Source organism: Streptomyces sp. NPDC001532, assembly GCF_040298625.1.
Taxonomy (GTDB): domain Bacteria; phylum Actinomycetota; class Actinomycetes; order Streptomycetales; family Streptomycetaceae; genus Streptomyces.
This window is the reverse complement of record NZ_JBEPAL010000034.1, coordinates 1-96793: the sequence shown is the minus strand read 5'-3', so window position 1 is coordinate 96793 and position 96793 is coordinate 1. Positions and strand designations below refer to the sequence as shown.

The 96793-nt window shown below is 73.9% G+C and carries 88 protein-coding genes; 40 read left to right on the top strand and 48 right to left on the bottom strand.

What is annotated here, in order from left to right; all coding sequences use genetic code 11:
- A partial coding sequence (locus tag ABT232_RS27365; RefSeq protein WP_351844553.1) for a maltotransferase domain-containing protein occupies window positions 1–944 on the bottom strand: 944 nt, incomplete at its 3' end.
- Window positions 945–1019: 75 nt separating this feature from the next.
- Window positions 1020–1316, bottom strand: coding sequence for a DUF5133 domain-containing protein (locus ABT232_RS27360; protein ID WP_351844551.1), 297 nt, complete (start codon window positions 1314–1316; stop codon window positions 1020–1022).
- Window positions 1317–1629: 313 nt separating this feature from the next.
- On the opposite strand from ABT232_RS27360, the gene ABT232_RS27355 reads away from it, so the two are divergent.
- The gene (locus ABT232_RS27355) at window positions 1630–2142 is read left to right on the top strand and encodes a pep a2 (RefSeq protein ID WP_351844549.1); all 513 of its coding nucleotides are present in this window, start codon (window positions 1630–1632) and stop codon (window positions 2140–2142) included.
- A complete protein-coding gene (glgX, locus tag ABT232_RS27350; protein ID WP_351844547.1) occupies window positions 2139–4295 on the top strand; it encodes a glycogen debranching protein GlgX in 2157 nt (718 codons plus the stop codon). The genes ABT232_RS27355 and glgX overlap by 4 nt, the downstream gene beginning before the upstream one ends.
- 98 nt (window positions 4296–4393) lie before the next feature.
- Here the strand turns inward: glgX and ABT232_RS27345 are convergent, their stop codons facing one another.
- Window positions 4394–5197 carry a VOC family protein gene (locus ABT232_RS27345; protein WP_351844546.1) on the bottom strand — a complete coding sequence of 268 codons (804 nt, stop codon included), beginning with the start codon at window positions 5195–5197 and terminating at the stop codon, window positions 4394–4396.
- A gap of 179 nt (window positions 5198–5376) precedes the next feature.
- Between ABT232_RS27345 and ABT232_RS27340 the strand changes: the two genes are divergently transcribed.
- Window positions 5377–5682 carry an ANTAR domain-containing protein gene (locus tag ABT232_RS27340; RefSeq protein ID WP_351844561.1) on the top strand — a complete coding sequence of 102 codons (306 nt, stop codon included), beginning with the start codon at window positions 5377–5379 and terminating at the stop codon, window positions 5680–5682.
- On the opposite strand, the gene ABT232_RS27335 is transcribed toward ABT232_RS27340, so the two are convergent.
- Window positions 5679–6473, bottom strand: a complete 795-nt coding sequence (locus ABT232_RS27335; protein ID WP_351844544.1) for a SigB/SigF/SigG family RNA polymerase sigma factor — start codon at window positions 6471–6473, stop codon at window positions 5679–5681. The genes ABT232_RS27340 and ABT232_RS27335 overlap by 4 nt on opposite strands.
- Before the next feature lie 402 nt (window positions 6474–6875).
- Between ABT232_RS27335 and ABT232_RS27330 the strand changes: the two genes are divergently transcribed.
- Entirely contained in the window at window positions 6876–7397 is a 522-nt protein-coding gene (locus ABT232_RS27330; RefSeq protein WP_351844542.1) for a hypothetical protein, read from the top strand.
- Between the two features lie 40 nt (window positions 7398–7437).
- Here the strand turns inward: ABT232_RS27330 and hemC are convergent, their stop codons facing one another.
- The 5 genes from hemC to ligD form a co-directional block, all read right to left on the bottom strand.
- Window positions 7438–8373 carry a hydroxymethylbilane synthase gene (gene hemC, locus ABT232_RS27325; RefSeq protein ID WP_351844539.1) on the bottom strand — a complete coding sequence of 312 codons (936 nt, stop codon included), beginning with the start codon at window positions 8371–8373 and terminating at the stop codon, window positions 7438–7440.
- Window positions 8374–8448: 75 nt separating this feature from the next.
- Window positions 8449–8952: a GNAT family N-acetyltransferase gene (locus ABT232_RS27320; RefSeq protein WP_351844537.1), complete on the bottom strand. Its 504-nt coding sequence runs from the start codon at window positions 8950–8952 to the stop codon at window positions 8449–8451.
- A complete protein-coding gene (locus ABT232_RS27315; protein WP_351844535.1) occupies window positions 8949–9518 on the bottom strand; it encodes a hypothetical protein in 570 nt (189 codons plus the stop codon). Before ABT232_RS27315 ends, ABT232_RS27320 begins: the two co-directional genes overlap by 4 nt.
- Before the next feature lie 45 nt (window positions 9519–9563).
- Complete coding sequence (locus tag ABT232_RS27310; protein ID WP_351844533.1) at window positions 9564–10343, bottom strand: NPP1 family protein; 780 nt, start codon at window positions 10341–10343, stop codon at window positions 9564–9566.
- A 144-nt stretch (window positions 10344–10487) separates the two neighbouring features.
- Window positions 10488–11468 carry a non-homologous end-joining DNA ligase gene (gene ligD / locus ABT232_RS27305; RefSeq protein ID WP_351844531.1) on the bottom strand — a complete coding sequence of 327 codons (981 nt, stop codon included), beginning with the start codon at window positions 11466–11468 and terminating at the stop codon, window positions 10488–10490.
- A 185-nt stretch (window positions 11469–11653) separates the two neighbouring features.
- Here ligD and ABT232_RS27300 point away from each other — a divergent pair, with 185 nt between their 5' ends.
- Entirely contained in the window at window positions 11654–12307 is a 654-nt protein-coding gene (locus tag ABT232_RS27300; RefSeq protein WP_351844529.1) for a TetR/AcrR family transcriptional regulator, read from the top strand.
- A 70-nt stretch (window positions 12308–12377) separates the two neighbouring features.
- Here ABT232_RS27300 and ABT232_RS27295 read toward each other — a convergent pair whose 3' ends face one another.
- Together ABT232_RS27295 and ABT232_RS27290 are read right to left on the bottom strand one after the other, a co-directional pair.
- Window positions 12378–13436 carry a YncE family protein gene (locus ABT232_RS27295; protein WP_351844527.1) on the bottom strand — a complete coding sequence of 353 codons (1059 nt, stop codon included), beginning with the start codon at window positions 13434–13436 and terminating at the stop codon, window positions 12378–12380.
- 92 nt (window positions 13437–13528) lie between these two features.
- A complete protein-coding gene (locus ABT232_RS27290) occupies window positions 13529–15310 on the bottom strand; it encodes a carbohydrate-binding protein (RefSeq protein WP_351844525.1) in 1782 nt (593 codons plus the stop codon).
- A 116-nt stretch (window positions 15311–15426) separates the two neighbouring features.
- Between ABT232_RS27290 and fes (ABT232_RS27285) the strand changes: the two genes are divergently transcribed.
- Entirely contained in the window at window positions 15427–16680 is a 1254-nt protein-coding gene (gene fes, locus ABT232_RS27285; protein WP_351844523.1) for an enterochelin esterase, read from the top strand.
- Here fes (ABT232_RS27285) and ABT232_RS27280 read toward each other — a convergent pair.
- The 10 genes from ABT232_RS27280 to fes (ABT232_RS27235) form a co-directional block, all read right to left on the bottom strand.
- The gene (locus ABT232_RS27280) at window positions 16607–17389 is read right to left on the bottom strand and encodes a 4'-phosphopantetheinyl transferase family protein (RefSeq protein WP_351844521.1); all 783 of its coding nucleotides are present in this window, start codon (window positions 17387–17389) and stop codon (window positions 16607–16609) included. The two genes, fes (ABT232_RS27285) and ABT232_RS27280, sit on opposite strands and share 74 nt — an antisense overlap.
- Window positions 17386–17589, bottom strand: coding sequence for an MbtH family NRPS accessory protein (locus ABT232_RS27275; RefSeq protein ID WP_351844519.1), 204 nt, complete (start codon window positions 17587–17589; stop codon window positions 17386–17388). The genes ABT232_RS27280 and ABT232_RS27275 overlap by 4 nt, the downstream gene beginning before the upstream one ends.
- Window positions 17586–21452, bottom strand: coding sequence for a non-ribosomal peptide synthetase (locus ABT232_RS27270; RefSeq protein ID WP_351844559.1), 3867 nt, complete (start codon window positions 21450–21452; stop codon window positions 17586–17588). The genes ABT232_RS27275 and ABT232_RS27270 overlap by 4 nt, the downstream gene beginning before the upstream one ends.
- Before the next feature lie 8 nt (window positions 21453–21460).
- A complete protein-coding gene (locus ABT232_RS27265) occupies window positions 21461–21691 on the bottom strand; it encodes a phosphopantetheine-binding protein (RefSeq protein WP_351844517.1) in 231 nt (76 codons plus the stop codon).
- Between the two features lie 3 nt (window positions 21692–21694).
- The gene (locus tag ABT232_RS27260; protein WP_351844515.1) at window positions 21695–22327 is read right to left on the bottom strand and encodes an isochorismatase family protein; all 633 of its coding nucleotides are present in this window, start codon (window positions 22325–22327) and stop codon (window positions 21695–21697) included.
- A gap of 25 nt (window positions 22328–22352) precedes the next feature.
- Complete coding sequence (locus ABT232_RS27255; RefSeq protein WP_351844513.1) at window positions 22353–23981, bottom strand: (2,3-dihydroxybenzoyl)adenylate synthase; 1629 nt, start codon at window positions 23979–23981, stop codon at window positions 22353–22355.
- Window positions 23978–25156, bottom strand: coding sequence for an isochorismate synthase (locus ABT232_RS27250; protein WP_351844511.1), 1179 nt, complete (start codon window positions 25154–25156; stop codon window positions 23978–23980). Before ABT232_RS27250 ends, ABT232_RS27255 begins: the two co-directional genes overlap by 4 nt.
- An 80-nt stretch (window positions 25157–25236) precedes the next feature.
- Window positions 25237–26031 (bottom strand): 2,3-dihydro-2,3-dihydroxybenzoate dehydrogenase, encoded by a 795-nt coding sequence (locus ABT232_RS27245; RefSeq protein ID WP_351844509.1) that lies wholly within the window; start codon window positions 26029–26031, stop codon window positions 25237–25239.
- Window positions 26028–27005, bottom strand: coding sequence for an ABC transporter substrate-binding protein (locus ABT232_RS27240; RefSeq protein ID WP_351844507.1), 978 nt, complete (start codon window positions 27003–27005; stop codon window positions 26028–26030). The genes ABT232_RS27245 and ABT232_RS27240 overlap by 4 nt, the downstream gene beginning before the upstream one ends.
- 73 nt (window positions 27006–27078) lie before the next feature.
- Complete coding sequence (gene fes, locus ABT232_RS27235; RefSeq protein WP_351844505.1) at window positions 27079–28380, bottom strand: enterochelin esterase; 1302 nt, start codon at window positions 28378–28380, stop codon at window positions 27079–27081.
- Between the two features lie 145 nt (window positions 28381–28525).
- Between fes (ABT232_RS27235) and ABT232_RS27230 the strand changes: the two genes are divergently transcribed.
- From ABT232_RS27230 to ABT232_RS27220, 3 genes are read left to right on the top strand one after another with little or no spacing between them, the layout of a single operon-like run.
- Window positions 28526–29593 (top strand): FecCD family ABC transporter permease, encoded by a 1068-nt coding sequence (locus tag ABT232_RS27230; protein ID WP_351844503.1) that lies wholly within the window; start codon window positions 28526–28528, stop codon window positions 29591–29593.
- The gene (locus ABT232_RS27225) at window positions 29590–30648 is read left to right on the top strand and encodes a FecCD family ABC transporter permease (RefSeq protein ID WP_351844501.1); all 1059 of its coding nucleotides are present in this window, start codon (window positions 29590–29592) and stop codon (window positions 30646–30648) included. Before ABT232_RS27230 ends, ABT232_RS27225 begins: the two co-directional genes overlap by 4 nt.
- Window positions 30649–30698: 50 nt before the next feature.
- A complete protein-coding gene (locus tag ABT232_RS27220; protein ID WP_351844499.1) occupies window positions 30699–31205 on the top strand; it encodes a MarR family winged helix-turn-helix transcriptional regulator in 507 nt (168 codons plus the stop codon).
- A 55-nt stretch (window positions 31206–31260) separates the two neighbouring features.
- Here ABT232_RS27220 and ABT232_RS27215 read toward each other — a convergent pair whose 3' ends face one another.
- The gene (locus ABT232_RS27215; protein ID WP_351844497.1) at window positions 31261–32370 is read right to left on the bottom strand and encodes an MFS transporter; all 1110 of its coding nucleotides are present in this window, start codon (window positions 32368–32370) and stop codon (window positions 31261–31263) included.
- Between the two features lie 123 nt (window positions 32371–32493).
- Between ABT232_RS27215 and ABT232_RS27210 the strand changes: the two genes are divergently transcribed.
- The 5 genes from ABT232_RS27210 (at window position 32494) to ABT232_RS27190 (ending at window position 36572) form a co-directional block, all read left to right on the top strand.
- Window positions 32494–33240 carry an AraC family transcriptional regulator gene (locus ABT232_RS27210; protein ID WP_351844495.1) on the top strand — a complete coding sequence of 249 codons (747 nt, stop codon included), beginning with the start codon at window positions 32494–32496 and terminating at the stop codon, window positions 33238–33240.
- 78 nt (window positions 33241–33318) lie between these two features.
- Window positions 33319–33699, top strand: coding sequence for a DoxX family protein (locus ABT232_RS27205; RefSeq protein WP_351844493.1), 381 nt, complete (start codon window positions 33319–33321; stop codon window positions 33697–33699).
- Window positions 33696–34163, top strand: a complete 468-nt coding sequence (locus tag ABT232_RS27200) for a peroxiredoxin (protein ID WP_351844491.1) — start codon at window positions 33696–33698, stop codon at window positions 34161–34163. The genes ABT232_RS27205 and ABT232_RS27200 overlap by 4 nt, the downstream gene beginning before the upstream one ends.
- A gap of 309 nt (window positions 34164–34472) precedes the next feature.
- Complete coding sequence (locus tag ABT232_RS27195) at window positions 34473–35486, top strand: alpha/beta hydrolase family protein (protein ID WP_351844489.1); 1014 nt, start codon at window positions 34473–34475, stop codon at window positions 35484–35486.
- 123 nt (window positions 35487–35609) lie between these two features.
- The gene (locus ABT232_RS27190) at window positions 35610–36572 is read left to right on the top strand and encodes a TauD/TfdA dioxygenase family protein (RefSeq protein ID WP_351844487.1); all 963 of its coding nucleotides are present in this window, start codon (window positions 35610–35612) and stop codon (window positions 36570–36572) included.
- A 34-nt stretch (window positions 36573–36606) separates the two neighbouring features.
- On the opposite strand, the gene ABT232_RS27185 is transcribed toward ABT232_RS27190, so the two are convergent.
- From ABT232_RS27185 to ABT232_RS27170, 4 genes are all read right to left on the bottom strand, one after another.
- Window positions 36607–38121, bottom strand: a complete 1515-nt coding sequence (locus ABT232_RS27185; RefSeq protein ID WP_351844485.1) for a metallophosphoesterase family protein — start codon at window positions 38119–38121, stop codon at window positions 36607–36609.
- A gap of 81 nt (window positions 38122–38202) precedes the next feature.
- Window positions 38203–39405 carry a glycoside hydrolase family 64 protein gene (locus ABT232_RS27180; protein WP_351844483.1) on the bottom strand — a complete coding sequence of 401 codons (1203 nt, stop codon included), beginning with the start codon at window positions 39403–39405 and terminating at the stop codon, window positions 38203–38205.
- A 179-nt stretch (window positions 39406–39584) separates the two neighbouring features.
- Entirely contained in the window at window positions 39585–40340 is a 756-nt protein-coding gene (locus tag ABT232_RS27175) for a dienelactone hydrolase family protein (protein ID WP_351844481.1), read from the bottom strand.
- A gap of 109 nt (window positions 40341–40449) precedes the next feature.
- On the bottom strand, window positions 40450–41070 hold the full coding sequence (locus tag ABT232_RS27170) for an L-threonylcarbamoyladenylate synthase (RefSeq protein ID WP_351844479.1): 621 nt from the start codon (window positions 41068–41070) through the stop codon (window positions 40450–40452).
- Between the two features lie 488 nt (window positions 41071–41558).
- On the opposite strand from ABT232_RS27170, the gene ABT232_RS27165 reads away from it, so the two are divergent.
- The 5 genes from ABT232_RS27165 to ABT232_RS27145 all read left to right on the top strand — a co-directional run bounded on the left by ABT232_RS27165 (window position 41559) and on the right by ABT232_RS27145 (window position 46765).
- Window positions 41559–42143: an NADPH-dependent FMN reductase gene (locus tag ABT232_RS27165; RefSeq protein WP_351844477.1), complete on the top strand. Its 585-nt coding sequence runs from the start codon at window positions 41559–41561 to the stop codon at window positions 42141–42143.
- A 106-nt stretch (window positions 42144–42249) separates the two neighbouring features.
- Window positions 42250–42732: a MarR family winged helix-turn-helix transcriptional regulator gene (locus ABT232_RS27160; RefSeq protein ID WP_351844475.1), complete on the top strand. Its 483-nt coding sequence runs from the start codon at window positions 42250–42252 to the stop codon at window positions 42730–42732.
- A gap of 282 nt (window positions 42733–43014) precedes the next feature.
- Complete coding sequence (locus ABT232_RS27155) at window positions 43015–44607, top strand: MFS transporter (protein ID WP_351844473.1); 1593 nt, start codon at window positions 43015–43017, stop codon at window positions 44605–44607.
- A gap of 151 nt (window positions 44608–44758) precedes the next feature.
- Window positions 44759–46303 (top strand): helix-turn-helix domain-containing protein, encoded by a 1545-nt coding sequence (locus tag ABT232_RS27150; RefSeq protein WP_351844471.1) that lies wholly within the window; start codon window positions 44759–44761, stop codon window positions 46301–46303.
- Between the two features lie 225 nt (window positions 46304–46528).
- A complete protein-coding gene (locus ABT232_RS27145) occupies window positions 46529–46765 on the top strand; it encodes a hypothetical protein (protein WP_351844469.1) in 237 nt (78 codons plus the stop codon).
- Window positions 46766–47220: 455 nt separating this feature from the next.
- Here the strand turns inward: ABT232_RS27145 and ABT232_RS27140 are convergent, their stop codons facing one another.
- From ABT232_RS27140 to ABT232_RS27125, 4 genes are all read right to left on the bottom strand, one after another.
- On the bottom strand, window positions 47221–50022 hold the full coding sequence (locus tag ABT232_RS27140; protein ID WP_351844467.1) for a SpoIIE family protein phosphatase: 2802 nt from the start codon (window positions 50020–50022) through the stop codon (window positions 47221–47223).
- A gap of 74 nt (window positions 50023–50096) precedes the next feature.
- Window positions 50097–52703 (bottom strand): SpoIIE family protein phosphatase, encoded by a 2607-nt coding sequence (locus tag ABT232_RS27135; RefSeq protein ID WP_351844465.1) that lies wholly within the window; start codon window positions 52701–52703, stop codon window positions 50097–50099.
- Between the two features lie 168 nt (window positions 52704–52871).
- Window positions 52872–53582 carry a lipoprotein gene (locus ABT232_RS27130; protein ID WP_351844463.1) on the bottom strand — a complete coding sequence of 237 codons (711 nt, stop codon included), beginning with the start codon at window positions 53580–53582 and terminating at the stop codon, window positions 52872–52874.
- A gap of 158 nt (window positions 53583–53740) precedes the next feature.
- Window positions 53741–54604 (bottom strand): fructosamine kinase family protein, encoded by an 864-nt coding sequence (locus tag ABT232_RS27125; protein ID WP_351844557.1) that lies wholly within the window; start codon window positions 54602–54604, stop codon window positions 53741–53743.
- A gap of 149 nt (window positions 54605–54753) precedes the next feature.
- On the opposite strand from ABT232_RS27125, the gene ABT232_RS27120 reads away from it, so the two are divergent.
- From ABT232_RS27120 to ABT232_RS27110, 3 genes are all read left to right on the top strand, one after another.
- The gene (locus ABT232_RS27120) at window positions 54754–55407 is read left to right on the top strand and encodes a class I SAM-dependent methyltransferase (protein WP_351844461.1); all 654 of its coding nucleotides are present in this window, start codon (window positions 54754–54756) and stop codon (window positions 55405–55407) included.
- Window positions 55408–55583: 176 nt separating this feature from the next.
- On the top strand, window positions 55584–57122 hold the full coding sequence (locus ABT232_RS27115) for an FAD-dependent oxidoreductase (protein ID WP_351844459.1): 1539 nt from the start codon (window positions 55584–55586) through the stop codon (window positions 57120–57122).
- A 112-nt stretch (window positions 57123–57234) separates the two neighbouring features.
- Complete coding sequence (locus ABT232_RS27110; RefSeq protein WP_351844457.1) at window positions 57235–57408, top strand: CsbD family protein; 174 nt, start codon at window positions 57235–57237, stop codon at window positions 57406–57408.
- Between the two features lie 134 nt (window positions 57409–57542).
- Here the strand turns inward: ABT232_RS27110 and ABT232_RS27105 are convergent, their stop codons facing one another.
- The 3 genes from ABT232_RS27105 to ABT232_RS27095 all read right to left on the bottom strand — a co-directional run bounded on the left by ABT232_RS27105 (window position 57543) and on the right by ABT232_RS27095 (window position 59687).
- Entirely contained in the window at window positions 57543–58280 is a 738-nt protein-coding gene (locus ABT232_RS27105; RefSeq protein WP_351844455.1) for a D-Ala-D-Ala carboxypeptidase family metallohydrolase, read from the bottom strand.
- A gap of 578 nt (window positions 58281–58858) precedes the next feature.
- Entirely contained in the window at window positions 58859–59353 is a 495-nt protein-coding gene (locus ABT232_RS27100; RefSeq protein WP_351844453.1) for an NUDIX hydrolase, read from the bottom strand.
- Between the two features lies 1 nt (window position 59354).
- The gene (locus tag ABT232_RS27095; RefSeq protein ID WP_351844451.1) at window positions 59355–59687 is read right to left on the bottom strand and encodes a MazG-like family protein; all 333 of its coding nucleotides are present in this window, start codon (window positions 59685–59687) and stop codon (window positions 59355–59357) included.
- A 227-nt stretch (window positions 59688–59914) separates the two neighbouring features.
- Here ABT232_RS27095 and ABT232_RS27090 point away from each other — a divergent pair, with 227 nt between their 5' ends.
- The 5 genes from ABT232_RS27090 (at window position 59915) to ABT232_RS27070 (ending at window position 67216) form a co-directional block, all read left to right on the top strand.
- The gene (locus tag ABT232_RS27090) at window positions 59915–60418 is read left to right on the top strand and encodes a hypothetical protein (RefSeq protein WP_351844449.1); all 504 of its coding nucleotides are present in this window, start codon (window positions 59915–59917) and stop codon (window positions 60416–60418) included.
- A complete protein-coding gene (locus ABT232_RS27085) occupies window positions 60388–61806 on the top strand; it encodes a hypothetical protein (RefSeq protein ID WP_351844447.1) in 1419 nt (472 codons plus the stop codon). Before ABT232_RS27090 ends, ABT232_RS27085 begins: the two co-directional genes overlap by 31 nt.
- Window positions 61803–63218, top strand: coding sequence for a vWA domain-containing protein (locus ABT232_RS27080; RefSeq protein ID WP_351844445.1), 1416 nt, complete (start codon window positions 61803–61805; stop codon window positions 63216–63218). Before ABT232_RS27085 ends, ABT232_RS27080 begins: the two co-directional genes overlap by 4 nt.
- Before the next feature lie 66 nt (window positions 63219–63284).
- Window positions 63285–64397, top strand: coding sequence for an ATP-binding protein (locus ABT232_RS27075; RefSeq protein ID WP_351844443.1), 1113 nt, complete (start codon window positions 63285–63287; stop codon window positions 64395–64397).
- 5 nt (window positions 64398–64402) lie between these two features.
- Entirely contained in the window at window positions 64403–67216 is a 2814-nt protein-coding gene (locus tag ABT232_RS27070) for a hypothetical protein (RefSeq protein ID WP_351844441.1), read from the top strand.
- Window positions 67217–67326: 110 nt separating this feature from the next.
- Here the strand turns inward: ABT232_RS27070 and ABT232_RS27065 are convergent, their stop codons facing one another.
- Window positions 67327–68301, bottom strand: coding sequence for an ankyrin repeat domain-containing protein (locus tag ABT232_RS27065; protein WP_351844439.1), 975 nt, complete (start codon window positions 68299–68301; stop codon window positions 67327–67329).
- A gap of 140 nt (window positions 68302–68441) precedes the next feature.
- Here ABT232_RS27065 and ABT232_RS27060 point away from each other — a divergent pair, with 140 nt between their 5' ends.
- On the top strand, window positions 68442–69446 hold the full coding sequence (locus tag ABT232_RS27060) for a hypothetical protein (protein ID WP_351844437.1): 1005 nt from the start codon (window positions 68442–68444) through the stop codon (window positions 69444–69446).
- 131 nt (window positions 69447–69577) lie between these two features.
- Here ABT232_RS27060 and ABT232_RS27055 read toward each other — a convergent pair whose 3' ends face one another.
- Window positions 69578–70246 carry an O-methyltransferase gene (locus tag ABT232_RS27055; protein ID WP_351844435.1) on the bottom strand — a complete coding sequence of 223 codons (669 nt, stop codon included), beginning with the start codon at window positions 70244–70246 and terminating at the stop codon, window positions 69578–69580.
- Between the two features lie 97 nt (window positions 70247–70343).
- Here ABT232_RS27055 and ABT232_RS27050 point away from each other — a divergent pair, with 97 nt between their 5' ends.
- The gene (locus tag ABT232_RS27050; RefSeq protein ID WP_351844433.1) at window positions 70344–71549 is read left to right on the top strand and encodes a winged helix-turn-helix transcriptional regulator; all 1206 of its coding nucleotides are present in this window, start codon (window positions 70344–70346) and stop codon (window positions 71547–71549) included.
- Between the two features lie 39 nt (window positions 71550–71588).
- Here the strand turns inward: ABT232_RS27050 and ABT232_RS27045 are convergent, their stop codons facing one another.
- Window positions 71589–72461: an alpha/beta fold hydrolase gene (locus tag ABT232_RS27045; protein WP_351844431.1), complete on the bottom strand. Its 873-nt coding sequence runs from the start codon at window positions 72459–72461 to the stop codon at window positions 71589–71591.
- A gap of 395 nt (window positions 72462–72856) precedes the next feature.
- On the opposite strand from ABT232_RS27045, the gene ABT232_RS27040 reads away from it, so the two are divergent.
- From ABT232_RS27040 to ABT232_RS27030, 3 genes are all read left to right on the top strand, one after another.
- Window positions 72857–73798: a 5-dehydro-4-deoxyglucarate dehydratase gene (locus ABT232_RS27040; RefSeq protein ID WP_351844555.1), complete on the top strand. Its 942-nt coding sequence runs from the start codon at window positions 72857–72859 to the stop codon at window positions 73796–73798.
- Between the two features lie 39 nt (window positions 73799–73837).
- Window positions 73838–75175 carry a gluconate:H+ symporter gene (locus ABT232_RS27035; RefSeq protein ID WP_351844429.1) on the top strand — a complete coding sequence of 446 codons (1338 nt, stop codon included), beginning with the start codon at window positions 73838–73840 and terminating at the stop codon, window positions 75173–75175.
- 104 nt (window positions 75176–75279) lie between these two features.
- Window positions 75280–76608, top strand: a complete 1329-nt coding sequence (locus ABT232_RS27030; protein WP_351844428.1) for an enolase C-terminal domain-like protein — start codon at window positions 75280–75282, stop codon at window positions 76606–76608.
- 28 nt (window positions 76609–76636) lie between these two features.
- Here ABT232_RS27030 and ABT232_RS27025 read toward each other — a convergent pair whose 3' ends face one another.
- The 3 genes from ABT232_RS27025 to ABT232_RS27015 form a co-directional block, all read right to left on the bottom strand.
- Window positions 76637–77587 carry an SMI1/KNR4 family protein gene (locus tag ABT232_RS27025; protein ID WP_351844427.1) on the bottom strand — a complete coding sequence of 317 codons (951 nt, stop codon included), beginning with the start codon at window positions 77585–77587 and terminating at the stop codon, window positions 76637–76639.
- Window positions 77584–78324, bottom strand: coding sequence for a hypothetical protein (locus ABT232_RS27020; protein ID WP_450871607.1), 741 nt, complete (start codon window positions 78322–78324; stop codon window positions 77584–77586). Before ABT232_RS27020 ends, ABT232_RS27025 begins: the two co-directional genes overlap by 4 nt.
- A gap of 98 nt (window positions 78325–78422) precedes the next feature.
- Window positions 78423–78713, bottom strand: coding sequence for a zinc-ribbon domain-containing protein (locus ABT232_RS27015; RefSeq protein WP_351844423.1), 291 nt, complete (start codon window positions 78711–78713; stop codon window positions 78423–78425).
- Between the two features lie 234 nt (window positions 78714–78947).
- Here ABT232_RS27015 and ABT232_RS27010 point away from each other — a divergent pair, with 234 nt between their 5' ends.
- Together ABT232_RS27010 and ABT232_RS27005 are read left to right on the top strand one after the other, a co-directional pair.
- On the top strand, window positions 78948–79697 hold the full coding sequence (locus tag ABT232_RS27010; protein ID WP_351844421.1) for a PP2C family protein-serine/threonine phosphatase: 750 nt from the start codon (window positions 78948–78950) through the stop codon (window positions 79695–79697).
- Between the two features lie 76 nt (window positions 79698–79773).
- Complete coding sequence (locus ABT232_RS27005; protein ID WP_351844419.1) at window positions 79774–80763, top strand: helix-turn-helix transcriptional regulator; 990 nt, start codon at window positions 79774–79776, stop codon at window positions 80761–80763.
- Between the two features lie 113 nt (window positions 80764–80876).
- On the opposite strand, the gene ABT232_RS27000 is transcribed toward ABT232_RS27005, so the two are convergent.
- Complete coding sequence (locus ABT232_RS27000; protein WP_351844417.1) at window positions 80877–81851, bottom strand: SMI1/KNR4 family protein; 975 nt, start codon at window positions 81849–81851, stop codon at window positions 80877–80879.
- Window positions 81852–82271: 420 nt separating this feature from the next.
- Here ABT232_RS27000 and ABT232_RS26995 point away from each other — a divergent pair, with 420 nt between their 5' ends.
- Window positions 82272–83642, top strand: a complete 1371-nt coding sequence (locus ABT232_RS26995) for a M28 family metallopeptidase (RefSeq protein WP_351844415.1) — start codon at window positions 82272–82274, stop codon at window positions 83640–83642.
- A 108-nt stretch (window positions 83643–83750) separates the two neighbouring features.
- Here ABT232_RS26995 and ABT232_RS26990 read toward each other — a convergent pair whose 3' ends face one another.
- On the bottom strand, window positions 83751–84743 hold the full coding sequence (locus tag ABT232_RS26990) for a GlxA family transcriptional regulator (RefSeq protein WP_351844413.1): 993 nt from the start codon (window positions 84741–84743) through the stop codon (window positions 83751–83753).
- 182 nt (window positions 84744–84925) lie between these two features.
- Here ABT232_RS26990 and ABT232_RS26985 point away from each other — a divergent pair, with 182 nt between their 5' ends.
- Window positions 84926–85525: a cysteine hydrolase family protein gene (locus ABT232_RS26985; RefSeq protein ID WP_351844411.1), complete on the top strand. Its 600-nt coding sequence runs from the start codon at window positions 84926–84928 to the stop codon at window positions 85523–85525.
- 31 nt (window positions 85526–85556) lie between these two features.
- On the opposite strand, the gene ABT232_RS26980 is transcribed toward ABT232_RS26985, so the two are convergent.
- The 5 genes from ABT232_RS26980 to ABT232_RS26960 form a co-directional block, all read right to left on the bottom strand.
- On the bottom strand, window positions 85557–87623 hold the full coding sequence (locus tag ABT232_RS26980) for an iron ABC transporter permease (protein ID WP_351844409.1): 2067 nt from the start codon (window positions 87621–87623) through the stop codon (window positions 85557–85559).
- A gap of 7 nt (window positions 87624–87630) precedes the next feature.
- Complete coding sequence (locus tag ABT232_RS26975) at window positions 87631–88614, bottom strand: ABC transporter substrate-binding protein (RefSeq protein WP_351844407.1); 984 nt, start codon at window positions 88612–88614, stop codon at window positions 87631–87633.
- The gene (locus ABT232_RS26970) at window positions 88611–89471 is read right to left on the bottom strand and encodes an ABC transporter ATP-binding protein (protein WP_351844405.1); all 861 of its coding nucleotides are present in this window, start codon (window positions 89469–89471) and stop codon (window positions 88611–88613) included. Before ABT232_RS26970 ends, ABT232_RS26975 begins: the two co-directional genes overlap by 4 nt.
- A gap of 48 nt (window positions 89472–89519) precedes the next feature.
- Window positions 89520–90524: a phosphotransferase family protein gene (locus ABT232_RS26965; RefSeq protein ID WP_351844403.1), complete on the bottom strand. Its 1005-nt coding sequence runs from the start codon at window positions 90522–90524 to the stop codon at window positions 89520–89522.
- Window positions 90525–90602: 78 nt separating this feature from the next.
- On the bottom strand, window positions 90603–91076 hold the full coding sequence (locus tag ABT232_RS26960) for a carboxymuconolactone decarboxylase family protein (protein ID WP_351844401.1): 474 nt from the start codon (window positions 91074–91076) through the stop codon (window positions 90603–90605).
- 188 nt (window positions 91077–91264) lie between these two features.
- Here ABT232_RS26960 and ABT232_RS26955 point away from each other — a divergent pair, with 188 nt between their 5' ends.
- Window positions 91265–91711 carry a hypothetical protein gene (locus ABT232_RS26955; protein WP_351844399.1) on the top strand — a complete coding sequence of 149 codons (447 nt, stop codon included), beginning with the start codon at window positions 91265–91267 and terminating at the stop codon, window positions 91709–91711.
- A 46-nt stretch (window positions 91712–91757) separates the two neighbouring features.
- Here ABT232_RS26955 and ABT232_RS26950 read toward each other — a convergent pair whose 3' ends face one another.
- Entirely contained in the window at window positions 91758–92039 is a 282-nt protein-coding gene (locus ABT232_RS26950) for a hypothetical protein (RefSeq protein WP_351844397.1), read from the bottom strand.
- Between the two features lie 322 nt (window positions 92040–92361).
- On the opposite strand from ABT232_RS26950, the gene ABT232_RS26945 reads away from it, so the two are divergent.
- The 3 genes from ABT232_RS26945 to ABT232_RS26935 all read left to right on the top strand — a co-directional run bounded on the left by ABT232_RS26945 (window position 92362) and on the right by ABT232_RS26935 (window position 95609).
- Window positions 92362–92874, top strand: coding sequence for a GNAT family N-acetyltransferase (locus tag ABT232_RS26945; protein WP_351844395.1), 513 nt, complete (start codon window positions 92362–92364; stop codon window positions 92872–92874).
- Between the two features lie 150 nt (window positions 92875–93024).
- Window positions 93025–93891, top strand: a complete 867-nt coding sequence (locus ABT232_RS26940) for an AraC family transcriptional regulator (RefSeq protein ID WP_351844393.1) — start codon at window positions 93025–93027, stop codon at window positions 93889–93891.
- A 191-nt stretch (window positions 93892–94082) separates the two neighbouring features.
- Entirely contained in the window at window positions 94083–95609 is a 1527-nt protein-coding gene (locus tag ABT232_RS26935) for a carboxylesterase/lipase family protein (protein WP_351844391.1), read from the top strand.
- 80 nt (window positions 95610–95689) lie between these two features.
- On the opposite strand, the gene ABT232_RS26930 is transcribed toward ABT232_RS26935, so the two are convergent.
- Window positions 95690–96706 (bottom strand): Rieske (2Fe-2S) protein, encoded by a 1017-nt coding sequence (locus ABT232_RS26930; protein WP_351844389.1) that lies wholly within the window; start codon window positions 96704–96706, stop codon window positions 95690–95692.
- Between the last annotated feature and the right edge of the window lie 87 nt (window positions 96707–96793).

Here is a 96793-nt window from a genome sequence, read left to right as displayed (position 1 = left end):
GAGCACTGCAACGCGAAGTCCAGCGCGATCTCCAGCCCCAGCTCGCGGGCCCGGTCCACGAACCGGTCGAAGTCCTCGATCGTCCCCAGCTCCGGATGCACCGCGTCGTGCCCGCCCTCCGGCGAACCGATCGCCCACGGCACCCCGACATCCTGCGGACCCGCCGACAGCGTGTTGTTCGGGCCCTTGCGGAACGTGCTGCCGATCGGGTGAATCGGCGGCAGGTACACGACGTCGAAACCCATCTCCGCGATCGCCGGCAGCCGGCGCTCCGCCGTCCGGAACGTGCCGTGCGGCCGCTCCGCCGTCCCCTCGGAACGCGGGAAGAACTCGTACCAGGACCCGAACAGCGCCCGCTCCCGTTCGACCAGGAGGGGGTACGGCGGTGTCGTGGTGACCAGGTCGCGCAGCGGGTACCGGGCGAGGACCGCCTCCACCTCGGGCGTCAGCGCCGCGGCCAGCCGGGTGGCGACCGGCAGGGTGTCGTCGCGCAGGGTCCCGATGGCGGCGAGCACGACCGCGCGGGCGCCGTCCTCGGGCACGGCGGCCGCCGCGCGCTCGTACAGGTCCGCGCCCTCGTCCAGGACCAGTCCGGTGTCGATGCCGGCCGGGACCTTGATCCGGGCGGTGTGCCGCCAGGTGCCGAGCGGGTCGCTCCACGCCTCCACGGTGTACGTCCAGCGGCCCGGCGCGAGCGGTGTGACCTCGGCGCCCCAGCGGTCGCTGCCGGGGGAGAGCTCGTGCATCGGCGTCCACGGACCCGGCCGGCCCTCGGGGTCGCGCAGCACGACGTTCGCGCCGACCGCGTCATGACCCTCCCGGAACACGGTGGCGGTGACCGGGAACGTCTCGCCCGTGACCGCCTTCGCCGGGCGCCTGCCGCACTCCACTGCCGGACGGACGTCCCGAACCGGGATGCGCCCGATGGCCACCGTCGTACTCATGGGTCTCACCTCCGCCGTACTCGGAAGCCGGGCCGCCGTGGCCCGGCTCGGGGTCCTGCGCCGAAAGGGTGGGGTTCAGGCCCCCACCCTCGAACGCGCGCCCGACGGCGGGCCGCTCCGGGCGACACCACTCTTTCGGGGCCGGTCGTTCTGTTCCTCCACATAGGTGGTCAGCGTGGTGCGCAGATACCGTTCGGCCGCGTCGGCGGCCTCCCGCGCACACCGCTTCCCCATGAGCACGCACAAGGTGTAACCCGAGTCCTCGAAAGTCGCCCGCACCGCGCGGTCGGCCGGGGAAGCGAGCATCACCCGTTCCCAGGCCCGGTACCGCCGCAGCTGCCGGGCGACTTCGGCTCTGGCGGGTAGCAGCATGGCGCCGTTCACCTTCCGGTTCCGGGGCACTCGATGGGCACGTTCCCGACGATCGGGCCGGTGGCCGTGCACGACTGAGGGCACGGAATTCCGTTACGGCGATCGAGGCCTTCACTCATGGTGCATGCACGACGACCCAGCGTCTTGTTAGAGCTTCAATCACCGCGGTCGTGTCTCGTGTTGCACGAATGGACTAGCACCCTCACTGTGGAGGTTACTCAGAAGCGATCAGTGCTCACGCTTCGTGTCGGGGGATTCGGCCCGCTAGGGCGAGGAAGGGAGCGAGAGCCTCGCCGGTGAGGAGCCAACGACGATGAAGACCGCAGTGCCCTGCTACTACCACCTCGACGTGGAAGTCAGTCCGGAACGCGTGGGACAGGTCAGCCGCATCCTGGCCGCCCACCTCCGGTACTGGGACCTGGAGACGCTGGTCGAGCCCGTCTGCAGCGGCGCCGAGCTGCTGCTGAAGGCCATCGACGAGCACGCCTCGGACAAGAACGCGTCGATCGAGATGTGGTGGAACCGCCAGCACCTGATCACCGCCGTCGGGGACCACGACCGGGACCTGCGCCCGGACCAGGACCTCCGCGGCTGCCTGGAGCACATCGCAGCGATGAGCGACGGCTGGGGCTGCTGCGCCACCGACACCGGCAGCAAGGTGATCTGGTTCTCCCAGGGGGCCCGCGCCGGCCGGCGCGCCCCGCTGGTGCCGATCGCCCCGGCGCCCAGCCTCCGCGAGGGCCTCCAGGTGCCCCGCGAGGTACCGGTCGTCGCCCTGGCCGCGCCCGTGGCCGCCGCCGACGGCGCTCTGGAGGACGCACGGTGACGAAACAACCGCACCGGAACGACGGGGTGCCCGCGTGGAGCGGGCACCCCTACCCCCTGGGTGCCGCCTACGACGGCCAGGGCACCAACTTCGCGCTCTTCAGCGAGGTCGCCGAACGCGTCGAACTCGTCCTCGTCGACGACGACGGCCGGCACCGCACGGTGCCGGTGCACGAGGTCGACGGGTTCGTGTGGCACTGCTACCTGCCCGGGATCGGGCCGGGGCAGCGCTACGGCTACCGGGTGCACGGTCCGTGGCACCCGGCCGTCGGCCAGCGCTGCAACCCCGCGAAGCTGCTGCTCGACCCGTACGCCACCGCCGTCGACGGCCAGATCGACAACCACCCCTCGCTGTACGAGCGTTCGGCCGCCGGGCCCGACCCGGCGGACAGCGCCGGGCACACCATGCTCGGCGTGGTCACCGACCCGTACTTCGACTGGGGCGACGACCGCCCGCCGCGCCGGCCGTACGCGGACACCGTGATCTACGAGGCCCACGTCCGCGGGCTGAGCCGCACCCATCCCGAGGTGCCGCCGGAGCTGCGCGGCACCTACGCCGGACTCGCCCACCCCGCGATCACCGGGCATCTGACCTCGCTCGGCGTGACCGCCGTCGAACTGATGCCCGTGCACCAGTTCGTGCAGGACGGGGTGCTCCAGGACCGGGGCCTGTCCAACTACTGGGGCTACAACACCATCGGCTTCTTCGCCCCGCACAACGCCTACGCCTCCGACAGCACCGGTGGCCGGCAGGTCACCGAGTTCAAGGCGATGGTGAAGGCGCTGCACGAGGCCGGCCTGGAAGTCATCCTCGACGTGGTCTACAACCACACCGCCGAGGGCAACGAGAAGGGCCCCACCCTCTCCTTCCGGGGCATCGACAACTCCTCGTACTACCGCCTGGTCGACGGCGACTGGCGGCACTACTACGACACCACCGGCACCGGCAACAGCCTGCTGATGCGGCACCCGTACGTGCTCCAGCTGATCATGGACTCGCTGCGGTACTGGGTCACCGAGATGCACGTCGACGGCTTCCGCTTCGACCTCGCGGCGACCCTGGCGCGGCAGTTCCACGAGGTGGACCGGCTGTCCGCCTTCTTCGACCTGATCCAGCAGGACCCGGTGATCAGCCGCGTCAAGCTGATCGCCGAGCCGTGGGACGTCGGCGAGGGCGGCTACCAGGTGGGCAACTTCCCGCCGCTGTGGTCCGAGTGGAACGGCATGTACCGCGACGCCGTACGGGACTTCTGGCGCGGCGAGGAACACACCCTCGGCGAGTTCGCCTCCCGGCTGACCGGCTCGTCCGACATCTACCAGCACAGCCGGCGCCGGCCGCGGGCCAGCGTCAACTTCGTCACCGCGCACGACGGCTTCACCCTGCGCGACCTCGTCTCGTACAACGACAAGCACAACGAGGCCAACGGCGAGGGCAACCGGGACGGCGAGAGCACCAACCGGTCCTGGAACTGCGGCGCCGAGGGCGAGAGCGACGACCCGGCGGTGCGCGAGCTGCGCGCCCGCCAGCAGCGCAACTTCCTGGCCACGCTGATGCTGTCGCAGGGCATCCCGATGCTCGGCCACGGCGACGAACTCGGCCGCACCCAGGGCGGCAACAACAACGCCTACTGCCAGGACAACGAGGTCTCCTGGGTCGACTGGCGGCTGTCCGGGGAGCAGCGCGAGCTGATGGAGTTCACCCGGTACGTCATCGGCCTGCGCGCCCGGCATCCGGTGCTGCGGCGCCGGCGCTTCTTCCGCGGCGAGACCGCCGTGCGCCCCGACCAGCCGCTGCCCGACCTGGTCTGGCTGCTGCCCAACGCCTGCGAGATGACCGACCAGGACTGGCAGCGCTCCGACGCGCACTGCGTCGGCGTCTTCCTCAACGGCGACGCCATCGCCGAACCCGACCCGCAGGGCCGCCCGGTCGTCGACGACTCCTTCCTGCTGCTGCTGAACAGCTACTGGGAGCCCGTCGACTTCCGGCTGCCCGACGCCTCCTACGGCGAACGCTGGACGACGGTCCTCGACACGGCCGTCCCCGACACCCCGGACGAGACCGAGCACAAGGCCGCCACCGTGGTCCCGGTGGAGAGCCGAAGCCTGGTCCTGCTGTCCCGCCCGCCGCGGCGGGGGCGGGGGAGCGGTCAGTAGCGGGACGGAGCGGCGGAACGAGACGAGCGGGCGGCCCGGGAAGGGCCGCCCGCTCCTGCTCCGCCGTACCTCCCGCGCGTACCGGGAGCCGGCGGCGCCTACCGCTCCCGGCGTGACGTCACCGTGAACTGGGCGCCGTCCGGATCGCGCAGGATCGCCTCGTCGGGGGCCTCGCGCAGGACGCTGCCGCCGTGGAGCTCGGCGGCGCGGGCGCAGGCGGTGACGTCGGAGACGGCGAAGTGCACCTGCCAGTGGGGGCGGATGGCGGGGTCGGGGGCGGAGCCCAGGGCGCCGGACTCGATCCGGGCCACGACGTCGCCGCCGCTGCGCAGCACGACCTCCTCGCCCTCGTAGTGCACCTCGCAGCAGCCCGGACCGGACCTGGCCCAGTCGAGGACCTCGCCGTAGAAGATCGCGGCGTCGAAGGCGTCCCGGGTGTGGAGCCGGATGAAGGCGGGCGCCGACCGCCGCCAGGCGTCCCAGTCGCTGAACAGCTCGCCCTCCCAGATCCCGAACGTCGCCCCGTCCCGGTCGGCCAGCAGCGCGCCGCGTCCGGGCGGGAAGGAGATCGGCCCGACCGCGATGGTGCCGCCGCGCTCCTGGACCCGGCCGACGGCCTCGTCCGCGCTGCGCACCGCGAAGTACGGGGTCCAGGCCACCGCCGCGTGCCACATGCCCGCCATTCCGGCGATCCCCGCGACCGGCGCCCCGCCCGCCAGGGCGATCCGGAACCGGTCGCCGAGCTTGCCCGACCGCCACCGCCATCCCAGCACGGCCGTGTAGAACGCCTCCGTGGCGGCCATGTCCCGACTGGTCAGACTCACCCAGCAGGGTGCACCGAAGACGGAATGGGTGGAGACGACCTCCGTCGGGCGGGCGGCGGGTGTCGGGCGCTGTGTCATGGCAGTCGTTCCCTGGGTTCGTCGGGCCGGTGGCCACCGGTCTGAGACCAGTGTCCAACCGGAACCCCTCCTGGCGCCTGCCGAGTACCCCGTCGGCGGGTCGGATTCCCGGTGGCGGCACGGAGTGCCGGTGGCAGGATGGACGAGTGGCACACACACCGCGTGAACCGGCCGACGACATGGACCGGATCGCCGCGCTCCAGGAGGAGGTGGCCCAGCTCAAGGAGGCCGTCACCTCGCACGCCGTGGTGGACCAGGCGATCGGGATGATGGTGGCGCTGGGGCGGGTCACCCCGGATCAGGGCTGGATGATCCTCAAGGAGGTCTCCCAGCACACCAACATCAAGCTCCGCAATGTCGCCGAGCTGATCCTGATCTGGGGGCGCCACGGCGAGATGCCGGGGGAGATCCGGGCCGAGCTGGAGGACGCTCTGGACCGCCACGGCCCGACCCAGATCCCCGGCGCGCCGCCGGACGGGACCTAACCCGTCTCCGCCGTCAGCTCCTCCCGCAGCCGCTCGAAGCAGGCGCTGAGCAGGCGGGAGACGTGCATCTGGGAGATGCCCAGCTGCTCGGCTATGGTGCTCTGCGTCATCCCGCAGAAGAACCGCAGGTAGAGGATGGTGCGTTCGCGTTCCGGCAGGGTCTCCAGGAGCGGGCGTACGGCGACGCGGTCCACGACGACGTCGTAGCGCGGGTCGGGCCCGCCGATCGCGTCTCCGAGGGCGTACCCGTCGGTGCCGGGCATCTCGGCCTCGAGGGAGAGCGCGGTGAAGCACTCCAGGGCCTCCATGCCGGTGGCCACCTCGGCCTCGCTCAGCTGGGCGTGCGCGGCTATCTCGGCGACGGTCGGGGCGCGGCCCGGCGTCGTCTGGGACAGTTCCTTCGCGGCGCGCCGCACCCGGTTGCGCAGGTCCTGGACGCGGCGTGGCACATGCAGGGTCCACATGTGGTCGCGGAAGTGGCGCTTGATCTCGCCGGTGACCGTCGGAACGGCGTATGCCTCGAAGGCGCGGCCCCGCTCCGGGTCGTAGTGGTCGACGGCCTTCACGAGTCCGAGGGCCGCCACCTGGTACAGGTCTTCGAGAGCCTCTCCGCGCCCGCGGAAGCGGACGGCGATGCGCTCGGCCATGGGCAGCCAGAGCCGGACCAGATCGTCGCGCAGGGCCTTGCGCTCGGGGCTGCCCTCGGGGAGTCGCTGGAGCCGCTCGAAGGCCTGGGTGGTGTCGGGGGCGTCGTCGTGGGGGTGCTGCTTCGTTCTGCCGGCCGTACGCATGGTGCGCGTGCCTCCCTCAACGGGTGCCGGATGGACGGACACCGTGGGAGGAGCGTTCGGCGCCGGCATGCGGGACGCCGGGGTCGCCGGCGCAGGGGCTCCCACGGACGTGCCTCCTGTCCGAAGCACTTCCTTGGCAATTCCCCGGACAAAACGGGACGAAACGTCTGCGGTGGATTCTCCGGCGTTTTCAGCTTGAACAACAGTGCTCCGGCTCGCCCCGGAACGTGATGTGCGGCACTCCCGTCCGCCCGGCCGCGCGGGCGGCGGCGGATTCCCCCTGCCCACGGCTTGATCGCCGCTCCCGGCCCGGGAATCGCCCGACACGGCGCGTTCCACACATTTGACAGTGCGCTCAGCCCACGGATAGGAAGCAGGCCGGTAGAGGTGGAGAGGTGCAGCGTGTACGAGCCGAACGTGGTCGGGGACTGGCAGGAGTACGACGAGCATGCCGGTCTGCGTCTGCGCGTCCACCGGCTGGAGCAGGCCGAGCCGCCGCGCGGCCGCGACGACGCCGCCGACGGGCTGATGTACTTCCGCCTCCGCGTCACCATCGAGAACCGCGGCACCGAGCGGTTCGGCGTCCATCTGGAGGACGGCCAGATCGATGTGCGGATCGGCTCCGACGGCGAGAGCGCGTTCATGGACTGGCGCAACTCGCAGTTCATCGAGGGCTACGACCTGTATCCGCTGCGCCGGGCCACCGCCGTGCTGTACGCGGCCGGGCCCGAGGACGCCCTGCGCCAGGTGGACGTGCAGATCCAGCTGCGCGTCGACGACGAGTGGGCCGACCGCCGGATGTGGTCCGGCGGCATCGGCCTGCCCGAGGGGACGGCCTGCGCGCATCCGCCCGCGGGCCGGGACAGCCTCGCCCACCAGGTGAGCAACTTCCTGCGCGATCAGGCGGAGGAAGGCACCGCCTGACCGCCGCCGCCCACGCCGTCCGCCTCCGTCGCGTGACCGGTCAGTGCGGGATGGCGTCGATGATCTCGCGGGCGCCCTGGCGCAGCAGCGCCACCGCCACCGAGGTGCCCAGCGTGGCCGCGTCCAGCCGGCCGGCCCACTCGTGGGCGTTCAGGCGCGTCTTGCCGTCCGGGGTGAACACACAGGCCCGCAGGGACAGTTCACCGCCGTGGTCCATACGGGCGTAACCGGCGATCGGGCTGTTGCAGTGCCCCTGGAGGACGTGCAGGAACATCCGCTCTGCGGTCGCCTCCCGGTGGGTGGCGGGGTCCCCGAGGGCGCTGACCGCGTCGATCAGCTCGGTGTCGTCCTCGCGGCACTGGAGGGCGAGGATGCCCGCGCCGATCGGCGGCATCATCGTCTCCGGGGACAGCACCTCGCTGATCACGTCCTGGCGGCCGATGCGCTCCAGGCCGGAGACCGCGAGCAGCAGGGCGTCCGCCTCGCCGTCCGCCAGCTTCGCCAGCCGCCGGTTGGCGTTGCCGCGGAACGGCACGCACTCCAGATGCGGGTGGCTGGCGGCCAGTTGGGCGATCCTGCGGACCGAGGACGTGCCGACGCGGGTGCCGTCGGGCAGCTCGTCGAGTGTGAGGCCGCCGGGGTGCACCAGGGCGTCGCGGATGTCGTCGCGCTCGAGGAAGGCCGCGAACACCGTGCCGGCCGGCAGGGGCCGGTCGGCGGGCACGTCCTTCACGCAGTGCACCGCGAGATCGGCCGCGCCGGCCAGCAGCGCGGCGTCGACCTCCTTGGTGAAGGCTCCCTTGCCCTCCACCTGGGAGAGATCTCCCAGCCATTTGTCGCCCGTCGTCTTCACGGGGACGACCTCGGTGCGGACGCCGGGATACCGGGCGGCCAACTCCCCGCGCACACGCTCCACCTGGGCCAGGGCCATGGGCGAGTCGCGGGAGACGATACGGATCAGTTCCGGAACGGACATGGCGGACACGATAGACCCTCCGGCGGTCGTCTTCCGACGGCTGGTCTCGACGGCCGGTCAGTTCTCCTCGGCCGGTCAGTTCTCCTCGGTCGGTCGGTTTCCGACGGCCGGTCGGTTTCCGGCGGGCAGCGTGAAGCGCACCTTCTCCGCGGACCGCGCGCCGAGGCGGTCGTAGAAGCGGATCGCGCCCTCGTTCCAGCCGGGTGTCTGCCACTGCACCTCGGGCAGGCCGAGGGCGCGGGCCTCGGCCGTCACCGCGTCCATCAGCAGCGCGCCGAGTCCGAGGCCGCGGTGGCCGGGGGCGAGGAACAGGCAGTCCAGGTGCAGGTACTCGCGGCCGTCCCAGGTCGACAGCTCGGGGGCGCAGGTGGCGTAGCCGACGACCGCACCGTCCGGTGTCTCGGCGACGAAGCAGCGCAGCCGGGGCGCCGGGGTGTCGAACAGCAGCGTGTGGAGGCGGGCTGCGAGGCCGGGTGCGGGCGGTGCCGCGCGCTCGTACTCGGTGTGCAGGGCGGCCAGTTCGGCGACCCTGGGCAGATCGGCGGGCCGGGCGGGCCGCACCCGGGGCGCGTCGCTCATCGGACCGTCCCCTCGACGGTGTCCGCGCTCCAGGCGGCGATCCGGGCGTTCAGCGGGCCGGTGCCGTCCAGGACGTGCCGGGAGAACGCCTCCCGCTCGTGCGCCAGCAGCGCCGCCTCCCAGACGCAGGGCGCGAGCCCCGCCCGTCCGGGCCGCAGCAGTTCGGGACGTCCGGCCGGACCGGTGAAGAGCGCGAGGTCCGCCATGTGCCCCTCGATCCAGGTGTGCACCAGGACATAGTCGCCGTCGCCGCCCGCGTGCGCGATCAGCACCGCGAGACCGAGGGAACCGCGCTGCCGGCCGAGGGCCAGGTGGCCCTCGGCGATCCGCAGCGCGGCCTCGACGTCCGGCTCGCCGGCCGTGCGGCCCGGCGCCCGGAGGACGTAGGTCTTCACCAGATGGCCGGCGGCCGTCCGGGTGCCCGCCGCCCGCGCGGTACGGGCGTGATGGCCCTCGGCGAGGGCGAGCAGGGCGTCCGGGTCGACCACCGGCGGCAGGGCCTCGACGGCGCCGGTCACCGGCGGCCGTGCCCCGGCCGCCGAGGGCGTGTTCACATCATGATCCATCCGCACATCATCCGCCGTGCGGGCGGGCGCGGACCAGGGGGTGGCTCAGGCGTACGGGTCGAAGGTGATCCCGGACGGCTTCGCCGAGGCGAGGTGGCCCGCGAAGTTCGCGTCCTTCAGGCCGAAGTTCGCGCTGCCGAAGTCGTAGGCGCTCAACTTGTCCCGCACACCCGCCGGGTAGCCGTTCCAGCCGACCAGCGGCGGGTACTGCCAGGTGCCCTTGTGGTTCTCCGGCGGCTCGTCGTCGGCGGTGCCCAGGCGGAAGCAGTGCGTGCTGATGCCGTCCTTGTGATAGACGACCTTCGCGTGCGTGCCCTCGAAACGGACGCCGGAGGCCGCGGTGACGGTGAACGAACCGTGGTTGGAGGTCGAGACGTACTTCACCTGGCCGCTCTGCACCCACACCACGACGTGCTCCCAGTCGTGGCGGTGGCCGCCGAGGCTGGTGCCCGGCAGGGCCTGGTCCTTCTCGAAGTACAGGCCGTACAGGTAGCCGCACCAGCCGTTGTTGCACTTGTAGCGCGAGTAGCTGTTGGTGTTGTCCAGGTCGGACGCGTCCCGGCAGCTGCCGTTGAGGGCGCCGGTCGGGTTCAGCCCGCTGTTGACGGTGCCGTCGGCGCTGATCGCGGGCGTCGGGTAGCAGCCGTCGGTGTCGTAGTCGAACGCCGGCTGGTAGGTGAACTCGGCGGCCTCCGCGGCGGCGGGCAGGGCCGGCGGCGGGGCGGCGAAGGCGGTGGCGGGAAAGGCGATGACGAGGGCGGCGGCGCCGGCCAGGCCGGTGAGCCATCTCCCGCGGTGCGACACGAACTTCTGCGACGACGACACTGCGTCCTCCTCCGGGATCCGGGCGCAGCCCAACGGCTGTGGGGGGAAAGGCAGTTCAGGATCCCGGCAAACACCGGCCGTGCCAAGGGATCACGGATGACCCGGTGGTGAAACGCAGCTCAACAGTGGGTTCCCGGAGATCCGTCAGGCGCCGGGCTCCGGCAGGTCCGCCGACGACTCCTCCGGAGCGAGGTCGGGCCGCAGACGCAGCCACGACGGCTGGCGCAGCAGTCCCGCCCGGGTGCGGGTGCTGTAGCGGACCTCGCCGACCAGCCGGGGCAGCACCCAGTGCGCGCCCGGCGCCGCCGGTCTCGGACGGAACGGGCAGACGTCGGTGGCGAGGTCCGCGAGCAGCGCCGCCAGCTCGGTCCGCTCGGCCTCGCTCCAGCCGGTGCCGACACTGCCTACGTAGCGCAGCCCGCCGGCGGCGCGCTGGCCCACCAGCACCGCGCCCGGCAGACCGGTCAGCCGGCCCTTGCCGGGCTGCCAGCCGCCCACGATCACGTCCTCGCCGACCATGTTGCGGATCTTGATCCAGGCACGGGAGCGCACCCCCGGCTCGTAGCGCGAGTCCAGCCGCTTGCAGACCAGCCCCTCCAGCCCGTGCTCCCGCGTGGCGCGCAGCGCCCGCTCGCCGTGCCCCACGAGCGCGGCCGGCGTCGACCAGAACTCCGCCCGGAGCCCCAGCTCCTCCAGCCGAGCCCGCCGCTCGGCGTACGGCAGCGCGACGAGGGAGCGGCCCGCCAGGTGCATCACGTCGAACAGCACCAGATGGGCCGGCACCTGGGACGCCCGGCGCGCGGCCCGCGCGGGCGCGTGCGCCAGGCCCATCCGGGACTGGAGCAACTGGAAGTCGGCACGGCCCTGTTCGTCCAGCGCCAGCACCTCGCCGTCGAGCACGGCGGGCGTGGCGCCGAGGGCGCCGCCCAGGGCCAGCAGCTCCGGGTAGGCGGCGGTGATCTCCTCCCCGGACCGGGCGCGCAGCACCACGCCGCCGTCCCCGGCGAGGTACACCACCACGCGCTGGCCGTCCTGCTTGGTCTCGTACGCCCACCGCGCGTCCTGGGCGGCGGGCGGCAGGGTGCCGGGGGTGGCGAGCATGGGGGCGATCAGCGGCAGGGTCACGGCTTGAGATGTCGACACCACCGGGCGCCGCCACGCGCACCGGACGCCGGTTTCCCCTGAACGGCGCCGCGCCCGCGCCGTTGCGTAGGCTTCCGTTCCGGGAACCGGCCGCCCCGGCGGCCGGCCGCGACGGCTCCAGGGACTGGCCGTCGGCGGGCCGAGCGAAGTCCCGTGCGGTGGTGATCATGGCGGGCAGGGCGTCGGTGCGGGCACAGCAGGTCAGCGAGACCCGGGAACAGATCCTGGCCGCGGCCGAACGGCTCTTCGCCGAACGCGGGGTGTACGCGGTGTCCAACCGCCAGGTCAGCGAGGCCGCGGGGCAGGGCAACAACGCCGCCGTCGGCTACCACTTCGGCACCAAGGCCGACCTGGTCCGCGCCATCGTCCGCAAGCACAGCGCGCGCATGGAGGAGATCCGCACCCGGCTGCTGGCCGACACCGGCGACTCCGCCGACGTACGCGACTGGGTGGGCTGCCTGGTGCGGCCGGTCACCGAGCACCTGGACCGGCTCGGCAGCCCCACCTGGTACGCGCGGTTCTGCGCCCAGGTCATGACGGACCCGGCGCTGCACCGGATCATGGTCGAGGAGTCGCTGTCCTCACCGGTGCTGCGGCAGGTCGTCGACGGGCTGCGCCGCTGTCTGCCCGACCTGCCCGCCGAGGTGGGGGCCGAGCGCGCCGCCATGGCCCGCCAGCTGATCGCGCACATCTGCGCGGAACGCGAGCGGGCCCTCGCCGAGCACAGTCCGACCCCGCGCGCCGACTGGCACGACGCCGCCACCGGCCTGATCGACGCTATCGTCGGCATGTGGCTGGCGCCGGTGACCCACGGGCGCTGACCGCTCGGGGCGCGCCCGGTCTCCGCAGTGCCAGTGCGGAGACCGGGCCCGCCCGTCAGGCGGCGGTGCCTCAGTGAGCCAGGCGGATACGGGTCAGCAGGTCCTCGCCGCCCGCGCCGGAGCCGGACTTGTCGACCACGTACGCGACGCCGTCGGCGACCTCCACGTGGTTCGGGTTGACGCCGGTGGCCACGGTCTCCTCGACGGTCCCGGTGCGCGGGTCGACGACCGTCGCGTTCGCGTCGGTCCGGTTGACGACCACGAGGTCGCCGGTGCGGGTGTCGGTCGCGACCGACAGGGCGCCCGCGCCGGTGGCGATCGTCTTCGTCACCTCTCCCTTCCTCAGGTCGACGACCGACACCGTGCCGGACGTCTGCTCGGCGGTGTAGGCGGTCTTGCCGTTCTTCGACAGCGACACCGAGATCGGGCCGTCGCCCACCGGGATCAGCCGCGGGGTGTCGGAGGCGCGGCCGACCTCGATCAGCCGGTCGCCGTTGAGGTCGGCGGCGTACAGCGTGCCGGTGCGCTCGTTCACGGTGAGGCCGGCCGGGCCGGAGCCCTCCACGGTGACCCGGCGCTTCTCCTCGAAGGTCTTCGAGTCGTAGGCGACCAGGGTCGCGGAGCCGAACGCGGACGCCCACACGGTGTCGTGCTTCTCGTCGACGACGATCTCCCGGGCGTGCGCCACGTCCGGCAGGGTCGCCAGGTGCGCGCCGGTCTTCTGGCTGTAGACGGCGACGCTGTTGTCACGGGTGTTGGTCACCCAGACGGTGTTGTGCTCGTCGTCGACGGCGACGCCGTAGACGGCCTCCTTGGCGCCGGTGGTCTCGTTCGTGACGGGCGGGGTGATGGTCTGCTCGATCGCCAGGGTGTCCGGGTCGACCTTCAGCAGGCTGCTGGAGGTGACCGGCGGACGGCCCACGGCGACGGTGACCCAGAGCGCGTCGTTGCGCTCCGAGTACGCCGACTGGTACAGGCCGCGCACGAGCGGCGCGGTCGTCACCGTCGAGGTGGCGTCCGTCTTCGCGGAGGCGGTGCCGGCCACGGCGACGGTGCCGCAGGAGGCGAGCGCCACGGCGGTCGCGGCCGCGACGGTGGTGCGACGGCGGGTACGGGTGGATGCGGTCATGGTGCGATGACTCCCTTGGGTCGGGGTTTTCTCTTCATGGAGGGAAATGGTTCGGGGGTGCCCGGTGGGGCACGTCGGGTGCCGCGACGGCGTCAGCCGGCCGTGGCGGACCCGGAGGAGCGGCGGCGGACCACGAACAGCGTGGTGGCCGCGGCCCCGGCCGCTCCGCCCGCCGCTGCGGCCGCGGCCGACCAGGCGATCGTCGCGTAGGAGACGGGGGCCTCCAGGGAGGCGGCGGCGAGGGTCTTCGTCGTCGCGTCCTGCGGGGCGGTCGTCGAGGATGCCGCCGCGCCGCCGCTCGCGCCGGCCGCCGTCACGGTGAAGTCGACCTTCAGCGTGGTGGGCGGGTTCGGGGCGAGGAAGCGCAGCCAGTGCGCGCCGGCGGCGGTGTCCGCGGGGACGGTGACGTCACCCTCGTACGTGCCGTCCTCGTCCGTCTCCCACTGGCCGAGGATCGCGCCGTCGTCGAGCTTGATGGTGACGGTCTCCTCGGCGGGGAACTTCGTCACCGTGAAGTGCAGCCGGCCGCCGGGCTGCACCTGGCTGGCGGTGATCTCCGCCTTCGCGCCACGCTCGTTGCTCGCGCCGGCGGGCTCACCCGAGGCGGCGGGCACCGGGGTGGCGCTCGTGGAGCTGCCCGTGGTGCCGGTGCCGTCGGCCGTCGTGGCGTCCGCGCCGGAGGTCACGGTGAACCCGGCCTTGAGGCTGGTCGGCGGGTTCGGGGCGAGGAAGCGCAGCCAGTGCGCGCCCTTCGTGGTGCCGACCGGGACCGTGACGCTGCCCGCGTAGGAGCCGTCCGCTCCGACCGTCCACTGCCCGATGATCTTGACGTCGTCCAGCTTCACTGTCAACTGCCGGCCGGCCGGGAATCCGCTGACCCGGAACGAGACCTGGCCGCCCGCGGCGACGCTGGACCCGGCGGTGATCGTGGCGGAGGTACCGGTGGCGCTGTCGCTGCCGCCGGAGCCCGCGCCTGTGCCGCCGGAGCCCGAGCCGGAGCCCGTACCGGAACCGGAGTCTCCCGAGCCCGACCCCGAGCCGGAACCGGAGTCCGAGCCGCCGCCTGAACCGCCGTCCGAACCGCCGTCCGACGATCCGGACGAGGTGACCTTGATGTCCGCCTTGAGACTGGTGGCCGGGTCCGGCGCGAGGAACCGCAGCCAGTGCGCGCCCGCCGAGGTGCCGGCCGGGACGGTGACGCTGCCCGAGAAGGTGCCGTCGGCGCTGACCGCGTCCGGCCACTGGGCGAGGATCTCCCCGTCGTCCAGCTTCACCGTGACGTCCTGGCCCTTCACGAACCCGGAGAGCTTGAACGAGACCTTGCCGCCCGCCGCGACCGAGGACCCGCCGGTGAGCTTGACGGCGGGATCGCCCACCGGAGCGGACGTCGGTGTGAATGTGGGTGTGGGTGTGGGAGTAGGCGTAGGGGTCGGTGTGGGCGTCGGGGTGGGCGTGGGCGTCGGTGTCGGCGCCGTCACCGTCAGGTCGGCGCTGCGCACACTGGTCTGCGGGGCCAGGAAGCGCAGCCAGTGACCGCCGCCGGCGGTCGCGTCCGCGGGCACGGTCACCGCTGCGGTCACGCTGCCGTCGGCGCCTATGGGGAACTGCTCGAGCAGGGTCTTGTCGTCGAACTTCACGCTGAGGGTCGCCCCGGCCGGGAAGCCGGTGGCGGTGAACGACACCTCGCCGCCCGCCGGTACGGACGTACTGCCCAGCGTCACCGCGGGCGCCGTCGCGTCCGCCGCGAGCGCCACGCTGTTGCTGACGTCCGTGTCCACCGCCGCGGCGAGCGGCACCGCCAGCGCGCCCAGCGCCAGCGTGGTGCCGGCGGCCGCTCTGAGGAGGCGGTTGGGCAGGGGTCTGTGAGAGGTCATGAGATGTGCTCCTGGGAGGTGGGAGAGATGTCCCCGCGAAGGGAAAGGTGGGTGAGGTTAGGCTTGCCTAATCGATTGCTCTGCCTGGTCAACCTGGTCAACCGGAGTCCGCCCGCATGTTCCTGTCCGAGCCGCCCGAGGGCGCCCCGCACCGTCCGCCCCGACTGGCCCGGCCGCACCCGCTGCCGCGCCTCACCGCTCCGGCCCGCGCGCTGCCCGCGCCGGGGGAGCGCACCGAGGACTTCTGGGCGGAGGTCCGCCACCGCGGCACCCCGCTCGTCGGGCCCGACCCGCAGGGCGATCCCGGCCACGCGGCCGTCACGTTCCTGTGGCGCGGCACCCCCGCGACCCGCGCCGTCCAGGTGCTGCCGAACAAGCTCGGCGACCCGCGCGACCCGCAGGGCAACCTGATGACGCGGGTGCCCGGCACCGACGTCTGGCACTGGACGCTGCGCCTGCGCCATGACTGGCGCGGCACGTACGAGCTGTACGTCGACGAAGGAGACGGCCCGGAACCCGGTGCCGAGGGCTACTGGCCGTGGCTGCGCACCCGCCGCGGCGCCGACCCGTACAACCCCCGCACGCTGCCCCGCCGCTGGGACGGCGAGCCGGTGTCGTACGCCGAACTGCCCGCCGCTCCGCGGGCGGTGGACTGGACGCCCCGGCCCGAGGTGGCGCGCGGCACCGTCACCGAGCACGAGGTGCCGAGCACCCGCCTCGGCGGCACCCGCCGGACCTGGCTGTACCGGCCCCCGCACCGCACGGGCGAGAAGCTTCCGGTCGTCGTCCTGCTGGACGGCGAGCACTGGCAGCCCCACCTCGGCTTCTCCCATCTCCTCGACAATCTGATCGCCGACGGCCGGATCCCCCCGGTCGCCGCCGTGCTGCCGGACTCCGTCGACGAACCCACCCGCTGGGCGGAGATGACGTGCCGGCCCGCCTACGCGGCCTTCCTCGCGGACGAACTGCTGCCGTGGGCGGCCGCACTGCTGCCGCTCACCGGCGACCCGGCCCGCACGGTCGTCGCCGGCCAGAGCCTCGGCGGCCTGACCGCCGCCCACACCGCGCTCGCCGCGCCGCACCGGTTCGGCAACGCGCTGGTGCAGTCCGGCTCCTTCTGGTGGCCGGTCGGACCGGACACCGAGTGGCTGACCGACGCCGTCGCGCGCACCCCGCGGCTGCCGGTCAGGTTCCGGCTGTCCTTCGGTGAGCAGGAGTGGGTGGCGCTGCCCGCGGCCCGCCGGCTGCGCGACACCCTCGCCGCCGCCGGCTACCACGACACCGTCTACCGGGAGTTCAACGGCGGCCACGACTACCTCTGCTGGCGCACCGAGCTGGCCGACGGCCTGGTGGAGCTGCTGGGCCGCTGACCCGCACGGCACAGGCCGCGGCCCAGCCGAGCGGCACGTCGACGTCGGTGACCGTCCAGCCGGGCGGCGCCGCCGGACGCGGACCGGTGCCCAGGTAGTGGTCCCGCAGCGCGGCACCGGACAGCCCTTCGCCGGTGGCCTTGAGGTAGGCCTCCTTGCGGGTCCAGCAGCGGGCGAACCCGTCCGGCCGCGCGGCCGCCTCCAGCCGCGCCAGCTCGGCCTGTTCGGACCGGTGCAGCGAGGCGGCGGCGTCCTCGGCGAGCCGGGCCCGGGGCACCCGTTCCACGTCGACGCCCACCGGCTCGGCGGCCAGCGCCAGCAGCGCCAGGCCCTCCGCGTGCGACAGCGAGAAGTGCAGCCGCGCACCCGCGGGGCCCGCCACCGCCGGGCGGCCGTGCGGACCGCCGCAGCCCGGACAGGGCTCCCGGACCAGCCGCACGGCGGCGGGCGGCAGCCCGGTGTACGCGCCCAGCACCCGGCGCAGCCCCCGGTGCGCGGCCTCGTGCAGCGCCCGCTCGCGCGGCCGCCGCAGCGCCGAGGCGCGCCGCCGCTCGCTCTCGTCGAGCAGCGCGTCGTCGTCGGGCCGTTCCGTCTCCGGAGCGCGTACGACCCACAGCTGCGGGCCCTGGGCCAGGTCCGGGGGCCGCAGTCCCGGACCGCGCAGCAGCACCCGGGGCCGCAGTCGCGGCGGTGCCGTCAGGCTGGTCATCCGCGCACCGCCTCCGGCCTCGCGGACTCCAGCCGTTCGACGCACCGCGCGTACGGTGCCGGGCCGAAGCGGACCGTCCAGCCGGCCGGCGGCTCGCGCCAGAACGGCCACAGGGACCGCCGCCCCTCGGCGTTCTCCAGCACCAGGTGGGTGTCCCGGTCGTCGGCACCCGGGTCGAAGGGACCCGCGTCGGCGGTCATGCGTCCAGCTCCTTCAGGCGGGCGGTGAGCACCGCCGCGATGTCGTCGAGGTGGCGGTCCCGCATCAGCCGCGGATGGGTGCAGTCCAGATCGTGGTTGACGATCGCGCCGGACACATGGGCCCGCCACGCCTCGCGGGTCAGCCAGTCCTCGGCGCGCGGCGCGGCCGCGGTGAAGAAGAGCAGATCGCCCCGGAAGCGGCGGTGCCGGTGCTCGCGCATCATCCGCGCGTGGTTCGGCACGATGTCGACGATCCGCGACAGGGTGTGGTCGGAGAGCCCGGCCAGCGGGCTGCCCGCGCGGCGCAAGGTGGCCAGTACGTCCTCGCGGGTGCGTTCGCCGGTGCGGTCGAAGCCCGCCATCCGCAGCACCGCCGTGAGCGCGTCGCCCTCCTCCGGCGCGGGCCGGTCCCGCCACTGCTCGGCCGGGAACGCGTCCAGCAGCGCGAGGAGTTCGACCTCCTCGCCGGCTTCCTGGAGGAGGACGGCCACGGTGTGCGCGAGCACCCCGCCGACCGACCAGCCCAGCAGCCGGTAGGGACCGTGCGGCCGGATCGCGCGGATCCGCTCGGCGTAGTCCACCGCCTCCTCGTGGAGCGTGCGCGGCAGCGGCTCGTCCCCGACGAGGCCGCGCGCCTGGATGCCGTACACGGGCTGTCCGGGCCCGAGGCGGGCGGTGAGCCCGGCGTAGCACCAGGCGATGCCGCCCGCCGGGTGGACGGCGAACAGCGGTGTCCGCTCGCCCTCCGCGCGCAGCGGGAGGACGACACCGAGGGCGTCGCCGGCGGGCGCGCCCGCGTCGTCCAGCCGGGCGGCGAGCGCGGCCGGGGTGGGCGCCTCGAACAGCGAGCCGATCGTCAGCTCGGCGCCGAACTCCTCCCGGATCCGGCCCACCAGCCGTACCGCGAGCAGCGAGGTGCCGCCCAGGTCGAAGAACGCGTCGTCCGGACCGGCCTCGGCGACCTCCAGCACCTCGGCGAACAGCCGGGTCAGCGCCTCCTCGCGGGCGGTGGCCGGGCGCCGGGCGCCCGCTCCGGCGAACGCCGGGTCGGGCAGCGCCCGCCGGTCCAGCTTGCCGTTGGGACTCAGCGGGAACTCCGCCAGCGCGACCACCGCGGCCGGCACCATGTGCTCCGGCAGCTCCCGCGCCAGCGCGGCCCGTACGGCGACGGGGTCGGCGCCGCCGGTGACGTACCCGACGAGCCGGTCCTCGCGGACCAGCGCGCAGGCGCCGTCCACACCCGGCCGGGCCGTCAGCGCGGCCTCGATCTCGCCGAGTTCGATGCGCTGTCCGCGCAGCTTCACCTGGTGGTCGGTGCGGCCGAGGTACTCGACCTCGCCGTCCGCCGTCCACCGCGCCAGGTCACCGGTGCGGTACATCCGGCCGCCCGCCGGGCCGAACGGGTCGGCCACGAACCGGGAGGCGGTCAGCTCCGGCCGACGCAGATAGCCTTCGGCCAGCTGCGCACCCGCCAGGTACAGCTCGCCCGGCACCCCGGGCGGGCACGGCTGGAGCGCCGCGTCCAGCACGTACAGGCGGGTGTTCCACACCGGCCGCCCGATCGGCACCGGGCCCGTGCCGTGCGGGGCGCAGGCGTGGTACGTCACGTCGACTGCGGCCTCGGTCGGCCCGTACAGGTTGTGCAGCTCGACGCCCGGCAGGGTCCGCCCGAAGGCGTTCGCGGTCTCCCGGGGCAGCGCCTCGCCGCTGACGAACACCCGGCGCAGCCCGGTGCGGCCGGCGGCGCGCGGCTCGGCCAGGAACACCTGGAGCATCGACGGCACGAAGTGGCAGGTGGTGACGGCCTGTTCCTGGATCAGCCGGGCCAGATAGGCCGGTTCCTTGTGCCCGCCGGGGTCGGCGACGACCAGCGTCGCGCCCTCGCGCAGCGGCCAGAAGAACTCCCACACCGACACGTCGAACGACGACGGCGTCTTCTGCAGCACCCGGTCGTCGGCCGTCAGCCGGTACTCGGCCTGCATCCACCGCAGCCGGTTGTCGATCGCCCCGTGCGGGACGACGACGCCCTTGGGGCGACCGGTGGAGCCGGAGGTGTAGATGACGTAGGCGGGGTGCGAAGGCGTCAGGGCCCGCGGCGGGTTCACCCACGGCTCGGCCGACACGTCCAGCCCGTCCAGGACGAGCAGCGGCGTCCCGGCGCCGGCCGGCAGCCGGTCCGCCCGGTCGGTGACCGCGCACACCGGCGTGGCGTCGTCGAGCATCGCCGCCAGCCGCGCCGCCGGGTAGTCCGGGTCGAGCGGCAGATAGGCTGCCCCCGCCTTCAGCACCGCGAGCAGCGCCACGACCAGCTCCACCGAGCGCGGCACCGACACCGCCACCACCGCGCCGGGCCGGGCGCCCAGCGACCGGAGGCGGTGCGCCAGCCGGTTGGCGCGGACGTTCAGTTCGGCGTACGTGAGCGAGACGTCGCCGTGGACGAGGGCGGTGGCGTCCGGGGTGCGGGCGGCCCGGGACTCGATCGGGCCGATCAGCGTGGTGAGCGGCAGCGCGCGGTCGGTGCGGTTGAACTCGTCCAGCACCAGCGCCTGTTCGTCCGGCGTCGCGACCGGATGCGCGGCCGTCGGCAGTCGCGGGTCGGCCACCGCGAGCCGGGACAGCAGCTCCAGGAAGCGGTCCTGGTGCGCGGCGAGCGCGGCCTCGTCGTACAGCTCGGGGTTGCCGTCGTGGTCGATGCGCAGGCCCCGGCCGTCGGCGCGGTCGTAGACGTTGACGGTGAGGTCGTCGACCGGGCCCGCGGACAGGTTCCGGGCGCGGGCCGGGGCGCCCGCGAAGTCGACGCCGTAGTCGAACGGCATCACGTTCACCAGCGGGCCCACCAGGCCCCGGCTCTCGCCGAGCAGGCCCAGGTCGCGGCGGATGTCCTCGTAGCGGTAGCGCTGGTGGCGGCGGACCTCGCGGATCGCGAGCACCACCTGGCGGACCAGCTCGGCGAAGCTCGCCTGCGGGGAGACGGTCAGCCGCAGCGGCAGCACGTTCATCACCATGCCGGGCACGCGCAGCGCCACCGAGCCCATCCGGCCCATCATCGGCAGGCCCAGCACGACCTCGGTGCGCGCGGTGACCCGCGCGGTGTACAGGGCCTGCGCGGCGATCAGCAGATCCGGCCAGGTGGCCCGCAGCCGGCCGGCCAGCTCCCGCAGCCGCTCGGTGGTCTCCGGCGCCAGATGGGCCGTACGCCGCAGGAAGGTGCGGGACGGCAGCGCGCCGCGGCCCGCCGGCCGCGAGGGCTCCGGCCGGTCGGCGAACGCCTTCGACCAGTGGGCGCGGTCGGCCTCCAACGCCTCGGAGGAGCGGTAGGCGATGTCCTCGGCGACCAGGTCGGCGAGGGTGCCGAAGGCGCGCGGGCCGGGCTCCTCACCGCGGGCGAGCGCCGAGTAGACCTCGGCGGTGCGGCGCACCAGCAGCGAGTAGCCGTAGCCGTCCATCACCAGGTGGTGGATGCGCTGGTACCACAGCCAGCGCCGCTCGCCGACGCGGAACAGGGCATGCCGGAACGGCGGTCCGGCGGCCAGGTCGCACGGTTCGGCGAGATCGGCGCGCATCCACGCCTCCGCCTCGGCGGGCTCGCACTCCCGTACGGTCAGCGGCGGTTCGATGGTGTCGCTCAGACGCTGGCGCGGTCCGTCCGGGGTGTCCTCGACGCGCACGCGCAGCGCGTCGGCCTCCGCGGTCACCCGGCGCAGCGCCTCGGCGAACAGGACGGCGTCGAGCGGGCCGTCGATCTCCAGGCACTCGGCGGTGTTCTGCGCCGGGCTGCCCGGGTCGAGGGCCTGCGCGAACCACATGCCCGACTGGGCGGCGGTCAGCGGCAGCACGGTGGTGCCGGCCGCCGCCCCGGTCATGGTGCCGGTCACCGTACCGCCCCCAGAAGGAGCGCCCAGGCGTCCACGGCGGGCTGCTCGGCGAGGTCCGCGAAGTCGGCGGTGATGCCGTGCTCGCGGCGCCAGCGCTCCAGCAGGGCCATGATGCGGACCGAGTCCATGCCGTGGTCGACCAGGTTCTCGTCCACCGGTATGTCCGCCGGGTCCTCGCCGAGACAGTCGGCGACGTCGGCGCGGATCAGCTCCACGGTGAGGGCCATCGCTCAGACCTCCCGGAACAGCGCGTCGGCGGTGGTGACGACCGCGCAGCGGCCGGCCGCCCAGCGCAGCGCCATGTCGTGCTCCGCGCGGGAGAAGTCGGCGACCGCGTCGGCGACGACGAACGCCCGGATGTCCCGCTGCCAGGCGTCGACGGCGCTCATCAGCACCCCGATGTGCGCGTACACGCCGACCACCACCAGCTGGTCGCGGCCCCGCTCGCGCAGCAGCGCCTCCAGCTCGGTGCGGGCGAACGCGCTGTACTTCCACTTGGTCAGCAGGGTGTCGCCGGGCTCCGGGGCCACCTCGTCCGGCACCGCCAGGGCCTCGGGGTCGTCGGCCACGCCCGGGCCCCAGAAGTCCAGCTGGAGTCCGCGCTGCTCGGGCGTCTGCCCGCCGCGCTGCGCCGAGTACACCACCGGCACACCCAGCCGGCGGCACTCCTTCAGCACCCGCGCGGTGTTGGCGAGCAGTCCGGTCAGCGGCTGCTGCCCGGCCGGGAACGCGGACAGGAAGTGCCGCTGGAGGTCGTGGACGAGCAGCACGGCACGCGCGGGGTCCGCGGTCCACGCGACCCGGTTGGCGGGCAGCTCGTCCGCCGCCGGGAGCGGATAGGGGGAGATGGCGGGAAGTGCCATGGTAAAGAGGGCCTTTCGGGAACGTTCAGGACTGCTCGGCGGTCGACCGCAGCGCTTTCTTGCTGACCTTGCCGACGCCGGTCTGCGGGAAGGCGTCGACGAACTCCACGAGGTCGGGCACCTTGTAGGCGGCCACCCCGCGGTCGCGGACGAACCGTTTGACGGCGACCGGCTTCAGCGGCTCGGCGCCCTCGCGCAGGATCACGTAGGCCAGCGACCGCTCGCCCAGGTAGTCGTCGGGCACCGGGACGACGGACACGTCGTGCACCGACGGGTGGCCGAGGATGATGTTCTCGACCTCCTCGGGCGCGATCTTCTCGCCGCCCCGGTTGATCTGGTCCTTGGCCCGCCCCTCCACCACCAGATGGCCGGTCGGGGTGCGGCGCACGATGTCACCGGTGCGGTAGAAGCCGTCCTCGGTGAAGGCCCGCCGGTTGTGCTCGGGTGCCCGCCAGTAGCCGCGGATGGTGTACGGGCCCCGCGTCAGCAGATGCCCGAACCGCCCGTCGGGGACGTCCCGTCCGGCGTCGTCGACGACGCGGATCTCGTCGTCCGGGGAGATGGGGCGGCCCTGCGTGGTGACGACGGTCTCCGGGTCGTCGTCCAGCCGGGTGTAGTTGACCAGGCCCTCGGCCATGCCGAAGACCTGCATCAGCCGGCAGCCCAGCGCGGGCTCCAGCCTGCGCGCCGCCGCCTCGCTGTACTTGGCACCGCCCACCAGCACCAGCTCCAGCGTGGAGAGGTCGGCGTCGCTGCCGGGCGCTGCCTGCGTCCACAGCAGGGCGAGCGGCGGCACCAGCCCGGTCATGGTGATCCGCTCCCGCTCGATCAGCCCGAACGCGGTCGCCGGATCCGGCTTCGGGCACATGACCGCCGTGCCGCCCGCGTACAGCACGCCCAGCCAGCCGGGCGAGCTCATCGGGAAGTTGTGCGCGGCGGGCAGCACCACGAGGAAGCGGGTGTCCGCGTCCACGCCGCAGATCTCGTCGGAGCCCCGCACCGAGTAGAGGTAGTCGTCGTGGGTGCGCGGGATCAGCTTGGACACCCCGGTGGTGCCGCCCGACAGCTGGAGGAACGCCAGCTCGTGCGGGGCCGGGCCGGGCAGCGGGCCGGACGGCTCGCGCGCCACCTCGGCGAGCGCGGTGTGCTCGCCGGGGTCGCCGGCCACGAACACGTGCCGGAGACCGGGTGTGCGGGCCCGCACCGCGGAGGCCAGCTCACGGTGGTCGAACCCGGCGTGCCGGTCCGGGATCACATAGGCGACGGCCTCGGCGAAGGAGCAGAAGTGCGAGATCTCCGTCTCGCGGTGCGCGGGCAGCGCGAACACCGGCAGCGCGCCGATCCGGAACAGCGCGAAGACCACCTCGACGAACTCGCCGACGTTCGGCAGCTGGACGACCACCCGGTCGCCGCGTCCGATGCCGTACGCCGCGAATCCGGCGGCCAGGCGGTCGGCACGCTCGTCCAGTTGCCGGTACGTCCAGGTGCGGCGCTCGGGCGCCGGGTCGACCAGGGCGATCCGGTCGGGGTGGGCGGCGGCCCGCTCGCGCAGCACACCGCCGAAGGTCTCCCCGCGCCAGTAGCCGGCCGCGCGGTAGCGCTCGGCGAACTCGGCGGGCCAGGTCGGTGCGTCGGCACCGGGGGTGAGGCTCACAGTTCGGCTCCCACCGCGTGCAGGAACGTGCGGAACTTCGCTGCGGTCTCCGCCGTCTCCGCCTCGGGCGAGGAGCCCGCGACCACGCCGGCGCCCGCGAACAGCCGCAGCGACCGTCCCTCGGCCTCCGCGCAGCGGATCGTGACGATCCACTCGCCGTCGCCGTCGGCGTCCTGCCAGCCGACGATGCCGGTGAACGGTCCGCGGTCGAAGGGCTCCGACGCGGCGATGACGGCCCGTGCCGCCTCCGTCGGCGTCCCGCACACCGCGGGCGTCGGATGCAGCGCGGACGCCAGGTCCAGCGCGGTCGTCGCCGGGTCGGCCGGCTCGCCGGTGACGGTGGTCGACAGATGCCACATGGCGGCGGTGCGCACCAGCGTCGGCCGCTCCGGCACCGTGAGCCGGGCGCAGTACGGCGCCAGCGCCTCCCGTACGGCGGCCACCACCACGGCGTGCTCGTGCAGGTCCTTCGGGGACTCCAGGAGGGCGGCGGCGCGCCGTACGTCCTCGGCGAGGTCGGCGCTGCGCGGGGCGGACCCGGCGAGCGGGTTGGCGACCAGCCGGCCGCCCCGGCGGGCGACCAGGAGTTCGGGGCTGGCGCCGATCAGGGTGCGGCCGGGGCCGGTCGGCATCGCGAAGGTGTATCCGTCCGGGTCGCGGCGGGCCAGCCGGCGCAGCATCGCGGGCAGGTCCGGCTCCTCGTCGGACGTCAGCTCCAGGGTGCGGGCGAGGACGACCTTGGCGAACTCCCCGGCCCGCATCCGCGCCACCGCGGCGGCGACGGCGGCGCCGTACCGCTCGGCCGTCGGCACCTCCCGCACCCGCCAGCCGGGCCGGCCGGTGTCGTGCGGGACGGGCAGCGCGATCAGCGGGTCCTCGCGCAGCGGCGGGGCCCAGCGCACCGATTCCGGCACGGCGAGCGCGGCCGGGGCGCCGGCGGCGAAGGGCACCGAGCCGACCACCACGGGCGCGGGGGTGCCGGGGCGGCGCAGCTCGCCGAGGACGTCCCGGACCCGTTCGGGCTCGGATATCGCGACGGCGGTGCCGCGCCCGAGCAGGGTGTGCCGGGGCGTGCCGAGGAACCGGTCGGTGGCGGGGCGGTACTCCTCCAGCAGGGCGGTGGCGGCGCCCGGCGCGGTGGTGGGGGCGGGGGGTTCGTGCAGGGAGGTGGACATGGGTGTCTCCAGGGGACGGCACGAGGAGGGGCCGGTGGGCGGGGGCGGAGGCCGGGGTGTGGGCCCGCGCGCGGTCCGGGTCAGGCGCGCAGGGTGGCGCCGCCGTCGACGTACAGGTCGTGCAGGGTGATGTGGCGGGCGCGGTCGGAGGCGAGGAAGACGACGGCCTCGGCGACGTCCGCGGGGTCGGCGATGCGGCCCAGCGGGATGCCGGTCCGGTAGGTCGCCGGGTCGCCTTCGATGATCCGCCGGGCGGCGGCCGTCTCGTCGTGGCTGCCGGACGCGGCCCACATCGCGCGCTGCATCTCGGTGAGGGTGGAGCCGGGGGAGACCGTGTTGCAGCGGACGCCGGAGGCGGCGACCTCCAGGCCCAGGCACTTGGTGAACATGACGGTGGCGGCTTTGGAGGCGGCGTAGGCTGCCATGCCGGTGCGGGGCACGCCGGCGGCGTTCGAGGCGACGGTGACGATGCTGCCGTGGCCGCGTTCCGTCATCCGCCGGGCGACGGCCCGCGAGACGTGGAAGACGCCGTCGGTGTTGACCGCGAAGGTGGCCGCCCAGTCCGCGTCGGTGAGGTCGACGACATGGCCGCCGCGCAGGACGCCGGCGACGTTCACCGCGATGTCCAGCGGACCCAGCGTGCGCTCGGCGTCGGCCACCGCCGTCTCGACGGCCGCCGCGTCGGTGACGTCCAGGACGCGGGTGGCGACGGCCTGTTCGCCGTGCTTGCGGACGAGCGCCTGGAGGTCGTCCTCGCGCAGGTCGGTGGCGAGCACCCGGGCGCCCTCCTCGACGAGGGCGGTGACCACCGCGGCGCCGATGCCCCGGCCCGCCCCGGTCACCAGGGCGAGCCGGCCGGCCAGTGCCGCGCTCACGAGGCGAGGGCCTTGGTCACGTCGGCGAGGACGATCCCGGCGGCCAGCGGGCCGCCCGCGCTGTTCCACGCGGAGCCCTCGATCACCACGACGTGTCCGTCCCGCTCGGCCTCCAGCTTGCCGAAGTTGGGTACCTTCCTCGCCTCGGCGTAGGCCTTCTCGCCGTCGGCGGTGGTGCCCAGGGTGCCGAGGAACAGCCAGTCGCCGTCGATGGTGGACAGCTTCTCCAGGCTCACCGGCTCGCTGTGCCCGGTGCCGGTGCCCCGCTGGTCCTCGGGCCGGTCCAGGCCGAGCGCGGTGAGGGTGGAGCCGACGTGGTTCCTGCCCCGGCCGACGACGGAGGGCGCCCCGTTCTGCCAGCGGACGACGCTGACGACCGCGCCGGCCTGGTCACCGAGCTTCTTCCTGGCGGCGGCGACGTCGGCCTCGAAGCCGGCGAGGACCCGCTCGGCGTCGGCCTTCTTGTTCAGAGCGTCCGCGGTGGCGGTGAACGCCTTCTTCCAGTCCTCGTTGAGCTTGGCGGTCACCACGGTCGGCGCGATCGCCTGGAGCTTGGAGACCTCGCCCTTCACGGCGGTGGTCTCGTCGAGCAGGATCAGGTCGGGCTGGAGCGCGGCCAGCTTCTCCATGTCCGCCTCGGCGACGGTGGCGACCACCTGCGCTTCGGACGCCTTGCCGGCGAGGTAGGTGGAGACGCCGGTCTGGCCTCGGCCGGCGGTCGTGCCGACCGGCTGGACGCCGAGGGCGAGCGCCGCGTCCAGCGTGGGCTCGCTGAGGGCGACGACCTTGCGCGGGTCGCTGGGCACCTCGACCTCGCGGCCGGTGGCGTCGGTGATCCGACGGGTGCCCGCCGCTTCTCCGCCGCCGCTGCCGCCGTCACCGCCGTCGTCGCCGCAGCCGGTGAGCAGCAGCGCTCCGGCGGCTACGGCGGCGGCTGAGGACAGGACCGCGCGGCGGGGGAGGCGTACAGACATGGGTTCGTGCTCCTTGCGGGACAGAGGGTGAGGACGGACGAAGTCGGGGGTGGCGGTGCCGGGGCGCGTCGCGTCACGGCGCGGTGCCGGCGCCCAGCAGCCGCACCAGGCCGTCGGCGAGGGCGCCGTGCCAGCAGGCGTAGTCGTGGCCGCCGTTGAACTCGCGGTAGGTCGCCTGGGCGCAGGTGGAGCGCAGCGCCGAGAACAGCGCCCGGTGGTGCTCGACCATGGGCCCCTCGTGCAGGCCGACGTCCAGGTGCACGGTGACCGGGAGCGGCCCCGCCGCCGAGAAGCGGTCGACCAGCCAGGGCCTGCCGAACACCGGTGGCTTGGGGCCGTGCACCGGCGGCAGTCCGGGCCGCCACCACAGGGAGGCGGACTGGGCGAGGACGTTCCCGAAGCGGTCCGGTCGCTTCAGGGCCGCGGACAGGGCGGTCACTCCGCCCAGGCTCTGGCCCGCGACGACGGTCCGCGCCGGGTCGGTGGTCAGTGGCCGGCGGGCCGCGGCCCAGGGGAGCAGTTCGTCGGCGAGGAACGACAGGAACGGTTCGCGGGCGCCGAGTTCCGCCCAGCGGGCGTGCCGGTCCACGGCGTCCGGCGCGAGCACGGCGACCGGCGGCAGCGCCCGGTCGGCGATCAGCGCGTCCAGGGTGTCGCCGAACCCGAGCCGCCCGAACCACATGTCGCCGTCGCAGAGCACGACGACCGGCAGCGGCGCCCCGGTGTCGCCCGGCGGCAGGTACATCCAGGTGTCGCGCTCGCCGCCGAGCGCCGCGGTGGGCACCCGGTGCCGTTCCACCCGGCCCGCCGGCACCCGGCCGCGCCGCCCGGCCCAGCGCTCGGCCGGGGCGTCCGGCAGGGCGAAGACCGATCCGGCGACGGACTGCCAACGGGTCGGGATGGTACGGCTGTTGAGCGGGTCGGAGGTGGCGTGCGCGGTCAGGGACCTGAGCCGCCGCTGGAGCAGGTGGGGGTCGGTGGGCGGCTCCTTGGGGGAGATGTCGGCGGCCATCCGGTAGGACCCGCGGTGGTCGGCGCGCAGCCGCAGCCCCAGGTGCCACACATCGGTGCCGGGCACGTGCTCCAGCAGGGAACCGGCGAGGTGTTCGCGGTCGGCGAGCCGGTTGGCGAACAGCAGCACCTGCCGGGTGGCGCGGTGTCCGCGCCACAGGAAGGTGACGGCCCGGTGGCCGGGCTCGTCCGCCAACTCCTCGACGAGCGGGGTGCCCAGGCGCTCCACCTCGTCCCAGAACTCGGCGGTGAGCGCCGCGCGCCGGGTGTCGTCGGCGACGGCGAGACGGTCCACGAGGCGGGCGACCCGCGGACCGGTGACGCGCACCGGCCGCACGTCATGGGCGGACTCCAGGACTGCCATCTCTCCTCTTTCGTCACCGGCCACCCGCCGTCCGGGCCCGGCTCCCGGCGTCAACAGGGCGCGGGGGCAGGCGAACAGGGCAGGCACAGAGCTGTTGTCGACGAGATCGTCAACAACCTCGGTAAGGGTAGCCTAAGCTAACCACATGTCGATCGGAATATGTCACCTCCCCGGCCCCGAAGCCCCACCCGACGAGGGCGGCGGGACGCTGAAGTCCCGTGGCCGGGCCGCCGTACGGACGGCAGGGCTGCTGCTCGGGCTGCTGCTGCTGGCCGCCGCGATCGCCCTCTCCCTGGCCGTCGGCACCCAGCACATCCCGCTCGACCAGATCCGGTCGGCGCTGCTCTCCCCGGCCGGCACCGAGAACGACGCGATCGTGCGGGAGCTGAGAGTGCCCCGCACCCTCATCGGCATCGCCGTGGGTGCCGCCCTCGGCCTCGCCGGCGCCGTCATGCAGACCCTGACCCGCAATCCGCTCGGCGACCCCGGCCTGCTCGGCGTCAACGCGGGTGCCGCCGCCGCCGTCGTCACCGCGATCGGCGTCCTCGGCATCACCTCGTTCACCGGCTACCTGTGGTTCGCGCTGGCCGGCGCGGGCGTCGCCGGAGCCGTCGTGCACGCCCTCGGCGGCGCCCGGCACGCCACCCCGGTACGCCTCGCGCTCGCCGGAACCGCCGTCAACGCCGCCCTGTTCGGCTACGTCAACGGCCTCCAGCTGTGGCGGCTGAGCACCCTCGACGAGATGCGCCACTGGTCGGTGGGCACCCTCGCCGGACGCGACATCGACCTGCTCCGGACCGCACTGCCGCTGCTGGCCGGCGGCGCGCTCCTCGCGTTCGCGCTGGCCCGCCCGCTCGGCGCGCTCTCCCTGGGCGAGGACCACGCCCGCGCCCTCGGCGCCGACGTCCGGCGCACCCGCGCCCTGTCGCTGCTCGCCGTCACGCTGCTGTGCGGCGGCGCCACCGCCCTGTGCGGCCCGATCGGCTTCATCGGCCTGATGGTTCCGCACGCGGCCCGCACCTTCTGCGGCCCCGACCCTCGCTGGCTGCTGCCCTACTGCGCGCTCTACGCCCCGGTGCTGCTGCTCGTCTCGGACGTCATCGGCCGGATCGTCGTGCCGCCCTCCGAGATCGAGGTCGGCACGGTCACCGCCTTCCTCGGCGGCCTGCTCTTCATCCACCTGGTGCGGCGACGCAAGGCGGCCCGGCTGTGACCCTCACCGACGACCGCCCCGTCACCCGGCCGGGCCTGCTGCGCACCGGCCGCTGGTCGCTGCGGTACGACCCCCGCGCCCTGCTGGTCTGCGCGGCCCTCGCGCTCCTGGCCGCCTGTGTCACGGTGCTGACGCTCGGCACCGGCGGCTACGCGCTGTCGCCCGCCGAGGTCCTCGCCACCTTCACCGGAGACGGGCCGCCCGGCGCCGAGTTCATCGTGCTGGACCTGCGGCTGCCCCGCGCCCTGGTCGCGCTGCTGGTCGGCTTCGCGATGGGCATGGCGGGCGCGGTGTTCCAGTCGATCACCCGCAATCCGCTGGGCAGCCCCGACATCACCGGCTTCGGCAACGGCGCCTCCGCGGGCGCGCTGGTCGCGATCATCCTGCTCGACGCCGGTGCCGCCCAGACGGCGCTCGGCGCGGTGTGCGGCGGCTTCGCCACCGCGGCCGCCGTCTATCTGCTGGCGTGGCAGCGGGGCGTGCAGGGCTACCGGCTGGTGCTGGTCGGCATCGGCGCCTCCGCCGTGCTCGGCGCGGCGACCAGCTACCTGTACGTGCGCGCCGACATCGGCAAGGCGGCCCAGGCGGCGAGCTGGATGATCGGCTCGCTCAACGCCCGCGACTGGACCGACGTACGCATCGCCGCGCTCGGCCTGATCGCCCTGGTCCCTGTCGTGCTCGGGTACGCCCGCCGGCTCGGGCTGCTGGAGATGGGCGACGACACCGCCGCCGCGCTCGGGGTGGCGCCCGAGCGCAGCCGGCTGGTGCTGCTGTGCGCGGGCACCGGACTGACCGCGATGGCGGTGGCCGCGGCCGGCCCGATCCCGTTCGTCGCCATGGCCGCCCCGCAGCTGGCCCGCCGGATCAGCCGCGCGCCGGGACCCAACGTCCTGCCCGCCGCCTGGACGGGCGCGCTGCTCGTGGCCTCGGCCGACCTGGTCACCCAGCGCGTCACCGGCTCGGCGCTGCTCCCGGTCGGTGTCATGACCGGTGTGGCGGGCGGTGTGTATCTGGCCTGGCTGCTGCGCGGGGAGCGCCGGTCGGGGCGGGTGTGACCCCGGCGCCACTTACTTGAGTCAGGCAATGAGATGGTAAAATCGAGGCCATGCCCACCCCGCCGCTCCCCGACGTCCCCGCGTCCCCCGAAGTCGCCGAGATCGAGCGTGCGTTCAGCCGCGTCACCTACCTCGGCACCCGCGCCCGGCAGCACGAGCGGCTGATGGCCGTCGCCGACGTCCCACTGGACCGTGCCGCCGTGGCGCTGCTGCGCCAGATCGCCGACACCGAGCCGCTGCGCCCCGGAGAGCTGGCCCAGCGGCTCGGTGTCGAGGCCTCGCACGTCACCCGCACCGTGCAGCAGCTCGAGAAGGCCGGATACGTCACCCGCGTCCCCGACCCCGACGACCGGCGCGCCCAGCGCATCCGGCTCACCGAGGCGGGCCGGCGGGCCATCGACCGGATCCGGCAGGCGGGCGCCCGCGGCATACAGCTGGCCCTCGCCCACTGGTCGCCCGAGGACCTGGGCCGACTGGCGACACTGTTCCACCGCATGGTCGACGACTTCCTGGCCCACGCCGCCGAGGAGGAGCCGGAACCGAGGCCGACGGACTGACCGGACCATGGGTCCTGGGACCGGCTGCCGGGCTCCCGCTGCCTCCCCGCCCGCCTCACGGCTCGGTCAGCCCGCGCAGCAGCAGGACACCTAGGGCGGGCAGCGCGATCAGCGGGAGCAGGGCGAGTCGCAGGGACGTCGCGTCGGCCAGCGCGCCCAGTGCCGGTGTGGCGAGGCCTCCGACGCTCATGGTCAGCCCCAGCGTGACCCCGCTCGCGGTGCCCATCCGTCCCGGCAGGTAGTCCTGTCCGAGCGTGATGTGCAGGGCGAACGGCACGTACAGTCCGGCCGAGGCGAGCGCGACGAACGCGTACACCGCCGGGCCCGGCACCCAGATCACCCCGGCCACCGCGGGCACGGTCAGCGCGTACGACCACCGCAGCACCGCGGGCCGCCCGTACCGCCCGGCGAGCCGGCCCCCGGCCACCGTCCCTGCCGCGCCCCCGGCGTACAGCACCAACAGGGCGGCCGTACCGGCGACTTCACCGCCGTCGGTGCGCTGGCGGACGTACAGGGCGACGAAGGTGCTCAGACCCAGGAACACCACCGAGCGGCACACCACCGCGCCCGACAGCCGCAGGAACGACGGCCAGTCGTCCCGGCTGCCGCCGCCGCTCGCTCCGGCACGGGCCTCCGCCCGCGCCCTGCCGCCCACCGGGCGCAGTGCCGCCGCGCACAGCACCGCCCCGGCCAGCGCCGGAGCCGCCAGCAGGGGAGTGGCCCTCAGACCGCCGGTGGCGACGACCGCCCAGACCAGCAGCGGAGCGAGCGCGAAACCGAGGTTGCCGCCGAGCGAGAACCAGCCCATCGCCGTATGGCTGCCCCGCGCCGCCAGCCGGGCCAGCCGGGCGGCCTCCGGGTGATAGGCGGCGACGCCCACCCCCGACAGCGCGACCGCCGCCAGCGTGGCCGCGTACGAGTCCCCGAGGCCGCTCAGCGCCACCCCGGCACCGCCCGCCAGGGCCGCGAGCGGCAGCAGCCACGGCAGCGCCCACCGGTCGGTGAGTGCCCCGAACAGCGGCTGCACCACCGACGACAGCAGGGACGCGGCCAGCACGACACCCGAGGCGGCGGCATAGGTGTAGGCCCGCTCGGCGACGAAGTACGGCACCAGCGCGGCGACGGCGCCCTGGTAGACGTCCACACAGGCGTGCCCCAGGGACATCAGCGCGATCGGGCGGGAGCGGGAGGAAGCCGGTGGTCCAGCCGGTCGCACGGTCTCTTGTTCGGTCACCCGGCGATCCTCACCGCCGCCGGCCCTGTCGCGCTTTCGATAAACTGCCCGATCGTGCCGGACATCCGCCATACGCCGACCGCGCCCACCCGAGCCCAGCGGCTGGCCGCCGGCGACCACATCGACGCGCACCGGCACGACGACCACCAGATCGTCTACGCCGGCTCCGGCGTTCTCGCCGTCACCACCGACGCCGGCACCTGGTTCGCACCCGGCACCCGCGCCATCTGGGTGCCCGCCGGCACCGTCCACGCCCACCGCGCCCACGGCGCCCTGGAGTTGCACCTCGTCGGACTGCCCGCCGACGACAACCCGCTCGGCCTCGACGCCCCCACCGTGCTCACCGTCGGCCCGCTGCTGCGCGAACTCATCCGCGCCTACACCCGCGACCCCGAGGACACCGGCCCCGAACGCCGGCGGCTGCTCGCCGTGCTGCGCGACCAACTGCGCGCCTCCCCGCAGCACCCCCTCGTCCTGCCCACTCCCGCCGACCCACGGCTGGCCGCCGTCTGCGCCCTGGCGCACGCCGACCCCGCCGAACCCCGCACCCTCGCCGCCCTCGGCGCCGCCACCGGCACCGGCGAACGCACCCTCAGCCGCCTGTTCCGCAGCGAGTTCGGCATGACCTTCCCGCAGTGGCGCACCCAGTCCCGGCTCTACCACGCGCTGCGGATGCTCGCCGACGGCCTGCCCGTCACCACCGTCGCCCACCGCTGCGGCTGGTCCTCCGCCAGCGCCTTCATCGAGGTCTTCCGGCGCTCCTTCGGCCACACCCCCGGCAGCCACCACCGCCCGGCCTGAAACCGGGAGCCGGGGCGGCGGCGGCCCGCGCATTACCGTCCGGTAGCATCCGGCGGCAGCCCCCACCGAGGAGGAACCGTGTCCCGGTCCGAACGCTCGCCCCTGCTGCTCGCCGGCCTCCTGGCCGTCGCCGGCGCCGCCCACTTCGCGGCGCCACGCCAGTTCGACGCCATCGTCCCGCGCTCCCTGCCGGGCGAGCCGAGGGCGTGGACGCAGGCCAGCGGAGTCGCCGAACTCGCGCTCGCCGCGGGACTGGCACTGCCGAAGACCCGCAAGGCCGCCGCCCTGGCCACCGCCGCCTTCTTCGTCGGCGTGTTCCCCGCCAACGTGAAGATGGCCGTCGACTGGCGCAACCGCCCCACCCACCTCAAGGCCGCCGCCTACGGACGACTGCCGCTCCAGGTGCCCCTCGTGCTGTGGGCCCGCAGCGTCGCCAAGAACGCGGAGGGACGCTCATGAGCGGCCGCCCGGCCGTCGGCGACCGCGTCGACGACTTCGAGCTGCCCGACGAGACCGGCGCCCTCCGCAGTCTGACCGGATACCTCGCCGAAGGACCGGTGGTGCTGTTCTTCTACCCCGCCGCCCTCACCCCCGGCTGCACCGCGGAGGCCTGCCACTTCCGTGACCTGGCCGCCGAGTTCGCCGCCGTCGGCGCCCGGCCGGTCGGCGTCAGCGGCGACTCCGTCGAACGCCAGCAGGAGTTCGCCGGCCGGCACACCCTCGGCATCCCGCTGCTGTCCGACACCGACGGCGCCGTGCGTGAACGCTTCGGGGTCAAGCGCGGCTTCTCGCTGGCGCCGACCAAGCGGGTCACGTTCGTCATCGGGCAGGACCGCACGGTCCTGGAGGCCGTCCACAGCGAACTGCGCATGAACACCCACGCCGACCGCGCCCTCGCCGCCCTCCGCGCCCACCGGGGCTGACCCCGGACGGCGGCGCCCCGGCCGTGCCGCCCGGTGACCTCGCCGGACGGCACGGCACGAGACGGAGAGCACGGCTCCGCACGGCACGGCGGGGCACGAGACGGAAAGCACGGCTCCGCACGGCACGGCGGGGCACGAGACGGAACAGCACGGCTCCGCACGGCACGGCGGGGCACGAGACGGACAGCACGGCTCCGCACGGCACGGCACGAGACGGAACAGCACGGCTCCGCACGGCACGGCGGGGCACGAGACGGACAGCACGGCTCCGCACGGCACGGCCCCCGGCCCGGCGCGATACTGGATGCCATGCGGCTGCCCGCCAAGGCCTGCGTCACCGTCTGTCTGCTCCTGACGGCCGCCGTCGGCTGCGCGGACGAGGACGGTGCCGCCCCCCGCCCCACCGCGACGGCGGCGCCCGCCGGCACCCGGCCCAGCGCCACCCCGCAACCGCCCGACCCGGTCTCGATCCCCGGTCTCGTCGCCCGCGAGCACCACGGCTTTGGCCTCCGGCTCGGTACCGTCCTGGCCCGCACCGACGCCTACACCTCGTACGCCATCACCTACGAGGCGAACGGACTGACCATCTCGGGCCTGCTGAACATCCCCGAGGGCGACGGTCCCTTCCCCGCCCTCGTCCTGGCGCACGGCTACATCGACCCCGCCGTCTACACCACCGGCCGCGGACTCACCCGCGAGCAGGACCTGCTGGCCCGCAACGGCTACGCCGTCCTGCACACCGACTACCGCAACCACGCCCGCTCCGACGACGACCCCGGCAACGACGTCGGCCTCCGTCTCGGCTACACCGAGGACGTCATCGCCGCCGTCAAGGCCCTGCGCTCCGCAGGCCGCCCGGAGATCGACGGCGAGCGGATCGGCCTGCTCGGGCGGTCGATGGGCGGCGGGGTCGTCTACAACACGCTGGTCGTCGCGCCCGGCCTGGTCGACGCCGCGGTGGTGTACGCCCCGGTCAGCGGCCGTCCGGCGGAGAACATCGACCGCTTCCAGCGTCCCGACGGCGACCCGGTCGTCGCCGAGATCGAGGCCGCCCACGGCACCCCCGAGAGCGACCCGGAGTTCTGGCGGGAGGTCTCGCCCCTCACCTACGTCGACCGGGTCACCGAGCCGCTGCTGATCCACCACGGCACAGCCGACGACACCTGCCCGCCGAAGTGGTCGCGGCAGACCGCCGCCGCGTTCGAGGCGGCGGGCAAGGACGTCCGGCTGGACACCTACCCGGGCGAGGGACACACGTTCTCCTTCCGCTGGCGGGACTCCATGGACACCACCATGGAGTTCTTCGACCGCCACCTGACCTGACGCAGGCCCATCGGCCCGCGCCCTCCGACACCCACCACCCCGCCTCCGGGGCCCTGTCGCCACCACCGGCGAACGCTGACACGATCTCCCCCGGAACCGATACGGACGACCGACGGAGCGTGTATGACCACGGACAGGACCAGCCGGCGGACCGCGGGGGTCGAGGTGAACCCGGTCGCCGGGCACATCGGCGCCGAGATCACCGGTGTCGACCTGGCAGACGACCTCGACGACACCCAGGTCGCGGCGATCCGGGCGGCGGTGCTGCGCTGGAAGGTGGTGTTCTTCCGCGACCAGAAGCTGGACCACGCGGCCCATGTCGCGTTCGCCCGCCGCTTCGGTGCACCGGTGGTGCCACGGCGGCGCGGCTCGGCGTCGCCGCCGGACGTCCCCGAGATCGAGACGACCGCCGACCGGCTGGAGCTCGGCGGCCGGTTCGGGATGGACCACGACGAGTGGCTGAGCCGCCGCCGGCACACCCTGCTGCGCGGCTGGCACTGCGACCACGGCGCCCGTGTCGACCCGCCCGCCGCGACGATCCTGCGCGCCGAGACCGTACCGCCGTACGGCGGCGACACCACCTGGTCCAACCTGGCGGCGGCCTACGCCGGACTCTCCGCGCCCGTCCGGGACTTCGTGTCCGGCCTGCGCGCCGAGCACCGCCTGGGCGTCGGCTACCAGCCGCGCCCCGGCGACGACGCCTACGTCCGCCACCTCCTGGACCACCAGATCGCCACCGTCCACCCGCTGGTGCGCGTCCACCCGGAGACGGGCGAGCGGATCCTGTACGTCAACGGCTACTACGTCGAGCAGATCGCCGACGTCTCCCGCGCGGAGAGCGCCCACCTGCTGGAGCTGCTGCTGGAGCAGGCCACCCGCCCCGAGTACACCGTCCGCTTCCGCTGGGAGCCCGGCAGCGTCGCCTTCTGGGACAACCGCGCCACCATCCACCTCGCTCCGAGCGACAACGCACACCTCGACTTCCCCCGCACCATGCACCGGGTGATGCTCGCCGGTGACGTCCCGGTCGGCGTGGACGGCACCCCGTCCCGGGCGATCACCGGGAGCGAGCCGGGCCGCTGGTGAGCGAGCCGGGGCCGCCGGGCGCGGTACGGCGGACTCAGACCAGCGGGATCGTCACCTCGTCCTCCACCGGCGGTTCGGTCTCCTGGGCGCGGTTGCCGGTCGCCGCGTGGCAGCGGATGCGCAGGGAGACCGGGGTGACGTCGACACGGAGGAAGGACTTGAAGAACGGCGGGCTGTAGGTGACCGAGCCGGGGGAGAGGAGGTCGGTGTACATCCGGCGCACCGGAAGGCGTACGCGGGTCCCGCGCTCGGGGCGGCGGTCGGTGCCGAGCAGGGTGGCGACCAGGCGCATGCGGCGGGTGACGCGGACCGGTGCGCCGGGCGCGCGGGCCGGGCGGATGCCGAGCCGCTCGGCGACGACGGCCGTGGCCTCGTCCTCGGTGAGGCGGAAGAAGCGGCGCAGGCGCAACCGGCGGCCGTAGAGGGCGCTGTAGAAGGCCAGGGAGTCACCGCGCAGCGGGTAGCAGCGGAAGTCGTCCTCGGCCACGTTCGCCACCTCCACCCGCGGGATGGTGTGGGTGGCGTGCGTGAACGCCCCGCCGCCGCCCGAGACGACGTACTGGATGGTCCGGTCCCCGTCCTCCCCGTCCACCCGCACGGGATAGCGCTGGTAGTTGTGGATGTCGCCGCCGATCGCCGCGACGTAGCGGTGCGCGGGGTCCCGGACGATCTCGTCGACCGTGCCTCCGCCCTCGATGGCGCAGGGATGGTGCTGCCCGTCGACGTACAGCGGCCGTCCGGTGATGAGGACCTTGGGGCGCGGGTCGCGGGAGACCTCCCGCAGCCACGCCCCCTGCTCGGCGTCGATCGTGCCCAGCAGTCCGGTGTCGATGCCGACGATCCGCACCGGCCCGGCGTCGATCGCCCAGTAGGGGCCCGGCTGGGAGGCCTGCTGAGCGGGCGCGGAGCGCAGCTCGCGGGCCTCGGCGAGGCGTGCCTCGTCGATCGGCTCCGGCCGGTGCCAGAGCAGGGAGCGCAGCCAGGCGCGGGTGAACGGGCGCGGCCGGGGCTCGGGCGGCAGCGGCGGGGCGTCGTCGCAGAAGACGCGCATGAAGCCGTCCAGGTCCTCGTACCAGTCGTGGTTGCCGGGGACGGCGTAGATCGGTGCCTGGTAGTCCTGGTAGGGGCGGAAGAACTTGTCGCCGTAGTCGCCTGCGCTGCCGACCGGGTAGATGACGTCGCTGGCGATGATCGCGAACCGCGTGTCCCGGCCCGCCTCGAGCAGGCCGGGCACCACCGCGTACTGCGGCTCGGTGCCCTCCCCGGTGTCGCCGGCGACCAGGAACGAGAAGTGGTCCGGGTCGTCGCGCCGGATCACCTTGTCCGCGGGCGCCCCGGCCGCCGTCCGCTGCGCCACCCAGCGGCGGCGGGTGCGGCCGGTGGGATCGCCGAACCAGGACGCCAGCGTCCCGTTGCGGGCGGGCCACATCGTCCTCGGACTGAGCCACGACAGCTTCTCGACCCGGTTCGGCACGAGACGCGCGTACGTGCCGGGTTCGGTCGCGCCCCAGCCGGCTCCCGCGGCGGTTTCACGTGAGGATTCAGACACCCATGCATCGTATGGTCGAATGATCGGAACGGCGCGAGATGGGGTCCGGCCCCGGTCTCGCGCCGCCGTGCGCCGGATCGGTCAGCTGAACGGATCGAGCGTCAGATAGGCCTGCCGCGGGCTGCCGTCGTGGACCAGCGACTCGTGGTGACCGACGTCGTCGAAGGCGAACGCGTACGCCTTCCCGTCGGCCATCCGCTCATGGATGACCCGCGCGTAGTGGTTGGTCACGCCGTCCTTGTAGAACGCGGCCGACGAGGTGTCCGGCTGGTTGGGGTTGGTGAGCAGCGTGGACCGGTTGAAGCCCGCGCACAGGGTGCGGGAGATCGGTCCGCGCACCTGGTCGTTGGGCGCGTCCAGGAGCTTGTGGCAGCCGAAGACGCTGTCGGCGTCCGGCTTCTGGAAGCTGGTCACGACCGCCCCGGACGTGTTGGTGAAGTTCATGACGCCGCCCGACACCCGGCCCGTGTACTTGATCTCCGGCCGGTCCGCGAACGGTGTGACCGTCAGCGGTGTCGTCGCGTACTTCTGCCACACGCGGTTGATGTAGTCGTCCATCACGGACGCCGGGATCTTCCCGGTGCCCACGCCGTGCGCCGGGGAGAGGGCCCGCAGCACGGTGCCGTCGGAGCGCGTCTGGATCAGCCCGCCCCAGCCGCCGGACTGGGCCCGCAGCGCGGCGAACACCCCGTTGTAGCCGCCCGCGTTGAGCCGCCCGGTGCTCGCCGTGGACCCGTCGGCGCGCTGCACGCCGACCGCGTACGGCGCCGAGAACATGTCGACCTGGGTGCTGTTGAGCCACAGCCCGGAGTCGTTCAGCGTGTACTCGGACCAGTTGAACAGGATGTCGTGGTTCGGGTCGCTCGGGTTCTGCACGGCCGGCTGCACCAGGCCGCCGGTGGCGAGCCGGAAGTCGAGCTTGCGGCCGTAGGAGAAGTAGATGCGGCCGGAGAGCTTGGGTATCTGGATGGTCTTCGACTGGCCGGCGGCGGGGCCGGGGATCGAGGCGTCCGGGGCCGGCACGGGCGGGACGTTGCCGGCCGGCCACGGGTGGAAGGTGCCGGCGGCGTCGGCCCAGCCCTGCTGACCGGTCGTCAGCGAGGTGCCGAGGACGTAGAGGTGGATCGCGTCGCCGCGGCCCGAGTTGTTGGTGATCTTCAAGGGGATGGTCGCGGGTACCGCGGCCTCGGCGGTCTGCGGTGCTCCGAGGCCGAGCAGGGCACCGAGCAGGGCCGCGGCGACGGCCGCGGCTGACAACCGGCGGTGTCTGAGGGATGCGAGCATGCGTCACCTCCGTGGGGGAGTGCTGTGGGGAGTGGCTGGACCGGGTGCGCGGGGAGCGCTTGCGGCAGGGAGTGGGGGTTGGTCCGGACCAGCTCTGAGAGCGCTCTCAGATTCGCGCGGCGTCGCGCACATGTCAATGCATGGGACGCGACGGAACGCGTGACGCAGGTGCGGGTACCTCAGAACGTACGGTCGAGCAGATCGAGCAGCGCCGCCCAGTGCCGCCGGTCGCCCTCCGCGTGGTAGGCGGCCGTGTCCGCCTGCGTGAAGCCGTGCTCCGCGCCCGCGTAGACCTCGCAGCGGTGCCGGACCCCGGCCTCGGTCAGCGCCTTCTCCAGCCGCTCGATCTGCTCCGGCGGCAGGGCCGGGTCGTCGTCGGCGTGCCCGAAGTACAGCTCGGCGGTGATGCGGTCGGCGAGCAGGTGCGGGCTGTCCGGCGTGTCGTCCGCGAGCCGGGCCCCGTGGAACCCTGCGACCGCCGCGACCCGCTCCGGGTGACTGCCCGCCGCGTACAGTGCGAGCCGGGCGCCCATGCAGTAACCGACCAGCGCGACCGGGCCGTCCGCCGCGGCCGGGCAGTCAGCGAGGTACCGCAGCCAGGCGTCGGCGTCCCGCATGGCCGGCTCCGGGGTGAGCTGGTGGATCAGCGGGCCGATGTGCCGGAACAGCTCCGGCCGTGACGCGTCGTCGATGAACTCGGGCAGCTCCACGACCGGGGCCCGCCCGACGCGGTAGAACGCGTTGGGCACCAGGACCGTGTATCCGGCGGCGGCCAGCCGGTCGGCCATCGACCGCAGCCCCGGCCGCAGCCCGAAGGCGTCCATGAAGAGCAGCACGGCCGGACGGGGGCCGCCGTCGCGCGGGTGGACGAGATAGGCGTCGGCGGTGCCGTCCTCGGTGCGGATGTCGACGGCGGTTCCCTGTACGGCGGTCATGATGTGCGTGCGCCTCTCTGCGATGCCGGGAGAGGGCCCGTCGGCCCGACGGGCCCCGTGACGGCCATCGTGGCACGGTGCGACCGCGCCGCCGCGACCGCCCCCGCGGCTACTCGAACCGGGTGGTGTCACCCGCTCCGCGCCGGACGATCTCCGCCTCGCCGCCCGAGAAGTCGATCACCGTCGTCGGCTCGGTGCCGCACTCGCCGGAGTCGACCACCGCGTCCACCACGTGGTCGAGCCGGTCCTTGATCTCCCAGCCCTGGGTCAGCGGCTCCTCCTCGTCGGGCAGCAGCAGGGTGCTCGACAGCAGCGGCTCGCCCAGTTCGGCGAGGAGGGACTGGGTGACGACATGGTCGGGGATGCGCACGCCGACGGTCTTCTTCTTGGGGTGCATCAGGGCGCGCGGCACCTCCTTCGTCGCGGGCAGGATGAAGGTGTAACTGCCGGGCGTGGACGCCTTGATCGCACGGAAGACGTCCTTGTCCACCCGGACGAACTGGCCGAGCTGTGCGAAGTCCTCGCACACCAGCGTGAAGTGGTGCCGGTCGTCGAGCCGGCGGATGGAACGGATCCGGTCCACCCCGTCCCGGCTGCCGATCCGGCAGCCCAGCGCATAGCACGAGTCCGTGGGGTACGCGATGAGCGCACCCGAGCGGATGCCGTCGGCGATCTGCGTGATGGTGCGCGGCTGGGGGTTGTCAGGGTGCACGTCGTAGTACTTCGCCATCCGCCGAGCTTATGCCGTGCTGTCCGGCCGGGCGCTCAGGCCGGGCGCTCAGGCCGGTCCGCGACGCCGACGGGCGCCCGGCCCGCCGCGGTGGCCGACTTCCGCCAGCGGCCTCGCCGACTGCACGGAGTCCGGTCCGTGGGACGGCGCCCCGGAGATCACCCCGCCGGTGCTCTGCTACGACAGGCCGGCGACGACGCGGCACCGCGCCGTCACCGGCACCGTCGCCACCACCGGCGTTGTCGCCGTCAGCGTCGCCGTCAACGTCGTCGAGGAGGTCCCGATCGTCAGTGTCACGCGGTCCCGCTCCAGCGCGGCTCGAGGGTCACCCGAGCGCGCTCCGCACGATCGTCGTCCGGGACGACGCCACGACGACGACCCGACGACGACGCCCCCGAGACGACGACCCCACGACGACGACCCCACGACGACGACCCCACGACGACGACCCCACCGACCGTCCGTTCCGAGACCGATACGGAGTTCTCGTGTCCAAGCCCGTCCTGCAGATCATCGTCGCCGGCACGCGTCCCTCCGAGGCCGGTGCCTCGGTGGGTGCCTGGATCGCCGAAACCGCCCGCACGCACGGCGGCTTCGAGGTCGAGGTCGTCGACCTGGCCGAGGTGGATCTGCCGCTCTGCCACGAGCCGCACGGTCCGTCGGCCGGTGAGTACGTCCATGAGCACACCCGGCGGTGGAGCGCCCGGGTACGGCGCGCCAACGCGTTCGTGCTGGTCACGCCCGAGTACAACGACGGCTACCCGGCCGCGCTGAAGAACGCCCTCGACCACCTGAACCGCGAGTGGTGGTACAAGGCGGTGAGTTTCGTGTCGTTCGGCGGTGTCTCCGGGGGGCTGCGCGCGGTCCAGCAGCTCCGGCAGGTGGTGGGGGTGCTGCGGATGGTGCCGGTCGCCGACGCGGTGTCGGTCCCGTTCGTCGACCGGCACATCGACGCGGAGGGGGCGTTCCGCAGCAGCGGCACGATCGAGGCCTCGGCGAAGAAGATGCTGGACGAGCTGCGGATGGTCGGCACGCCGCTGATCCCGTTGCAGAGCGCCGTCCTGGAGGGCTGACACGGCCTGCGCCTGCGCCTGCTCCTCTGTTCGCGGCCCTGCCCTGTCCTCGTCCTTGTCCCCGCCGGTTTGACTTAGGTATGAAGCGATACCTATTCTTTCTGTCATGCCCGACACCAGCGCAGCCGCCCAGCGCATCGACCGCGTGGCCTCCGAGCTCGCGGCCGGCCTGCCCGCGCTGTACCGGGCACTGGACCGGCGGGTCGGCGGGGACTTCCCCCACCCGAAGCCGCCGGAGGGCCAGCTGATGCTGCTGCGCTTCGTCGCGCAGCAGGAGGGCTGCACCGTCCGCGAGGCCGCCGAGGCCCTGCTGATGAAGCCGAACAACGTCAGCGCCCTGGTCTCCCAGCTGACCGAGCGAGGCCTGCTGGAGCGCCGGCCGGACAGCGACGACAAGCGCGTCGCCCACCTCCACCTCACCGCGACCTCCCGACGCCGTCTGGCCGAGGTCCGCGCCCTGGAGACCTCCCACCTCGCCGAGGCGCTGGCCTCCCTCACCGACGGCGAACTGGACGCCCTCGGTTCCGCCACGGGCGCGCTCACGTCGCTGGCCCGTCACCTCCACACCGCGCCCGCCGCGACCCGCTGACGGCCGCCCTCCCCACCGGGAGGGCGACACCGCGCACCGGGCCGACGGCCCTTCGCCGCGTTCGTGGTTCCCGCCCGCCGTACCGGCCCACCGGCGTGCCCGTACGGCGGACAACGGTCCGCACAGGCCGCTCACCGGCCCGGCGCGCGCCGGCACTCCTCCGCTCCACACAGACTCCGCACACCCCGTACGGACGTCCGCACACCCCGTACGGACCTCCGCACACCTCGCGCAGACCTCCCGTACAGACCTCCGCACACCCCGAACAGACAAGGCTTCTCCATGCCCTCCACCGCCGTGGACCACTCCGGCGTACCCGAATCCACCGCGCCGCGGACGCCGGCCAAGGGCCGGCTGCGGTCCAACCCCTGGCTCACCCTGTGCGCCGTCGCGTTCGGCCTGTTCATGGTCCAGCTCGACGCGTCCGTCGTCGCGATCGCCAACCCCGAGATCGGCCGGGACCTCGACGCCTCCAGCGCCGAACTCCAGTGGGTGACCAACGCCTACCTGCTCGCGCTCGCCGCCACCCTCATCCTCGGCGGCAAGCTCGGCGACCGCTTCGGCCGCCGCACCTACTACCTCGTCGGCGTCGTCGGCTTCACCGTCGCCTCGGTCGCCATCGGCCTGTCCGGCTCCATCGAGGGCGTCATCGTCTTCCGCGCCCTCCAGGGCGTCTTCGGCGGCCTGCTGATGCCCAACACCCTCGGGCTGCTGCGCGCGGTCTTCCCGCCGCGCAGGTTCGGCATGGCGGTCGGCATCTGGGCCATGGTCTCGGCGGTCTCCACCGCCCTCGGCCCCATCGTCGGCGGCCTGCTGGTGGAGCACGTCAGCTGGGAGTCGGTCTTCTACATCAACGCGCCGATCGGTGTCGTCGCGCTGCTCTTCAGCGCCCTGGTGCTGCCGCAGTCCAAGAACTCCACCGGGCGGCACCGGTTCGACGTCCCCGGCGTGATCCTGCTCGCCCTCGGCCTGCTCGCCGTCGTCTTCGGCGTGGTCAAGGGCGAGACCTGGGGCTGGACCTCGGCCGGCACCCTGGGCGCCGTCCTCGCCGGTGTGCTGATCCTGCTCGTCTTCGGCTGGTACGAGACCCGAGTCGAGCACCCGCTGCTGCCGATGCGGTTGTTCCGCAACCGCGCGCTGACGGTCGGTGCCGTCATCACCGCGCTGAACTTCTTCGTGCTGCTCGGCGTGATCTTCTTCGTCATGCTCTACCTGCAGAACGTGCGCGGCTACACCCCCGTCGAGGCCGGTGTGCGCACCCTGCCGCTGAGCCTGGCCTCCCTGGTCGCCTCCCCGCTGGGCGCCGCCCTGACCCAGCGGCTGGGCGCCCGCGTCACCATGCCGCTCGGCATGCTCCTCCAGGCCGCCGCCTGCTTCGGCCTGCTGACCTGGTCCACCGACTCCTCCTACGCCACCATGTGGCCGCCGTTCATCGCGCTCGGCCTCGGCGTCGGCATGGTGCTCTCCGCCTCCTCCGACGCGATCGTCGGCAACGCCCCGGTGCAGGACGGCGGTGTGGCGGGCGGCCTTCAGGCCACCACGCTCCAGATCGGCGGCGCGCTCGGCACCTCCGTGCTGGTCTCGGTCATCAGCTCCAGGGTCGGCTCGACCCTGAACGGCGAACTCACCGGCGCCGGCGTTCCGGCCGCGCTGGCCGGGAAGCTCCAGGAGGCCAAGGACGCGGTGGCGATGGGTGTCGCCCCGGTCTCCGGCGACATGCCGGCCCAGCTGCGGGCGGCGGTCGTCGAGGGCAGCGGCGCGGCCTTCATGAACGGCGTGCACTCGGCCGTGGTGGTCACCGGCGTGCTCTGCCTCGTCGGCGCGGTCGTGGCCGCCGCCGGGCTGCGCGAGGGCGGAGCGCCCAAGCGGCACTGATCGCGCCGCAGCTGACGGCAGGTCGGGAACGGGCGGCGGCGCCCCCGAGCCATCGGGGGCGCCGCCGCCGCGTCGGTGGTACGGCTCCGGTGCGGTACCGTCCGAAGGACGAGCCAGGACAGCACGACGAGCGACACGAGGAGCAGCCGACATGGCAGGCCGGGCACACGGGGCCGGCGCGGGCACGGCGGACGACACCGCCGCGGCGACATGGGCGGAAGAACTCCTGAACCAGCTACGACCCCCCGGGCGCGACCCGCGCCGCGTGGTCGACTGGCTCGCCGGGGCCGTCACGGCCGACGTCTGCCTCCAGGACGGCACCGGCGCCCCGCTCGCCGGCCGACCCGTCCCGGCCGATCCCGCGCTCGCCGCGGACATCGCGGCCGGCCGGATCGCCTCCGCCGCCCTGGAGGACGGCGGACGCCACCTGCGGCTGGTCCGGGTGAACCTGCCCCGGCCCGCCGCGGCGGCCGTCCTCACCGTCGCCCGCACCGCCCCCTTCGACCGGCGCGCCGCCGACATCGTCACGCACACCGCCGGCGTACTGGAACTGCTGCTGCGGGCCCACGAGACCACCGCCGCCGGACACCGGTTCCAACGCGCCGCCGCCGACCTGCGGCTGGCGATCCTGCAACTGCTGATGGTCGAGGACACCGTCGCAGCCCGCCGGGTCGCGGCCGGCCTCTGGCCCGGCCTCCTCGACACCGACACCGCGTCCGTCTACGTCGCCGAGTGCCGCCCCGAGGAGCGCGACCGCCTCGCCGACGCCTGCCTGGCCGCCACCGGGGAGCGGGCCCTGGTGGTGCGCTGCCCCGCCATGGACGGCCACGTCATCGTCGTCACCCCGGGCGAGACGGCCGTGCGGGAACTGCGGTCCCTCGTCGAAGCCCGCCCCGACACGTTCCTCGGCGGCAGCGTCCGCCAGAGCCTCGCCCAGACCGCCGCCGCCTACGGGCAGGCGGTCAGCGCCCTGGCCGTCGCCCACTTCCGGCACGACCGCGCCGCCGTCTACGCCGAACGCACCCACCCCGAACGCCTGATGGACCCCGACGCGCTGCGCGCCTGGACCCTCGCGGTGCTGCGCCCCCTGGACGGCCTCGCCCACCACGTCCGCGCCGAACTCCTCGCCACCACCCGGCTCGGCCTGGAGTTCACCGCCGTCAGCACGGCCAAGGTGCTCGGCGTCAGCCGCAACACCGTGCGCGCCCGGATGGAACGCGTCGAGGGCCTGCTGCGCACCGACTTCTCCGACCTGGCCGTACGCTGCGCCGTCCACCTCGCCCTCAACACCCAGGCCGGCCTGGGGGACACCGCCGAGGACCCCGCCGGCGCGGGCGGCCGGGCGCGCCTCGAGGACCTGCTGACCGGACCGGCGGTGCGCACCTGGGCGCAGGCCCTGCTGGCCCGGCTCGACGCCGACGGCCGCGACCTGCGCCGCACCCTGGGCGCCTGGATCGCGGCCGGCGGCAACGCCGAACGCGCGGCCCAGCGGCTCGGGGTCCACGCGCAGACCGTCCGCGAGCACGTCCGGGCCGCCGAGCCGGTCCTGGAACGCGGACTCCTCGGCGGAGGCAGCGACCTGTACGAGGTCGTCCTCGCCCATCTGGCGGTCGGCGACCTCGGCGCGCCCGCCCTGCCCGCGCCCGCCCCGCCCGCGGCAGACCGCGACAATCCGGACTCACCTGTGCACGGGTGAGTCCTCCGCCCGCCGGAGCTGGCATCGACGCGGTTTTCAACCACGGCGGCCGGCCCATAGGTTCAGGACACCGCGCAGGCGCGACCGGAACGGGGGACCGGTCGCGCCTCCGCGGACGGCCGCTCGGCCCTGGGGGCGCTTCTTCTCGTCCGCATCGTGTGGGTACCGGAACGACGGGTACCCGGCGCGCAGCGAAGACCCACACGACCGAAGGAGGAGGCCCGCGTGTCCAGCAGTACGGAGACCGGCGGTGCGACCGGCACCGCGGACAAGGACTACAACCTCATCTGGTACGTCGAGGCGTGCCTCAACAACGCGCTGCGCCTGGAGACCTACATCCAGGACGCGGAGCGCGCCAAGGACACCGAGGTCGCGGAGCTGTTCCGCAAGGCCCAGTCGGACAGCCGCAAGGGCGCCGAGCTGGGCAAGGAACTGCTGCGTGCGCGCTTGAACGGCGGTTGACGGGCACTCACCGCGCGACGGCCCGGCCTCCGGCACACGCCGAGGGGGCCGGGCCGTCGCGCGCGACTCGCGCGGACGGCCGGCCGGAGCGCCGCCGTCCGTGCCCTCATAGGGAACGCCGGGTCGCCACGGGGAGAGCCGAGACCATGGCCGGAGCCCGCGTCGAACCGCCCGCCGGCGGGCCGGACGGCGCACGACGCCGACGGGAGATCCGCGGGCGGACCGCCCGGGTGCGCGCCGCACGCCGCTCCCGGCCGACCGCCGAACGCAGGCGTCGCACGGGAGTCACCTCGGCGCAGCTGCGTCGGCGGCTACGGCGGCGGCGCGGCGGTCGCCCTCCTCGCGGGCGCCGCCCTCGTGACCGCCGGAGCGGTACGGCCGGCGGACGCGACGCGGGCGGCGGACACCGCGCCGGAGTACCGCGCCGTCGAGCCCTGCGCCGGCTGACGGCACCGCTACGGCAGCGGCTGCTCCGCCCAGATGACCTTGCCGGACGGCAGATAGCGGGTGCCCCAGCGTTCCGCGAGCTGCGCGACGAGGAACAGCCCGCGTCCGCCCTCGTCCGTCATCGCCGCGTACCGCAGATGCGGGGCGGTGCTGCTGCTGTCGAAGACCTCGCAGATCAGACTGCGGTCACGCAGCACCCGCACCCGGATCGGGGCGCCCCCGTACCGGATGGCGTTGGTGACCAGCTCGCTGAGCACCAGCTCCGTGGTGAACACCAGCTCCTCCAGACCCCACTCCGACAGCCGCCGGGTGACCGAGGCGCGCACCTGCGCCACCGCCGCCGGATCGGACGGCACGTCCCAGGTGGCGACCCGTTCGGCACCCAGCGCGCGGGTCCGCGCCACGATCAGCGCGATGTCGTCGCTGGTCCGGGCCGGCAGCCGCGAGTCGACCACCGCCCGGCAGGTGTCCTCCGGCGACGGACCGGCCTGCTCCAGCGCGCTGCGCAGCAGGTCCAGACCCACGTCGATGTCCCGGCCGCGGTCCTCCACGAGCCCGTCGGTGTACAGCACCAGCCGGCTGCCCTCGGGCAGCTCCAGCTCGGCCGTCTCGAACGGCAGCCCGCCGAGCCCCAGCGGCGGACCGGCCGGCACCTCCGGGAACTCCACGGCGCCGTCCGGCCGCACCAGCGCGGGCGGCGGATGGCCCGCCCGGGCGATCGTGCAGCGGCGGGCGGCCGGATCGTAGACCGCGTACAAGCAGGTCGCGCCGGTGACCGGGGCGCTGCCGCCCTCCTCCGTCTCGTGCTGGTCGATCCGCCCGACCATCTCGTCGAGCAGCGACAGCAGCTCGTCGGGCGCCAGGTCCAGCGTGGAGAAGTTGTGCACCGCGGTCCGCAGCCGGCCCATGGTGGCCGCCGCGTGCAGCCCGTGCCCCACCACGTCCCCGACGACCAGCGCCACCCGCGCCCCGGACAGCGGCAGCACGTCGAACCAGTCCCCGCCGACCCCCGCCTGCGCCGGCAGATAGCGGTAGGCGACCTCCAGGGCGTTCTGCTCGGGCAGACTGCGGGGCAGCAGACTGCGCTGGAGCGTCACCGCCATGGTGTGCTCACGGGTGTAGCGGCGGGCGTTGTCGATGGAGACGGCGGCCCGCGCGACCAGCTCCTCCGCCAGCTCCAGATCCTCCGCGTCGAACGGCTCGGGCTTGCCCGAGCGCCAGAAGTTGGCCACGCCGAGCACCAGCGACCCGGCGCGCAGCGGCGCGGTGATCAGCGAGTGGATGCCGAACGCCACCACCTGCGCGGTGCGCTCCAGATCCTGCGCCTGCCAGCCCGGCGCCTCGCGCAGCCGCGGCTCCAGGATCGCCTGCCCGGTGCGCAGACTGCGGGCCTGCGGCGAGGACGGCACGAACCGGATGCGCCGGCCCACCGGGTAGAACGGCGGGTCCGGCCGGATCCCGCCGAAGGCCGTACGGCGCAGCTCGGGCCCCGCCTCCGGCTGCTCGCCGGCGAGCACCGCGTCGTACAGGTCCACGGTCACGAAGTCCGCGAACCGGGGGACCACCAGCTCCGTCAGCTCCTCCGCCGTACGGGTCACGTCCAGGCTGGTGCCGATACCCACCCCGGCGGCGTACAGCATGTCCAGGCGCTCCCGGGCCACCTCCGCCCGGCCGGACAGGGCCCGCAGTTCGGTGGAGTCGCGCAGGGTCGCCACGCTGCCGGGCGGACCGCCCACCACGTCCGTGAGCCGCTGGTTGATCGCCAGCAGCCGGTCCTTCACCAGCCGCACCTCGTCCGTGGCCATCCGCCCGGAGGCCAGCAGTTCGGCGGTGGCCGGATCCAGCCCCAGCTCGCGCACATGCCGTCCCTCGGCGTCGTCGGGCAGGTCCAGCAGCCGGCGCGCCTCGTCGTTGGCGAGCAGCAGGGCGCCGCCGCCGTCGACGATGATCACTCCCTCCCGGACGGCGTGCAGCACCGCGTCGTGGTGCTCGTACATCCGGGTCATCTCGCGCGGACCCAGCCCGCGTGTCTGCCGCAGCAGCCGCCGGCTGACCAGCGCGGTGCCCGCCGTGGCGACCGCGAGTCCGGCCGCCGCCGCGATCAGCACCAGCGGCAGCTGCCGGTCGGCGGCGCCGCCCACGTGCTCGGTGGTGATCCCGGCCGACACCAGCCCGACCACCGTCCCGTCGGGTTCCTGGACGGGCACCACGGCCTGCACCAGCCGGCCGATCGTGCCGTCGACCTCCTCGGTCGTCGTCTCCCCGGCCAGCGCGGGCGCGATGTCCCCGACGAACTTCTTGCCGATCCGGTCCGGCAGCGGATGGGTGTAGCGGATGCCGTCGGTGTTCATGACGACGATGAAGTCGACGCCGGTGTCCTTCCGCGCCGCCTCCGCGCTCGGTTGCAGCAGCGCCGTGGGATCCCGGCTGCTCAGCGCCGCCCGGGTGCCCGGCGCGTTGGCGAAGGTCTCGGCCACGGCCACGGACCGGTTGCGGGCCTCCTGGGTGCTGTCGTACCGCGCCTGGAGCACCAGCGCCGTCACGGCGGCGGCGACCAGCACCAGCACGACGACGACCTGGAGCACGAAGACCTGCCCGGCGACACTGCGCCCGGTCAGCACCGAGCGCAGCCCGGTGGACGGGCCCGGCCGGCCGGCGTTCCGCCGCCGTCCCGTCCCGCCCTCCCGCCCCGCCCGCCGCCCGCCCGCCGACGAGGCACGGCCCGGTACGCGCCGGTCGCGCCCGGCTCCCGGCCCGGTGTCCGGAGTTCCGGTGGACCGAGCCCGGGATCGACCCAAATGTCGGACCATGTGCCTTGTCTACACTCCCCGGTCTCAGGAGGCGAGGGGCGTCACCCGAGGCGACGGCTCCCGCGCCCCACGGCTCATCCGCTGTCGTCCGGCCCGGCGCGCCGGCAGGCGAGCAGCAGTGCGATGTCGTCGGGCCGGTCCACGGCGTGCCGGGCGGCCGTGGTGAGCCGGTCGGCCACCCCGGCCAGCCGCCGTCCGCCCGGGCGCGACGCCGGCGCGCCCGCCTTGGCCAGCGCCAGACGCAGTGCGGTGATCCCCTCGTCGATGTCGTCGCCGGGCCGCTCGACCAGCCCGTCCGTGTACAGCGCCAGCAGCGCGCCCGGTGCCATCGTCAGCTCCGACACCGGGTAGTCGGCGTGCGAATCCACCCCGAGGACCACCCCGCCGGGCAGGTCCAGCACCTCGGTGCGCCCGTCCGGGTGACGCAGCAGCGGCGGCGGATGGCCCGCCCGCACGAACCGGGCGAGCCCCGTCGAAGGGTCGAGCCGGACATAGCAGCAGGACGCGAACTGGCCCGGATCCAGGTCGATGAGCAGCCGGTTGGTGCCGCTCAGCACCTCGTCCGGCGGCCGGTCGTCGAGCGCGAACGCCCGCACCGCGCTGCGCAGCTGGCCCATGGTGGCCGCCGCCTGCACCCCGTGCCCCTGGACGTCGCCGATCACCAGCGCCACCCCGTCACCGGCCTCCACGACGTCGTACCAGTCACCGCCGACGTCCATCCCCTGAGTGCCCGGCAGATACCGGCCCGCGGTCTCCACCCGCGGATGCACCGACAGCCGGTGGGGCAGCAGCGCCCGCTGCAGACCCCGGGCCAGCGCGGCCTCGGTCTCGTAGCGCTGGGCCTTCTCCATCGCGTGCGCGATCACCCCGGCGAGCGCGGTCAGCACGGCGCGCTCCTCGGTGCCGAAACTGCGCGCCCGGTCGAAGCCCAGGATGCAGGAGCCGACCGGGCGGCCCGAGGCGATCAGCGGCAGGAAGGCGCGGGAGCCCTCGGCGGCGTCCAGCGCGATGCCGGGGTAGGCGGCGGCCAGCTGGTCCATGGAGTCGAAGAAGAGCGGCTGGCCGGTGGTGAGCGTCTCCACGCCCGGCAGCCGGGCGTCGAGGCTCACACCCTGGAACGGCGCGAGGAACCCCGGCGGGAAACCGGTCTCCCAGGCCAGGTAGAGATGCCGCTCCTGGAGCAGGTAGATGGCGAGCCGGCGGCCGCCGAAGGCCGGCAGCAGCTCCTGCATGACCACCGCGGAGACCTGCCGGGCGGTGACCGCCTCGGTCAGCGCCAGCGCGAGCACGATCGGGCGGTACGCCGGGGACACCGCCGCCACCCCGGCGCCGCCCTGCTCCGACAGCACGTCGGCCCGCGTCTCGTCGACGTGCGCCGCGCCGTCCCGCCCCGCACCGCCGCGCCCCTCTTCGCCGGAGGCCTCCCCCGGACCCGGCACGGCCACCGGCCCCGCGAGGTCCGCGCCGCGCGTCGACGGAGCGGCGACGCAGGTCAGCAGATCGGGACCTGGATGGACGGACACGGCCAGCCAGTCGCCCTCCCACCGCCGGAACGGCTCGGCCGGCCGGTGCGCGTGCCAGGAGCTCCCCGTCATGTCCCGCGGCGGACGCCGGACGTGGAAGTGCACCGGCTCGGGCGCGAGCAGAGCCGCCCGCAGATGGTCCTCGCAGGCGGGCCGGCCGAACCACGGCACGCCCTCCCACAGGGCCTGCCCGAGGAAGCGGGCCCGCGGCTCGCCCAGCAGCTCGGCGGCGCGCGGATTGGCGTAGACGATCCGCCCCATGCGGTCCAGGCAGAACACGCCCTGCGGCAGCTGGTCGGCTCCGGTGTCGGCCACCGAGCCCGCGTCGAGGACGATCCCGTCGACGCGGGAGGGCCGCCACAGCTCCACCCGCAGCGCGGCGCCGTCGGCGGTCCGCACATACAGCGGTGCCACCGGCCGGGGGCCGCCGACGGCGGTGGCCCGCAACAGCGCCAGCAGGCGCTGCGCGTCCGCTCTGGCCAGCGTCCGCACGAAATGGCCGGCACTGCCCGGCAGCTCGTGCGGCGCCAGCCCCAGCAGCGTCGGCACGGTGTCGTCCGCGGTGACCACGTCCGCCGCCGGATCCCACGAGAACCGGCCGATCCGCACCCCGGACGGGCCGGTGGCCGGGGGCGCCGCGCACACCGGCTCGTCGTCCCAGGAGAGGGCCGGGCCGTCCGCCTCCAGACGCCGCACCGCGCCGCCCAGTTCGTGGGCCAGCTCGGCCAGCCGGTCCCGTTCCGCCAGCACCTCCGCCGCGTCCGGCGCGGCCGTCCGCAGCACGGTCAGGACGCCGAAGGTCCCCGTCGCCCCCATGACCGGCACGCAGATCGACCCGATGGGGAACGGCAGGGCGGCCGCGAACTGCGGGTAGCGGCGCATCGTCTCAGTGGCGTTCGGCAGCAGCACCTGGACGCCGAGCCGGTAGGAGTCGGCGACCGGGAAGCGGCGATCCACATGCACCCGCCACCAGGGCCGGAACAGCGCTCCCGGCAGGCCGACCAGCGCGGCGAGACGCAGCACACCGGGTGTCGCGGACCGCACGTACACCCCGGCGGCGCGCGCCCCCTCGACGCCGATCGCCTCCACCGCGGCGTCGGTGAGCAGCGCGGTCAGCCGTCCACGCCTCCCGCTCAGGTCCTCGCCGCTCCCAGCCATCGGTCCCAACCCGTCCACGCGCGCCGTCGCGCAGGCACACAGCAAGGATGCGCCCCTACGCCCGTCACCCGCACCCGGACGCCCGTCACCCGCACCCGGACGGACGCCCGGCACCACCGGCCGGCCGTCCGCCGACGCGGACCCCCGTAACCGAGCGGGCCGCGCCGGTCAGGAGACGCGCAGGGTCCTCTTCGCGAGCTCGAACGCCGGAAGCATCGCCTCGTGCTCCTCGTCGTCCAGCCCGCCGAGGTGCAGGACGACCGGCCCGTCCGCCGTGGTCACGGCGAGCGCGCGCTGTTTCTGCGTCTCCTCAAGGAGCTCGCTCGTGCGCAGGTACGACACCTCGACACCCTTCACCTCACCGGACGTGAAGGTCCGGTACCGCTGCTGGTCCAGGCTGACGTTCTCGCTCGCCTCCGCGGTCACGAAGGCCTCCAGCACGGTCCGCGCGTCGTCCTCGCCCGGCTCGCCGGTCCACACCCGCAGGAAGCCGATGTTCCCGGCGGGCTTGGCGTCCACCTCGCAGGCGGCGACGACCGGGCCCTGGCGCAGCAGCGAGTCGGCTATCTCGGCGGCGAGGTCGTCCTCCGCGCTGTCCGTGCCGTCCGAGCCGTCCGTGCCGTCCGTGCCGTCCGTGCCGTCCGTGCTTTCGGCACCGCTCCCGGCCAACGCCGCGGCGGCGTCGACGGCCTCCGGCTCCCAGTCCTCGGCGATGTCGAAGGTGACCGGCAGTTCGCAGGCGGAACCGGCGGCGCCCAGAGCGGCACCTCGCTCGGCCACCGCCGCCTCGGCGTCCGCCGAAGCGCTCGCCGACGCCCTGCCGTCCCCCTGCGCCCCTCCCGACGCCTCCGAGGCCGCCGAACACCCCGTCAACACCATGGCCAACAACGCGCCATGAGCCGCGATCCGCCCCGTCTTCCCCACCCTGACCTGCACCGTCCTTGCTCCTCTCCCCTGAGGCGCGCCACTGTATCCGAGGGCACCGACAGCGCCGGGAGCGCGTCCACGAGGTCAGCGGGCGAGGTCAGCGGGCGAGGTCAGCGGGCGAGGGCCGTGCGCGCGGCCCGGAGCGCCTGGTCGGCGTACGACCGGCCGAACAGCACCACATGGACGAGCAGCGGGAAGAGCTGGTGCAGGGCGACGCGGTCCCGTCGGCCGGGGGCGAGCGGGGCGACCTCCTGATAGCCGTCGAGCACCCGGTCGAGGTGCGGACAGCCGAAGAGGTGCAGCATGGCCAGGTCGGTCTCACGATGCCCGCCGTGCGCGGCCGGGTCGATCAGCTGGACGCGTCCGTCGTTCCCCCACAGGACGTTGCCGTTCCACAGATCGCCGTGCAGCCGGGCGGGCGGCTCCTGCGGCCCGGCCAGCTCGGGGAGCCGCGCGCAGACCCGCTCGAACACCTCTGCCTCGGCCGGGCCGAGCGTGCCGTCGTCCACGGCCCGCCGCAGATATGGCAGCACCCGGTGCTCGGCGTACCAGCGCGGCCAGTCGGCGCAGGGGACGTTGCGCATCGGGGCCTGCCCGATGGCGGCGTCCTCGGGGCCGTCCGGCGGCGGCGCCCCGAACGCGGGCGCGCCGGCGGCGTGCAGCGCGGCCAGTTCCCGGCCGAACCGCACGGCCGCCCGCGGGTCCGGCCGGCCCTGCGGCACCCGGTCGAGGACGAGCCACCGTCCGTCGAGCCCGTGCACGGCCGGCACCGGCACCGCGCCGGCCGCGGCGAGCCAGCGCAGCCCCGCCTCCTCGGCCCGCACCCCGCCCGGCGCGTCCTGACGCTTCACGACCACCACCCGGCCGTCGTCCAGGGTGACCTCGGCGAGCGTCCCCGACAACGGCCGCACCCCGGTCACCGCCCGACCGGTGCAGCGCGCCGCCGCGACCGCCGGACCCGGCTCCTCGTCCACTCCGCGCACGGCCACCAGCGTACGGCCGGACCTCGGACCGGTTTTGCCGAACCCGCAAAGACCTTTGCCGTACGTCCGGAACCGATCCAGGCTCGGTGTGGAACACCCGCCCTACTGGCTTCCCGACACTCAGCACCGGAGGACGCGCCATGACCCACACCCCCGCACCGGACCGCCCCGCCGACTTCTGGGAGGGCTTCTATCGCGACAGGGACCGCGTGTGGAGCGGCCGTCCCAACCCGCTGCTGGTCCGGGAGGTGACCGAGCTGACGCCCGGCACCGCCCTGGACCTCGGCTGCGGGGAAGGCGCCGACGCGGTGTGGCTGGCGACCCGCGGCTGGCGCGTCACCGGCGTCGACATCGCCGCCACGGCTCTCGAGCGCGCCGCCGGGCACGCCGCCGACGCCGACGTCGCGGACCGGATCGTCTGGGAGCGCCACGAGTTGGGCCGCACCTTCCCTGAGGGCTCCTTCGACCTGGTGAGCGCGCAGTTCCTCCAGTCGCCGGTGGATCTCGACCTCCACCGGATCCTGGGCCGGGCCGCCGAGGCCGTCGCCCCGGGCGGCACGCTCCTGGTCGCCCTGCACGCGAGCTGGCCGTCCTGGCAGCACGAGCCGCCCTTCGAGGCCGACTTCCCCACCGTGGACGGCCTGCTGGCCGACCTCGCGCTGCCCGCGCAGGAGTGGACCGTGGACACCGCGGAGACCGTCCGCCGCACCGCCGTCTCCCCGGACGGCGTCGAGGGCTTCCGCGACGACAACGTCTGGCGGCTGCGCCGCCTCGCCCAGGCTCTGTCGTCCTGATCGGCCGGGCCGTGAGATGCGGCGCCCGCCGGGCGGCCGGAGGCCGCGACGCCGGGACGACCCGAACAGCACCCCTGGGCCGTCCGTGAGCGCGGCGTGACCCGTGACGCGCTTCCTAGGCTGCTCCGACCGGGTGGTTCTTGTGTGGCCGCCGAGGCCGAGGGAACTCGTCGCGCATGAGTGAACAGGTGGGCACCTTGACGTCGTACTGGCTCCAGTCGCTGCCGCCCGGCGACCCGGACCCCGCGCCGGACGCCGACTTCACGGTCGATGTCGCGGTCGTCGGCGCGGGCATGGCCGGGCTCAGTACGGCCTGGGAACTGGTCCGGAGCGGGCGCGAGGTCGCCGTGCTGGAGGCGGACCGGATCGCGGCCGGCGTCACCGGCCACACCACCGCGAAGCTCAGCGCCCAGCACACCCTGATCTACGACCGGCTGCGCCGCAGCCGGGGCCCGGAGGGAGCGCGGCTGTACGCCCGCTCCCAGACGGAGGCGATCCGCCGGGCCGCCGAGATCGCCGGGGAACTCGGCGTCGACTGCGAGTGGGAGGACACCGCCGCGTACACCTACGCGCAGGGCCGCCGTCGCGTCCCCGAGCTGCGGGCCGAGGCGGAGGCGGCCCGGGAGGCGGGCCTGCCCGCCGAGTTCGTGACGGAGACGGACCTGCCGTTCCCGGTCGCGGGGGCCGTCCGGGTCGCCGAGCAGGCCCAGTTCCATCCCCGCAAGTACCTGCTCGCCCTGGCCGACGGCATCCGCCGGGCCGGCGGCAGGCTGTACGAGGGCACCCGCGTCGTCGGACTCACCGAGGGCGAACCCTGTGTGCTCACCACGGACCGGGGCGTGCGGATCTCCGCCCGCGAGGTCGTCGTCGCCACCCACTACCCGATCTTCGACCGGGCCCTGCTCTTCACCCGGCTCACACCGCGCCGGGAGCTGGTGGTCGCCGCGCCCGTGGACGCGGCGAAGGCGCCGGACGGCATGTACATCACGCCCGAGCACCGCACCCGTTCGATGCGGACGGCGCCGTACGGGGACGGGCAGCGGCTGCTCATCGTGACCGGCGAGCACTTCACGCCGGGCACCGGCCGCGACGTGGAGGAGCGATTCGCCACCCTCACCGGCTGGGCCGTACGCCACTTCGGCGATCTGCGTTTCACCCACCGGTGGGCCACCCAGGACATCGACTCCACCGACTCGGTGCCGCTCGTCGGCCCGCTGCACCCGGCCAGTCACCATGTCTACGTGGCCACCGGCTTCGGCGGCTGGGGGCTGTCGGGCGGGATCATGGCCGGCCGGCTGATCTGCGACCAGATCACCGGCCGCGAGAACCCCTGGAGCGAGCTGTACGACCCGCGCAGGATCGGTTCCGTGGTGCGTGAGGGCGGGCGGTTCCTCAAGAACCAGGCGAAGGTGGCCAAGCACTTCGTGGGCGACCGGCTGCCGTCCCTGGCACCGGGCGTCCGCGGGCCGGTCGACGACCTCGCGCCCGGCGACGGCACCGTCGTGGCGATCGGCGGCCGGCACGTGGCGGTCCACCGCGACACGGAGGGCAAGCTGCACGCGGTCGCCGCCCGCTGCACCCACCTCGGCTGTCTGGTCTCCTTCAACCAGGCCGAGACCGCCTGGGAGTGCCCCTGCCACGGCTCCCGCTTCGCACCCGACGGCAGCGTCCTGGAGGGCCCGGCGGTGCGGCCGTTGAAGCCCCGCAAGATCTGACGTACGGGTTCCCGGTTCCTGCCGCCCGGCTCCTTGTGGCGTTTGACCCGTGCGGGCTGGGACACCCGATGTCCGAGACCGGAAAGCGAACCGCTGGGTGGGAGTGAGGACCATGGCGCGCGACCAGAAGGCCAAGGCGAAGACGGAACAGGCGAAGGGCAAGGCCAAGGAGACCGTCGGCCGCGCGGTGGGCAACGAGAGGATGACGGCCGAGGGGCGCGCGGAGAAGGCGAAGGGCGACGCCCGCCAGGCCAAGGAGAAGGGCAAGGACGTCTTCCGCGACTGACGGAGGCCGACGGCGGCCGGTGGCGACCGGACGCCGACGGCGTGAGCGGCCGAGGCCGCGCGGGTGCGAGGCGGGTCGGGTTCCCCGGACGGACGGGAACCCGGCCCGCCTTCGCGTGTGCGGGCGCGGCCGGTTCAGATGCCGCAGGTGGGTGCCGACCAGTACTGGCTGTCGCGGTGGTCGACGTGGGTGTGGTCGTCGTGGCCGGGGTAGCCCGGACCGAGGATGCCCCGGAAGCCGTGGTTGCGGGCCTGCTTGGCGAGGGTGCACAGGGAGTGCGGTCCGGCGCCCAGGTCGGCGGCGTCGCCGTACAGATGACGGCTGTTGCTCGCCCCGCCCACCGCGCTGTTGCAGGAGTAGGACCGGAATCCGCTGGTGACCGTGATCGGCTGGTCGCCCAGCGCGTGCCGCAGCGCCTCCAGCTTCCACATGGTGCGCAGCGCGTTCGCCTTGGCGGTGGCGGCGCTGACCGCTCCGCCGGACCAGGTGGTGTTGCAGTCGTTGAGCTCGCTGTAGGAGAAGTGGATCGGCGTGCAGTCGTCGTCCTGGAGGGCGTACAGCTTGTTGTAGGTGTTGGTGCCGGCGACGCCGTCCGCGGCCAGTCCGTACGCCGACTGGAAGCGTTTGAGGGCCGCCGCGGTGGCCGGCCCGAAGCTGCCGTCGACGGCCAGGGCGGAGCCGTAGGCCGCGTAGCCGCCGAGCCTGATCTGGAGCTGGGTGACGTCGGCGCCGGAGGTGCCCTGGGAGAGGGTGCGGGTCCAGGTGTAGCAGCCGTCGGCGTGTGCGGTGCCCGCCGTCGCGACGGTGCCGACGACCACACCCGACAGGATCATGACAAGTGAGGCAAGGAATCGTGCGGTGCGTCCGAGCATGCGACCTCCAGGCCTGGGAGAGTGAGCCACTGCCGAAGCGAAGAGCTGTGTGACGCGCGTCGACCCCGCACGTAGGCGAGTCGACGCGCGTCAACAATGAGGCAAGGGGCGGTTGGGGCGCAAGGGTCGGTGAGGTGCTGTGCCATGGCTACGGTGGAGGCGGGGCGCGGTGGGGCGGTCGTGCGCGGTTCGTTCGGGCGTCGCCGAGGGGCCGGGGGAGTCGTCCGGCGGCGCAGCCGGGCGGCGTTGGCGGCGCGGGCGGAGTCGGAAGCGCGGGGGAGTCGGCGCGCCCGGACCGGCTGGGCCCTAGCCCTTAGGAGCTGGGCGCTGGGCGCTGGGCCCCGGGCGGTAGGCGGTGGGCGGTGGGCGGTGGGCGGTGGGCGGTGGGCGGTGGGCGGTGGGCGGTGGACGGTAGTCGGTGGGCGGCGCCGGCGTGCGTTCCCGACGGCGCCGCCCCGGCTCAGGCCGAGCAGAGGCGCCAGAACCTCAGCGGGCCCAAGACCTCCTCACCGAGGCTCCGGAACCTCAGCGGTCCCGAGGCCTCACCGAGGCTCCAGCGACCTCAGCGGTCCGCCACCTCACCAAGGCCGCCCCTCGCTCAGGCATACGACGGTTCCTGACCGCGCCGCCGCGTGCAGGGCCGCGAGCACCGGGCGGTGCGCGGCGAGGCGGGTGTCCGACGGATCGTCCAGGTCCACGAAGCAGTGACCGTCGTGCTCCGGGCTCAGCCGGATGCTCGTGCCCTCGGGGAGGGTTCCGGCGTGGAAGAAGCAGTCGAGGACCGGGCCCGTGCCGAGGACGTCCACACGGTGGTCGATACCGACCAGCCGGGCCTCGTGCCCGATGTCGACGCCCGTCTCCTCCAGGGCCTCCCGCCGCGCCGCCGTCCACGGGTCCTCACCGTGGTCGAGCATCCCGCCCGGCAGCCACCAGCGGCCCGCCTGCGGCTCGTCGGCGCCGTAGCGCAGCACCAACAGCCGTCCCGGCCCGTCGTAGAGGAGGACGCAGGAGGCCACGAGCGCACGGGGCTGCGTCTTGACCCACTCCTCGCGGGGCATCCAGCCGCCCGCCATGTCAGGCCTTCCTCGAGGCGAGGGTGCGGACGGCGGTCCTGCGCAGATGCTCGGCGAAGACCTCTGCGGGATCGGCGACGCCGAGGCGGTGCAGCGCCACCATCGAGGTGACGATCACATCGCAGACCTCGGCCGTCACGTCCTCCCAGGTGTGACTGGTCCCCTTGCGCGGATTGACGCCGGTGACCCCGATCACCGCCTGCGCCGCCTCGCCGAACTCCTCCCCGATCTTCAACACCTGGAGCACGGCCCGCTGCTGGGCGGGAACGTGCGCCGCCGCCTCCTCCAGGAACGCGGCCAGCCCGGCCGTGATCTCCCAGTCGCCCTTGTCCACCAAGGCTCCCTTCCGGCGGGCCGACCCTCGTCCCGCCCTCGCCCGGCAAACGATTCCGGCGCCCACTCGGAGGCGGTCCCAACCGGCCGTTCTCAAGGCCGTGTCGACGGACGGCGAGGCCGCCGCCCGGGCGCGGAAGGGGCGTTGTCAGTGGTGGCCGGTAGGTTTTCTCGTGTCCCCGCCGGTCCGGCGGAGGGCTTCCCCCGTGCTGCGAAGGAGATGGTGCGTTGTCCGCCTGGGAGAGGTCGAGCACGGCGCGGGTGATCCCGCCCGCACGGCCGCGCAAACTGGCCAAGGTCCCGTTCGTCGAGCTGGCCGACGGACGCCTGCAAGGAGTCGTCTCCAGCGGCTCGGACATCGAGCGGGTCTACGTCTCGTCGGTGGCCGCGGCGACGTTCGCTTACGCGTGCAGCACCAACAACAACCGGCCCTGCGGCGGCGCCCGCGGCGGCTTCTGCAACCACATCAGGGCGCTGATCAACGAGGCGGTGCTCCAGTACGGCGCCGCTCGCGTCGCCCGCTACCTGCGCGTCGACCTCGGGGACGGCGAGCCGACCGCGCCGGACGTCACCACCGCCATGGCCACCACCCGCCCCTCCCCGGCGGACAGCAAGGCCGCCGCCTCGGTCTTCAGCCGCTTCCTGCGCCACCTGGCGTATCTCGAACTCGACGCGACCACGGCCCCGTTGCCGGAGATGCAGTGGTTCCCGCCGACGAGGGCGGTGGCGTGATGCGCGTCGACCTGCTCACCGAGGAGATCACCGGGCTCGACGAGGCCCTCGCCGCCGTCGACGCCTTCGACCGTGCCCTGGTCACCGGCCTGCTCCGGCCCCAGCCCGAGCAGAGCGCCGGCCTGATGGAACTGGCCGACGCGGTCGCCGGCAGCCCGCTGGCCGCCCGTGTCGCCGAGGCCGCCGAGAAGGCAGCGGCCGGCGCCGCGAGCGAGGACCACCTCATCGCGCTGGCCGCCGCCCGCACCGCCCTGCTGGGCTCCGTCCACGACGCGCTGACGACCCGGCTGGACGAGGCGACCGGCCGCCCCCGTGACGAGGCGCCCGCGTCGCCCGCCACCGGCGGGCAGGCCCCCAACCTGCTCGCCGCCGCCCGCTCCTGGCTGGGCGACCTGGCACGCACCGGCTGGCAGGGCATCGACCACGACGTGGTCTCCGGCTCCGCCCAGGTCGTCTCCGCGATGCTCCCCGACCCGGAGCTGCGCCGCCTGGCGACGCTCCTCGACGGCTTCGCCGCGGAACTCGCCGCGTCCTGCCCGGGCGCCTCCCTGGACCGCATACCGCTGCGCCGCTGGGCCGACCTGTGGGCCCGGGGCATGCTCCTGACCCTGCCCGGCGCCGCCGCCGCGCCCGCCACGGACACCGTCACCGGTCGGCTGCTGCCCCTCGGCGTCGACCTCCACGAACACGCCACCGCCGCGCAGGCCCAGGTGCACGCCGTCCTCGAACCCGCCGACGGCGGCACGCCCCGGCTGGTGCGGGTGAGCGTGTCGGGGCCCAAGCCCGACACCGTGCTCGGCGCGGGCGTCTGGCAGCTGCTGCGCCCGCACCTGTCGCTGCTCACCGCCGCCGGCGAGGGCCGCGCCATGGAGCTCACCGACATGCCGGTCACCGCCGAGGGCGACCTGCTCTGGCGGGACGAGCACGCCCGCCCGGGCAAGCCCGCCGACCCCTTCGCCACCGCCCGGGTCGCCCTGCCCGCCGCCGCCGGCGCGCCGACCGCGCCCCTGGACCGCCACCCGGCACGCCTCGCACACCCCGTGTTCCTGGAGGGCTACTCCGCCGAACAGGACGAGGACACCGTGACGTTCACCTTCGCCGGTCAGCTGCTGGCCGTCGACACCGACCGGATCCCGGCCGCGGGTCCGCTCACCCCGCAGGCCGTCGCCGCCTCCGGTGCCTGCATCGGGCTGCTGCGCTGGGACGCCGGGGAGTTCACCGTCCAGCCGCTCGCCGTGGAGACCACCGTGCGGAAGAAGACGGTCGCCGTGCACGCCGGCGCCTGGGCCGGCGGCACCACCGACAAGGCCGGGGTGAAGGCCGAGAAGGCCGCCACCGACGCGGTGACCGTGCTGCGCGAACGCGCCGGAAGGCTGCTGCGGAAATGACCGACCACACCACCGAAGAGGCCGCCGCGGCGAGCCCCGACGAGAACCGCCGGCAGGTCCTGTACTGGCGCCTCCTCGCCCGGCTCTTCGACCACGAGGAGCAGCCGACACTGGAGTCCGCCTCCCTCGCCGTCGTCGAGGACATCGGACTGCCGCCCGCCCTCCTCGACCCGCAGGCCTCCGTCGACGCCGTCGTACAGCGTCACCCCGAGCTCGCCGCCGAGTTCGACGGCCTGATGGTGCCCGAACCCGACGAGGACGGCCGCGACCGTGCCGCCGAGGTGCGGCGCGCCGCCCTGGCCTCCAAGGTGCTGCTCAACGTCTTCTCCACCGGCTCCGGCGCGGTCACCGCCGGGCAGCTCGCCCAGTGGCAGTCCGACGCCGGCTGGCTGGAGCGGGCGCTCGGCTGCAAGCCCGGCGACCTGCGCGGCGGCCGCACGGCGGGCGGCGGTGCGGGCCGCGGAGTGAGCCCCACCGGCACCGGAGGCGGCGGCCGCACCCCCGACCTCAGCACGCTCATCCCGGCGATCGGACCCGAACTCGGCTCGATGGAGGCCGACCTGGTCAAGCGGATGCGCCTGCGCGAAGTCCTCGCCGACCCCAAGCTCGCCGCCCAGCTCACCCCGAGCATGTCGCTCATCGAGCAGCTGCTGCGGGACAAGAACAACCTCTCCGGTGTGGCCCTCGCCAACGCCAAGGCGCTCATCCGCCGCTTCGTCGACGAGGTCGCCGAAGTGCTGCGCACCCAGGTCGAGAAGGCATCGGTCGGCACCCTGGACCGGTCGATCCCGCCCAAGCGGGTGTTCCGCAACCTCGACCTCGACCGCACCATCTGGAAGAACCTCACCAACTGGGACCCCGAGGAGGAGCGGCTCTACGTCGACCGCCTCTACTACCGGCACACCGTCCGCAGGACGACACCGCAGCGGCTGATCGTGGTCGTCGACCAGTCGGGCTCGATGGTCGACTCGATGGTCAACTGCACCATCCTGGCGTCGATCTTCGCCGGACTGCCCAAGGTGGACGTCCACCTGATCGCCTACGACACCCAGGCCCTCGACCTCACCCCCTGGGTGAACGACCCCTTCGAGACCCTGCTGCGCACCAACCTCGGCGGCGGCACCGACGGCACGGTCGCCATGGCGCTGGCCCAGCCGAAGATCGCCGAACCGCGCAACACCGTCGTCGTGTGGATCTCCGACTTCTACGAATGGCGCTCCGAGCCGCTGTTCGAGAGCATGCAGGCCATCCACCGCTCCGGCGCGAAGTTCATCCCCGTCGGTTCGGTCACCAGCTACGGCCGGGGGAGCGTCAACCCGTGGTTCCGGGAGCGCTTCAAGGACCTCGGCACGCCCGTGCTCTCCGGGCACATCCGCAAGCTCGTGCACGAGCTCAAGACGTTCCTCGCCTGAGCACTCCTCGGCACCTCGTCACCCGCACCACCTCTCTTCCCGATTCTTCACGAAGGGCCTTTATCCATGTCCGACCTGTTGCGCGCCCCCGCCGAGCTCAAGTACGCCGAGGAGCTGGACTGGCTGGAGTCGATCGACGACAACCCCAAGCCGTTCTCCTGGCGGCTGTCCCCGAAGATGGTCCGGCTGTTCATCCTGGGCTCCGAGCGCGCCGACGGCCTCGACCGGGAGGTCCCGCAGAAGTGGTTCGGCGACCGCAGCACCGTCGAGCGGGCCATCGTCACCCTCGCCTCCGACCGCGGCCTGCTGCTGATCGGTGACCCCGGCACCGGCAAGAGCTGGCTGGCCGAACTGCTGGCCGCCGCGCTCTGCCGCAACTCCACCCTCGTGGTGCAGGGCACGGCCGGCACCACCGAGGACCACATCAAGTACTCGTGGAACGTGTCCATGGTGATCGCCAAGGGCCAGTCCCGGGAGTCGATGATCCCCTCGCCGATCATGACCGCGATGGAGAGCGGCGTCATCGGCCGTTTCGAGGAGCTGACCCGCTCCACCAGCGACGTCCAGGACGCGCTGATCTCCATCCTGTCCGAGAAGTACATCTCGGTCCCCGAGCTCGACAGCGACAACATCGTCTTCGCCAAGCCCGGCTTCTCCGTCATCGCCACCGCCAACAGCCGGGACCGCGGGGTCAACGATCTGTCCTCCGCGCTCAAGCGCCGCTTCAACTTCGTGCGCATCCCGGTGGTGACGAACAAGAAGAGCGAGGCGGAGATCGTCCGCTTCCGCACCGAGGAACTGCTGCGCCGCCATCAGATCGAACTCGACGTGCCGCCCACGCTGCTGGACGTGCTGCTGCAGAGCTTCGCCGACCTGCGCGCCTCCTCCGCCGCGGCCGCCGGCGACGACGAGAAGCTGGAGTCGGCGCTGTCCACCGCCGAGCAGATCGGTGTGCTGGAGGACGCGATCCTGCACAGCAACTTCTTCGGCGAGCAGGCGCTGACCGCCCGCACCCTCGCCTCCTCGCTCGTCGGCTCGCTCGCCCGGCGCGAACCGGAGGACCTGGCCATCCTCAACAAGTACCTGCACGGTGTCGTCGAGCCGCGCAGCAAGGAAGAGGGCGGCTCCTGGCCGGAGTTCCTGGAGGGCGGCCGCGACGCGATCGCCACCCTGTCGTGACCGCCATGGACGAGGGAACCTTCACCGCCCTGCGCGGCCAGCTCCAGGAGGCCGCCGCCACCTTCGCCGACGGGCCCGACGCGCTGGAGGGCATCCTCCTCGGCCTCGTCGACGACGTCGACCGCGCGGTGCGCGAACCGCTGGAGATCTTCCCGGTCTGCCACCACTCGCCCGCCTCCGCGGTGGCGATGGCACGCCGGCTGCGCGAGAAGCAGCCGAAGGTGGTGTACCTGGAACTCTGCGAGGACATGGCACCGCTCCTCACCGAGCTGCGCAACTGCCGGCTCCCGGTCGCGGTGCAGGCGTTCGCCACCGAGGTCGACGGCTTCCCCGCCGAGTGGGCACCGCTGTCCGTCGTCGCCCCGATCACCGAGGCGTCGGCCGAGTACCAGGCGATCGCCTACGCCCTCGACACCCCGGACGTCGAACTCGTCCTCGTCGACCGCTCCTCCGACCACGTCTTCCAGTGGCAGGAGCGGGACGGCGCGGCCGGTGAACCGGCCGACCCGGACGCGCCGCCCGCCGACGAGGAGGCCGCGCTGCACGGCGACGCGGTCGGCGTCGAGATCGGCGACCTGCGCCCGCGCTTCGCCGAACTGGAGGAGCACCTGCTGCGGCACGGGCGGGTGCGGCACTGGTCGGAGTGGTGGCACCAGTACGTGGAGCTGCCGCTCGGCGACAGTGACCACGACACCTACCGCCAGGTCATGCTGCTGATCGGCAGCCTGTTCCGGCGTCTCGCCCCGGGTGACCCGCACCGGGTCCGCGTCGACGAGGACCGCGAGCGGTACATGTGGACGCGGATGCGCCGGCACCTCGCCGAGACCGGCACCGACCCCGCGGACGCCCTCTACGTGTGCGGCGCCTTCCACGCGGCCAGCCGCGTCGAGGAGTTCGGCGTCCACGGCACCGACACCTTCGAGATCAGCCCGCCCAGCGCCACCAAGTGGCAGCACGGTCTGATCCCGTCCAGCCACGCCGCGATCGAGGCGCAGTTCGGCCTCGCCGCCGGCTCGGTGTCCATCGCCGCGACCCAGTGGACGAAGAACCTCAAGCGCACCCGCGTGAAGCCCTACCGGCTCGCCGGGCAGGCGGGCACCAGGACACCGCGGAAGACGGCGCGGACCGCGGCCACCGCCGCCCTCGCACCGGCCGCCGGACCCGCCGCGTCCGACAAGCTCACCGGCTTCCTGCAACGGCCCCCCGTCCTGGACCGCCTGGACGAGGCCGAACTGCTCGGCTGGTCCGTGGAGATCGTGCGCGCCGCCCGCCGCAACGGCTATCTCGCCTCCACCGCCGACGCCATCGCGGTGTTCGAGACGTCGATCCTGCTCGCCGGGATGCGCGACCGCGCCAGACCCACGCCGTACGACTTCCAGGACGCGGCGGTCACCTGCATCGAGAAGGACACCGTGCCGGGCCGGCGCGATGTGCGCCGGCTCGTGGAGATCATGCTGGGCGGCGACCGCATCGGCCAGGTCGGCTACGACGCCCTGCCGCCGCTCGCCCGCGACGTCCACGACCGGCTGGCACCGCTGAACCTGAGGCTCCAGCAGCGGGGCGTGCAGCGGGCCCTGCTCGACATGGCCTCCCAGCCGGAACTGGAGCGGTGCTCCGACGTGCTGTGGATGCTGCGGTACCTGATGCCGCAGGGCGCCGCGCGGCCCATCATGGGCGAACGGCGGCTCGGCGAGCGCCCCATCCAGGAGTCGTGGGACCTCGCCCTCGGCACCCACCAGCGCGCCCTCATCGAGCTCGGCTACGAGGGCGTCAGCATCGAGCAGGTCCTCGAACAGCGCCTGCGGCGCACGGCGTACGGCCCGCAGGCCACCACGGCGACCGTCCTCGAAGCCGTCGAGGACGCCACCCTCTACCTGCGCAGCCGGCGGCTCGCCGACGAACTCGGGCTGCGCGCCCTGGAGGTGCTGGCGACCGAGCGGAGCGTCGACGGCGCGCCGGAGGTGCTGCGCCGGGTGCGCGGACTGCTGGCGTACTACCGCACCAGCGAACCGACCCTGCCGGCGTGGATCGAGTCCTTCGTCAAGGCCGGCTACGCGCACTACTGCACCCTGCTGCCGACCGCCTTCACCGACGAGGACGCGAGCGTCCGCCAGGTCGCGGCCATGCTGGGCTTCCTGTTCAGCATGGAGAGCCTGGCCCTCTCCCTCGGCTGCGACCGCAACCAGCTGGAACTGGCGGTCGCCCAGTCGCACCCCGACGATCCCGCGAAGACGGCGCTGCTGTGGGCGGCGCAGACCCAGCTCGGCCGGCTGTCCCGCGCGGAGTTGCGGGCCCGGTGCGACGAACTGCTGGGCAACCCGCTGGTCGTCCCCGCCTATCCGCGCTACCTCAGCGGCTTCCTGCACGCCCTGGAACCGGTGCCGGGCCTGGCCGACTTCGTCGTGGGGGCCGTGTCCAACGCCTTCGCACGGCTGCCGGACCCGGTGCTGCTGCCCTGGCTGCCGACCCTGATCACCACTTTGCGTTCCGGCGGCGCGGACCTCGCGCCCGTGCTGATCCGCGAGGCCGGCCGGGTCTTCCCGGGCCGGCTGCCCGCCCTGGACGCCTGGACACCGCCGTGGCGGGCCGACCCCGACCGGACCGCCGTACGCGCGTCCCGGAGCCGGACCACCGAGCGCCGCGGGCTGCCGCTGCTCGCCGCGCACCCGGCGACCTGTGACGCGGTCGCGGACCTGCTCGGCTGCGACGGCGGCTGGGAGACGGGGGATCCGGCGGACACGGCGCCGGGCGGTGCGGCCCTGCTCGCCCGCCACCCGGACACGGCCCACACTTTGGAGGCGCTGCTCACCGCCCACTGAAGGCCACCTGACGGCCACCGACCGCGGAAGCCACCGCACCGACCGCGGAAGCCACCGCACCCTCGAAGGGAGCGGTGGCTTCCCGCGGCCGGGGTCGGCGGCACCTCGGGTCAGTGCGCCCAGTGGTCCCGTTCCGGCAGCACCACCCAGACGTCCGGCGGGCCCGCGACCGCCCGGGCGTCGGGCAGCCGGAGTCCGGCGTAGGCGCAGGAGTAGGCCACCCCGTTGTGGCGGTAGAGGTAGGACGCCAGGACCTCCTCGGGGGACGCGTCCGGGCCCGGTGCGCCGCCCGGGTGGAGGTCCCAGCCCTCGACGACGCCGTCGCGGACGATGCTGCCCTGGTTGCCGCTCTTGGGGTTGACGTACAGCCCGTAGGAGACGGTCCCGACGGACAACCGGGTGTGCACCCCCGGCGCCGACGGCATGTACCCCCACGGCTGGGTCACCACACAGCCGCCCGGGACGGCCGTGACTCCGACGAACCGCAGGGTCTCGTCGAGGTCGTACGCGTACGGATCGTCCAGCAGTTCGGTGAGTTCGGCCAGCGTCTCGCCCTCCGCCGGTGTCGCCTCCAGCCGGCGTATCGCCTCGCGGGCGTCGATCCCGGCCACGCACGCCAGGCCCGTGCCGTCGTAGGAGGCGTCGCCGAGCGCGGCGACGAGCCGCCGGCCCTCCTCGGCCGCCGCCCGCTCCGCGTCCGTCAGCCCGCGCTCACCCGGCGGCGGCGGGAACAGCTCCGGCGTGGGGCCGGCGAGAGCGAGCCGCCCCGGGGACCAGCCGCCCAGCTGCGGCCGCCAGGGGTCCGCCCCGGCGGCGGCCAGGGCACGCGCGTTGTCCGGGCGGTCGGCGAGCACGGCCTCCCACAGCGCGGTCGTCCCGTGTTCGAGCGCGTCCACGTCCGCCACCCGCCGGGCCAGTTCCGCGACGACCTCGGGGGATCCCCACGCCGCCGCCCGGTGCAGGGCCCGCCCTCCGTTCCACCGCTCCGGATCGGCGCCCTCGTCCAGGCGCCGCCGGATGTCGCCGTGGTCCTGCCAGCCGTCCCAGCGCAGGCCCGCCCAGCCGTCGTCCCGATGCGTCACCATGCCCCCTCGTGCCCCCTCGACATAGACCTGGGCGGCCTCCGTGCCACCCCGTGCGCCCACCCTCGCAGACGGGTACGACAACACCCGCTCCGGCCGCCTCCGACGTGCGCGCGGCCGGGGCCGGGGGGAGGCTGGGTGCCATGCAGCGCAAGGGCGCGGGCGCCAGGGGCGGTGGGGATCTCGACGTGGAGGCGGTCCTCGACGAGCTGTACACCACGCCGCCGCCCGGCTTCGTCGCCCGGCGCGAGGAACTGGCCGCCGCGGCGCGGACGGCGGGCAACGCCGAGGACGCCCGCCGGATCCGCGCCGCCCGTCGGCCCGCGCCGGCCGCCTGGGCGGCGAACCTGCTGCTGCGCGCCGAACCGGAGGAGAGCAGTCGGCTGCTGGAGATGGGGGAGGCCCTGCGCGAGGCCTACCGCACGCTGGACCCGGTGTCGCTCAAGGACCTGTCGGCCCGACGGCGGCAGGTCGTCGCGGCCCTGTCCCGTGAGGCCGCCCGGCTCGCCGCCGAGGCCGGCCACTCCCTGTCCGCCGCCGCGCGGCAGAACGTCGCCTCCACCCTGCACGCGGTGCTCGCGGACCCCGACGCCGCCGAGCAGTGGGCCACCGGCCGGCTGACCGGCACCCTCACACCGCCGTCGGACTTCCAGGCGGCGGACCCGGCGGCGGTCGGCGCCCGGTCGAGGCCGACGCGGTCCGCACCACCGAAAGCGCCGCCGTCCGCAACACCGTCAGGGACACCGGCCACGGCGGGAGCGCGGCCGGCCAAGTCAGCGCCCGGCGGCACCTCGCGGAAGGATGAACTGGCCGAACGCCGCCGCGTCCGAGAGGAACAGCTCGCACGGGCCCGCGAGACCGCCGAGGCGGCCGAGCGGCGCCTCACCGACCGGCGCGCCGAACTGACCGCCGCCGCGGAGCCCACGGAGCGGGCACGCGAGCGCCGGGACGAGGCCCGGGAGCAGGCCGACGCCGCCGAGCAGCGGCTGCGCGCCGCCCGCGAGGCGCTGGAGACCGCGGACGTGGCGCATCACGAGGCGGAGAGGCGGCGCCATGAGGCCGCCGACGCCGTCACCCGGGCGGAGAAGGAGGCCCACACGGCAGCCCAGGACGTCCGGCGCCTGGAGCCCCGCACGCGGCGCCGCTGACGACCACCGGCGGCGCGACGCTTCGGCGGTGCAGCGGTGCAGCGGTGCAGCGGTGCGGAGGTCCGGCGGCGCGGTGGTGCAGCGGTCCGGCGGCGCGGCGGTCAGGCGGTCCGGCGGCTCAGCCGTTCCCGTTACGCGGTGACCAGGGCGAGCGTGAAGCCGTCGTAGCCCTTCGCGCCGACGGTCTGGAGGGTCGTGGCGGTGAGCCGCGGATTCTCGGCGATGAGTTCGATGAAACGGCGCACGCCACGCACCCGCGGGTCGGCGCTCGCCGGGTCGGTGACCGCGCCCTCGCGGACCACGTTGTCGCCCACGATGACGCTGCCCGGCCGGGTGAGCCGGAGCGCCCAGTCCAGGTACTCCGGGTTGGACGGCTTGTCGGCGTCGATGAAGACCAGGTCGAACGGCTCGGCCTCCTCCTCGGCGAGCAGCGGCAGCACGTCCAGGGCCTTTCCGACGCGCAGGTCGACGAGGTCCCCGAGACCGGCACGGGCCAGGTTGTCCGCCGCCACGGACGCGTACCGTTCGTCGGCCTCCAGGGTCACCAGCCGCCCGCCCCGAGGCAGGGCCCGGGCCAGCCAGATGGTGCTGTAGCCGCCGAGCGTGCCGATCTCCAGGATGGTGCGGGCGCCCTGGATCCGGGCGAGCAGATGCAGCAGCTTGCCCTGGTTGGGGGCCACTTGATGGGGCGGCAGGGCCGCCGCGTCGCTGTCCGCCACGGCCGAGATGAGCGCGGCGTCCTCTTCGACCAGTAAGCCGTTGAAGTAGTCGTCGACAGCGGTCCACGTCTGCTGGGACACAGTGGGTTCCCTTTCGATACTGACTGGGTTTCGAAAGGGAACCTACTCTGGAGGCGCGACACACGGCCATGGGTTTCTCCCAGTCAGGAGTACGGCGATGAGTCCACGGCGTGAGGCCGACGACGCCTGCGGCATCGCGCAGGCCGCGGCCGTGGTCGGCGACTGGTGGAGCCTGCTGGTGCTGCGGGAGATCGCCCGCGGTCACCTCCGCTTCGACGGGCTCGCCGAGGAACTCGGCGTCTCCCGCAAGGTCCTGACCGAGCGGCTGCGCGCCCTGACCGACCACGAGGTGCTGGCACGCCGTCCCTATCAGGACCGCCCTCCGCGCCACGAGTACGTGCTGACCGAGCGGGGCCGCGCCCTGCTGCCCGTACTGGTCGCCCTCCAGGACTGGGCCGACCGCTGGCTGCTCGGCGACGGCACGCTCACCGGCCACGCCTCCGACGACGGCGCGGAGGCCCGCCGGGTCGCCGCGCTGGTGGGCGAGCCCGTCCCGGCGGAACTGCGGCTGCCGGGCACCGACGGCCGCGACCACGACCCCGTCGCCGCCGGCGCCCGCGCCACCGTCCTGTTCGCCTACCCGGCCACCGGCATCCCCGGCCCGCCGGCGGACACCACGGAACCCTGGGCCCCCGGCCCGCCGGCCGGCACCACGGAACCTCCTACGATCCCCGGCCCGCCGGCCGGCACCACGGAACCTCGTACGATCTCCGGCCCGCCGGCCGGCACCACGGAACCTCGGACGATCTCCGGCCCGCCGGCCGGCACCACGGAACCTCCTACGATCCCCGGCCCGCCGGCCGGCACCACGGAACCTCGTACGATCTCCGGCCCGCCCGCCGATACCACGGAACCTCGTACGATCCTCGGCCCGCCCGCCGATACCACGGAACCTCGGACGATCTCCGGCCCGCCCGCCGACACCACGGAACCGCCGGTCCCCGGCAGCGCCGGCTGCACCCTCGAGAACCGCGAGTTCCGCGCCGCCTATGAGGAGTTCCGCTCCGCGGGCGTCGCGGTGCACGGCGTGAGCACGCAGACGCCCCGCGAGCAGGCCGCGTTCGCCCGGGCCGAGGACCTGCCCTTCCCTCTGCTGTCCGACGCCCGGCTCGGTCTCACGGCAGCCCTGCGCCTGCCGACCTTCCGCGCCGGACAGGAACTGCGCGTCAAACGGCTCGTCCTCGTCATCGGCCCGGACCGCCGAATCCGGCACGCCCTGTTCCCGGTCCATGACATCCCGGCCGCCGTACGCCAGGCCCTCGCCCTCGCCCTCGCCACGGCCGGACACCCGGCTGGGCGCTGACGACGACCGCGCGGCTGGACGGAGGCTCCCGAGGCCCGCTCAGGCCTCGCGGCTGAGCCAGGTCCGCAGCGCGGCGCTCACCTGCGCCGGGCGCTCGTCCATCACCCAGTGGCCGGCGTCGTCGAACATGGTCAGTTCGGCGCCGGGGATGTCCCGCGCGAGTTCGAGGGCGATCGACGGGCTCAGGTAGGCGTCGTCGCGGCCCCAGACGACGGCCGTGGGGCAGCCGATGTCCCCGAGCCGGCGGCGCAGTTCGGGCCGGACCTCGACGCGGTAGTCCGCGAAGTAGTGGAGCAGCCAGCGGCGGCCCTCCGCGGTGTCCATCCAGCCGACGTAGTCCTCCAGCACCTCCTCGTCGAGGTAGCCGCGGTCGACGAGCGGCCCGAGGGAGCGGCGGTGCTGCGCGCCGAACGGGAACCGCTCCGCCAGCGTGCGCAGGCCGGGTGTGCGTCCGACGGCCGTCGTCAGCCCGAACGCGGCCTTCCAGCGCGGGACGAACGAGGCGTGGGCGCGGCTGTTGAGGAGGGCCAGCCGGCGTACCCGGCCGGGCTGCGTCTGGGCGAAGCCGAGGGAGAGGAAGCCGCCGTAGTCGTGCCCGACCAGGCTGACGGACGGGCAGTCCAGCGCGTCGAGCAGCCGGCCGATCCGGGCGACCTCGGTGTCGTAGTCGTAGCGCAGGTGCGTCGGCCGTTCGGAGCGGCCCCAGCCGAGCAGGTCCGGTGTGATCACCCGGTGGTCGCGCGCCAGCGCCGGGACCTGGTGGCGCCAGCACGCGTGGTTCGCCGGATAGCCGTGCAGCATCAGCACCGGCTCTCCGTCGGCCGGCCCCGACTCCCAGCAGGCGACCCGCGCGCCGTCCACCACGACCGATCGGGCGCGTTCCGTCCGCGTCCCGGGGCCCTTCGTGCTCATCGTCTCTCCGTCTCCTCGCCGTGCGCCCGCACGGCGGTGCCGCGCCCACGTACCGGGCCCACCGTACGGCGGCGGCCCGTGGGTACAACGAGGGCGTCGAGGCTCCGTACCCGTTCGCCTACCCGCCCGGGTGACGGCCATGGAGGTGGTGCGGTGGCGCGGCAGCCCGCGCACACGCGCCCGCGCGCACGCCCCCGGCTCGCATCTGACGCTCGCCAGATCTCCACGAGCACACCCATTGACCTTCGTCGTCCACCTACCTAACCTCCGTCTCTATACATAGACAGCATCTTCATATGAAGACAGCGTCTGGGAGAACGGACAGAGGAGTGGACATGAACGTGGATCTGGCTGTGGACGCGAACGAGGACGCGAGCGCGAGCGCGCACGTGGACATGGACGTGGACATGGACGTGGTCGTAGGCCGTCTGGCCGAAGGGATGGCACGCGGCGTGCTGTCCTTCCCCCTGACCAGCTTCCAGGAGAACGGCGACCTGGACCCCGGCGCCTACCGCGCCTACCTGGAGCGCCAGATCGCCACCGAACCCGGCGCGGTCTTCCCCGCCTGTGGCACCGGCGAGTTCACGGCCCTGGACGAGGACGAGTACCGCACGGTCGTCACCGCCGCCGTCGAGGTGGCCGCCGGCCGCGTCCCGGTCGTCGCGGGCATCGGCTACGGCTGGGCCCAGGCGGTGCGGTTCGCCAGGATCGCCGAGGACGCGGGCGCCGACGCCGCACTCGTCCTCCCGCACTACCTGCTCCAGGCCCCCGAGGACGGCCTGGTCGAGCAGCTGCGCCGGATCGCCGCCGGCACCCGCCTCCCGCTGATCGCCTACCAGCGCGACCAGGTCTCCTTCACCCCCGACGGCCTGCGCCGCATCGCCGGTATCCCCACCGTCGTCGGCCTCAAGGACGGCCACAGCGACCTCGACCGGCTCCAGCGCCTCACCCTCGCCGCGCCCGACGGCTTCCTTTTCTTCAACGGGGCCGCCACCGCCGAGATCCAGGCCCGCGCCTACGCCGCCGTCGGCGTCCCGGCCTACTCGTCGGCCGTGCACGCCTTCGCCCCCGAGATCGCCCTCGCCTTCTTCACCGCCTTCCAGGCCGGCGACACCGACGGGATGAACGTCCTGCTGCGCGACTTCTACGTCCCCTTCGTCGAACTCCGCGACCGCCGGCCCGGATACGCCGTCTCGCTGGTCAAGGCGGCGGCCCGGCTGCGCGGCCTGCCCGTCGGCCCGGTCCGCGCACCCCTCACCGACCCCGGCCCCGACGACCTTGCCGACCTGCGCAAGCTGCTCGACCAGGGACTGGACCTGGTCGGCGCCGAGCGCTGACGACCGGACCGACAGCACAGTTCAAAGGGGAACTGCTCCATGCCACTTGTCGTCGTCGGGATCAGCGTCCTGGTCCTGCTCCTCCTCATGACGAAGCTCCGGCTCAACGGCTTCGCCGCCCTGCTCCTCGTCGCCGTCGGCGTCGCCGTCGTGCGCGGGATACCCGTCGCGGAGATCCCGGACGTGCTGTCCGAGGGCATCGGAGGGCAGATCGGGGACACCATGCTGACCATTGGGCTCGGTGCCATGGTCGGCCGGGTGATGGGGGACTCGGGCGCCGCCCAGCGCATAGCCACCCGGCTGCTCGACGTGTGCGGGCCGCGCGGGGTGCAGATCGCGATGGTGCTGACGGCGATGCTCATCGGCGTCACGATGTTCTACGAGGTCGCCTTCGTCATCATCGTGCCTGTCGCCTTCACCCTCGTCCGCGTCACCCGGTCGAACCTGCTGTGGGTGGGCCTGCCGATGTCCATCGCCCTGTCCACCATGCACAGCTTCCTGCCGCCGCACCCCGGGCCGACCGCGGTCGCCGCGACCTTCGACGCCTCCGTCGGACTCACCCTGTTCTACGGCCTGTTCATCGCCGTCCCCATCGGCGCGCTCATCGCCCTCACCTGGCCGAGGCTGCCGTTCGTCCGGGCGATGAACCCCTCGCTGCCCAAGGGCCTGGTGAGCGAACGCGTCTTCGAGGACGACGAGATGCCGGGCATCGGCTGGTCGCTGGCGGTCGCCCTGCTGCCCGTGGTGCTGATCGCCGGTGCCGCCGTCACCGACATGGCGACCTCCACACGCGACGAGGTCGTGCACGTCGTCGAGTTCCTCGGCTCGGCCCCGGTCGCCCTGCTGCTCACGCTGCTCGTCGCCGTCTGGGCGTTCGGACCGCGCATCGGCCGGAGCCTCGCCGACGTCAGCGAGTCCTGCCGGGGCGCGGCACAGGCGATGGCGATGATCCTCCTGGTGATCGGCGCCGGCGGCGCCTTCAAGCAGGTCCTCGTCGACGGCGGCATCGCCGACTACATCAAGGACGTCACCGACGGCTGGTCCGTCTCCCCGATCATCCTGGCGTGGCTCGTCGCCGCCATCCTCCGGGTCGCCCTCGGCTCCGCGACCGTCGCCGTCGTCACCGCCTCCGGTGTCGTCCTGCCGCTGGTCGCGGGCAGCGGCATCCACCCCGAGATCATGGTGCTCGCCGTCTCCTGCGGCTCCATCGCCTTCTCACACGTCAACGACCCCGGCTTCTGGATGTTCAAGGAGTACTTCAACCTCTCGGTCCTCGACGCGATCAAGGCGCGCACCACCTACACGACGGTGCTCGCCGTCCTCGGCCTGGGCGGCGTCCTGGTCCTGGAACGTGTCCTGGACATCCTGAACCTGTGAACCCCGCGCACCCGCAACGGCCAACCCAGCAGGCCCCCACCCGCGAACCCCGCACACCCTCCGGTCACACCGGATCAGATCCCACCCTCGAAGGAACCCCTGCCATGCCCCAGCCCGTCGTCACCCGCTGCACCGTCTACCCGGTGGCCGGCCGTGACTCCATGCTGCTCAACCTCTCCGGCGCGCACGCCCCCTACTTCACGCGCAACATCCTGGTCGTCGAGGACTCTGAGGGCCGCACCGGGCTCGGCGAGGTGCCCGGCGGCGAGCAGATCACCCGCACCCTGCGCGAGGCCGAACCCCTCGTCGTCGGCGCCCCTCTCGGCGACCACCGCCGTGTCCTGCGCGCCGTGCAGGATAGGTTCGGCAGCCGCGACCAGGGTGGCCGCGGCGAGCAGACCTTCGACCTGCGGACCACGGTGCACGCCGTCACCGCCATCGAGTCGGCCCTTCTCGACCTGCTCGGCCAGCATCTGGAGGTCCCCGTCGCGGCCCTCCTCGGCGACGGCAAGCAGCGCGACTCCGTACGGGTCCTCGGCTACCTCTTCTACGTCGGCGACCCCGACCGCACCGACCTGGACTACGTCCGCGAACCCGACGCCGACGTCGAGTGGTACCGCGTCCGCCGCGAGGAGGCCCTGACGCCGGAGGCGATCGTCCGCCAGGCCGAGGCGACCTACGCCCGCTACGGTTTCCGCGACTTCAAGCTCAAGGGCGGCGTGCTGCGGGGCGCGGAGGAGGTCAAGGCGGTCCAGGCGCTGAAGCGACGCTTCCCCGACGCCCGTGTCACCCTCGACCCCAACGGCGCCTGGTCCCTGAAGGAGGCCGTCGAACTGTGCGGCCCGCTGCTCGGCACCCTCGCCTACGCCGAGGACCCCTGCGGGGCCGAGGACGGCTACTCGGGCCGTGAGATCCTCGCCGAGTTCCGCCGGGCCACCGGTCTGCCCACCGCCACCAACATGATCGCCACGGACTGGCGTCAGCTCACCCACGCCCTCGCCCTGCGCTCGGTCGACATCCCCCTCGCCGACCCGCACTTCTGGACCATGCAGGGGTCGGTCCGGGTGGCCCAGCTGTGCCACGACATGGGCCTCACCTGGGGCTGCCACTCCAACAACCACTTCGACATCTCGCTGGCGATGATGGCCCACTGCGGTGCCGCCGCGCCCGGCGAGTACAACGCCCTGGACACCCACTGGATCTGGCAGGAGGGCATGGAGCGCCTCACCGTCACGCCCCCGCGGATCACCGGCGGCGAGGTCGCCGTCGACGACACCCCGGGGCTCGGCGTACGCCTCGACCACGACCGGCTGCTCGCGGCGCACGAGCTGTACCGGGAGAAGGGACTGGCCGGCCGCGACGACGCCGCCGGGATGCGCCAGCTGGTGAAGGACTGGGAGTTCGACAGCAAGCGCCCGTGTCTGGTGCGGTGACCGGGACGTCCCGAGCCGTCCCGGGGCCTCACTCCGCGCGGCATTCCCGCGTGTCCTCCGCCGTGCTCTCCGCCGCGCCCTCCGCCGTGTCCTGCTCCGCGCCCTCCGCCGTGTCCTGCTCCGCGTCCTCCTCCGTCTCGGCCTCCCAGTCCGGCAGGGGCGATCCCGACGCGGTCCTGATCGCCAGCACCTCGCAGCCCATCAGCCGGAACGCGGCGGACAGGCGGCGGTGGACCTCCGCCTTGTCCTCGGGCGGGAACCCGACGCGGATCTGGTGCGGGCGGGCCCGGTCGTAGGTGATCAGCCAGTCCGAGTCGGTGGTCGCGAAGTGGTCCTGGCCGCCCCCGCCCCCGTCCGCCTCCCAGGAGCCGCGGTCGGCGGTGGGCGCCAGGGTCTCCCGCAGGAGCCGCAGCCGCTCGGTGTAGGGGTGAGGCCCTTCGGACAGCTCCAGGCACCGGTTGATCCTCGGCCGGAATGCGTTGAACCACGGCGCCAGGCCGGGCTCCATGGCACCCAGCAGCCGGGAGTCGACCCGTCCCAGGGACCACCCCTCGACGAACTCCCGCGCCCCGGTGCCCATGTCCTCGTACAGGCCGTCCCGCCTCCAGATCACCACCGGCCAGTCCGCGGGCGCGCCGGCGGTGTGCCAGCACAGCCGGTCCGCGTCGATCGTCGACCCCCAGATCAGCAGACCGCCCGCGGCCGGGCGCAGCGGGTACGGACAGCGGGCACGGTCGCGCTCCGTCCGCGGCGGAGGCCCCTCCTGCCACCGCACGCCGTGGTACCGGTGCCCGCCGAACGGTGTGTGCAGGTTCAGGAAGTCGCAGAACTCGCCCCAGCCGTAGGTCCCGACCAGCCACCTGTAGTCGTCCGGCAGACGCACGCCGAGCGCCGACTCGACGGCCGCCCAGTCGCCCTGGGCGTGCACGGGTGCCGCGGGCGGCGGCACGGCCCGCGTGAGACGGTCGTACGACGTCACCGGCGCGGGTCCAGCGCGGCGCTCACGCGGGCCAGCCGCGCGGGCGGCAGGGCGAAGTGGTTGGCCGGGTTGCGGAACGAGTGGTCGCCGTCGTCGACGCGTCCGGCGCCGTCGAGCGAGGACCACCGCACCGGACCGGCCGCGCCCTGACCCTCCAGCAGTGCGGCGGCCAGCGGCTCGGGAGCGGCCACGGCCGTCCGCGCGGCGAGCGCGGCGGCGAGACGGCCGACCGCGTCGTCGGGCACCGCCTCGTCGCCGAACGCGGGCAGCAACAGCAGCAGCCGGGCGTGCGGGTCGGCCGTGCTGCCGCCGGGCAGACCGCTGTCCGCCACGGCGCACAGCTCGGGCCAGGAGAGGGCTGGGCCGGTGTAGTGCCCGTCGTCCTGGGCGAGGATCTCGGCGCGCTCCCAGTCCGGGTGGTGCAGGAGGTAGTCGATGCCGGGGTCGTCCTCGACGGCGCGGTACACGATGTGGAAGCGGTGACCGCCGGCCACCGGCACCGTGAGGACGGGCCACTCGTCGCCCTCCAGCAACTGCCGCTGGAAGTCGCTCGCCGCGAACTCGTCGTCGCCGAGGAGCAGTTCGTCGGCGTCCGCGTTCGCGGCACAGGTGTGGAGGTGGCTCAGCCAGAACAGGCCCTCGTCCAGGAGGCCGGGGCGGTGGGTGAGGGGGCCGCTGTCGTAACCCGGTATCCGGGAGGGGTGCGGCGTGGTCGCGCGATACGTCACACCCGCCATCATGCCGCCCGGCCACCCGGCGCCCGCGCCCGGCACCTGTTCCCGGCGGCTCGGCGGCTCGGCGGTTCCGAGGCCCAGTGGCTCAGCGGCTCAGCGGCTCAGGACTGGTACGGCTGCTGCTGCGGCTGCCCGTACGGCTGCCCGCCCTGGCCGCCCGAGTCCTGCGTGAGCAGTTGCTCGGCCTGCTCCTTGGCCAGCTGCTGTTCCGCGCCGCAGAAGGTGCACTGCGTCGCGTACTTGGTGGAGAACGGGAACAGCGGGACGAAGAACAGGGTGAACTTCGTGACCCGCTTGCGGAGCGTGTGCGCGGCGGGATTGCCGCAGCGGCCGCACACCAGCGTCAGTATCGCGAGCTGGTACAGGTACCCCTTGGTGCCAAAGATGATCATTTCGCCGATCCCTCCCGAACCGGTGCCCGCCGGCACCGTGCCGACCGGGCGGTGAGCCAGGCCCACACCCCCAGTCTTCCGCATCTCCTCAGGTGGGCCTCCTGGACGCCGTCACGCGGCGAGGCGTACGACCGTACATCCCGGAAGTTCGGCGGCTGCCGCTCGCCACTCTTCCTAGACTGGAACCCGAAGCCGGTCCCACCCACGGAACCGGCACGGAAGGCGGTGCGCTTCATGCCGTACGTCGCTGTGAGTGCGCTGAGCCATCCCGGGCTGCTGCGCACCCGGAACGAGGACAGCCTCGTCATCGGCCCGTGGACCCTGTGCGCCACCGTGACCGAGAGCCCTCAGACCATGGTCTTCCCGCTCGGCACGCCCCTCGTCGTCGCCGTCGCCGACGGCCTCGGCGGGCATCCCGGCGGCGACCTGGCCAGCTCTCTGGCCGTCCGCCGGATCGCCTCGGCGGGACCGAGCCTGAACAGCGAGGACGCGGTCCGCGACCTCCTCGACGAGGGCAACCGGGCCGTCTACGAGGCCGCCGGCGGCGACGCGGGCGGCGACCTGGCCACCATGGGGACGACGGTCGCCGGCATCGTCCTCGGGCACGACTCGGTCCTGGTGTTCAACGTCGGCGACAGCCGTGTCTTCGCGGCCCCCCGCGACGGGCTGCGCCAGCTGAGCGTCGACGACAGCCCGCCCCTGGAGCCCGGCCGGCGCACCACCTCCATCGTCACCCAGTGCCTCGGCGGCAGCCCCGTCCACCGCGAGATCAGCGCCCATGTGACCCCCGTACCGCTGACGCCCGGCGACCGCTACCTCATCTGCACCGACGGCGTGACCGACCCGCTGCCGCCGGACGTGATCGAGGAGGTCATGCGGGAGCACGACGACAGCCGCGCGGCGTACGAGCTGTGGAAGGCGGCCATCGAGGCGGGCGGCCCGGACAACATCACGCTGGCCGTCGTACGCGTCGGGGAGGAGTAGCGGGCGCGCCGGGCGTCCCGCGGACCGGGGGAGCGCGGCCGAAGCGGCGCGCGACCGGTGTGGTTGACTGCGACCCGTGCTGCACGAATCGGTCTTGCGGACCGCGGACCTGCCGGTGGGGGAGCGGTTCGCGGCATGGACGGAGCGGCTGGGCCGCACCCACGCGCCCATGCGGCTCGACAGCGACAACACCGCCGACTACCACGGGTATCAGCGGCTGATCGCGCTCGGCGAGGTCACGGTGTGGCCCGCGACCTTCGACCATCTCGTCTTCCGCCGCACCCCGGACCTCGTGCGCCTCTCCGACCCCGAGGTGTACCACCTCTCGCTCCTCGTGGACGGGGAGGGCGAGGCCAGTTGGGGCCGGCGACGGGTGGCGTACCGGGTCCACGACATCCACGTCAACAGCTCCTCGCAGGCGTACGACATCGCCACCGGGCCCGCGCCGGTCACGCTCGTCGGCGTCGAGATCCCGCGCAGCTGCGTGGCCCTGCCCCCGCACGCGGCGCACCGGGTGGTCGGCAGCCATGTCTCGGGACGGGAGGGGATGGGCGCGCTGCTGGCACAGTTCCTCCTCCAACTCGCCGCCGACACCGGCCCGTACCGCCCGCTCGACGCCCCGCGCCTCGGAACGGTCCTCACCGACCTCGTCACGGCGGTGCTCGCGCACACGCTGGAGGACGAGCCGCGGCTGCCCGAGGAGACCCACGCGCGCACACTGGTCCTGCGCGTCAAGGCCTTCGTCCGCAGACACCTGGCCGACCCGGAGCTGACCCCGGGCCGGATCGCCGCCGCCCACCACATCTCCCGCAGCTACCTCTACCGCCTCTTCCAGGCCGAGGGCCTGAGCGTGGCGTCGTACATCCGCGACCAACGGCTGCGCGCCGCACACCGCGACCTGCTCGACCCGGCCCTGCGCGGCCTGCCGGTCCACGCGGTCGCGGCCCGCTGGGGCTACCCGCGCCCCGCCGAATTCACCCGCGCCTTCCGCGCGGCGTACGGGATCCCACCGAGCGAACTGCGACGGCAGGCGGCGCCCGCGGGGGAGCGCGACAGGCCCGGGTGACCGCTCGCAGCGCGCCTGTTGCCGAAGGAGCCGCTGCTCGACGCCCACTTCTCCCAAGGTGACCTGAGTTCGCCGCCGTGAACGTCCCCGATCCGGACCGGGGATGCGGCGGATCAGCCGGCCAGGGGCTTCCAGCGGTCCTGCCGCGCCGGGTCGACGCTGCTGCGCCACACCAGGGTGCCGCCGATCAGGCCGGGTTCGTCGCGGGTGGCCAGGCCCGGGTGTTCGAGCATGTCGGCCGTCTCCTCCAGGTAGGTGACCAAGGTGTCGAGTTCCTCGCCGGGAGGTTCGTAGAAGCGGGACCAGTTGCCCAGGTAGCCGGTCGCGGCATCCAGGTACAAGCCGGAGGTGCTGTCGGCCGGGGTGCGGGCGACGACCGGGATCCAGGTCGGCCGCCACACGGTGATCCGCTCCTCCTCTGCGCGGCCGGCGTCGGCGATGCCATGGTGCGCCTGGTGGTCCGTCTTCATCCGGTGGACGGCGGCGACATCGTCCAGCGGCATCAGCGCCCGGTTTCCCGGCAGACAGCCCCCGCCGTCGCCCCCGTCGTCCCCCGCGGTCAGCAGCCACAGGGTGTGCAGCTCGACGGGTATCCGGATGCCGAGCTCCGCTTCCAGGGCCGCTATGGCGGCGGGGCCGGCGCCGGCGCGGAGACCGGCGTAGGAGTCGGGGGCATGCTCCTCGAGCCAGCCGGTGATGCGGCACCAGGCGTCGGCGACCTGCCGCACGGTGACGGCGGCAGTGGCAGGATCGGCGCGCCGCCCCGGCTCCGGGCGGCCCTGCTCCGGCTCTCGCCCCTGGTCGGCGGTGTTGCTGGAGGGATCGGTGGAGGGATCGGTGGAGCGGGTCGCGTTCAGGTACCGGATCTCGATCCGGTCCGGCTCGCGGATGTAGCCGACGGACAGGTCGGGGCAGTCGTCGAACATGTCGCCGTCGACCGTCACCGTGAGGATGCCGGGCAGCCCTGAGGGCCGTCCCATGTCGGGGTCGTCGGCCAGCCGGCCGGCCAGGGCCTTCAACGCGTAGGGGACGTCGGCCCCTAAACGGGCGGCGGTGTCGTGCACGTCCGGCTGGATCTCCACCTGCACGGCTGATGCTCCTTCTCGGTCGGGAAGAGGGCGTGCGGCGCCCGCGGAAACCGTAGGACACGCGCCCGCCGGCGGCGCCGCGGCGCGGGACACGCGCCGGACATGCGCCTGTGGACGCTACGCGTCGTAAGTGTGGACTGTGTGCCAAGGACAGCGGCCCGGGCGTTCGCGCATTCTTGTGGCACCGTCCCGGCAGGGGGCGCACGTCGGCGTGTCAGGACCACGGGGGAGTCCTGACACGCCGACCTGAATCACCCCGAGATGTCCGCTGAGCGAACACCCGTGTCCGGCAAAGCTCTTGACGGGACATCGACATCTCGCTGAACATCGGGCACACACAGCACCCGCACAGCTCTGGCACGACCGCTCCAGACACCGTCCGGCACCCCACCCCTCGACGAGAAAGTGCGGACCCCCCACATGACCAGTCCGAAGTCCAGCCTGCCCGGATCCTTCGCCAGATCCTTCCCCAGACGCACCGCGGCCGTGGCCGCCCTCGCCGTCGCCGCGCTGCTCGCCGCCTCACCCGCCTCGCACGGCAGCGCGGCCGGCACCACCGTCACCGCCGACGCCACCGCGGCCCAGGCGCTCGCCGCGCCCGACATCCCGCTGGCGAACGTCAAGTCCCACCTCACCCAGTTCCAGTCGATCGCCAACGCCAACGGCGGCAACCGGGCCCACGGCCGCACCGGCTACAAGGCCTCCATCGACTACGTACGGGCCAAGCTCGACGCGGCCGGATTCACCACCACCCTGCAGCAGTTCACCTCCTCCGGCGCCACCGGCTACAACCTGATCGCCGACTGGCCCGGTGGCGACCCGAACCAGGTCCTCATGGCCGGGGCGCACCTCGACTCCGTCTCCTCCGGCGCCGGCATCAACGACAACGGCTCCGGCTCCGCCGCCGTACTGGAGACCGCGCTCGCCGTCTCCCGCGCCCAGCTCCAGCCCACGAAGCACCTGCGGTTCGCCTGGTGGGGCGCGGAGGAACTGGGGCTCGTCGGCTCCAAGTACTACGTCACCAACCTGCCCACCACCGACCGCTCGCGCATCTCGGGCTACATCAACCTCGACATGGTCGGCTCCCCGAACCCCGGTTACTTCGTCTACGACGACGACCCGGCGATCGAGAAGGTCTTCAAGGACTGGTACGCGGGCATCGGCGTCCCCACCGAGATCGAGACCGAAGGCGACGGACGCTCCGACCACGCCTCCTTCAAGAACGTCGGCATACCCGTCGGCGGACTCTTCACCGGCGCCAGCCGCACCAAGACGGCGGCCCAGGCCACCAAGTGGGGCGGCACCGCGGGCCAGGCCTTCGACCGCTGCTACCACTCCTCCTGCGACACCACGACGAACATCAACGACACCGCCCTCGACCGCAACAGCGACGCCCTCGCCCACGCCGTCTGGACCCTGGGCACCACGACACCCGTGCCGCCGGGCACGTCCTTCGAGAACACCACCGACGTGGCCGTCCCTGACAACGGCGCCGCGGTCACCTCGACGGTCGCCGTCACCGGCCGCACCGGCAACGCGCCGGCCACCCTCCAGGTCGGTGTCGACATCAAGCACACCTGGCGCGGTGACCTCGTCGTGGACCTGCTCGCCCCGGACGGCACGGCCTACCGGCTGAAGAACTCCAGCAGTTCCGACTCCGCCGACAACGTCATCGCCACCTACACGGTCGACGCCTCCAGCGAGACGGCCAACGGCAGCTGGCGCCTGCGCGTCCAGGACGTGGCCGCCCAGGACACCGGCTACATCGACAGCTGGAAACTGACCTTCTGATTCCCGCGCGACCGCCGACCGCCGATCGCGCGCGGTCCCGACCGTCCGCCGACACCGCGACACCGCCTCAGAGAGAGGCCGTCGCGGTGTCGGCGTCCGCGTTCGACCTCAGCCCGCCGTGGCCCGGAAGCGGCGCCGGTACTCGGTCGGGGTCGTGTCCAGGCGGCGGCGGAAGGCGCGGACGAGAGTGTCCGTCGTACCGAACCCGCAGGTCGTCACGATGCGTTCGAGGGTCGCGTCGGTCGATTCGAGCTGATGGCGGGCCAGTTCCACACGGGCGGCCTCGACGTAGGCGCTCGGGGTCATGCCGAGTTCGGTCTTGAAGACACGGGTGAGCTGCCGTTCGCTGAGCCGGGCGTACTCGGCGAGGTCCCGGACAGAGAGCGGTTCACCGATGTGGCGCAGGATGTGGTGCCGCAGATCCTCGATGCGCCGCGTGGGGGAGACGGGTTCGAGGGGCACGCTGAACTGGCTCTGCCCGCCGGGCCGCTTCAGATACATCACCAGCTGCCGGGCGACACGCAACGCGATCGCCTCGCCGAAGTCGTCGGCGACCAGGGCGAGCGAGAGATCGAGGCAGGCGCTGATCCCCGCGCCGGTCCACACGTCTCCGTCCCGGACGAAGATCGGGTCGGCGTCCACCTCGATCGCCGGGTGCTCGGCGGCGAGTTGCCGCGCGGTCGACCAGTGGGTGGTGGCGCGCTTGCCGTCGAGGAGTCCGGCGGCGGCGAGGACGTGCGCCCCGACGCAGACGGAGGTGACCCTGCGGGTGCGCCGCGCGAGCGTCCTCACCCGGCCGACCACCGCCGGATCGGTGAGCGCGCGCACCCGACGTCGGTCGTCCACCTCGACCGAGCCGGGCACGAGGAGGGTGTCGATGCTCCTCGCGGCCACCTCGTCGAAGGTGACATCGGGCAGGACACGCACCCCGGCCGAGGTGGTGACGGGGTCCATGGTCTCCGCGGCGAGGACGACCCGGTAGCCCGCCTGCGCTCCCACCTCCCGCCGCGTCAGCGCGAAGACCTCCGGCGGCCCGGTGACGTCGAGGAGGTCGACGCCTTCGAAGAGGACGATGACGACGAGTCGTTCGACGGTGCTCAAAGGGGTCTCCGCCTGGTCGGCTGCGGCGGCGCCACAGCGATGTCCGGATCTGCAGGTTAGACGACATTGCCGACGCGCGGAGAGGGGCCGTAGCTTTCCAGGAGTGGCCCGCCACCGCACGGACGGGCCGCATGTACGGAGCCGGGTACGGAACCCGGCGGAACATTCCTGGGGGTATTTCCATGGCCACGACCACGCTGCGCGCGCTCAACGGCTTCGACGAGACGCCGGCGTCGCTCGCCGACGCGACCCTGATCCTGGTCGACTACCAGAACACCTACACCCGAGGCGTGATGGAGCTCGACGGCTGGCAGGCCGCGCTGGACTCCGCCGCCGAGCTGCTGACCCGGGCCCGCGAGGCGGGTGCCACGGTCATCCATGTCCTCAACGACGGCGGCGAGGGCACCCCGTACGACATCCGCGCCGAGATCGGCGAGATCCACCCGAGCGTGGCGCCGGCCGACGGCGAGGCCGTCGTCGTGAAGCGGGTGCCGGACGCCTTCGTCGGCACCGGGCTCGGCGAACTCGTCGACGCCGCCGGCCACAAGGACGTCATCGTCGTCGGCTTCATGACGCACATGTGCGTGCTCTTCACCACGCAGGGCGCCTTCCTGCGCGGCAACCGCCCCACGGTCGTCGCCGATGCCTGCGCGACCCGCCCGCTGCCGTCGGCCGGCACCGAACTGCCCGCCACGCAGATCCACCGGGCCGCGCTCGCCACCGTCCGCGACCTGTACGGGGTCGTCGTCGAGTCGCCCGAGCACCTCGCGGCCGACCGCTGACACCGGGCGCCGGCCGCGCACCCGTGCGCCGCTAACGCCTGCTGTGGACCAGGAGATACAGGAAGTACGGCGTCCCGATCACCGCCGTCATCAGACCCGCGCCGAGCTGCGCGGGCGCGATGACGGTGCGGCCCAGCAGGTCGGCCAGGCAGACGAGTACGGCACCGAGGAGCACCGAGACGGGCACGACCCGCGCGTGCCGCCGGCCCACCAGGGCGCGGGCGGCGTGCGGCGCCACCAGGCCGACGAAGCCGATCGTGCCGGCCGAGGCGACGGCGGTCGCGCTCAGCAGGACGGCGGTAACGAGGAGACCGAGGCGGGCGCCCGCGAGCGGCAGGCCGAGCAGCCGCGGCGTGTCCTCGTCCAGCGACACCAGGTCCAGCTCGGTGCGCCGGGCCGCCGCCAGGCCGATGCCGGCCAGCAGCACGAGCGCGACGGGCAGCACATCGGGCAGGGTCCGCCCGTAGGTGGAACCCGACAGCCAGGTCAGCGCCTTCGTCGCGTTGAACGGGTCGGTGAGCACGATGAGCAGGCTGATGAGCGCCGTCGTGGCGGCGGCGACACCCACCCCGACCAGCACCAGCCGGCCCTGCTGGAAGCCGCCCCGCGCGGACAGCCCGAAGACGACGGTGCCGGTGACCGCGGCCCCGGCGAACGCCGACCCGGCCACGCTCCACGACCCGGCGAGCGGCGCCGCCGTCACACACAGCACGGCACCGAGCGCGGCCCCGCCGGACACCCCGAGCGTGGTCGGCTCGGCCAGCGGGTTGCGCGTGACGGCCTGCACCAGCGTGCCCGACAGGGCGAGCGCCGCACCGGCGAGCAGCGCCGCGAGGACGCGCGGCGTCCGGGTGTCGAGGACGAAGGAGACGGTCCGTCCGGCCCTGCCCTGCGCCCAGTTGAGGACGTCACCGAGCAGCAGTTTGCTGTCCCCGAGCAGGATGCCCGCGACGGCCGTGCCGACCAGCGCGGCCACCAGGACGGCCAGGGTGAGCAGGAACGCCGCCCGGCTCGGGATGCGCAGCCGCTCCGGAGCGTCGGCCCCGAAGGTGTCCTTCACCCGCAGCGCCATCGCCACCAGGAACACGGCGCCGACCAGACTGGTCACGACGCCCGTGGGCACCGCGACCGCCGTGTCCGCGGCGACCACCGCGCGCAGCAGCACATCCGAGCCGAGGACGAGCGCGGCGCCGGTCAGACCGGCCGCGGGCAGTGCCGTACGGGCGCGGGCGAAGCCCGGGAAGCGGCGGGCGAGCGGGCGCACCAGGGCGGGCGCGCACAGGCCGACGAACCCGATGGGTCCGGCGAGCGTGACCGCGGCCGCGGACAGCAGCGCCGCGGTGACGACCACGGTGACGCGGGTGGCGCGCACCGGGACGCCGATGCCGCGGGCCGTGTCGTCGCCGAGGGCGAGCGCGTCCACCCGGCGGGCCGTCAGCAGCAGCCCCACGAGCCCGAGGACGGCGACCGGCAGCATCTGCACGACGCCGTCGAAGCCGTTCTGGCCGATGCTGCCCTGGTTCCACTGGTACAGCCCCTCCGTCTGCTCCGGGAACAGCAGCAGCAGTCCCTCGGTGGCGGAGTTGAGCCCGAGGGCCAGGGCGGTGCCGGCGAGGACGAGCCGGACGGTGCCGGTGCCGAGCCCGGACAGGCCGAGCACGACGGCCGCCGCGCCCAGCCCGCCGACGAAGGCGACGCCGGAGGAGGCGAGCAGCGGCAGGGACACGCCGGTGGCGCCGACCAGCCCCAGCGCCAGATAGGAACCGGCGTTCACCGCGAGGGTGTCGGGGGAGGCGAGGACGTTGCGGCTGACCGCCTGTAGGGCGGCGCCGGCCACGCCGAGCGCCACCCCGACCAGGATCCCGGCCGCCATGCGCGGCAGCCGGGAGGCGATCACGACGGACGCGTCGTCCGGCTCGGCCCGGCCGGTCAGGGCCTTGAACACCTCACCGGGGCCGACGGCGGCTGTGCCCTGGGTGATGTCGACGACGGCGAGGACGGCGACCAGCAGGACGAGGGCGGCCGTCACCGCGGCCGCGCCCGTCCGGCCGGGGACCGCCGCGGGACGGGTGGCGGGAGTGGTCGCGGTGGCGGCCATGGTTCCGCTACTTCGTCAGCGCGTCGACGACGGCGTCGATGTACGCCTCCATCGACTTGGGACCGCCGAACATCCAGATGCCGTCGGGCAGCCGGTGCACGTCGCCCGCCTTCACGAACGGCAGCGACTTCCACACGGAGTTGTCCTTCAGCGCGCCGGTGAACGGCGTGCTGTTCTTGTCGCCGTCGTTGCCGATGTACGCGAACCGGACGTCGTCATCGAGGCCGGTGAGGCCTTCCACATCGGTGGAGCCGAGGCCGTAGCTCTCGTCGCCCTTGACCTTCCAGGCGTTCTTCAGGCCGATCGCCTCGTTGACCGTGCCGATGAGGGAGCCGCCGGTGTACGGGCGCAGGGAGACCTGGTTGGAGGTGACGTAGCCGTCGGCGAAGGCGATCGGCGTGCCGTCGAGGCCGGCGTCGGCGAGGGCCTTCCTGCCCTCCGCCACCTTCGCCTCGAACTCCTCGCGGATCGTCTCGGCGCGGTCGGTGGTGCCGGTGGCCTTCGCGATCAGGTCGACATTGCCGAGCATCCGCTCGATCTGGTCCTTGGAGTCGGCGGGGTTCACCTCCAGGACGGGGGCGACCTCGCGCAGCTGCTTGACCGCGGAGTCGGGCAGGTCGGTGGTGGCGACGATCAGGTCGGGGGAGAGCGAGGCGATGGTGTCCATGCTGGGCTCGCCGCGGGTGCCGATGTCCTTGGTGTCGCTCTTCAGCGCCACGCTCTTGTCCCAGGTGTTGTAGCCCTTGACGTCGGAGACGCCGACCGGCTCGACCCCGAGGGAGAGCAGGCTCTCGACGACGTTCCACTCGGTGGCGACCACCTTGGTGGCGGGGCCGTCCAGCTTCACCTCGGTGCCGGAGCCGTCGGTGAGGGTGATGGCCTCGGAGGCGGGCTTCTCGGAGCTGTCGGCGGCAGGCTCGGTGGTGCCGCAGGCGGCGAGGGTGAGCGCCGCGGCGGTGGCGGCGGCGGTGGTGAGCAGGAGGCGTCTCATGAGGTGGTGCCGAGCCTTTCGGTTCGTATGTGATGGCGGCCGATCGGGCGGGTGCGCAGGCGGCCGGTGAGGGGGTCGGTGTCGACGTCGATCCGGATGCCGTAGACGGCGGTGAGGCGATCCGGTGTCAGGACGTCCTCGGGTCGGCCGTCGGCGACGATCCGGCCCGCTTCGAGCAGGGTGATCCGGTCGGCGACGGCGGCGGCCTGGTCGAGGTCGTGCAGGACGACCCCGACGGAGATGCCGTGGTCGTCCGCCAGGTCGCGGATCAGGTCGAGGAGTTCGATCTGGTAGCGCAGGTCCAGGTAGGTCGTCGGCTCGTCGAGGAGCAGGACGCCGGTCTCCTGGGCGAGGCAGCTCGCCAGCCAGACGCGCTGCAACTGGCCGCCGGACAGCCGGTCGGCGGGGCGGCCGGCCAGTTCGGCGACGCCGGTGAGCGCCAGCGCGCGGTCCACCGCGGCGGGGCCGTCCGGGTCCGGGCGGCCGAAGCGGCCGCGGTAGGGGTAGCGGCCGAACTCGACGACGTCCCGGACGGTCAGTCCGTTCGGTGTGGGCCGCTGCTGGGTCAGCAGCGCCACGTACCGCGAGAACTCGCGGGCCGTCAGGGCCAGGCCGTCGGTGTCGGCGTCGATCCTGAGCGTGGCGGCGCGGGCGCGTTGCAGCCGGGCGAGCGTCCGCAGCAGGGTCGACTTGCCGCTGCCGTTCGGACCGACCAGCGCGGTCACCTCACCGGGCCGCAGGGCGACCGCGGCGCCGTGCACGACGTCCACGCCGTCGTACGCCACGGTCACGTCCGTGGCCGACAGCTCATGGCCGCGCAGGCATGGGGTGCCGGCGGCTTCTTCAGCAGACCTCACGCAACGAAGGTTAGCCTAACCTTTGTCTGACCTGCGGCGCGGGCCTCCTCACCCCAGCGCGCGCAGCCGCGCGACCGACTCGGCGAGCGTGCGGCGGCAGGACGCCAGATGCTCGGAGCCGTAGCCGCGGGGACCGCACTCCACGACGAGCAGCAGGCCCAAGTAGAGCTGATACAGGGCGAGTCGGTGCCGGAAGGCGGGCGTGAAGGCGAGGGTGCCGCCGGCGTCCAGGTACCCGGCGACGAGGTCGCTGTCCGGGCCGGTGTCGCCGCCGAAGGCCAGCGAGACCAGTTCGGCGGCCGGGTCGCCCCAGAACGCCCGCTCGTGATCGATGAGCCCGCGGACGCGGGCCCGCGACCCGCCGTCGGCCGGGCCGGTGCCGGCATCGACGAAGATGTTGCCCGGCCACAGGTCGAAGTGGACCAGCCGGGGTTCGGTCACCTCGTCCAGCGCGTCCCCGCCCTCGGCGGCCATCGTCCGTATGTCGTCGGGGGCCACACCGAGCGGGGACCGCCACCGCTCGGCATCGTCGAGCAGCGCGTCCACCATGGCGGTGAACGCCGTCCGCCAGCCGGCCGCCGACAGCCCCGACGCCGCCGCCGGGTAGCCGAACCGGCCGTCCTCGGGGGTCAGGGTGTGCAGCCGGGCGGTGATCGCACCGAGCTCCCGCCGCAGGGCCGCCTCGGTGGCGGGCGACAGCCGGTCGCCCGCCTTGTCCCACGGGACACCCGAGAGGACGGAGACGGCCAGGAACCCCTCGCCCGCGTGCAGCAGGGTGGGCGCCGGCACACCGCCGCCGGGAAGGCCGGCGATCCGCCGGTAGACCATGGCCTCCGTGTCCATGATGCCCAGCTCGTACCGCAGGACCGCGGCGTCGGCGGGTGGGGCGAGCTTGACGACGGCCGGACGGCCGTCGTCGAGCCGCACCCGGTAGGCCGTGTTGAACCAGCCGTCGGTCAACTCCCGCTCCACACGGCACCCCACGCCGGTGGCGGCGCGCAGCATCGCGTCGAGTTCGTCGGGAGACATACGGCGCTTGGTCAGGCTCTGCATGAGGCACGCTTTCCGGGAGCGGTCGTGGGAGCGCTCTCATGATGTCGGCGGCCTCGCGGGCACGTCCAGGCGGTTCCGTCAGGCGAACTGCCCGACCTGGTAGTCGCCGGCGGGCTGACGGACGATGACATTGGCGCGGTTGAAGGCGTTGATGAGGCAGATGAGCGACACCAGGGCGGCGAGCTGCTCCTCGTCGTAGTGCTTGGCGGCGTCCGCCCAGGCCTCGTCGGTGACGCCACCGGCCGCGTCGGCGATACGGGTGCCCTGCTCCGTCAGTTCCAGCGCGGCGCGCTCGGCGTCGGTGAACACCGTGGCCTCCCGCCAGGCCGCGACCAGGTGGAGGCGCTGCTGCGTCTCCCCGGCGTGCGCGGCCTCCTTGGTGTGCATGTCGGTGCAGAACCCGCAGCCGTTGATCTGGCTGGCGCGGATCTTCACCAGCTCCTGGGTCGCGGCCGGAAGCGGCGAGTCGGTGACGACCTTGCCCGCCGAGACGAAATGCTTCAGGAACTTCTGGGCGACCGGGTTGCCGAGGAGGTTCAGACGAGCATCCATGATGAGCTCCTTGCCGTGTCGGGTGGTTGCACCTCTTTGACGGCGGCGGCCCGGCGGACGTGACATGACGGAATGTGACGTGCGTCTCCCCGAGCCGATCTCGTGTCGGGCTCGTGTCGGGCTTGTCCGGTAGCCTCGGCAGCCCCGTCGCACCGGCCGGGGCCGAACTTCCCTTCCGAGAGCGGGGCATGGTGACGGACGACGAGATACGCGCGCGGTTCGACGGCCGTGGCCGCGTCGAACTGCTGCCGGGCCACGCCGATGCCGCGCGGCGACGCCGTGTCGACGAGATCGCCGACGCGCTCGGCTACCGGCCGCTCGCCGTCCACAACCTCGGCCTCGCCGGTGTCCGGCTCGACTACGCACGCGACGACGACCCGCTCGCCCGCCGCCGCGCGGAGCAGTCCATCGCGCGGCTGCGCGCCGGCGTACCGCTCCTGCCGGTGCCGGCATCACCCCCGCCACCGCCCCCGCCGCCACCACCCGTGGCGCCCGAGCCGCGGCCCCGCCGACCACGTCCGTCCTCGACGCAACCCCCGCCGCCACCCTCCGCAACACCGGTCCGGCGACGGGTCCCACCCAGGCCGCCCTACCCACCGCTCCCACCGCTGCCGCCGCCGACGTCCACGGCTTGACGCACGGCTCGGTAGAACGCGGGTGCGGGTCCCGGCGCGGGCCGGGCTACTGCCCGTCCGCCTCCGGCTGCCGGGCCCTGCGCTGCACCTCCGCCTCCACCTCGCCGCGCGGTGTCCCCTCGGCCTGGGCGTGCTCGGTCACCGCCAGCTGCAACTGGCGGCCGAGGTCGCTGCGGGCCCGCCAGGCGGTCTCCCACGCGGCCTGCTGCTCGGCGGTCCACCTGCCTTCGGTGGGCCTGCCGAAGGCGTCCTGGATGCGTTGCACTTCCGCCTGCGCGGCGTCGGCCGCGCGCTGGAGCTCCACGAGCTCGTCCAAAGTGTGTGCCACGCGCGGATCCTAAGGCGATCACAGGCGGTGGTGTCGGCCCGACACGGGGTGACGGCCGCGCCCGTTCGGGGCGCCGCACCTCTGACCAGGCGCGCCGCGCGGCGACGCGGCGCGCGGGGTAAACTGGCCGCCGTTCGTGTTCGCTCAGGAGTGTCAGAGAGGGAGGTGAGGTTGATGACCGCGCCGAAGGCCACCGCGCACAGCGCCCGTGTCTCCCTCACGTCCCGGGCCGTGGCCTGACCTCAACCTGACCGACCCCGCCGGAGCGTGAGCCCGCGGGACACCCACACGAACACAACTGCGAAACGGATCCACATCCATCATGGGCAACCACTGGACCACCCGCGTCGAGGCCGGCGCCGACATCCCCGCGATCCGCGAGATCGACCTCGCCGCGTTCCCCACCGCGCTGGAGGCCGACCTCGTCGAGGCCCTGCGCGCCGACCCGGACGCCTGGATCGCGGGCCTGTCCCTCGTCGTCGAGGACGAGCGCGGCGAGCTCGCCGGGCACGCCCTGCTGACCCGCTGCCACATCGGTGACACCCCGGCCCTGTGCCTGGCCCCCGTCGCCGTCCGGCCCGAGCGGCACGGCACCGGCGCCGGATCGGCGGCCGTCCGCGCCGCCCTGAAGGCGGCCGAGGCCATCGGCGAGCGGTACGTCGTCGTGCTCGGGCACCCGGAGTACTACCCGAGGTTCGGCTTCGGCAGGGCCTCCGCCCACGGCATCGGCGTGACCATCGACGTCCCGGACGAGGCGCTCATGGCCCTCGCGCTCGACGCCGCCCACCCGCTGCCCGGCGGAACCATCCGCTACGCCGCCCCCTTCGGCATCTGACCCGGGCCTGCCGTCCCGGGCACTGAGAAGGCCGCCGCCCGCACGCCTCGCGGGCGGCGGCCGCACCCGACTTCATCGGGCACAGAATGTCCGGTCGGGCAGGGCGGGCGCCGCATAGCGTGGTGCGCGTCAAGAGGAAGGGGACCGGACGTGCTGGAGCGGCTCAACCAGGTCATGGAGCACATCGACGCTCATCTCGACCAGCCGGTCGACGGGGCCGGGCTGGCCCGGATCGCGGCGACGTCGGAGTACCACCTGCGCCGGATGTTCTCCGCGCTCGCGGGGATGCCGCTGTCGGAGTACGTGCGGCGCCGCCGGCTCACCGTCGCGGGTGCCGAGGTGCTCGCCGGCGAGGAGTCGCTGCTGGAGATCGCGGTGCGCTACGGGTACGGCTCGGGCGAGGCGTTCGCCCGGGCGTTCCGGGCCATGCACGGTGTCGGCCCGGGCGAGGCCCGGCGCACCGGCGCCGCGCTCGTCTCCCAGCCACGGCTGACCTTCCGTCTCACTGTCGAAGGGAACAGCAGCATGCGCTACCGCGTGGTGGACCGGCCGGCCTTCACCGTCGTCGGCTACAAGGCTAGGGTGCCGCTGGTGCACTCGGGACCGAACCAGGCGATCATCGACTTCGTCCGAGGGCTGGACCGGGAGGCCGTACGGAGTCTGGAGGAGTTGGCGGACCAGCAGCCGGAGGGCCTTGTCTCGGTCTGCGACGACCTGGACCCGAGCCGCGCCGAAGGCACGGAGCTCGACTACTACCACGGTGTGATCACGTCCGCGGCCGCGCCCGAGGGCACGGTGTCCCTGCCCGTCCCGCCCGGCGACTGGGCGGTCTTCACGGTCTCGGGGCCCGCGCCGGAGGCGATCCAGACGTTGTGGCGGGATGTGTTCACCCAGTGGTTCCCGTCCAACCCGTACCGCGGCCGTCCCGGCCCGGAGATCCTGCGCACCCGGCTGTCGCCGGACGGGACCGAGGCCGACGCCGAGCTGTGGCTGCCGGTGGAGCGGGAGGAGGACTGAGCGAGGCCGGCCCGCGCGCGCCCTGAGGCGGCGCCCGGCGGGGACTGGTGATTTACCCGGTCCCAGGCGGCCGGCGGCTGGCCAGACTTCACGGACCGTTGCCATCCACTCGTACGGAGGCGCTGATGCCTGGTCCGCTCGGAAGAAGTCCGGCGCGAAGTCGCCGTAGCCTGTCATGGACCCGACAATTAGTGGTGCTGTCGGTCACCCTCCTGCTGTCGGCCGTCGGGACGGCCTTCGTGCCCGCCTCGGCGGCCGACGGCCCCCTGGTCACCACCCGGTACGGCCAGGTGCAGGGGAAGGCGGGCGACACCGCCCACTCCTTCCTCGGCATCCCGTACGCCGCGCCCCCGGTCGGCTCGCAGCGGTGGAAACCGCCGTCCGGCCCCGCCCGCTGGTCCGGCGTCCGGGACGCCACCACCCCGGGCAACCCCTGTGTGCAGCGCGGCGGCTCCACCCCCTGGGGCGATCTCGCGGGCCCTGGCACACCCAGCGAGGACTGCCTCTACCTGAACGTCTACACCCCGGCCCAACGGTCCCTCCAGAAGCGGCCGGTGATGGTGTGGATCCACGGCGGCGGCTTCACCGTCGGCTCGGGCACGTTCTACGACGGCGGCAACCTCGCCGCCAAGGGCGATGTGGTCGTCGTCAACTTCAACTACCGGCTCGGCGCGTTCGGTTACTTCGCCCACCCGGACCTGGCCCGCGAGTCGCCCCAGGGGCTGTCCGGCAACTACGGAGTCCTCGACCAGCAGGCAGCGCTCCGCTGGGTGCAGGCCAACATCGCGGCGTTCGGCGGTGATCCCGACAACGTGACGATCTTCGGTGAGTCGGCGGGCGGCGGCAGCGTGTGCCAGCAGCTCGTCTCGCCCCTCACCCTCGGCCTGTTCGACCGGGCCATCGCCCAGTCCGGCTGCGGCTTCCCGCTGCCCACCCAGGAGTCGCAGCAGAACAGCGGCCAGAGCTGGGCGAACTCGCTCGGCTGCGCGGACGTGGCCTGCCTGCGCACGAAGACCGCCGAGGAACTGCTCACCGCCTCGACGGCCCCCACCGCCCGCTGGACCCCCAACGTCGACGGCACGATCCTCCCGCTCCAGGTGCCGGACGCGCTGGAGAGGGGACGGTTCCACCGTGTCCCCGTGCTCCAGGGCACCACCGCCGACGAGGGCCGGCTGACCGTGGCGACCACCTACGACCTGGCCGGCCGCCGGCTCACCGCCGAGGGCTACCCGGTGGCGGTCCGCGCGCTCTACGGCGCACGCACCGACGAGATCCTGGCCCGCTACCCCTTGTCCGACTACGGCACGCCCGCCGAGGCGCTGGGCGCGGTGTTCACCGACTCCCAGTTCGCCTGCCTCCAGTCCCGCACCGCCGGCCTCATGGCCCAGCACACCCGCTCCTACCAGTACGAGTTCGCCGACCGGCACGCCATGGACTACCTGAACATGCCGGTCAGCTTCCCCATCGGCGCCCCGCACGGCTCGGAGATCCGCTACGTCTTCGGCAGCGTCACCGGCACTCCCGCACAGAACGCCCTCTCGGACCGGATGCTCGGCTACTGGACCAACTTCGCCAGGACCGGCATTCCCTACGCCGCGAACGCGCCGCGCTGGAACCTCCACCCCAAGGTCCAGATCCTCGCCCCGGAAGCGATCACCGCCTCGGTCACCTTCCCCGAGGACCACAAGTGCGACCTGTGGAACCGCCCGGCCTCCTGACGGCCTGACGCCTCCGGGGTGAGCCGGAGCACCACCCCTCACCCCGGAAGCGTCACCCCGGACACCTCACCCCGGCCTCCTCACCCCGGAAACCGCCCCGTCGACCGCAGCTGCCAGCGGCGTTCCGCGTAGGCCAGGTCGTCGCGCCACAGGCGGGCCGCCGAGGTGCGGACGAGGGGGCGGAGCACGGGGGCCGCTCTGCGGGCGAGGGCGAAGCCCGGACGGTCGGACGCGGCGACCACCGCTTCGATCACGGCGGTCCGCGGCCGGCCGTGCTCGTCCGGTCCGAGCGGTGTGGCGTGGGTCTCCACGACGGAGCCCACGCCCTCGCCCTCGGTGATGCGCATGACGACCGTGCGCGGGCCGGGCGCGGTGAACACGGCCCGGACCGGAACGACCAGGCGGCCCGCCAGCCTGAAGGAGACGTCGACGGTGAGACGGTCGCCGGACTCACCGTCCGGGCCGTCCGGTTCGCCGACCACCGTGAGGTCGACGAACGAGTACGGGTGGAACCACGCCCCGTGCCACGGGTCGAGGCGGTTGGCCACCACGTCCTCCGGCTCGCACGTACCGGTCCCCACGTAGACGGCCTCCAGGGCCTGTGCCCGCTCGGGCCGTTCGGGGACGACGGGCGCGTCGAGCGGGGCCTCCCCGCCCACCGCGTCGAGCCGCACCCACACCAGGACGCCGTCGTCGTGGACCGGCAGGGGCTCCCAGCCGGCGAACGGGCCGCCGTCCAGGGCGAGTCCGTGCCAGTGGCAGACCAGAGTGCCGCAGCGGACCGGGCTCTGCGCGAGCGGCGCCCCGAGGTGCGGGCACACACCCGGCCCGGCGACCGGCCGCCCGTCGGCACCCCGCCAGACGACCACCTCCTGCCCCGCCACCGTGCGCGCCAGCGGGCGGTCACCTCGCAGCGCACGGGACGCGCCGACGACGTACCAGTTCCCGGTCGGACGGGCCTGGGCCCGCTTCAGCGCCTGCGAGATCAGGGCGGGCCTGGCGTCGCGCCAGGTCGGCCGCTGACGTTCCCACGGCACGGGCCGGCGACGCAGGGAGAGCGGGAGACGGGGGCGCCGCGCCGGCGGTACGGGGCTCATGCGACCTCCTGGGAGACCGGTCGGGCAGGCCGGCAGGGCGTGACGACGGGTGGGTCGGCGCTGCGGGGCGCGGCACGGGGGGCGGCC

What these genes read in the sequence shown, in the direction of transcription:
- ABT232_RS27320 (WP_351844537.1), bottom strand. Translation starts at nt 8,952, where the DNA reads ATGAGCGACGCGCCCCGGGTGCGGCCCGCCCGGCCCGCCGATCTGCCC.
- ABT232_RS26965 (WP_351844403.1), bottom strand. Translation starts at nt 90,524, where the DNA reads ATGCAGAGCCTGACCAAGCGCCGTATGTCTCCCGACGAACTCGACGCG.
- ABT232_RS27135 (WP_351844465.1), bottom strand. Translation starts at nt 52,703, where the DNA reads ATGGCTGGGAGCGGCGAGGACCTGAGCGGGAGGCGTGGACGGCTGACC.
- ABT232_RS27230 (WP_351844503.1), top strand. Translation starts at nt 28,526, where the DNA reads ATGTCGATCGGAATATGTCACCTCCCCGGCCCCGAAGCCCCACCCGAC.
- ABT232_RS27190 (WP_351844487.1), top strand. Translation starts at nt 35,610, where the DNA reads ATGACCACGGACAGGACCAGCCGGCGGACCGCGGGGGTCGAGGTGAAC.
- ABT232_RS27345 (WP_351844546.1), bottom strand. Translation starts at nt 5,197, where the DNA reads ATGACACAGCGCCCGACACCCGCCGCCCGCCCGACGGAGGTCGTCTCC.
- ABT232_RS27035 (WP_351844429.1), top strand. Translation starts at nt 73,838, where the DNA reads ATGCCACTTGTCGTCGTCGGGATCAGCGTCCTGGTCCTGCTCCTCCTC.
- ABT232_RS27015 (WP_351844423.1), bottom strand. Translation starts at nt 78,713, where the DNA reads ATGATCATCTTTGGCACCAAGGGGTACCTGTACCAGCTCGCGATACTG.
- ABT232_RS27175 (WP_351844481.1), bottom strand. Translation starts at nt 40,340, where the DNA reads ATGACCGCCGTACAGGGAACCGCCGTCGACATCCGCACCGAGGACGGC.
- ABT232_RS27115 (WP_351844459.1), top strand. Translation starts at nt 55,584, where the DNA reads ATGAGTGAACAGGTGGGCACCTTGACGTCGTACTGGCTCCAGTCGCTG.
- fes (WP_351844505.1), bottom strand. Translation starts at nt 28,380, where the DNA reads ATGGCAGTCCTGGAGTCCGCCCATGACGTGCGGCCGGTGCGCGTCACC.
- ABT232_RS27100 (WP_351844453.1), bottom strand. Translation starts at nt 59,353, where the DNA reads ATGGCGGGCGGCTGGATGCCCCGCGAGGAGTGGGTCAAGACGCAGCCC.
- ABT232_RS27070 (WP_351844441.1), top strand. Translation starts at nt 64,403, where the DNA reads ATGGACGAGGGAACCTTCACCGCCCTGCGCGGCCAGCTCCAGGAGGCC.
- ABT232_RS27065 (WP_351844439.1), bottom strand. Translation starts at nt 68,301, where the DNA reads ATGGTGACGCATCGGGACGACGGCTGGGCGGGCCTGCGCTGGGACGGC.
- fes (WP_351844523.1), top strand. Translation starts at nt 15,427, where the DNA reads ATGTTCCTGTCCGAGCCGCCCGAGGGCGCCCCGCACCGTCCGCCCCGA.
- ABT232_RS27160 (WP_351844475.1), top strand. Translation starts at nt 42,250, where the DNA reads ATGCCCGACACCAGCGCAGCCGCCCAGCGCATCGACCGCGTGGCCTCC.
- ABT232_RS27265 (WP_351844517.1), bottom strand. Translation starts at nt 21,691, where the DNA reads ATGGCCCTCACCGTGGAGCTGATCCGCGCCGACGTCGCCGACTGTCTC.
- ABT232_RS26945 (WP_351844395.1), top strand. Translation starts at nt 92,362, where the DNA reads ATGGGCAACCACTGGACCACCCGCGTCGAGGCCGGCGCCGACATCCCC.
- ABT232_RS27240 (WP_351844507.1), bottom strand. Translation starts at nt 27,005, where the DNA reads ATGTCTGTACGCCTCCCCCGCCGCGCGGTCCTGTCCTCAGCCGCCGCC.
- ABT232_RS27275 (WP_351844519.1), bottom strand. Translation starts at nt 17,589, where the DNA reads ATGACCGCCGACGCGGGTCCCTTCGACCCGGGTGCCGACGACCGGGAC.
- ABT232_RS27170 (WP_351844479.1), bottom strand. Translation starts at nt 41,070, where the DNA reads ATGGCGAAGTACTACGACGTGCACCCTGACAACCCCCAGCCGCGCACC.
- ABT232_RS27130 (WP_351844463.1), bottom strand. Translation starts at nt 53,582, where the DNA reads ATGGTGTTGACGGGGTGTTCGGCGGCCTCGGAGGCGTCGGGAGGGGCG.
- ABT232_RS27315 (WP_351844535.1), bottom strand. Translation starts at nt 9,518, where the DNA reads ATGGATCATGATGTGAACACGCCCTCGGCGGCCGGGGCACGGCCGCCG.
- ABT232_RS27110 (WP_351844457.1), top strand. Translation starts at nt 57,235, where the DNA reads ATGGCGCGCGACCAGAAGGCCAAGGCGAAGACGGAACAGGCGAAGGGC.
- ABT232_RS27080 (WP_351844445.1), top strand. Translation starts at nt 61,803, where the DNA reads ATGACCGACCACACCACCGAAGAGGCCGCCGCGGCGAGCCCCGACGAG.
- ABT232_RS27195 (WP_351844489.1), top strand. Translation starts at nt 34,473, where the DNA reads ATGCGGCTGCCCGCCAAGGCCTGCGTCACCGTCTGTCTGCTCCTGACG.
- ABT232_RS27290 (WP_351844525.1), bottom strand. Translation starts at nt 15,310, where the DNA reads ATGACCTCTCACAGACCCCTGCCCAACCGCCTCCTCAGAGCGGCCGCC.
- ABT232_RS27220 (WP_351844499.1), top strand. Translation starts at nt 30,699, where the DNA reads ATGCCCACCCCGCCGCTCCCCGACGTCCCCGCGTCCCCCGAAGTCGCC.
- ABT232_RS27140 (WP_351844467.1), bottom strand. Translation starts at nt 50,022, where the DNA reads ATGGTCCGACATTTGGGTCGATCCCGGGCTCGGTCCACCGGAACTCCG.
- ABT232_RS27360 (WP_351844551.1), bottom strand. Translation starts at nt 1,316, where the DNA reads ATGCTGCTACCCGCCAGAGCCGAAGTCGCCCGGCAGCTGCGGCGGTAC.
- ABT232_RS27280 (WP_351844521.1), bottom strand. Translation starts at nt 17,389, where the DNA reads ATGACCAGCCTGACGGCACCGCCGCGACTGCGGCCCCGGGTGCTGCTG.
- ABT232_RS26985 (WP_351844411.1), top strand. Translation starts at nt 84,926, where the DNA reads ATGGCCACGACCACGCTGCGCGCGCTCAACGGCTTCGACGAGACGCCG.
- ABT232_RS27200 (WP_351844491.1), top strand. Translation starts at nt 33,696, where the DNA reads ATGAGCGGCCGCCCGGCCGTCGGCGACCGCGTCGACGACTTCGAGCTG.
- ABT232_RS27250 (WP_351844511.1), bottom strand. Translation starts at nt 25,156, where the DNA reads ATGTCCACCTCCCTGCACGAACCCCCCGCCCCCACCACCGCGCCGGGC.
- ABT232_RS27270 (WP_351844559.1), bottom strand. Translation starts at nt 21,452, where the DNA reads ATGACCGGGGCGGCGGCCGGCACCACCGTGCTGCCGCTGACCGCCGCC.
- ABT232_RS27215 (WP_351844497.1), bottom strand. Translation starts at nt 32,370, where the DNA reads ATGTCCCTGGGGCACGCCTGTGTGGACGTCTACCAGGGCGCCGTCGCC.
- ABT232_RS27295 (WP_351844527.1), bottom strand. Translation starts at nt 13,436, where the DNA reads ATGACCGCATCCACCCGTACCCGCCGTCGCACCACCGTCGCGGCCGCG.
- ABT232_RS27340 (WP_351844561.1), top strand. Translation starts at nt 5,377, where the DNA reads ATGGACCGGATCGCCGCGCTCCAGGAGGAGGTGGCCCAGCTCAAGGAG.
- ABT232_RS27150 (WP_351844471.1), top strand. Translation starts at nt 44,759, where the DNA reads ATGGCAGGCCGGGCACACGGGGCCGGCGCGGGCACGGCGGACGACACC.
- ABT232_RS27260 (WP_351844515.1), bottom strand. Translation starts at nt 22,327, where the DNA reads ATGGCACTTCCCGCCATCTCCCCCTATCCGCTCCCGGCGGCGGACGAG.
- ABT232_RS27050 (WP_351844433.1), top strand. Translation starts at nt 70,344, where the DNA reads ATGAGTCCACGGCGTGAGGCCGACGACGCCTGCGGCATCGCGCAGGCC.
- ABT232_RS27180 (WP_351844483.1), bottom strand. Translation starts at nt 39,405, where the DNA reads ATGCTCGCATCCCTCAGACACCGCCGGTTGTCAGCCGCGGCCGTCGCC.
- ABT232_RS26980 (WP_351844409.1), bottom strand. Translation starts at nt 87,623, where the DNA reads ATGGCCGCCACCGCGACCACTCCCGCCACCCGTCCCGCGGCGGTCCCC.
- ABT232_RS27300 (WP_351844529.1), top strand. Translation starts at nt 11,654, where the DNA reads ATGGCGGGCAGGGCGTCGGTGCGGGCACAGCAGGTCAGCGAGACCCGG.
- ABT232_RS27355 (WP_351844549.1), top strand. Translation starts at nt 1,630, where the DNA reads ATGAAGACCGCAGTGCCCTGCTACTACCACCTCGACGTGGAAGTCAGT.
- ABT232_RS27060 (WP_351844437.1), top strand. Translation starts at nt 68,442, where the DNA reads ATGCAGCGCAAGGGCGCGGGCGCCAGGGGCGGTGGGGATCTCGACGTG.
- ABT232_RS27030 (WP_351844428.1), top strand. Translation starts at nt 75,280, where the DNA reads ATGCCCCAGCCCGTCGTCACCCGCTGCACCGTCTACCCGGTGGCCGGC.
- ABT232_RS26995 (WP_351844415.1), top strand. Translation starts at nt 82,272, where the DNA reads ATGACCAGTCCGAAGTCCAGCCTGCCCGGATCCTTCGCCAGATCCTTC.
- ABT232_RS27120 (WP_351844461.1), top strand. Translation starts at nt 54,754, where the DNA reads ATGACCCACACCCCCGCACCGGACCGCCCCGCCGACTTCTGGGAGGGC.
- ABT232_RS27075 (WP_351844443.1), top strand. Translation starts at nt 63,285, where the DNA reads ATGTCCGACCTGTTGCGCGCCCCCGCCGAGCTCAAGTACGCCGAGGAG.
- ABT232_RS27020 (WP_450871607.1), bottom strand. Translation starts at nt 78,324, where the DNA reads ATGGCGGGTGTGACGTATCGCGCGACCACGCCGCACCCCTCCCGGATA.
- hemC (WP_351844539.1), bottom strand. Translation starts at nt 8,373, where the DNA reads ATGTCCGTTCCGGAACTGATCCGTATCGTCTCCCGCGACTCGCCCATG.
- ABT232_RS26975 (WP_351844407.1), bottom strand. Translation starts at nt 88,614, where the DNA reads ATGAGACGCCTCCTGCTCACCACCGCCGCCGCCACCGCCGCGGCGCTC.
- ABT232_RS26960 (WP_351844401.1), bottom strand. Translation starts at nt 91,076, where the DNA reads ATGGATGCTCGTCTGAACCTCCTCGGCAACCCGGTCGCCCAGAAGTTC.
- ABT232_RS26930 (WP_351844389.1), bottom strand. Translation starts at nt 96,706, where the DNA reads ATGAGCCCCGTACCGCCGGCGCGGCGCCCCCGTCTCCCGCTCTCCCTG.
- ABT232_RS26955 (WP_351844399.1), top strand. Translation starts at nt 91,265, where the DNA reads ATGGTGACGGACGACGAGATACGCGCGCGGTTCGACGGCCGTGGCCGC.
- ABT232_RS27040 (WP_351844555.1), top strand. Translation starts at nt 72,857, where the DNA reads ATGGACGTGGACATGGACGTGGTCGTAGGCCGTCTGGCCGAAGGGATG.
- ABT232_RS27155 (WP_351844473.1), top strand. Translation starts at nt 43,015, where the DNA reads ATGCCCTCCACCGCCGTGGACCACTCCGGCGTACCCGAATCCACCGCG.
- ABT232_RS27010 (WP_351844421.1), top strand. Translation starts at nt 78,948, where the DNA reads ATGCCGTACGTCGCTGTGAGTGCGCTGAGCCATCCCGGGCTGCTGCGC.
- ABT232_RS27335 (WP_351844544.1), bottom strand. Translation starts at nt 6,473, where the DNA reads ATGCGTACGGCCGGCAGAACGAAGCAGCACCCCCACGACGACGCCCCC.
- ABT232_RS27105 (WP_351844455.1), bottom strand. Translation starts at nt 58,280, where the DNA reads ATGCTCGGACGCACCGCACGATTCCTTGCCTCACTTGTCATGATCCTG.
- ABT232_RS27045 (WP_351844431.1), bottom strand. Translation starts at nt 72,461, where the DNA reads ATGAGCACGAAGGGCCCCGGGACGCGGACGGAACGCGCCCGATCGGTC.